The 111,679-nt window shown below is 60.2% G+C and carries 115 protein-coding genes and 1 tRNA gene (1 of these 116 cut by a window edge); 42 read left to right on the plus strand and 74 right to left on the minus strand.

Going from position 1 to position 111,679, the window contains the following annotated elements; genetic code table 11:
- Positions 1-107: 107 nt before the first annotated feature.
- The 3 genes from A0251_RS00005 to A0251_RS00015 form a co-directional block, all read right to left on the minus strand.
- Positions 108-1,328 carry an efflux RND transporter periplasmic adaptor subunit gene (locus A0251_RS00005; RefSeq protein ID WP_062814806.1) on the minus strand — a complete coding sequence of 407 codons (1,221 nt, stop codon included), beginning with the start codon at positions 1,326-1,328 and terminating at the stop codon, positions 108-110.
- Positions 1,329-1,420: 92 nt separating this feature from the next.
- Entirely contained in the window at positions 1,421-2,653 is a 1,233-nt protein-coding gene (locus tag A0251_RS00010; protein ID WP_062814807.1) for a TolC family protein, read from the minus strand.
- A 67-nt stretch (positions 2,654-2,720) separates the two neighbouring features.
- Positions 2,721-3,014 (minus strand): hypothetical protein, encoded by a 294-nt coding sequence (locus tag A0251_RS00015; protein WP_062814808.1) that lies wholly within the window; start codon positions 3,012-3,014, stop codon positions 2,721-2,723.
- Positions 3,015-3,151: 137 nt separating this feature from the next.
- Between A0251_RS00015 and A0251_RS00020 the strand changes: the two genes are divergently transcribed.
- The 4 genes from A0251_RS00020 to A0251_RS00035 all read left to right on the plus strand — a co-directional run bounded on the left by A0251_RS00020 (position 3,152) and on the right by A0251_RS00035 (position 6,472).
- Positions 3,152-3,574, plus strand: coding sequence for a PaaI family thioesterase (locus A0251_RS00020; protein ID WP_062814809.1), 423 nt, complete (start codon positions 3,152-3,154; stop codon positions 3,572-3,574).
- A gap of 266 nt (positions 3,575-3,840) precedes the next feature.
- Positions 3,841-4,308, plus strand: a complete 468-nt coding sequence (locus tag A0251_RS00025) for a response regulator (RefSeq protein ID WP_231874124.1) — start codon at positions 3,841-3,843, stop codon at positions 4,306-4,308.
- A 33-nt stretch (positions 4,309-4,341) separates the two neighbouring features.
- On the plus strand, positions 4,342-5,799 hold the full coding sequence (locus A0251_RS00030; RefSeq protein ID WP_062814811.1) for an ATP-binding protein: 1,458 nt from the start codon (positions 4,342-4,344) through the stop codon (positions 5,797-5,799).
- The gene (locus A0251_RS00035; protein WP_062814812.1) at positions 5,789-6,472 is read left to right on the plus strand and encodes a DUF6901 family protein; all 684 of its coding nucleotides are present in this window, start codon (positions 5,789-5,791) and stop codon (positions 6,470-6,472) included. The genes A0251_RS00030 and A0251_RS00035 overlap by 11 nt, the downstream gene beginning before the upstream one ends.
- 25 nt (positions 6,473-6,497) lie before the next feature.
- Here A0251_RS00035 and A0251_RS00040 read toward each other — a convergent pair whose 3' ends face one another.
- On the minus strand, positions 6,498-7,532 hold the full coding sequence (locus tag A0251_RS00040; protein ID WP_231874125.1) for a transporter substrate-binding domain-containing protein: 1,035 nt from the start codon (positions 7,530-7,532) through the stop codon (positions 6,498-6,500).
- Positions 7,533-7,588: 56 nt separating this feature from the next.
- Here A0251_RS00040 and A0251_RS00045 point away from each other — a divergent pair, with 56 nt between their 5' ends.
- The gene (locus tag A0251_RS00045; RefSeq protein ID WP_103917378.1) at positions 7,589-8,062 is read left to right on the plus strand and encodes a hypothetical protein; all 474 of its coding nucleotides are present in this window, start codon (positions 7,589-7,591) and stop codon (positions 8,060-8,062) included.
- A 259-nt stretch (positions 8,063-8,321) separates the two neighbouring features.
- On the opposite strand, the gene A0251_RS00050 is transcribed toward A0251_RS00045, so the two are convergent.
- On the minus strand, positions 8,322-11,399 hold the full coding sequence (locus A0251_RS00050) for an efflux RND transporter permease subunit (protein WP_062814814.1): 3,078 nt from the start codon (positions 11,397-11,399) through the stop codon (positions 8,322-8,324).
- An 11-nt stretch (positions 11,400-11,410) separates the two neighbouring features.
- Entirely contained in the window at positions 11,411-12,565 is a 1,155-nt protein-coding gene (locus A0251_RS00055; protein WP_062814815.1) for an efflux RND transporter periplasmic adaptor subunit, read from the minus strand.
- A 132-nt stretch (positions 12,566-12,697) separates the two neighbouring features.
- On the opposite strand from A0251_RS00055, the gene A0251_RS00060 reads away from it, so the two are divergent.
- Positions 12,698-13,339 (plus strand): TetR/AcrR family transcriptional regulator, encoded by a 642-nt coding sequence (locus tag A0251_RS00060; protein WP_062814816.1) that lies wholly within the window; start codon positions 12,698-12,700, stop codon positions 13,337-13,339.
- Between the two features lie 182 nt (positions 13,340-13,521).
- On the opposite strand, the gene A0251_RS00065 is transcribed toward A0251_RS00060, so the two are convergent.
- The 5 genes from A0251_RS00065 to creB form a co-directional block, all read right to left on the minus strand.
- Entirely contained in the window at positions 13,522-14,211 is a 690-nt protein-coding gene (locus A0251_RS00065; RefSeq protein ID WP_062814817.1) for an outer membrane beta-barrel protein, read from the minus strand.
- 138 nt (positions 14,212-14,349) lie between these two features.
- Positions 14,350-14,616, minus strand: a complete 267-nt coding sequence (locus tag A0251_RS17295) for a hypothetical protein (RefSeq protein ID WP_156478201.1) — start codon at positions 14,614-14,616, stop codon at positions 14,350-14,352.
- Entirely contained in the window at positions 14,606-15,973 is a 1,368-nt protein-coding gene (gene creD, locus A0251_RS00070) for a cell envelope integrity protein CreD (RefSeq protein WP_062814818.1), read from the minus strand. Before creD ends, A0251_RS17295 begins: the two co-directional genes overlap by 11 nt.
- Positions 15,974-16,350: 377 nt before the next feature.
- Positions 16,351-17,760 (minus strand): two-component system sensor histidine kinase CreC, encoded by a 1,410-nt coding sequence (gene creC / locus A0251_RS00075; protein WP_062814819.1) that lies wholly within the window; start codon positions 17,758-17,760, stop codon positions 16,351-16,353.
- A complete protein-coding gene (gene creB, locus A0251_RS00080; RefSeq protein ID WP_156478202.1) occupies positions 17,757-18,428 on the minus strand; it encodes a two-component system response regulator CreB in 672 nt (223 codons plus the stop codon). Before creB ends, creC begins: the two co-directional genes overlap by 4 nt.
- A 163-nt stretch (positions 18,429-18,591) precedes the next feature.
- Here creB and A0251_RS00085 point away from each other — a divergent pair, with 163 nt between their 5' ends.
- Together A0251_RS00085 and A0251_RS00090 are read left to right on the plus strand one after the other, a co-directional pair.
- Positions 18,592-19,209, plus strand: coding sequence for a TetR/AcrR family transcriptional regulator (locus A0251_RS00085; RefSeq protein WP_062814821.1), 618 nt, complete (start codon positions 18,592-18,594; stop codon positions 19,207-19,209).
- Between the two features lie 93 nt (positions 19,210-19,302).
- The gene (locus A0251_RS00090) at positions 19,303-20,268 is read left to right on the plus strand and encodes a nitronate monooxygenase family protein (protein WP_062814822.1); all 966 of its coding nucleotides are present in this window, start codon (positions 19,303-19,305) and stop codon (positions 20,266-20,268) included.
- Between the two features lie 121 nt (positions 20,269-20,389).
- On the opposite strand, the gene A0251_RS00095 is transcribed toward A0251_RS00090, so the two are convergent.
- The 3 genes from A0251_RS00095 to glnK all read right to left on the minus strand — a co-directional run bounded on the left by A0251_RS00095 (position 20,390) and on the right by glnK (position 23,522).
- Positions 20,390-21,589, minus strand: a complete 1,200-nt coding sequence (locus A0251_RS00095) for a class I SAM-dependent rRNA methyltransferase (RefSeq protein ID WP_062814823.1) — start codon at positions 21,587-21,589, stop codon at positions 20,390-20,392.
- A gap of 262 nt (positions 21,590-21,851) precedes the next feature.
- Complete coding sequence (locus tag A0251_RS00100; RefSeq protein WP_062814824.1) at positions 21,852-23,111, minus strand: ammonium transporter; 1,260 nt, start codon at positions 23,109-23,111, stop codon at positions 21,852-21,854.
- 72 nt (positions 23,112-23,183) lie between these two features.
- Positions 23,184-23,522 (minus strand): P-II family nitrogen regulator, encoded by a 339-nt coding sequence (gene glnK / locus A0251_RS00105; RefSeq protein ID WP_062814825.1) that lies wholly within the window; start codon positions 23,520-23,522, stop codon positions 23,184-23,186.
- 370 nt (positions 23,523-23,892) lie between these two features.
- Between glnK and A0251_RS00110 the strand changes: the two genes are divergently transcribed.
- Positions 23,893-24,141 carry an accessory factor UbiK family protein gene (locus A0251_RS00110; RefSeq protein ID WP_062814826.1) on the plus strand — a complete coding sequence of 83 codons (249 nt, stop codon included), beginning with the start codon at positions 23,893-23,895 and terminating at the stop codon, positions 24,139-24,141.
- 215 nt (positions 24,142-24,356) lie between these two features.
- Positions 24,357-25,847: a YifB family Mg chelatase-like AAA ATPase gene (locus A0251_RS00115; protein WP_062814827.1), complete on the plus strand. Its 1,491-nt coding sequence runs from the start codon at positions 24,357-24,359 to the stop codon at positions 25,845-25,847.
- 581 nt (positions 25,848-26,428) lie between these two features.
- Here A0251_RS00115 and A0251_RS00120 read toward each other — a convergent pair.
- The 4 genes from A0251_RS00120 to A0251_RS00135 form a co-directional block, all read right to left on the minus strand.
- Positions 26,429-27,625, minus strand: coding sequence for an acyl-CoA dehydrogenase family protein (locus A0251_RS00120; RefSeq protein WP_062814828.1), 1,197 nt, complete (start codon positions 27,623-27,625; stop codon positions 26,429-26,431).
- A gap of 18 nt (positions 27,626-27,643) precedes the next feature.
- Positions 27,644-28,399 (minus strand): SDR family NAD(P)-dependent oxidoreductase, encoded by a 756-nt coding sequence (locus A0251_RS00125; protein WP_062814829.1) that lies wholly within the window; start codon positions 28,397-28,399, stop codon positions 27,644-27,646.
- Between the two features lie 73 nt (positions 28,400-28,472).
- Complete coding sequence (locus A0251_RS00130; protein WP_062814830.1) at positions 28,473-28,961, minus strand: NUDIX hydrolase; 489 nt, start codon at positions 28,959-28,961, stop codon at positions 28,473-28,475.
- Between the two features lie 315 nt (positions 28,962-29,276).
- On the minus strand, positions 29,277-30,305 hold the full coding sequence (locus tag A0251_RS00135; RefSeq protein ID WP_062814831.1) for an AraC family transcriptional regulator: 1,029 nt from the start codon (positions 30,303-30,305) through the stop codon (positions 29,277-29,279).
- A gap of 137 nt (positions 30,306-30,442) precedes the next feature.
- Between A0251_RS00135 and A0251_RS00140 the strand changes: the two genes are divergently transcribed.
- Positions 30,443-31,501: an acyl-CoA desaturase gene (locus A0251_RS00140; protein ID WP_062814832.1), complete on the plus strand. Its 1,059-nt coding sequence runs from the start codon at positions 30,443-30,445 to the stop codon at positions 31,499-31,501.
- A 245-nt stretch (positions 31,502-31,746) separates the two neighbouring features.
- Here the strand turns inward: A0251_RS00140 and A0251_RS00145 are convergent, their stop codons facing one another.
- The 3 genes from A0251_RS00145 to A0251_RS00155 form a co-directional block, all read right to left on the minus strand.
- Entirely contained in the window at positions 31,747-32,037 is a 291-nt protein-coding gene (locus A0251_RS00145; RefSeq protein ID WP_062814833.1) for an antibiotic biosynthesis monooxygenase, read from the minus strand.
- Positions 32,038-32,155: 118 nt separating this feature from the next.
- Entirely contained in the window at positions 32,156-32,686 is a 531-nt protein-coding gene (locus A0251_RS00150) for a macro domain-containing protein (RefSeq protein WP_062814834.1), read from the minus strand.
- Positions 32,687-32,866: 180 nt separating this feature from the next.
- Positions 32,867-33,598 (minus strand): pseudouridine synthase, encoded by a 732-nt coding sequence (locus A0251_RS00155; RefSeq protein WP_231865991.1) that lies wholly within the window; start codon positions 33,596-33,598, stop codon positions 32,867-32,869.
- Between the two features lie 74 nt (positions 33,599-33,672).
- Here A0251_RS00155 and rep point away from each other — a divergent pair, with 74 nt between their 5' ends.
- Entirely contained in the window at positions 33,673-35,694 is a 2,022-nt protein-coding gene (rep, locus tag A0251_RS00160) for a DNA helicase Rep (protein ID WP_062814835.1), read from the plus strand.
- Positions 35,695-36,005: 311 nt separating this feature from the next.
- Here the strand turns inward: rep and A0251_RS00170 are convergent, their stop codons facing one another.
- The 6 genes from A0251_RS00170 to A0251_RS00195 form a co-directional block, all read right to left on the minus strand.
- Positions 36,006-36,356 carry a cytochrome c5 family protein gene (locus A0251_RS00170; protein ID WP_231874126.1) on the minus strand — a complete coding sequence of 117 codons (351 nt, stop codon included), beginning with the start codon at positions 36,354-36,356 and terminating at the stop codon, positions 36,006-36,008.
- Between the two features lie 2 nt (positions 36,357-36,358).
- A complete protein-coding gene (locus tag A0251_RS00175) occupies positions 36,359-36,817 on the minus strand; it encodes a cytochrome c5 family protein (RefSeq protein WP_062814838.1) in 459 nt (152 codons plus the stop codon).
- Between the two features lie 177 nt (positions 36,818-36,994).
- Positions 36,995-39,589: a CHASE2 domain-containing protein gene (locus A0251_RS00180; RefSeq protein ID WP_062814839.1), complete on the minus strand. Its 2,595-nt coding sequence runs from the start codon at positions 39,587-39,589 to the stop codon at positions 36,995-36,997.
- Between the two features lie 3 nt (positions 39,590-39,592).
- Positions 39,593-40,675, minus strand: coding sequence for a FecR domain-containing protein (locus A0251_RS00185; protein WP_062814840.1), 1,083 nt, complete (start codon positions 40,673-40,675; stop codon positions 39,593-39,595).
- 4 nt (positions 40,676-40,679) lie between these two features.
- Positions 40,680-41,369 carry a response regulator transcription factor gene (locus tag A0251_RS00190; protein ID WP_062814841.1) on the minus strand — a complete coding sequence of 230 codons (690 nt, stop codon included), beginning with the start codon at positions 41,367-41,369 and terminating at the stop codon, positions 40,680-40,682.
- A gap of 117 nt (positions 41,370-41,486) precedes the next feature.
- Complete coding sequence (locus A0251_RS00195; RefSeq protein WP_062814842.1) at positions 41,487-41,816, minus strand: multidrug efflux SMR transporter; 330 nt, start codon at positions 41,814-41,816, stop codon at positions 41,487-41,489.
- Between the two features lie 271 nt (positions 41,817-42,087).
- Here A0251_RS00195 and A0251_RS00200 point away from each other — a divergent pair.
- Positions 42,088-42,164: transfer RNA gene (locus tag A0251_RS00200), tRNA-Arg, on the plus strand.
- A 54-nt stretch (positions 42,165-42,218) separates the two neighbouring features.
- Here the strand turns inward: A0251_RS00200 and A0251_RS00205 are convergent.
- Positions 42,219-43,238: an AraC family transcriptional regulator gene (locus A0251_RS00205; protein WP_062814843.1), complete on the minus strand. Its 1,020-nt coding sequence runs from the start codon at positions 43,236-43,238 to the stop codon at positions 42,219-42,221.
- Positions 43,239-43,368: 130 nt separating this feature from the next.
- Between A0251_RS00205 and A0251_RS00210 the strand changes: the two genes are divergently transcribed.
- Positions 43,369-44,277 carry a fatty acid desaturase gene (locus tag A0251_RS00210; protein WP_062814844.1) on the plus strand — a complete coding sequence of 303 codons (909 nt, stop codon included), beginning with the start codon at positions 43,369-43,371 and terminating at the stop codon, positions 44,275-44,277.
- 90 nt (positions 44,278-44,367) lie between these two features.
- Here the strand turns inward: A0251_RS00210 and A0251_RS00215 are convergent, their stop codons facing one another.
- From A0251_RS00215 to A0251_RS00235, 5 genes are all read right to left on the minus strand, one after another.
- Entirely contained in the window at positions 44,368-45,981 is a 1,614-nt protein-coding gene (locus A0251_RS00215) for a PepSY domain-containing protein (protein WP_062814845.1), read from the minus strand.
- Positions 45,978-46,235 (minus strand): hypothetical protein, encoded by a 258-nt coding sequence (locus A0251_RS00220; RefSeq protein ID WP_062814846.1) that lies wholly within the window; start codon positions 46,233-46,235, stop codon positions 45,978-45,980. The genes A0251_RS00215 and A0251_RS00220 overlap by 4 nt, the downstream gene beginning before the upstream one ends.
- A complete protein-coding gene (locus A0251_RS00225) occupies positions 46,232-46,501 on the minus strand; it encodes a hypothetical protein (protein ID WP_062814847.1) in 270 nt (89 codons plus the stop codon). The genes A0251_RS00220 and A0251_RS00225 overlap by 4 nt, the downstream gene beginning before the upstream one ends.
- Positions 46,502-46,562: 61 nt before the next feature.
- Positions 46,563-47,165, minus strand: a complete 603-nt coding sequence (locus A0251_RS00230; protein ID WP_062814848.1) for a hypothetical protein — start codon at positions 47,163-47,165, stop codon at positions 46,563-46,565.
- Positions 47,165-47,776: a hypothetical protein gene (locus A0251_RS00235; protein ID WP_062814849.1), complete on the minus strand. Its 612-nt coding sequence runs from the start codon at positions 47,774-47,776 to the stop codon at positions 47,165-47,167. Before A0251_RS00235 ends, A0251_RS00230 begins: the two co-directional genes overlap by 1 nt.
- 264 nt (positions 47,777-48,040) lie before the next feature.
- On the opposite strand from A0251_RS00235, the gene A0251_RS00240 reads away from it, so the two are divergent.
- A complete protein-coding gene (locus A0251_RS00240; protein ID WP_062814850.1) occupies positions 48,041-48,739 on the plus strand; it encodes an HNH endonuclease in 699 nt (232 codons plus the stop codon).
- A gap of 45 nt (positions 48,740-48,784) precedes the next feature.
- Here A0251_RS00240 and A0251_RS00245 read toward each other — a convergent pair whose 3' ends face one another.
- Entirely contained in the window at positions 48,785-49,015 is a 231-nt protein-coding gene (locus tag A0251_RS00245) for a hypothetical protein (RefSeq protein ID WP_062814851.1), read from the minus strand.
- A 213-nt stretch (positions 49,016-49,228) separates the two neighbouring features.
- Here A0251_RS00245 and A0251_RS00250 point away from each other — a divergent pair, with 213 nt between their 5' ends.
- A complete protein-coding gene (locus A0251_RS00250) occupies positions 49,229-50,320 on the plus strand; it encodes an alpha/beta fold hydrolase (protein ID WP_062814852.1) in 1,092 nt (363 codons plus the stop codon).
- On the plus strand, positions 50,321-50,950 hold the full coding sequence (locus A0251_RS00255) for a class I SAM-dependent methyltransferase (protein WP_062814853.1): 630 nt from the start codon (positions 50,321-50,323) through the stop codon (positions 50,948-50,950). It abuts the gene before it with no gap.
- Between the two features lie 243 nt (positions 50,951-51,193).
- On the opposite strand, the gene A0251_RS17300 is transcribed toward A0251_RS00255, so the two are convergent.
- From A0251_RS17300 to A0251_RS00285, 7 genes are all read right to left on the minus strand, one after another.
- Complete coding sequence (locus tag A0251_RS17300; RefSeq protein WP_146063372.1) at positions 51,194-51,406, minus strand: hypothetical protein; 213 nt, start codon at positions 51,404-51,406, stop codon at positions 51,194-51,196.
- A gap of 9 nt (positions 51,407-51,415) precedes the next feature.
- Positions 51,416-52,006: a GNAT family N-acetyltransferase gene (locus A0251_RS00260; RefSeq protein ID WP_082810711.1), complete on the minus strand. Its 591-nt coding sequence runs from the start codon at positions 52,004-52,006 to the stop codon at positions 51,416-51,418.
- Positions 52,007-52,242: 236 nt separating this feature from the next.
- Positions 52,243-52,986: a sulfite exporter TauE/SafE family protein gene (locus A0251_RS00265; protein WP_062814854.1), complete on the minus strand. Its 744-nt coding sequence runs from the start codon at positions 52,984-52,986 to the stop codon at positions 52,243-52,245.
- Positions 52,986-53,783, minus strand: coding sequence for an SDR family oxidoreductase (locus A0251_RS00270; protein WP_062814855.1), 798 nt, complete (start codon positions 53,781-53,783; stop codon positions 52,986-52,988). Before A0251_RS00270 ends, A0251_RS00265 begins: the two co-directional genes overlap by 1 nt.
- The gene (locus tag A0251_RS00275; RefSeq protein WP_062814856.1) at positions 53,780-54,718 is read right to left on the minus strand and encodes an SDR family oxidoreductase; all 939 of its coding nucleotides are present in this window, start codon (positions 54,716-54,718) and stop codon (positions 53,780-53,782) included. Before A0251_RS00275 ends, A0251_RS00270 begins: the two co-directional genes overlap by 4 nt.
- On the minus strand, positions 54,700-55,620 hold the full coding sequence (locus A0251_RS00280; protein ID WP_062814857.1) for a bile acid:sodium symporter family protein: 921 nt from the start codon (positions 55,618-55,620) through the stop codon (positions 54,700-54,702). Before A0251_RS00280 ends, A0251_RS00275 begins: the two co-directional genes overlap by 19 nt.
- A gap of 1 nt (position 55,621) precedes the next feature.
- Positions 55,622-56,914 (minus strand): NAD(P)/FAD-dependent oxidoreductase, encoded by a 1,293-nt coding sequence (locus A0251_RS00285; RefSeq protein WP_062814858.1) that lies wholly within the window; start codon positions 56,912-56,914, stop codon positions 55,622-55,624.
- A 172-nt stretch (positions 56,915-57,086) separates the two neighbouring features.
- On the opposite strand from A0251_RS00285, the gene A0251_RS00290 reads away from it, so the two are divergent.
- Positions 57,087-58,064: an AraC family transcriptional regulator gene (locus A0251_RS00290; RefSeq protein WP_062814859.1), complete on the plus strand. Its 978-nt coding sequence runs from the start codon at positions 57,087-57,089 to the stop codon at positions 58,062-58,064.
- 125 nt (positions 58,065-58,189) lie between these two features.
- Here A0251_RS00290 and A0251_RS00295 read toward each other — a convergent pair whose 3' ends face one another.
- The 4 genes from A0251_RS00295 to A0251_RS00310 form a co-directional block, all read right to left on the minus strand.
- Positions 58,190-59,056: a crotonase/enoyl-CoA hydratase family protein gene (locus A0251_RS00295; protein WP_062814860.1), complete on the minus strand. Its 867-nt coding sequence runs from the start codon at positions 59,054-59,056 to the stop codon at positions 58,190-58,192.
- Positions 59,057-59,069: 13 nt separating this feature from the next.
- Positions 59,070-59,828, minus strand: a complete 759-nt coding sequence (locus tag A0251_RS00300; protein ID WP_062814861.1) for an AraC family transcriptional regulator — start codon at positions 59,826-59,828, stop codon at positions 59,070-59,072.
- Between the two features lie 44 nt (positions 59,829-59,872).
- Positions 59,873-60,361: a DUF962 domain-containing protein gene (locus A0251_RS00305; protein WP_062814862.1), complete on the minus strand. Its 489-nt coding sequence runs from the start codon at positions 60,359-60,361 to the stop codon at positions 59,873-59,875.
- A gap of 153 nt (positions 60,362-60,514) precedes the next feature.
- Positions 60,515-60,922, minus strand: a complete 408-nt coding sequence (locus tag A0251_RS00310; RefSeq protein ID WP_062814863.1) for a CBS domain-containing protein — start codon at positions 60,920-60,922, stop codon at positions 60,515-60,517.
- Between the two features lie 144 nt (positions 60,923-61,066).
- Between A0251_RS00310 and A0251_RS00315 the strand changes: the two genes are divergently transcribed.
- Complete coding sequence (locus A0251_RS00315; RefSeq protein ID WP_062814864.1) at positions 61,067-63,793, plus strand: ATP-binding protein; 2,727 nt, start codon at positions 61,067-61,069, stop codon at positions 63,791-63,793.
- A complete protein-coding gene (locus A0251_RS00320; RefSeq protein WP_062814865.1) occupies positions 63,786-64,607 on the plus strand; it encodes a mechanosensitive ion channel family protein in 822 nt (273 codons plus the stop codon). Before A0251_RS00315 ends, A0251_RS00320 begins: the two co-directional genes overlap by 8 nt.
- Before the next feature lie 13 nt (positions 64,608-64,620).
- On the opposite strand, the gene A0251_RS00325 is transcribed toward A0251_RS00320, so the two are convergent.
- From A0251_RS00325 to A0251_RS00355, 7 genes are all read right to left on the minus strand, one after another.
- Positions 64,621-64,857 (minus strand): hypothetical protein, encoded by a 237-nt coding sequence (locus A0251_RS00325; protein ID WP_062814866.1) that lies wholly within the window; start codon positions 64,855-64,857, stop codon positions 64,621-64,623.
- A gap of 126 nt (positions 64,858-64,983) precedes the next feature.
- A complete protein-coding gene (locus tag A0251_RS00330; RefSeq protein ID WP_062814867.1) occupies positions 64,984-65,859 on the minus strand; it encodes a metal-dependent hydrolase in 876 nt (291 codons plus the stop codon).
- Between the two features lie 182 nt (positions 65,860-66,041).
- Positions 66,042-67,016: a GGDEF domain-containing protein gene (locus A0251_RS00335; protein WP_082810712.1), complete on the minus strand. Its 975-nt coding sequence runs from the start codon at positions 67,014-67,016 to the stop codon at positions 66,042-66,044.
- Positions 67,016-67,540 carry a methanogen output domain 1-containing protein gene (locus A0251_RS00340; protein WP_062815460.1) on the minus strand — a complete coding sequence of 175 codons (525 nt, stop codon included), beginning with the start codon at positions 67,538-67,540 and terminating at the stop codon, positions 67,016-67,018. The genes A0251_RS00335 and A0251_RS00340 overlap by 1 nt, the downstream gene beginning before the upstream one ends.
- Before the next feature lie 196 nt (positions 67,541-67,736).
- A complete protein-coding gene (rsmD, locus tag A0251_RS00345; RefSeq protein ID WP_231874127.1) occupies positions 67,737-68,336 on the minus strand; it encodes a 16S rRNA (guanine(966)-N(2))-methyltransferase RsmD in 600 nt (199 codons plus the stop codon).
- Positions 68,326-69,744 carry a pitrilysin family protein gene (locus A0251_RS00350; protein WP_231874128.1) on the minus strand — a complete coding sequence of 473 codons (1,419 nt, stop codon included), beginning with the start codon at positions 69,742-69,744 and terminating at the stop codon, positions 68,326-68,328. Before A0251_RS00350 ends, rsmD begins: the two co-directional genes overlap by 11 nt.
- The gene (locus A0251_RS00355) at positions 69,741-71,069 is read right to left on the minus strand and encodes a pitrilysin family protein (RefSeq protein ID WP_062814870.1); all 1,329 of its coding nucleotides are present in this window, start codon (positions 71,067-71,069) and stop codon (positions 69,741-69,743) included. The genes A0251_RS00350 and A0251_RS00355 overlap by 4 nt, the downstream gene beginning before the upstream one ends.
- Positions 71,070-71,326: 257 nt before the next feature.
- Here A0251_RS00355 and ftsY point away from each other — a divergent pair, with 257 nt between their 5' ends.
- From ftsY to trmB, 8 genes are all read left to right on the plus strand, one after another.
- On the plus strand, positions 71,327-72,517 hold the full coding sequence (gene ftsY, locus A0251_RS00360; protein ID WP_062814871.1) for a signal recognition particle-docking protein FtsY: 1,191 nt from the start codon (positions 71,327-71,329) through the stop codon (positions 72,515-72,517).
- Between the two features lie 211 nt (positions 72,518-72,728).
- Complete coding sequence (ftsE, locus tag A0251_RS00365; RefSeq protein ID WP_062814872.1) at positions 72,729-73,412, plus strand: cell division ATP-binding protein FtsE; 684 nt, start codon at positions 72,729-72,731, stop codon at positions 73,410-73,412.
- The gene (ftsX, locus tag A0251_RS00370; RefSeq protein ID WP_231874129.1) at positions 73,402-74,430 is read left to right on the plus strand and encodes a permease-like cell division protein FtsX; all 1,029 of its coding nucleotides are present in this window, start codon (positions 73,402-73,404) and stop codon (positions 74,428-74,430) included. Before ftsE ends, ftsX begins: the two co-directional genes overlap by 11 nt.
- 358 nt (positions 74,431-74,788) lie before the next feature.
- On the plus strand, positions 74,789-75,652 hold the full coding sequence (rpoH, locus tag A0251_RS00375; protein ID WP_062814874.1) for an RNA polymerase sigma factor RpoH: 864 nt from the start codon (positions 74,789-74,791) through the stop codon (positions 75,650-75,652).
- A gap of 391 nt (positions 75,653-76,043) precedes the next feature.
- Positions 76,044-76,412, plus strand: coding sequence for a DUF423 domain-containing protein (locus A0251_RS00380; RefSeq protein ID WP_082810713.1), 369 nt, complete (start codon positions 76,044-76,046; stop codon positions 76,410-76,412).
- 8 nt (positions 76,413-76,420) lie between these two features.
- Positions 76,421-76,618, plus strand: coding sequence for a sulfur carrier protein ThiS (gene thiS, locus A0251_RS00385; protein WP_062814876.1), 198 nt, complete (start codon positions 76,421-76,423; stop codon positions 76,616-76,618).
- 48 nt (positions 76,619-76,666) lie between these two features.
- On the plus strand, positions 76,667-77,446 hold the full coding sequence (locus A0251_RS00390; protein WP_062814877.1) for a thiazole synthase: 780 nt from the start codon (positions 76,667-76,669) through the stop codon (positions 77,444-77,446).
- 165 nt (positions 77,447-77,611) lie between these two features.
- A complete protein-coding gene (gene trmB, locus A0251_RS00395; protein WP_062814878.1) occupies positions 77,612-78,328 on the plus strand; it encodes a tRNA (guanosine(46)-N7)-methyltransferase TrmB in 717 nt (238 codons plus the stop codon).
- A 166-nt stretch (positions 78,329-78,494) separates the two neighbouring features.
- Here trmB and A0251_RS00400 read toward each other — a convergent pair whose 3' ends face one another.
- Positions 78,495-79,796 carry an MFS transporter gene (locus A0251_RS00400; RefSeq protein WP_062814879.1) on the minus strand — a complete coding sequence of 434 codons (1,302 nt, stop codon included), beginning with the start codon at positions 79,794-79,796 and terminating at the stop codon, positions 78,495-78,497.
- 90 nt (positions 79,797-79,886) lie between these two features.
- Between A0251_RS00400 and A0251_RS00405 the strand changes: the two genes are divergently transcribed.
- The 5 genes from A0251_RS00405 to A0251_RS00425 all read left to right on the plus strand — a co-directional run bounded on the left by A0251_RS00405 (position 79,887) and on the right by A0251_RS00425 (position 83,808).
- Complete coding sequence (locus A0251_RS00405) at positions 79,887-80,402, plus strand: hypothetical protein (RefSeq protein WP_062814880.1); 516 nt, start codon at positions 79,887-79,889, stop codon at positions 80,400-80,402.
- Positions 80,403-80,498: 96 nt separating this feature from the next.
- Positions 80,499-81,701 carry a homoserine O-acetyltransferase gene (locus tag A0251_RS00410; protein ID WP_062814881.1) on the plus strand — a complete coding sequence of 401 codons (1,203 nt, stop codon included), beginning with the start codon at positions 80,499-80,501 and terminating at the stop codon, positions 81,699-81,701.
- Positions 81,694-82,284 carry a methionine biosynthesis protein MetW gene (gene metW, locus A0251_RS00415; RefSeq protein ID WP_062814882.1) on the plus strand — a complete coding sequence of 197 codons (591 nt, stop codon included), beginning with the start codon at positions 81,694-81,696 and terminating at the stop codon, positions 82,282-82,284. The genes A0251_RS00410 and metW overlap by 8 nt, the downstream gene beginning before the upstream one ends.
- A 174-nt stretch (positions 82,285-82,458) precedes the next feature.
- Positions 82,459-83,046, plus strand: coding sequence for an RdgB/HAM1 family non-canonical purine NTP pyrophosphatase (gene rdgB, locus A0251_RS00420; RefSeq protein WP_062814883.1), 588 nt, complete (start codon positions 82,459-82,461; stop codon positions 83,044-83,046).
- A 75-nt stretch (positions 83,047-83,121) separates the two neighbouring features.
- Complete coding sequence (locus A0251_RS00425) at positions 83,122-83,808, plus strand: hypothetical protein (protein WP_062814884.1); 687 nt, start codon at positions 83,122-83,124, stop codon at positions 83,806-83,808.
- Here A0251_RS00425 and A0251_RS00430 read toward each other — a convergent pair.
- On the minus strand, positions 83,799-84,248 hold the full coding sequence (locus A0251_RS00430; RefSeq protein WP_062814885.1) for a YaiI/YqxD family protein: 450 nt from the start codon (positions 84,246-84,248) through the stop codon (positions 83,799-83,801). The genes A0251_RS00425 and A0251_RS00430 overlap by 10 nt on opposite strands.
- Positions 84,249-84,387: 139 nt before the next feature.
- On the opposite strand from A0251_RS00430, the gene hemW reads away from it, so the two are divergent.
- Together hemW and A0251_RS00440 are read left to right on the plus strand one after the other, a co-directional pair.
- Entirely contained in the window at positions 84,388-85,539 is a 1,152-nt protein-coding gene (gene hemW / locus A0251_RS00435) for a radical SAM family heme chaperone HemW (protein WP_062814886.1), read from the plus strand.
- 64 nt (positions 85,540-85,603) lie between these two features.
- Positions 85,604-86,359: a TetR/AcrR family transcriptional regulator gene (locus tag A0251_RS00440; RefSeq protein ID WP_231874130.1), complete on the plus strand. Its 756-nt coding sequence runs from the start codon at positions 85,604-85,606 to the stop codon at positions 86,357-86,359.
- Positions 86,360-86,448: 89 nt separating this feature from the next.
- Here A0251_RS00440 and A0251_RS00445 read toward each other — a convergent pair whose 3' ends face one another.
- The 3 genes from A0251_RS00445 to mutM all read right to left on the minus strand — a co-directional run bounded on the left by A0251_RS00445 (position 86,449) and on the right by mutM (position 88,360).
- The gene (locus A0251_RS00445; protein ID WP_062814887.1) at positions 86,449-86,985 is read right to left on the minus strand and encodes a porin family protein; all 537 of its coding nucleotides are present in this window, start codon (positions 86,983-86,985) and stop codon (positions 86,449-86,451) included.
- A gap of 28 nt (positions 86,986-87,013) precedes the next feature.
- On the minus strand, positions 87,014-87,382 hold the full coding sequence (locus tag A0251_RS00450; RefSeq protein ID WP_062814888.1) for a hypothetical protein: 369 nt from the start codon (positions 87,380-87,382) through the stop codon (positions 87,014-87,016).
- 168 nt (positions 87,383-87,550) lie between these two features.
- Complete coding sequence (gene mutM, locus A0251_RS00455) at positions 87,551-88,360, minus strand: bifunctional DNA-formamidopyrimidine glycosylase/DNA-(apurinic or apyrimidinic site) lyase (RefSeq protein ID WP_062814889.1); 810 nt, start codon at positions 88,358-88,360, stop codon at positions 87,551-87,553.
- A 136-nt stretch (positions 88,361-88,496) separates the two neighbouring features.
- Between mutM and A0251_RS00460 the strand changes: the two genes are divergently transcribed.
- Together A0251_RS00460 and A0251_RS00465 are read left to right on the plus strand one after the other, a co-directional pair.
- Positions 88,497-90,476, plus strand: a complete 1,980-nt coding sequence (locus A0251_RS00460; protein WP_062814890.1) for a hydantoinase/oxoprolinase family protein — start codon at positions 88,497-88,499, stop codon at positions 90,474-90,476.
- Positions 90,477-90,648: 172 nt separating this feature from the next.
- Positions 90,649-91,842, plus strand: a complete 1,194-nt coding sequence (locus A0251_RS00465; RefSeq protein ID WP_062814891.1) for an acyl-CoA desaturase — start codon at positions 90,649-90,651, stop codon at positions 91,840-91,842.
- Between the two features lie 186 nt (positions 91,843-92,028).
- On the opposite strand, the gene A0251_RS00470 is transcribed toward A0251_RS00465, so the two are convergent.
- The 14 genes from A0251_RS00470 to radC form a co-directional block, all read right to left on the minus strand.
- Entirely contained in the window at positions 92,029-93,738 is a 1,710-nt protein-coding gene (locus tag A0251_RS00470) for a hypothetical protein (protein WP_156478203.1), read from the minus strand.
- Between the two features lie 70 nt (positions 93,739-93,808).
- On the minus strand, positions 93,809-94,081 hold the full coding sequence (locus A0251_RS00475; RefSeq protein WP_062814893.1) for a hypothetical protein: 273 nt from the start codon (positions 94,079-94,081) through the stop codon (positions 93,809-93,811).
- Positions 94,078-94,749 carry a tetratricopeptide repeat protein gene (locus tag A0251_RS00480; RefSeq protein WP_062814894.1) on the minus strand — a complete coding sequence of 224 codons (672 nt, stop codon included), beginning with the start codon at positions 94,747-94,749 and terminating at the stop codon, positions 94,078-94,080. The genes A0251_RS00475 and A0251_RS00480 overlap by 4 nt, the downstream gene beginning before the upstream one ends.
- Positions 94,750-94,765: 16 nt before the next feature.
- On the minus strand, positions 94,766-95,635 hold the full coding sequence (locus tag A0251_RS00485; RefSeq protein ID WP_062814895.1) for a type II secretion system F family protein: 870 nt from the start codon (positions 95,633-95,635) through the stop codon (positions 94,766-94,768).
- The gene (locus A0251_RS00490) at positions 95,628-96,548 is read right to left on the minus strand and encodes a type II secretion system F family protein (protein ID WP_062814896.1); all 921 of its coding nucleotides are present in this window, start codon (positions 96,546-96,548) and stop codon (positions 95,628-95,630) included. Before A0251_RS00490 ends, A0251_RS00485 begins: the two co-directional genes overlap by 8 nt.
- On the minus strand, positions 96,545-97,705 hold the full coding sequence (locus A0251_RS00495) for a CpaF family protein (RefSeq protein WP_062814897.1): 1,161 nt from the start codon (positions 97,703-97,705) through the stop codon (positions 96,545-96,547). The genes A0251_RS00490 and A0251_RS00495 overlap by 4 nt, the downstream gene beginning before the upstream one ends.
- 11 nt (positions 97,706-97,716) lie before the next feature.
- The gene (locus tag A0251_RS00500) at positions 97,717-98,907 is read right to left on the minus strand and encodes a hypothetical protein (RefSeq protein ID WP_062814898.1); all 1,191 of its coding nucleotides are present in this window, start codon (positions 98,905-98,907) and stop codon (positions 97,717-97,719) included.
- Positions 98,908-98,911: 4 nt separating this feature from the next.
- Positions 98,912-99,982, minus strand: a complete 1,071-nt coding sequence (locus tag A0251_RS00505) for a type II and III secretion system protein family protein (RefSeq protein WP_369826417.1) — start codon at positions 99,980-99,982, stop codon at positions 98,912-98,914.
- A 91-nt stretch (positions 99,983-100,073) separates the two neighbouring features.
- Positions 100,074-100,916, minus strand: coding sequence for a Flp pilus assembly protein CpaB (gene cpaB / locus A0251_RS00510; protein WP_082810715.1), 843 nt, complete (start codon positions 100,914-100,916; stop codon positions 100,074-100,076).
- Positions 100,917-100,975: 59 nt separating this feature from the next.
- Entirely contained in the window at positions 100,976-101,428 is a 453-nt protein-coding gene (locus A0251_RS00515) for a TadE/TadG family type IV pilus assembly protein (protein WP_062814900.1), read from the minus strand.
- A gap of 25 nt (positions 101,429-101,453) precedes the next feature.
- A complete protein-coding gene (locus A0251_RS00520; protein WP_062814901.1) occupies positions 101,454-101,693 on the minus strand; it encodes a Flp family type IVb pilin in 240 nt (79 codons plus the stop codon).
- A gap of 443 nt (positions 101,694-102,136) precedes the next feature.
- Complete coding sequence (rpmG, locus tag A0251_RS00525; RefSeq protein WP_007151127.1) at positions 102,137-102,304, minus strand: 50S ribosomal protein L33; 168 nt, start codon at positions 102,302-102,304, stop codon at positions 102,137-102,139.
- Positions 102,305-102,325: 21 nt separating this feature from the next.
- Positions 102,326-102,562, minus strand: a complete 237-nt coding sequence (gene rpmB, locus A0251_RS00530) for a 50S ribosomal protein L28 (protein WP_035248690.1) — start codon at positions 102,560-102,562, stop codon at positions 102,326-102,328.
- A gap of 161 nt (positions 102,563-102,723) precedes the next feature.
- Positions 102,724-103,398, minus strand: coding sequence for a DNA repair protein RadC (radC, locus tag A0251_RS00535; protein WP_062814902.1), 675 nt, complete (start codon positions 103,396-103,398; stop codon positions 102,724-102,726).
- A 187-nt stretch (positions 103,399-103,585) separates the two neighbouring features.
- Between radC and coaBC the strand changes: the two genes are divergently transcribed.
- The 5 genes from coaBC to slmA all read left to right on the plus strand — a co-directional run bounded on the left by coaBC (position 103,586) and on the right by slmA (position 109,913).
- Positions 103,586-104,785, plus strand: coding sequence for a bifunctional phosphopantothenoylcysteine decarboxylase/phosphopantothenate--cysteine ligase CoaBC (gene coaBC / locus A0251_RS00540; protein ID WP_062814903.1), 1,200 nt, complete (start codon positions 103,586-103,588; stop codon positions 104,783-104,785).
- Positions 104,786-104,868: 83 nt separating this feature from the next.
- A complete protein-coding gene (dut, locus tag A0251_RS00545; protein WP_062814904.1) occupies positions 104,869-105,321 on the plus strand; it encodes a dUTP diphosphatase in 453 nt (150 codons plus the stop codon).
- Between the two features lie 181 nt (positions 105,322-105,502).
- A complete protein-coding gene (locus A0251_RS17700; protein ID WP_062814905.1) occupies positions 105,503-107,899 on the plus strand; it encodes a phosphomannomutase/phosphoglucomutase in 2,397 nt (798 codons plus the stop codon).
- A 208-nt stretch (positions 107,900-108,107) separates the two neighbouring features.
- Positions 108,108-109,007 carry an acetylglutamate kinase gene (argB, locus tag A0251_RS00555; protein WP_062814906.1) on the plus strand — a complete coding sequence of 300 codons (900 nt, stop codon included), beginning with the start codon at positions 108,108-108,110 and terminating at the stop codon, positions 109,005-109,007.
- 312 nt (positions 109,008-109,319) lie between these two features.
- Positions 109,320-109,913: a nucleoid occlusion factor SlmA gene (gene slmA / locus A0251_RS00560; RefSeq protein WP_062814907.1), complete on the plus strand. Its 594-nt coding sequence runs from the start codon at positions 109,320-109,322 to the stop codon at positions 109,911-109,913.
- Between the two features lie 91 nt (positions 109,914-110,004).
- Here the strand turns inward: slmA and A0251_RS00565 are convergent, their stop codons facing one another.
- The 3 genes in view from A0251_RS00565 to rph are tightly spaced (at most 9 nt apart) and all read right to left on the minus strand, a layout consistent with a single transcriptional unit that may run on beyond the window.
- Positions 110,005-110,622 carry a hypothetical protein gene (locus tag A0251_RS00565; protein ID WP_062814908.1) on the minus strand — a complete coding sequence of 206 codons (618 nt, stop codon included), beginning with the start codon at positions 110,620-110,622 and terminating at the stop codon, positions 110,005-110,007.
- Positions 110,623-110,624: 2 nt separating this feature from the next.
- Positions 110,625-111,287: an orotate phosphoribosyltransferase gene (gene pyrE, locus A0251_RS00570; RefSeq protein WP_062814909.1), complete on the minus strand. Its 663-nt coding sequence runs from the start codon at positions 111,285-111,287 to the stop codon at positions 110,625-110,627.
- A gap of 9 nt (positions 111,288-111,296) precedes the next feature.
- Positions 111,297-111,679, minus strand: the 3' portion of a protein-coding gene (gene rph, locus A0251_RS00575) for a ribonuclease PH (RefSeq protein ID WP_062814910.1). 334 nt of this gene lie beyond the right edge of the window; 383 of the gene's 717 nt are visible here — the last part of the coding sequence; its start codon lies off the right edge, out of view; its stop codon occupies positions 111,297-111,299.

Genomic DNA, 111,679 nt, shown 5'->3' on the forward strand with positions numbered 1-111,679 from the left:
CATTGATCTGCGTTTGGAGCCTCTCACCCTCTCCCTGTCCCTCTCCCCTCAAGGGAGAGGGGACCTTCCAGAGAGGCCGCACATGGCATCATCACCGGTGTATTAAATTAATGGTTGTGGATGTCGAAACCGGACTTGGCCATTTCACTGGCTAGGAAAAAGGCGCCGCGGGTGACCACGCGGGTGCCCGGCTCAATGCCAGTGACGATGCGACGGTTTGCCAGTTGGCCGTTGAGCTGGATTTCCACGGGCTGGTAATGGCCCGGCTCCTCTTCCACGAACAACTGCCAATCACCATCGGAGCCACGGGTCAGCGCTTCTTCCGGGACGGTGAGCGCGTTCTCGGGTGCGGCTAACGACAACGCCACATCGGCGAACATGCCCGGGTGCAACAGATGGCCCGCATTGGGAATGGCCACGCGCACGGCCAGGGTGCGGGTGACCGGGTTGAGGCGGTGGCCGGACTGGATCACCTGGCCATCCACGGTGGTGTCACCCACGATGACCCGCGCCGGGGTGCCGGTGGCGATTTGCAATCCGGGGGTGGGAGGAAGCGCGGCTTCGGCCCACAGTTCGGATTCATCCACCAGGGTGACCAGGGCACTGCCCGCGGTGAGCCACTGGCCTTGCTGGAAGGCATCTTCCAGCACCAGGCCATCGTCCGGGGCGGTGAGGGTGTAAACGCCCTTTTCACTCTTGCCCGCTTCGATGGCGGCAATGGCGTCATCATCCAGGCCGTAGCCTTTGGCGCGGGCGCGCAGGGACTGGTACTGACCCTGGGCATCCAGATAGCGCTGATTACCCACGGTGCGACGCCCCAGATTATTCACCCGCCGCCAGGCATCGGCCGCCACCTGCAAATCACTTTGCAGTTGCGCCATGGCCGGGCTGAACAGGGTGGCAATGGGCTCGCCCTTTTTCAGGTGCTGGCCCAGGGTGGCGCTGCGTGATTGCACCTGGGAATCGATGCGCACCGGCACCACCCAGGTACGGTACTGGTTGCTGATGATTTCTGCCGGGACCGTGAGGGTTTGGGTGGCGTTGGTTTGCGGTTGCAGGGTGATGACTTGCAGGTTGAGCATGGCTTGCTGGTCGGCGGTTAGCTCCAGGACTGCTTCTTCCTCATGGGTGTCTTTGGCCGCGTCGCCGTGACCATGGCTATCATGATCGGCATTGCCGTCCGGTGCCGGCTGCCGGGCATGCTGCTGTGTTTCGTTGCTTTCGTTGTGGGTATGGGCGTGGTCTTCTTCTGCCCAGACGGGGCTGGCCAGGGTTGCCAGCAGGGCAAGGGCCAGTGGGGATTGTTTGAAACGTGTTTTGGTTTTCATAAAAAATTTCCAAATTTTCCCGTAGGAGCGTCGCTCGCGGCGCGATTCCATACGTTTGTGATCGCGCCGCGAGCGACGCTCCTACGGCATTGTTAGTTAGCGAGGCTATTCAGCCAGTCATTAAGCTGGGCGCTTTGCTGGAGCCATTCGATCCAGGCCTGTTGCATGGCTTCGCGCAGGGCGATACCGGACAGGCGGGTATCCAGGCGCTGGTTGAGAGCCTGCAGGTAGCTCTGGGTGGTGAGCTCGCCCTGTTGCCAGACCCGTTCCAGCAGCGCGTCGCTGCGGGCCAGGGTGTCGCCGGTCAGTTGCTGCCAGGTTTGCCAGCGCTCACGGCGCTGCTGGTAATCGCGCAGGGCGCCGTCGAGCTGGGCGGCGATATCGGCGCGGGTTTTCTCCAGCAAGGCGCGGCGGGACTCGCTGTCGGCCAGGGCAGCCTGATAGCGATCGTTACCGGTATTGAAGATTTTCAGCGGCAGGCTGATATCCACGCCCCACAGGTTGTCGTCGCCTTCCTGGCCGACACTGAACCCCAGCGTGGGATCGGCCCGGCGCTGACGGCTCGCCAGGGTGGCGCCCTGCTCGGCCAGAGCCAGCTGCTGCTGGGCCAGACGCAGATCAAAGCTAACCGGCAGCCGTTGCGAGGTATCGGTACTGACTGCCACCGCTTGCCAATGGCGAGCCGCGGGCAGGGGCCGGCCCGGCTGGGCACTGGCTAACACCTGCCGCAACCGGGTCGCCGCCGCCGTGGCATCGCTTTCCGCTTCCGCCAGGGTCTGCTGGGCCTGGGCCAGGGACAGCCAGGCCAGTTGCGCATCCACCTGCCCCAGATCTCCGGCCTGTTCACGGCGCCGGATCAACTCACTGAGTGCGGACAGCTGCTGCTCCTGGGCGCGAGTGGCAGCCAGCCGGGCACGGGCGGCATCGAAGGCCACCAGCGCATTGAGGCTGTCCGCCAGCAAGCTGGCGCGGGCCTTGTCGGCGCGAAGTTGTGCCAGGGTGTCGCGCACCGCCACCGCATCGCGGCGGGCGCGCGCCTTGCCGGACCAGTCCAGGGTCTGGCTGAGCCCCAGGGTTCGGGTGGTTTCCGCGCTGTCTTCATAGCCGATGTTCAGCGCAGGGTTGTAGAGCGGCTGCGCCGCATCACGGTTTTCCGCCAGCCAGCGTTCCTGTTCGGCATTGATGGCACGGCTGGCGGGCAGGCTGTTGATCTGTTGTTGCAGCCAGCCGGCCCACTGGCCGGCGGGGGTGTCTGCCTGCAGCCGAGTGGCGCATAGCAGCAATAGCAGTGCGCAACCGCGCACTACGGGGGATAGACTTTCCATGGGAAAGCTCCTGATCGATTATCCGGAATCTGTCGCGCTCAGGCGCAACTCGGGCTCGGAAAGGCGATCAGGCGATGGGAGGGCGAAACGGATTATCCGCCGGCGCGTCCGGCAAGGGGGGTCGCAACGCCAGGACGGTTGCCGGCGGTGCAGGCAAACGGGCGGGGGCGCATTCCATACTGGCCATGAAGCCATGGCACTGGCAGCAGTGGTCCCCGCCGGCATCCAGCACGTCCAGCGGGACAGGGGCATCATCGAGCTGTTCCACGGCCACGTCGGCATCGTGCTCATGATGCATGGCATCAAGCACCAGCACGTGTGTGCAGATGATCAGCAGCAATGTCCAGACCAGTGCTTTCATGGTGCCTGCCGTGGGTTAGGGGAGGGTCTACTCTGCAAAGAAAGAAGACCCCGGTCAAGGCATTTAGTTTCATCCGGTCATTCACAGACGCGGCGGCAGACGGCACAGTAACGGCCCCCTTTCTGACGAGAGATATCATGAGCCGCCTGGAAGAAGTCCGTGATTCCGTTCTTGCCCACCCCCTGCACCGCGCCTGCGAACTGGAACTGCTCAGCGCCGGCGAAGGTCGCAGTGAGGTGCGTTTTACGGTCAACGAGTTCACCACCAATCCCATGGGTGCCCTGCACGGCGGCATCGTCTATGCACTGATGGACGTGGCCTGCTTCTTTGCCGTGGTGCCGTCGTTATCCGCCGACCAGCAACCGGTGACGGTGGAAACCCACAGCAGTGTGCTGCGTGCGGCCATGAAAGGGGAAACCGTGGTGATTCGCGCCCGGCTGGATCGTCTGGGCCGCACCCTGGCGGCCATGCGGGCGGAAGCCCTGGCGGTCAATGCCAGCGGCGAAGAGCGCCTGATTGCCACCGGTTCTGTGACTAAGGCGATTACCACCGTCCGTTAGCGCGCCATTCGTGAACCTTCCCGCTTTTTGCATATGGGGAAGACTCCCTGCATAACGCCTTGCAATGCCTCGGTTACCGGGGCGTTTTCCCCCTGATTTGCCGCTGTTTTGTCCATGCCGGACAAACGGCAGAACAGGCAGCATGACCGGAACCTTCCTCAACCTGCCATCAATTGTCAGCGCAGAGACCCGCGGGTATCGTCAAAGGTGACGGTCCGGCGGGCGATTCCTGCTATTTCACCCGGTTTTGCCACGCCCGGAGCTGCATGAATGAGGATAAGAATATGTATCAGGTCATGCTCGTTGATGATGAGGATTACATCCTCAAGGCCCTCAAACGGACCATCAACATGTACACCGACTGGGACGTGGAAACCTACCAGGATCCCCGGGAAGCCCTGCGCCGGGCCCGCACCACGGTTTTCGATGCGGTGATTACCGATTACATGATGCCCGAGCTGAATGGCCTGGAGTTGCTGCAGGAACTCCGTGACCTGCAGCCCGATACCATCCGCATTCTGCTCACCGGGGTCATCGATATCGAAACGGTCATGTCTGCCATCAACAAGGCCGGCGCATTCCGCTTTATTCCCAAGCCCTGGGATGACGAACAACTGCTGGGCAATATTCGCGAAGGCCTCAAGTTCCGCGATATCCTGCTGGAAAACCGCATCCTGGCGGAGACCGTTCGCGAACAACGCCAGACCCTGCGCAGTCTTGGCTACGAGGGCTAACCGCCGCTAGCCGAATACAGGACGACACGTTTCATGGAAAGCATTCTTGGCAAAGCCGATATCGGCTTCGGCATGGAAGCACAGGGCCTTTTCCTGGTGTCTTCCACCGTTATTCTTCTGATCATCATCTTCTTTCTCTACAAGACCTACCGGACGTCCATCAATGTGGAAGCCAAGTTGTCGGAGTTTGCGTCCCTGACGGATAACCGTTTCGGACGCAAGCTGCATTTGATCGAAGTGAATGCGGATGAGTACAAACTCAACAAGACCCTGCTCGGCCCCCTGGCGCGGATCATCGATGAATACTGTGTGCTGACCACGGATAACCGGGGCACCATTACCTTTGCCAACGGCAAGTTTCTGTCTCTCAGCGGTCACGCCTTTTCCCAGTTGATCGGTCAACACGAAAGCATCCATCACCCGGACAGCCAGGACAGCGGCCTGCCCATGATGCAATGCAAGCATGCGGCGTCCGGAGTCTGGAATGGGGAAGTCTGCAACCAGCGGGAAGATGGCAGCCTTTACTGGATGAACATGTTCCTGTTTCCGCTTTCCTATATTTCCGACGAGGATGACGGTTTTATCTATTTTGGTACGGACATTACCGATATCAAAACCGAGAACAATCAACTGATTCAGGAAGTGAAAGAGAAAGACCAGAAACTCAGCCATGTGGAAACCATGCTGCTGCACTCGGAAAAAATGGCGTCGCTTGGCACGATCTCCGCGGGCATCGCCCACGAGATCAACAATCCGATTGCCATGCTGTCTTCCAATCTGAACCGTTCCCGGGAATACCTGGACACCATGTCGAAGGTGATCACCGGATTGCAAAAGCGCATCAGCGCAGAAAAATTTGAGCAATTTCTGCAATCCGAGGCGGGCCTGAAGATCGAGGCAAAAAAACTGCGCTTTATCCTGGAAGACCACCCGGCGCTGATTGACGAAACCAGCGAGGGCATTGAGCGCATCAAACAAATTATCCGCGATCTGAAAAACTTCTCTCACAATCAGCCGGAACACTTCTCTCCGACCAACATCGCCACCTGCATCGCCACGTCACTGAACCTGGCCAAGCATGAACTGAAAAACCGCATTCATGTCAGCCACGCCAATCTGGAATCCCTGCCACTGATTCCCGGCTCGGAGAGTCAGCTTTCCCAGGTGTTCATGAATTTGTTCGTCAACGCGGCACAGGCCATTGAGGGTAAAGGCACCATCACCATTGCCGCGGACTGTGATGACGCGTGGTGCACACTGACGGTTACCGATGACGGACCCGGGATTCCGGGCGAGCATCTGGAACAGATCTTCGAACCTTTCTACACCACCAAGCCCATCGGCAAGGGGACCGGGCTCGGCCTGTCGATCTGTCATGACATCATTCGCCACCATGGCGGCATCATGACTGTGGAAAGCACACCTGGCACGGGCACTACCTTCATCATCAAGCTGCCGTTGAAGCAGTCTGACAACGTCCATGCCGCCTGATTATGTGTACACCCTCACCACACCGGAAGGCGTTCAACAACGCATTCCCATCGAGCTTGTCGATGATGCCATCGCCATCCCCGACCGTTTCTCGCCGCCGGCCTGGGCAGCGCTGACTTATCATCAGTGCAGCCACTGCCCGTTGAACAAGGAGACACATCGCTACTGCCCCATCGCCCTCAATCTGGCTTTTCTGTTGCCGGAATCCGCGCTGGGTGACTCGTTTCAGACTGTTACCGTGGAAGTGGACACCCCGCAGCGTCAGTACCGGCAGACCACCACGCTGCAGCGGGCGTTAAGTTCACTGTTCGGTTTGATCTGCGCTCTCAGTGACTGCCCCCATACCCGCTTCCTGCGGCCCATGGCCCGGTTCCATCTGCCCCTCAGCAGCGCCAGTGAAACCCTGGTGCGTTCCGCCAGCCTCTTCCTGCTGCAACAGCATATGGCGGATCGCCTGGATAGCCAGGACCCATTGGCAGAACTGAATGCACGCTATGCGGCGCTCAATGAATTGAACCGCTGCTTTACGCGGCGTCTGCGCGGCAAGCGCACCTCCGATGCCCCCATCAATGCGCTGGTGCTGCTGAATGTCACCGCACGGGAAATGCACTGGAATCTGGAAGAAGAACTGGCCAGTCTGGCGCCGCTGTTTGGCAATGACAGCGACGCCTGAGGCCTGTGAGGGATGAGGTCAGAGGCTACTGGTCGGCACCCAGGTAGCGGTTCAGTACCTTGCGCCATTCCTCGGAAGGGAGAATTTCGAGCATGGCCTGGTCGATAGGCTCACGGAGCTGGCTGCCATTGGCCACGGCAAATGCATAGCTTTCTTCCCGGACCAGCTTGGGCAACACCAGCACCTGGGAAGCCTCACGCTCGCGCAGCATGTAGCGCATTACCGGGGCATCCGATACCAAGGCATCCACCTCACCGAGCACCACCGCACGCATGGCTTTCTCCAGATTCGGATAGGTCCGGTAGTTGAGCCCTTCGCCCACCAGCCATTGCTCACCACTGGTGGCCTCCACCACGGCGGTTTCCACTCTGGGCAGATCCCCGGCCCCGGCCACCCGGGTCTGTAACTGATTAACGGTAACACTGGAGGCAATGGCGGCGGTGAAACCGGAAATGGTAATGATGCTGACAAACATCCACACTAGGCCGACGACCCGGCCACCGGCGCTGACCGGTGCCTTGTCACCATAGCCCACGGTGGTCATGGTCACTGCGGACCACCAAAAGCCGCTGCCGATCCCCTGGCCGGCGGAGCCGCCAAACTGCTCCGGGTTCTTCTTGCGCTCGAACAGCCACACCAGCAACCCCACCAGCAGCAACACCAGGCCCAGGGCCAGCACGGCGGAGAAAAACTTCCAGGAAAACAGGCCGTGCAGGGTCGCCATCCAGCCGCTGGCTTCGGTGCGGGTGGCAATGCCCAAGCCGGCGCGATACATGGGCTGGGTAAAATCCAGACGCCGCTCCCGGTCGGCGGTGACACTGATGGCACCGATGGCCACGTCCGCCTGGCCCAGTTCCACCGCCGTCAGCATTTCCGCCACGGTTTTATAGGGGCGGAAGCGATACTCATAACCCGCGTTTTTAGCAACCTGCTCCCATAGCTCCACGCTCACACCATCCCAGCGATCCCCATTCTGAAAGCTGAACGGCGGTGAGGCCTTCACGGCCACGGTGAGGGGAGCGGCACTGGCCGACGCCATCCACGCGCACAGGCACGCCATCAACAAAACACGTATTCTTATTCTCACAGAGATCCCTCCACTTCATTCACGATGCCATGCCTGACCGACTGAAATACCCTGTTGTTTTACTGCTGGCCGGCACGCTGTCTCTATCGCAGGGTAGCGGGGCCCATGGCTTTCTGCCAGACGAGATCCCCATGGCGGCGGGCACAGCACTGCGAAACCCGGCAGATTTCCCCATCGTGTCCGTGAATTTTTACAATTCCTGGACCCCAAGCCGCCTGGATATCCCGCATCAACACAGTGTGCGGTTACGCCTGACAAACCGCAGTGATGACTGGCACCTGTTTGCCCTGGGCGATGACGCGGCCCTGCGCGACCAGGCGCTGATACATAAATTAATGCCGGATCTGCGCAAGGATTACCCCAACACCCGCCTGAGTGAACCGGGCAGCACGGTGACGTTGCCGTGGCGGTTTGATCGGGAAGGAACATTCAGCCTGCGCTGTGTCAGGGCCGCGCATCAGGGGCGGAGCGAGGCGCTGACTATCGAGGTGGCACCACGATAGCCCAGTTGCGGGAAACGAGGAGCGAGGAGCGAAAACCTGACTTCGCAACTTGCAGATTTTGACTTTCGAAACTCGTTTCTCGTAACTCGCCAGCGCCGGGTTATCGCGCCGCGAGCGACGCTCCTACAGGGGATCTTTCTGAAGGATTTGAACCCTGGCTCAGTGCACCCTACCTTTTCAAAAACCGTGGGCGTTTTCGCCAAAAAAAAGCCCCGGAAGAACCGGGGCCAAGGGGAAGCCGGTGATGACCGGCATTTCATCAGCGTTCGTTGTGCCCGGCGGGGGCGTGTTCTTCCTTGACCCGGAACCAGGCGGCATAGAGGGCCGGCAGGAACAGCAGAGTCAGTGCCGTCGCCACGATCAATCCGCCCATGATCGCCACTGCCATGGGGCCGAAGAAGACACTGCGTGACAGCGGGATCATGGCCAGTACCGCAGTGAGCGCAGTCAGGACAATGGGCCGGAAACGGCGCACGGTGGATTCGATGATGGCATCCCAGGTGCTGAGTCCCTGATCCATATCCTGGCCGATCTGGTCTACCAGGATCACCGCATTCCGCATGATCATGCCCGCCAGCGCGATGGTGCCAAGCATGGCCACAAACCCGAATGGCTTCTGGAAAATCAGCAGGAAGAAGGTCACCCCGATCAGCCCCAACGGCGCAGTGATAAACACCATCAGCGACAGCGGCATGCTGCGCAGCTGCAGCATCAGCAGGGTAATCACCACCAGGATGAACAGCGGCATGCCGGCATTGACAGATTTCTGCCCACGGGCGGATTCCTCCACGGTGCCACCCACTTCCAACAGGTAGCCCGGCGGCAAGTCGGCGCGCACATCTTCCAGCTGCGGCATGATCTGATTGACCAGGGTGGCCGGCAGGGCATCGCCCTTCACATCCGCCAGGATGGTCACTGTGGGCAGTCGATCCCGATGCCAGATAATCCCTTCCTCGAAGCCATACTCCAGGGTGGCAATCTGGTTCAGGGGCACACTGCGGCCACTTTGCGTTTGTACTGCCAGGTTGCCAAGCAAACCCAGAGCGTGGCGTTCGTGACTGTCGCCGCGCACTTCCACATTGATCAGCTCGTTATCTTCCCGGTACTGGCTCACCGCCACCCCGGAGAGGGATGCCTGCAGGGCCGTGGACAGATCGGCAGTGGTAATTCCCAGCGTCCGGGCCCGGTCCTGGTCCACGTTCAGGCGCACCACCTTGCTGGGCTCTTCCCAGTCCAGGTGCACGTTCTGGGTGTCGGGATTATCGCGGACCTGGGCCGCTACCCGCCGGGCCAGTTCCCGCACCTGGGGAATGTGCTCCCCGGAGACCCGGAACTGCAGTGGGTAACCCACCGGCGGACCATTTTCCAACCGCGACACACGGCTGCGTACGGTGGGGAAATCCCGCCGCAGGGTTTCCTCCAGCCAGCTCAGCACCTGTTCCCGATCCTCGATATTGCGGGTCAGGATAACGAACTGGGCCACCGACGCTGCCGGCAACTTCTGATCCAGCGACAAGTAAAAACGTGGCGAACCACTGCCCATGTAGCCCACGTAATTCTCGATCTGTTCATTCTCGCCAAGCATGGCTTCCAGACGCAGGGCCTGCTCCTGGGTGGCGGCCAGCGACGCGCCCTCTTCCAGTTTCATGTCCACCATCAACTCAAGCCGGTTGGACGCCGGGAAGAATTGCTGGGGCACCAGGCTGAACAGCAGCAGGGAAAACACGAAGATACCCACGGTCAGACCAATGACCGTTTTGCGATAACGCACGCACCATTCCACTACGCCACGGAAACGCTGATAAAAGGGTTTCTGATAGGGATCGTGCACATCCCCGCTGGCATCCCGCTTGGCCAGGTTGGGCAGCAGTTTTTCCCCCAGATACGGCACGAACACTACCGCGGCGATCCAGGAAGCCAGCAGGGCAATAGTCACCACCTGGAAGATCGAGCGGGTATATTCACCGGTGCTGGATTCCGCCGTGGCAATGGGCAGGAACCCGGCGGCGGTGATCAGGGTGCCGGTGAGCATGGGAAACGCCGTGCTTTTCCAGGCAAAGCCGGCCGCTTTCAGGCGACTGAACCCCTGCTCCATCTTGATGGCCATCATTTCCACCGCAATGATGGCATCGTCCACCATCAGACCCAGGGCCAGTACCAGTGCCCCCAGGGAAATCTTGTGCAGGCCGATATCGAAATACTTCATGGACGCGAAGGTCATGGCCAGCACCAGCGGGATGGACAACGCCACCACCATACCGGTGCGCCAGCCCAGTGAGAAAAAACTCACCAGCAACACGATGACCAGGGCTTCCATCAGCACCTGTACGAACTCGCCGACCCCGGCCTCCACCGCTGCCGGCTGATCAGAGACCTTGCGCAGTTCCATGCCCAGCGGCAGGCTCTTCTGCAGCTCGGCAAAAGCCTTGTCCAGGTTTTCACCCAGTTTGAGAATGTCTCCGCCGTCTTTCATGGACACGGCAATGCCGATGGCGTTCTCGCCCATAAAGCGCATGCGCGGCTGGGGCGGATCACTGAAGCCGCGATAAACGGTGGCAATGTCACCCAACTTGAGGGTGCGGTTATCCACCTGGATGGGAAACTGGCGAATATCGTCCACACTGGTGAATTCCCCGGATACCCGTAGCCGCACTCTACTGCTGGGGGTTTCAAAAAAGCCGGCGTCGGCCACCGCATTCTGCGACTGCAATGCCTGCTGCACGGTGACCAGGGGAATGCCCAGGGACGCCAGCTTGGTGTTGGAAATTTCCACCCAGATCTTTTCGTCCTGCAGCCCGACCAGCTCCACCTTGCCCACGTCCTCCACGCGCTGCAGGGCCAGCTGCAGGCGGTCGGCGTAGTCTTTCATGATGGCGTAGTCGAACCCCGGGCCGGTCAGCGCATAGATATTGCCGAAGGTGGTACCGAATTCATCGTTGAAGAACGGCCCCTGTGCATCCCGGGGCAAGGTATGACGGATATCGCCCACTTTCTTGCGCACCTGGTACCAGAGATCCTTGATTTCCTTGGAGCGCATTTCGTCCCGGGCCATGAACATGACCAGGGATTCACCGGGACGGGAGTAGGACGTGATCCGCTCGAAGTCGCCGGTTTCCATCAATTTCTTTTCGATTCGCTCGGTAATCTGCCGGGAGACTTCTTCCGCGCTGGCACCGGGCCACTGGGTATTGATGGTCATCAACTTGAAGGTGAACGGCGGATCTTCGCTCTGCCCCAGGTTGGCGTAGGAAATGGCCCCCATGGCACCGAGCAGGAGCATCGCGTAGAGCACCAGGGCGCGGTTTTTCAGCGCCCATTCCGAGAGATTGAATGACATGGTGGCGCTCCCTATTCGCTTTCCGTCCCGGCATCATCGGCCGGGGCCGGCGTGTCTGCTGCCGCCAGGTCAATCTGCCGGTTCTGGCGATCCACGGGAATCACCGTCTGCCCCTCTCGCAGCAAATGCGTCCCTGCCGCCACCACCCAGGCGTCCGCGCGCAGCCCGGACAGCACCGGAATGGTTTCCGCCCCATAGGCACCGGTTTCCACCGGGGTTTTGATCAGGCTGGCATCTTCCGGGTTTACCACCCACACATAGCGCTTCTCCCCCTCCGCAGTCACTGCCGCAAGAGGCAGCGTGAGCACACCATTGCCGGCGGCCCCGCTGGCCACCACGCGGGCGGACTGGCCCAGGTCGGCGCCCACGTCGTCGTTATCGAAGGCCACCCGGGCCTCGAAGGTGCGCGAGCGCGGATCCGCCGACGGGGACAATTCCCGCAGGGTGCCGGGGAATACCTTGCCCTTGCGGGACCACAGCTCGATGGCCACCGGCATACCGATCACAAACCGACCCACGTCCTGCTCCGGCAAATCGATACGCACTTCCCGGTCGCCATCCACTGCCAGCACAAACACCGGCTGACCGGCAGCCACCACCTGACCGGCCTCGGCCAGACGCTGGGCAATCACCCCGTCCCTGGGTGCCTTGAGCGTGGCATAGTCGGTCTGGTTGCGGGCCACATTCAGGTTGGCGCGGGCCTGACGCAGCTGGGCCTCGGCCGCGTCGAAGCGGCTTTCCACACTGTCATACTGGGAGCGGCTGATGACTTGACGTTCAAGCAGGGCCTGGTGGCGGTCCAGCTCACTGCGGGCCAGCTTGTGATCGGCCTGGGCAGAGGCAAAGCGGGCACGGGCTGCATCCAGCTGCAGGTTCACATCATCGGTATCCAGAGTGGCCAGCACATCGCCCTTGCTGACGCGATCGCCCACGTCCACCTTGCGCTGGCTGATCTTGCCGGCAATGCGAAAACCCAGCTCCGGTTCGTAGCGGGCTCGCACTTCCCCGGGGAATACGTCCTGGCTGGCTCCGGCGGTCAGCGGCTGGACCACCAGCGCCGGACGCGGTGCTTCGGTTTTGCCGGATTCCGCATCGGAACAGCCCTGTAGGCCGAGAGCCCCAACGACTCCGATGACCAGACCCGGTATCAACAGTGAACGAAACATGGCAGCTACCCTCTACCCTTTGCTAACCCGTGTTTACCTTGAAAGCCACCGAGGTTGCCTTCCCTTTATGCTATACTGTCGAGTATAGTAATTTTATTAAACTAAACCGTCCAGTATTGAAATGTGAGTGCGATGACTGATACCTCAACCCCAGCCGCCCGTGGCCGCCCAAAGGATCCGGCCAAACGTGCTGCCATCCTGGATGCGGCAGAGAAACTCTTTCTCTCCCAAGGGTTTGCAGGCACGAGCATGGATGCGGTGGCCAAGGAAGCCGGGGTTTCCAAACTGACGGTTTATAGCCATTTCAGCGACAAGGAAACGTTATTTTCCGCGGCCATCGAGGCGAAATGCCAGAACATGCTACCAGTGCCGATCTTCGAGCTGGATGGCAATCAGCCCCTGCGCACCACCCTCACCAAGATCGGCCTGGGCTTCCTTGAGCTGATCCACAGCCCGGATACGCTCAAACTGCAACGGCTGATGAACAGCCAGGCCACGCAGGATCCGGAAATGTCACGGCTGTTTTTCGAGGCGGGCCCGCAGCGCACGCTTACTGCCATGGAAAACCTGATCCGCAGCGCCAACGCTGCCGGCCAGCTTGAGGTTACGGACCCCAAACAGGCATCGGAAAATTTCTTTGCATTGCTGCAGGGCTGCCAGCATATGCGCGTCATGATTGGCTACCAGCCACCGATGACGGCCAGCGAAGCGCAGCCCCATGCGGAACAGGTCGTGGAGTTGTTTTTGCGGGCCTATGGGAAAGGCAGTGAATAATTAACCGTGGATAGTTGATCATTCGCGGAATAACACTTCGACACTGGAAACAAAGAGGCCGCACTCCTGGATGGAGCGCGGCCTCTTTTTTAAAAACAGGTTATCGATCAGGAAATGGCGAAAGAACGTTTTTTGCCAATAAAGAAAAACGGGATCCGCAAGCGGATCCCGTGTCAGGGCGATCAGAAGGATTTTCTTACGCCAATGGAGAAGTGATCGTAATCCACATCAACTTCAAAGTTGTCACCCTCTATTTCATGGGTCGCATCAACGTACCCCAGCACCAGCTCAGGCGCGTCCGGGGCAAAGGAAATGGCCACATCGAGGCCCAGCATTTCCGGGTCGATATCCAGCGACTCTGTACCGGCCAATCCATCTGTATCAACCTTGGTATCGGTATTACCCATGTTGTACCAGAGTGATGCGGTCACCATTTCGAAGTTGGCTCGGGCGCCGACCTCCAGGCCATAACCTTCACTTGCAAAGCCCGTGAAGGTTGGGCGGCTAAAACCAACCGCACCGTAAAGCGCGATCATATCTGCAACCGGCAAATGCGCACCGACACCAATGAACGTCATATCGTTAAAAACGACATTATCTGCTTCGACGAAAAAGTCCTCGTCGTCTTCATAGTCCAGCGACACATGGCGACCCATGACCATCACATAATCACCGATTTCGAAACCGCCCTGCAGCCCGAAGCCCTGCTCAAGATCAAACGACTCAGACACGCCTCCCTCGCTGATTTCCGAGTCACCGGATACAACATAGTCGAACTGCACGTAATTGAAAGAAGGCGCTTCAGCCATGGCAGTCTGGCTGATGGCACCGGCAAGCGCGGCAACCGCAAACACTGAAGTTTTCTTATTCATACCTTTCTCCCTGATTAATAAAAAAGGGCCAAGGCCTTCCTGAGCCTTCATAGCTCCCCTGGTCCTCATCAAGTAGTAACCTAATTGTAAAAAAACCACAATATTCACAAATTTACTGATGTTTTCTCATCGTTTTCCCTATTTCCCCGACCAACAAGAAGGTTCAGGAAAACAAACACCAACATCTCCTTCGCCCAATCTCACGATGTTCAGGATGGCTCTGCCCCGATGGGTTGCTCCCAGTTGCCACCAGATAATCCCCAGCCAGAGCAGGGCGTCACAATCCCCGGCGTTCGCGGCCAGGACCTGCTGGCACAGGCGCAGGGCCCGTTCCAGCAAACCAAGACGCTGGGAGGGATAGCGTCGACTGGCCTTCAGTAAACGCACGATGCGACTAGGGCTCATTCGGTTCCGCCTGTGCCGCTTTTGCTTTTGCCACGGCCTTGCCCAGGACGGCAAAGGCATACCAGTCCAGGTTGCGAGTAACCAGCATCACCATCGCCAGAGCGGCAAATAACAACAGAGCCCCCAACAGCAAGGCGTAATCTTCCGCCATCAGGATGCCGTAGATGAGCCCCTGCACCAGTAACAAGCTGACCGCAAAGCTCCACCCTGCCTGGAGTGATCGCAACACTGCCATCAGGTAGACGCCGATCAACGCACAACACGACAACGCTGCGGCCAGGTAGGCCAGGGCAAAATCGATATGCTCACTGAGCGCTACCAGCAGCAGGTAGAACATGGCCAGCGCCAGACCCACCAGCAGATATTGCATGGCGTGCAATGGGTAACGGCGCAATATTTCAAACAGAAAAAAGGCGGCAAAGGTGAGGCCGACAATCAGATAGCTGTATTTCAGAGCACGTTCGCTGGACAGCAATCCGGTCACCGGCTGCACCAGCCTTACCCGTAGCGCCTGGTTAGCGTCACCGCAGGCGCCATCACCGCGGGCACAGAGAATGGCGCTGGCCGCCGCCAGGCTATTGGTGCGCCACTGGCTGCTGAAGCCTTCCGCGTTAATTTCTCTTTCCACGGGCAATACCAGCCCCTCAAAACTCGGGTGCGGCCAGTCCGCACGCAGACCAATGCGGGTTTCCTTGGCCAGCGGCAGTGTTGCCAGGGATTCGGTGCCGTTCAGGTTTAACCGCACCTTGACGGTGAAGGCACCGGACAGGTCATCCGGCAATTGCACTGCCACCGCATTGGCACCCAGCCCGGAGGGCAACTGTTCGGTTTCCACCAGCGCCAGAGGCACATCGTTGACCAGGATCTGCGGCCGCTCCACCAGACCGCGCAGATCACTGATCTGCAGCACCAGCAAGGATGGCCGCGACGCCAGGACTTGCTCCGGCTGCTTGACCTGTTGCCAATTGGCAGGAAACACCGCTTCCAGATGCAACAGGCTGCGATAGACCGGTGTGCCATAGATCCCCCGGTAACGCATCTGCGTCTGCAACTGGCCATCCACATTCAGGGCATCGGGAATCTGGCTCTCCAGTACGGGGCGTTTTTCCACCACCGTGCAGCTTTCGCCGCGGCGACAATCCGTCTTTTCCACCAGTTGCTTGCGGATTCGCTGGGTAACAATGACCGGGCCGCTGATTTGCTGTTCGCCACTGACCTGACGAGCGATTTGCTGTTTGACCTGCCAGGCATCCTGGCTGCGATCGCGTACCTTGCCCTGGATCATCAACAGGGGAATCACCAGCACCATGAGCAGGCCGGCTATCGTGAGCATTTTCAGTAACAGGTTGGGTCGCATGGTTCCTCTCCCTCATATGGAGAGACCAGTGTGCGAAGCCAGGTTGAGGGTTTTGTGGGGATTGTGTGGGGAAGCGAGTTTCGAGGAGCGAGGAGCGAGGAGCGAGGAGCGAGGAGCGAGGAGCGAGGAGCGAGGAGCGAGGAGCGAGGAGCGAGGAGCGAGGAGTGAGATGCCACAAGGAAAAACAAACTCCAAACCTTGGTCGTTGGAGCCCCTCTTGAGGGGCGAAGCCGAATGCGATGGAAGATCCGATCCGGTAGCAATCTATTCTGGAAAGATCTACCGATATCTGAAAGGCCTGATCGCCCTGCGGGCGGTTTCCTCGCAAGCGCGGTTCGCACCTCAAGAGGAGCGCCTACAGCGGGTTTGTAGAAATGTTAGTGCTGGGGGATGGTCAGGGTGGCGCGGACACCGTTGTCGGTGTTTGCCAGTGTCAGGCTGCCGCCGTGGAGGGTGGCGATTTCGTTGACCATCGCCAGGCCCAGGCCGGAGCTTTTGTCATGGCCCGGGGCCGGCAGGGAATAGAAGCGCTCGGTGACGCGCGCCAACGCATAGTCTGGTATCGCCGGGCCAATGTTTGTCACGCTCAGTGCGTTGCCTTCCACCTGTACCCCGAGTGTGGTTCTCGCACTGGCAAAACGCAGCGCATTATCGAGCAGGTTGAACAGGGCCAGTTTGAGGGTATCGGCTTCTGCCTGAAGGTCGCTGCCAGCGACACTCACATCCAGCTGTTTTTCTGCCAATAACGAATAGCGGCTGCGCTGCCATTCTTCCACCAACGGGGAAATTGAGACGCGACGCTTGCGGTCCGGCAGACTTTCCAGCTTTTCCAGTCTGGCCATGGCCAGCAGCCGGTCAAGAAGATCGCTGAGCCGCTGACTTTCATGAATCACGTTATCGGTAAAGCGGATCAGTGATGGATCCCGGATCTCATCCTGGAGAATTTCTCCGGCGCCACGGATCGCCGCCAGCGGACTTTTCATTTCATGGGTCAGGAGGCTGACGTTATCTTCCAGCCGCGCACGCTCTTCCAGTCGACGACGCATGGCCGTAACGGCATCGGCCAGAGCGCGGATCTCATCGTTGCCACGAAATGCCGGCGGCGCCGGGCGCTCATCATTGGCCACCGCCTCCGCATAGCCTCGCAGGCGATTGACCCGACGGCTGAGCCACCAGGCCAGCAGTCCCCCCAGCAGCAGACAGCCGAACAGGGCCGCACCGCCATACAGCAACAGATGCCGTTCCGCCCGTTGCACAAAAGGCTCGATGGCACGCCCCGGTTTGCCCAGGCTGATGACCCCGATCAGGCTGCCGCTGTGGCGGATCGGGGCGGCCACATACATGACCGAGGTAGACGGGTCCTCAGGGTCCGTGCGGGTAGTACGTGCCCCGTAGCGACCCTGCAGAGTCAGATGCACATCATTCCAGCGGGAGAAGTCCTCACCTTCATCCTTGCCCCGGGAATCGAACAACACGGTACCGGTGGGACCAGTGATATAGATGTGGGTATGGATACGGTCTTTTTTCAGGCCCCAGATATCCGCATCCGGTGTACGCCCGGCATAACGATTCAGGGCCTGGCGCAGTGAAGGGGTAATCACGATCTCGCCGCTCTCCGCATCCTCGGCAACAATTTCCGCCAGCAGGTTGGCCGCATCTACCAGGGTTTCTTCGGCGGACTGGCGCACCAGTGGTTTGGCCTGACCGAACACAAGATCGAGCACAAACCAGCTCACCACCCCCAGAATCAGGAAATAGAACACCAGCAAGCGCTGCCCGAGTTTCATTGGCTATGGCTCTCGAGGTAGTAGCCGATGCCACGACGGGTGGCGATAAGCCTCTCGCCATCCAGCGGTCGCAACTTGGCTCGCAGGGTCTTGATATGGGTATCCACACTGCGCTCGAAACTGTCTTCATCACTGTCGCAAATATCCAGCAATTGCGACCGGGTAAAAACCTGCCCGGGATGTTTAAGCAGTGCGGAAAGGATGCGGAATTCGGAGCGTGTCAACGTCAGCGCGGTACCACGAAAAAAAATCTGCGCACCGGCTTCGTCCAGCTTCCACAGGTCGGTGGCGCGCGCTTCCCCGTGGGGAGCAAGCCGTTTGAGAATGGCACGAATGCGGGCCACCACTTCGCGGGGGCTGAACGGCTTGGTCACATAATCGTCGCCACCCAGCTCCAGCCCGAGGATGCGATCCACTTCATCCTGACGGGCGGTGAGAAACAGCACCGGCACCTGGCTGGACTGGCGTAGTTGTTTGAGTACGTCGAAACCGTTCAGGTCCGGCAACCCCACGTCCAGCACCACCAGATCAAACACCCGGCTGGCGAGATGCTCCAGAGCCTGTTGCCCAAGCGGCACGTGGTCCACCGCGAAATGCTCGCGCTCCAGCGCAAACATCAACGGCTCCGCGATGCGCGGCTCATCATCCACAATCAAGATTCGGCTCACAGCCATTCCCCTGCCAAGACACTGGCATCATAACCACAGAGTCCGAACGGCCCAAGGGAGGATGTCACTGTTCACCCAACCGGCATATGGCAAGTGGGTTTCGGTGACGGCCCGCTCTTCGTTTACACTGTAAGCCCAACCCCCTGGCAGCGGAGCATCCCCCTTGGCGAAGAAGCCCAAAACCGACGAAGAAATTGCCGCTTTCCGCGACAGGGTCTGTGATGTGGCCACCCGGCTGTTCATTGAACGGGGGCCCCAGAATGTGACCATGCGTCAGATCGCCAGCACGCTTGGGGTCAGCCCGATGACGCCCTACCGTTATTTCCAGGACAAGGACGAAATCCTGGCTACCGTGCGCGCGGAAGCCTTCCACCGCTTTTCCGCCAGCCTGGAGCAGGCAGTGCAGCAGGCCCCGGATGCCCGTGCCAAGGCCAGGGCCGTGGGGGATGCCTACGTGGCCTTTGCCAAGACCTACCCGGCGGCCTACCAACTGATCTTTTCTTTCACGCAACCCGACGAAGAACGTTACCCGGAGTTGCGTCAAGCCAATCTCCGCGCCCAGGAGACCATGGTGGGCTATGTGCGTGAGATGATTGAGGCCGGCCTGCTGGAGGGGGACGCCCAGCTGATCGGCTACATGTTCTGGGCCACCCTGCACGGCATTGTGGTACTGGAACTGGCCAGCGGCCTGCGCGGCATGGATGGCGACACCCTGCGCGAGAAGATCATGCGTACCCTGTATGCGGGTATGCGCGTTAACCCCCCCTCTCTGGAGCACTGACCGATTCGCTCAGACACATGGGCAGAGAGGACTTGATGTTTAACTTATACGGTGTAAATTTTACAGGGTAAATCAATTAGCGGAGAACCCATCATGTCCCTGCCCTCTTCCATCGCTGATCGCCTGCGCCTGCCCGTGATGGGCTCGCCCCTGTTCATCATTTCCAACCCGGATCTGGTGCTGGCTCAATGCAAAGCCGGCATCATCGGCTCTTTTCCTTCCCTCAATGCCCGCCCCCTGTCGCAACTGGACGAGTGGCTGCACCGCATTACCGAGGAATTGGCTGCCTGGGACCGGGATCATCCAGACCAGCCCGCCGCGCCCTTTGCCGTCAATCAGATCGTGCACCGCTCCAACGACCGGCTGGAGAAGGATCTGGAGCTGTGCGAGAAATACAAAGTGCCGATGGTGATTACCTCGCTGGGCGCCCGCGTGGAAGTGAACCAGGCGGTTCACGGCTGGGGCGGAATGGTAATGCACGATGTGATCAATGACCGGTTCGGTCGCAAGGCCATCGAAAAAGGCGCCGACGGCCTGATCGCCGTGGCCGCCGGTGCCGGAGGCCACGCCGGCACCCTGTCTCCCTTTGCCCTGATTCAGGAACTGCGCACCTGGTTCGACGGCCCGCTGGCCCTGTCCGGCTCCATCGCCAATGGCCGCAGCGTGCTCGCCGCCCAGGCCATGGGCGCCGACCTGGCCTACATCGGCTCCATGTTCATCGCCACCGAAGAAGCCAACGCCGCCCAGGGCTACAAGCAGATGATTGTGGACAGCCGCGCGGAAGACATCGTCTACAGCAACCTGTTCACCGGTGTGCACGGCAATTACCTGGCGCCCTCCATCATCAACGCCGGCATGGACCCGAACAATCTTCCGGAAAGTGATCCCTCCGCCATGAACTTCGGCTCTGGTGGCAACACCGACAAGAAAGCCTGGAAGGATATCTGGGGTTGCGGTCAGGGGATTGGTGCCATCGACGCGGTGGAAAGGACTGGCGATATGGTGGCCCGTCTCGCCGAAGAATATGCTGCGGCGAAACAGGCGCTTTTCGCCGGTTAGACTCTTGCCCGGAAACAAAAAGACTCGCCCGGTTTCCGGGCGAGTCTTTTTCGTTTAATCAATCAGCCTGAGCGTCACGTGGCTGGCATTCATTCCTGACAGGCACTGCAGAAACCACCCGTTACAGACTGAAATTGATCCGGCAGAACCAGCTTTTCAGGTAGGAGGTTTCCACTATGGCCGGGTGCACCGGATGGTCCGGCCCCTGCCCCTGATAACCGATCACCTGCACACTGCGGTCAATGTGACGAGCACTGCTGTGGATCACTTCCAGCAAACGGTCCGCCGGCATGTGCATGGAGCAGGAGGCGGAGATCAGGTAGCCGCCCGGCTTGATCAGGCGCAGGGCCAGCTCGTTGATGGCGTGATAGCCGGCCAGGCCATTCTTGAAATCCTTTTTGCGTTTCACGAAGGCCGGCGGATCCAGCACCACAAGATCATACTTTTCGCCATCGGCGATCAGCTGCTTCATGGCGGCAAAGGCATCGCCCTGGATGCTGCCCACCTTGTCCGCCACCCCGTTCAGCTCGGCGTTGCGGTGCACATAATCGGTGGCAGTTTCCGAGGCATCCACACAGGTCACTGATTCGGCTCCTGCCAGTGCTGCCTGCACGCCCCAGCCGCCGCAGTAGGAAAACACGTCCAGCACCCGTGCTCCCCTGGCCAATGGCGCCATGGCCTGGCGGGCACTGCGGTGATCATAGAACCAGCCTGTTTTCTGCCCTTCCGCCAGCGGTGCCACAAAGTGGGCGCCGTTTTCGGTGAGCGAGACTTCGTCGACCAGATCCCCTTTCAATGCCTTGGTGTAGCGCTCCATGCCCTCGATTTCCCGGGCCGCCGCTTCGTTTTTGGCAATGATATGCGTGGGGCTGAGTACCGCATCCAGGGCACTGACGATGGTCTCCAGATGCGCTTCCATGGCACCGGAGCCGGTCTGCACCACCAGTACATCACCGAAACGATCCACCACCAGGCCCGGCAGGCCATCGGCTTCACCGAAGATCAACCGGTAGCTGGGTTCTTCGAAGAGCGTTTCGCGCAGAGCCAGAGCCTGTTCGATGCGCTTCTTGAAGAAGCTGCGCGACAGCTCCTGCTTCACATCCCGACTGTAAAGACGGGCAGCAATCAGTGAATGAGGACTGAGCAGGGCCCGGCCCAGCGGTTTGCCGCGGCTGTCTTCCACCACACAGGCAACGCCGGCGGGCAGATCCCGCAGCGGGGTATGGCGGGTGTCGATCTCGTTGGCATAGACCCACAGATGGCCGGCTTTGAGGCGGCGCTCTTCATTCTTGCGTAGGCGGATAACAGTGGTTTCGGTCATGGTGTCGGCAGGCAGCTGGCGGAAAAGGGGGCATCATAGCACAGAGGACAAACGCCTCTGATACGAGATACGAGTCTCGAGGAGCGAGGAGCGAAAACCTGGCTTTCGCGGACGCAGGGCTTTGCTTTCGTGACTCGCTCCTCGTACCTCGTAACGCCTAATCGACCTTTCTCGCCCTGCAAAGGCTCCGCGCCCCTTTTTTGAAAACAAAAAAAGGGCGCCCGAAGGCGCCCTGTCATTTCAAGGAAATCGTGGGAAAGGATTAGCCTTTCACGAATTCCGGGTAGGCTTCCATGCCGCAGTCGGCGATGTCCATGCCTTCGTACTCGTCTTCCTCGGAAACCCGGATGCCCATGACGGCTTTCAGGATGCCCCAGACGATCAGGCTGGCCACGAATACCCAGATGAAGATGGTAGCGGCACCGATGATCTGGCCGGAGAAGGACACATCAGCGTTGGTAACCGGTACCAGCAGCAGACCCAGCAGACCCACCACACCGTGGACGGAGATGGCACCCACCGGATCGTCGATCTTCAGCTTGTCCAGAGTCAGGATGCTGAACACTACCAGCACACCACCAGCAGCACCGAACAGGGTAGCCAGCAGCGGAGTCGGGGTAGACGGCTCGGCAGTGATGGCAACCAGACCGGCAAGCGCACCGTTGAGCAGCATGGTCAGGTCAGCCTTGCCGAACAGGATGCGGCCAACGATGAGGGCAGCAACAGCACCACCAGCGGCGGCAGCGTTGGTGTTCAGGAACACCATGGCAACAGAGTGTGCGTTAGCAGCATCACCCAGCTTCAGTACGGAACCGCCGTTGAAGCCGAACCAGCCCATCCACAGGATGAAGGTACCCAGGGTCGCCAGCGGCAGGTTGGCACCGGGGATAGCGTGCACTTCACCGTTAGGACCGTACTTGCCTTTACGGGCACCCAGCAGCAGTACACCCGCCAGGGCAGCAGCAGCACCGGCCATGTGAACGATGCCGGAACCGGCGAAGTCAGAGAAGCCCAGGTCGCCCAGGTTGTACAGACCGAATACGTCGGCACCACCCCAAGTCCAGGAACCTTCCAGCGGATAGATCACACCGGTCATGACCACTGCGAAAGCCAGGAAGGCCCACAGCTTCATGCGCTCGGCAACCGCACCGGAAACAATGGACATGGCAGTCGCCACGAACACCACCTGGAAGAAGAAGTCAGAGGCACCGGAGTAGACAGAATCGCCGTCGAAACCGTTCTCCGCAGAGGCACTCAGTACACCGGCCAGATCGAAGGCTTCGATACCGTCCAGGAAGATGCCGCCGCCGTACATGATGGCGTAACCGCACACCAGATACATGATGCAGCTAATGGCAAACAGCGCCACGTTTTTGGTGAGAATTTCGGTGGTGTTTTTCGCACGCACCAGACCGGCTTCCAGCATGGCAAAACCGGCAGCCATCCACATTACCAATGCGCCACACACCAGAAAATAAAAGGTGTCCATGGCGTACTGAAGTTCAAAAATTTGATTTTCCACAATGCAACCCTCCGAAAATGGAAGCGTGTTCTCTAAACCCTGGCATGGGTCGATTTACAACACGGTAAAACTTTAAATCGCGTCCTCACCGGTCTCACCGGTACGGATACGAATGGCTTGCTCCAGGGTGGTAACGAAGATCTTGCCGTCACCAATCTTGCCGGTATTGGCAGCTTTCGCGATGGCTTCAATCACCTGATCCAGAGAGGATTCGGCGATGGCCACCTCGATTTTTACCTTGGGCAGAAAATCCACCACATACTCGGCACCCCGGTACAGCTCGGTGTGACCTTTCTGGCGTCCAAAGCCTTTCACCTCGGTAACGGTGATGCCCTGTACGCCGATCTCGGAGAGTGCTTCACGCACGTCATCCAATTTGAACGGCTTAATTACGGCAGTAACCAGTTTCATTTCATTCTCCTCAGCTTTCACCGCGTCCGGTGTCGTCCGTTTCACTTCGAGCCCCGTTATGGTTCCCGATCCACAGTTTGCTCGAACGCTCTGACCCTACAAGTGCACGACCCATGCCAGATTTAGAAAGTCATACATTTTCAGGGAGTTACACACCGATTCCGATTCAAGGAATCGGTTCGGCGCGCCATTATAGCGCACCACCTTGGGGCGAGTTCCAACTTGGTGCATCGCCTCTGCCCTGCACCGCCGGTGCCGCGCCCCCGGACACCGTGCTACCATCCGCCCACCAATACAAGGACCATCGCCACAGACCGCATTGCCAGCGGCCCTGGCCAACCATGGGTCCTGCCCCCGATGGAGATTCGAGATGCGCGACCAACCCTTTATCGACCGCCTCATGGCCGACATCAGCGGGCGCCTGCCCACCGATCTGGGCGGCCTGCGCAGCGAAGTGGAGCGAAATGTGCGCAGCGTACTGGCGGAGGCCGTCAGCCGACTGGACCTGATCACCCGGGAAGAGTTCGATATTCAGCAGCAGGTATTGATGCGCACCCGGGAAAAGCTGGAAGCACTGGAGAAGCAGGTGGCGGAGTTGGAGAAAACGACGGACGCCTGACGCCACCGAAAGCGAGTGACGAGGTACGAGTTTCGAAGAGCCCGACCAGCCCAGCCTTTCGCAACTCGCTCCTCGTCACTCGTATCTCCGGGCAAGTGATTCGCTACGCTCCTACGAAAGTCTGATTTCCTACATCTGCCACCGACAACCTCGCACACGTAGCGCCACCTCCTCCCCGTACACTGCCTCGCAACCCCTGAATTCTGCGAGGAAACGTGACGCACGCATTGCTCTACAGCCGCGCCCCGCTCGGAATCCAGGCCCGGGAAGTGCGGGTGGAGACCCATCTGGCGCCGGGCCTGCCTGCCTTCACCATCGTTGGCATGGGCGACACCGCCGTGCGGGAAAGCCGGGACCGGGTACGCTCGGCGCTGGTCAATAGTGGTTTTGAGTTTCCCCAACGGCGCATTACCGTCAGTCTGGCCCCGGCGGATCTGCCCAAGGACGGTGGCCGTTTTGATCTGCCCATTGCCCTGGGCATCCTGCTGGCCAGCGGTCAGCTCGGAAAGCTGGACGGTAACCAGTACGAATTCATCGGGGAACTGGCGCTGAATGGCGCCCTGAGCCAGGTCCCCGGCATGCTGCCCTGTGCCCTGGCCTGCCAGCATACCGGCCGCACCCTGATTGTTCCCCGCGACAATGCCGACGAGGCGGCACTGGCCGGCGCTGTTACCGTCGCCGGTGACCGGTTGGCCCAGGTGGCCGCCCACCTGACCGGCCAGAGCCTGCTGTCACAGCACGCGCATCCCGCACCGCAAGCCAACACGTTCCAGGGCGCCTGCCTGTCGGAAATCCGCGGCCAGGCCGCCGCCAAACGGATACTGGAAATTGCCGCCGCTGGCGGCCATTCCCTGCTGCTCAGCGGGCCTCCGGGGGCCGGCAAGAGCATGCTGGCCTCCCGCCTGCCTGGCCTGGTGCCTCCCTTGCACCCGAAGCAGGCCCTGGAAGTGGCGGCCATCCATTCGCTGAAACAGCCGCGTCCGGCCGACCAGTTTCATCAACGCCCCTACCGGGCCCCTCACCACACCGCATCCGCCACGGCCCTGGTGGGCGGGGGCAGCCACCCGCGGCCCGGGGAGATTTCCCTGGCACACCACGGCATCCTGTTTCTTGATGAATTGCCGGAATTTGATCGGCGGGTGCTGGAGGTATTACGGGAACCGCTGGAAACCGGCGAGGTGAGTATCGCCCGTGCCGCCCAACAACTGACTTTCCCCGCCCGCTTTCAATTGATCGCCGCCATGAACCCCTGCCCCTGCGGGTACCTGGGTGACCCGGAAAAGGGCTGTGGCTATCGGTGCGACAAGGCAAAGCGTTACCAGAACAAACTGTCCGGGCCGTTACTGGACCGCATTGACCTGCATCTGGACGTGCCCGCCGTGGAAGCAAAGGAACTGCTGGGTGACCGGCAGGGAGAAACCAGCGACATGGTACGCGCCCGGGTCCGCGACGCCTGGCAACGGCAATGGCGACGTCAGCAACGCCTGAACCGGGAACTGGGCAGCGATGACCTGGACCCGTTGCTGCGCCCCCACCGGGACTGGCTGGCCAATGTCATGACCCGCATGGGCTTGTCTGCCCGGGCCCTGCATCGCAGTGCCCGGGTGGCACGCACCATCGCCGATCTGGCCGGCACCGACGCCGTCGACCGGGATCACCTGCGCGAAGCCCTCAGCTACCGGCAATCCGTCGCAGACACCCAATGAGCCGACCCCGGCTCCTGACGCCGGATCAGCCGGCGATCAGGATCGCCACCAGCACGGCCAGCAATGACAGGGGCACAATGATAAGCACCCCCCTAAAAAGCCTCTCCAGATAAAGCTGTCTGGTGTATTGATCCAGCATGATGCATTTCCCCACAACCCGTTAAATGGCAACCACGCAACTTCCCCCACAGAAGTGCGTCTTTTTTATTGTTAATGACGGCCGCCCCGTCCATGGGACCGGTTACGGCTTTGCCCGTTTCTGGCCGTCGAGACTGACCAAAATCCGTGACACGCATCACGTCATTTTTTTGCAGGCTATCACAAATATGAAAAAACAAGCACCTCAAAATTGACATTAGTGATCGGCCCGGCGGGCCGGGCACAGGGGTAAAGTCCGGACAGGGCGAGCGCCGCCAGACACAACAAACCACGGGGAGAGATTAGCGATAACGGGTTACCGCCGCCGGGGTGCCTGGATGATCTACCCGGGCAAGGAAAACCAGCGCTGCCGCCTTGCACGCCAGGGGAGGGGCGTGCAGCGGCAGGGAGGGAAAGAAGGGGGACTTAGGGACAGAGAGGCATTAACCCCATTTGAAGAACTCCCGCTTCTCTTTCAGGTAGAAACGGGACAGCACCATTTTGTGCACTTCGCTCGCGCCATCGACAAGCCGGGCCTGACGTGCGTAGCGGTAGAACCACTCCAGTAACGTGTCTTTGGAATAGCCACGGGCACCACACAGCTGGATGGCGGTATCAGCGGCCTTGTGCAGGGTATCGGCCACATGGATCTTGGCCATGGAGATTTCCTTCTTGGCAAAATCGCCCTGGTCCAGCTTCCAGGCCGCCTGCATGGTGAGCAGGCGGCCCACTTCGATATCCTTGGCCACATCGCCCAGCATCCACTGCACACCCTCATGCTCGGCCAGGGTGGTCCCGAAACTCATGCGGTTTTCCACATAACCGGCAGCCTCTTCCATGCACCGCTTGGCCAGACCCAGCCAGCGCATGCAGTGGGTCAGGCGGGCGGTACCAAGACGGATCTGGGTGACTTTCAGGCCATCGCCCACTTCCAGCAGACGATTCTCGTCGGGAATCACCAGGCCATCGAATTTCAGCTCACAGTGGCCGCCATGCTCCTCCGGCCCCATAATGGGAATACGCCGCACCACTTCCCAGCCGGGCTGGTCCGCATCAAACAGAAAAGCGGTGAGGCCCTTGCGCGGGTCGTCGCTGGTCTTGGCAATCAGAATAAAGGTCTGGGCCCCTTCTGCGCCCGTGATAAACCACTTGCGGCCCTTGATGATCCAGTTGTCCCCCTCCCGGGTGGCGGAGGTATAGGTCAGGGACGGGTCCGAGCCACAACCGCCATCGGGCTCGGTCATGGCAAAGGCGGAACGCACCTTGCCATCGATCATCGGCTGCAACCAGCGTGCTTTCTGCTCGTCATCGAGAATCTTGTTAAGCAGGATCATGGTCCCGTCATCCGGCGGCGCACAGTTGAACACCACCGGGCCGAACGGGCTGCGGGCGGCCTCTTCGTAGAGCACCGCCATACCCGCCACGCCCACATCCAGACCGCCCCTCTCTTTCGGCAACTGAAACCCCCACAGGCCGGCGGCTTTCGCCTTGTCACGCAGGGCATCGACCACGCTTTCCTTGAAATTCTCATGGTCGTCGTAATTGGCCTTGTCGTTTTCCAGCGGCATGATTTCCGCTTCCACAAAGGCGGCCACTTGCTGGCGCAGGCTTTCCAGCTCCGGGCTCAGGGAGAAATCCATGATCTGTCCTCGGTCAGGTTAAAGGGTATTACAGAGATGGCCGCCGTCCACGGCGATCACCGCACCGGTCATGTAGGACGACGCATCCGACGCCAGCAACAACAGGGGACCGACCAGCTCGTCGATCTGCCCCAGGCGGCGATAGGGAATCCGCTTGAGCATTTTTTCCGCCAGCGGACTATTGAAGAAATCCCGGTTGATATCGGTTTCCACATAGCCGGGGCAGATGGCATTGCAACGGATGTTGTAGCGGGCAAAGTCCAGGGCCAGGGATTTGGTGAGCTGCACCACCGCCGCCTTGGAGGCGGTATAGGGGGCCACCCGGCCACCCACACGCAGACCGAGGATGGAGGCGATATTGATCAGGCTGCCCGGACGGCCATCGCGCCGCCACTGTTGAATGGCAAACTTGGATACGGCCCAGACGCCCTTCAGGTTGGTATCCACCACCCTGTCCCAGTCTTCCTCGCTGAGCTCGTCGGTGGGCCCCTCATGGGACACGCCGGCGTTGTTGACCACCACATCCACCGCCGGCATTTGGGCAAAAGCGGCCTCCACACTGGCGTGATCACTCACATCCATGGGTACCACGGTGGCCTCACGGCCCAGAGCCCTTACCGCTTCGGCGGTGGCTTCCAGTTTTTCCACCCGCCGCGCCGCCAGCACCACGTCGGCACCCTCTTCGGCCAGAGCAATGGCAAAGTGGGCACCGAAGCCACTGGAGGCACCGGTAATCAATACTCGCTTGCCGGCCACACTGAATCGCTGGGACATACCTTCCTCACCCTCTTCTGCATCAGAAAGAGACGCTACCCAGCCAGCCTGTCGGCCACAAGGACGAAAACGCTCAGCAGGACGATGACAACAGTAAGGAAAGCGCGTGGCGGGTGTCGGGGGTGGCGTCGGTCAAGGCTAAGGCGGTGCGGGCTGGCAGCCAGTCGATGGCCACCACTTCCTCACTCAGGGACACCGCATCCGGGCACACCACCACGGACGCCAGGGCACCCCAGACCTGGTGCTGCGGGTTGGCAAAGAAAAACCACTGCCAACGGGAAAAGTGCCGCTGTACCCCCACTTCCTCGAACAACTCCCGGGACAAATTCTGTGGCACGGTTTCATTGGGCCGCATCACCCCGCCGGCAGCCAGGTCCCAGCGGCCGGGGTAGAAATGCTTGTCCCCGGCACGCTGCTGCACACATACACGCCCGGCCAGATCACGCACCACCACGTAGGACGCACGATGAATCAGCCGTTGGCGCTGCATGCGGCCACGCTGGCAGCTGCCGCGGGGTTGGTTGTGCCGGCTGACCAGAAGGACCGGTTCGCTGTTGCTCATGGGATGCTGTTTTCGGCTGACGCGGACAGGAACACTATCGTCATGAGAAAGGGATTGCTACAGGGAAAAGGCCAGGGAATACCTTTATGCAGCCGCTCCCTTCCAGGGGACGAACCGCGCGCGTCAGCGCGAAAGAAAAAGAAATTGGGGAAACCCAATCCGGTTTCGCCGGGTTTGTTGAAGAAGACAGGTTGCCGCCCCGCGTCACGCGATTCATCCCCTGGAAGGGAACTCCTACAGGAACCCATTCCCCACACAGCTGGCCGCCCTGAGGTTTTACCTCAGTGATCTCAGTGACCTCTGTGGTAAAAAAATTTACGGCTGGAAGTGGCTGGGCGGGTGGCCGGTCCATTTGCGAAAGGCGCGGGCAAAATTGCTGGGGTCCGCGTAGCCCAGTTTCGAGGCCACCTGCTGCACGGTGATATTGGCCTGCAGATAGCCCATGGCCTTGGTCATACGCACTTCTTCCAGCAGGGACCGATAGCTGACTCCCAGGGCATTGAGATAACGGCGCAGGGTGCGGGAGGTAACGTGAAAATTGCTGGCCAGCTGTTCCAGACTGGGCAGCATGCCTTCCGCCTGCATCAGCCGGGCACGGACACGGCTGGCCCAGTCCTGGTCCGCTTCCAGGCGTTGCAGCTCTTCCTCGCATTTCTGCGCGGCCATCTGCCGGGACGCCGGATCGGACAGGGTAAAACGCTCGCTGAGCAGCGCCTTGGGCAACCGCAACGCCGCCACGTCGGCACCGAACTCCACTGGCATGGCCAGCAATTCCCGATAGCGCTGCGCGTGGGCCGGCGCCGCATAGGGTAATTCCAGGACAGCCCCCTGGAAGCGCTCCCCGAGCAGATAACGGATACCGCCAACCACCGCAGCCACCACCACTTCCAGGTAGGTTTCACGGATATCCCCCAGCGGCACACTCTCCACCAGGCAGAAGCGCACGCCTTCCTGGGACGGCTCGATGCGGGGAACACAAAGGCGGGTACGGGTACGGAAATAACGCTCCAGCAACCGCAGGGCATCACCCAGATCTGCACTGCTGATGGCGGCATAGCCGAGCAGGCCATGGGCGGTGAGGGTCAATTGCTGCCCCAGAGCCAGGCCAAGAGCCGGATCACCGGTCATTTCACGGGCGCCCACCATGACCCTGCGGAATTGCTCGAAACGCAGGGCAGGTTCCGGGTTATAGACCTCATCCTCGCTCAGGCCCACCTGAGAGAGTAACCGCCGGGTATCCACGCCCACCTCGGCGATCAGTTCCACCAGGTTGCGCACATAGTTGACGGGGACCGGAGAACGGCCTGTACCAGGGTCCAGTTGTATAAAGCGCTCGTGATTCATGCGCTTACTATACGCTACTTTTGCCCCTGTCCGAAAATGACTGATTTCTGTCCAGCCCTGCACTTCGTTCCGGCACCACGGTTCACCAGAATGCCTGCATCCGAATTTCCCGGCCTGAACCGCCAAGGACATGACCCATGCAAGAACCTGCTTACAGCCGTCATTTCGGCGCCGATGACGCCCGCGCCATCCGCGACGCAGTGAAAAAGGATCTGGGCCCTTCCACCTTCAAGGCCCGTCCGCTGCGCGCCCTGTGGTTTATTCCCATGAGCGCCATCATCATCGGCAGCATCGCCGCCATCCTGATGCTGAGCCTGCCCTGGTGGGGCAACCTGCTGCTGGCCATCCTGGCCGGCCATACCCTGGCCTGCCAGGCCCTGCTGGCCCACGAAGTGCTGCATGGTGCGCTGGGCATGAGCAAGCGCATGCAGAACTTCCTCGGCTGGATCGGCTTTGGCCCGGCGCTAGTCCCCCCGGAATTCTGGCGCCGCTGGCATAACGTGGCCCACCACGCCCATACCAACCTGGGCGACAAGGATCCGGATTCCTTCGGCACCCTGTACCGTTACGAAAAACACCCGGCGACCGCCAACTTCACCAAACTGGCCCCGGGTGGCCGCACCTGGTACAGCTTCCTGTTCCTGTTCTATTCCTTCATGTTCCACGGCCAGCTGGTGCTGCGCATGCAGACCCGCAAGCGCGAAGAATTCAAAGGCTTCAATCGTGGCAAAGCGATCTTCCAGTCCTACCTGTGCATGGCGGCGTGGATTGCCCTGGCGATCGTGTCCGGCCCTCTGGCGATCTTCACCGTGTTGATCCCGATGATGATCATCAACTTCATTGGCCAGAGCTACATTCTCACCAACCACATGCTGCGCCCGCAGATGGACAACAACCACCCGGTGGACAATTCCATGAGCGTGCGCGCCTGGCGCTGGATCGATCCCCTGCATTTCCACTTCAGCCATCATGTGGAGCACCACCTGTTTCCCAAGATGGGCTCCGATCAGGCCCCGAAAGTGCGCGCCTGGCTGCAGCGGGAAATGCCGGAACGTTATGTCTGCCCCAGCCATGTCAAAGCGGTGGCCATGCTCTACAAGACCCCGCGCGTCTATCAGGATGCCAGCACCCTGGTCGATCCCCTTAACCGGGAGCGGACTGTGGATGTGATGGAATTGCAGGGGCAGTTGAACTAAGCGGGCCCCCGCGGCATCTACAAAGCCGCTGTAGGAGTTCCTCTTGAGGGACGAACCACGCGTCAGCGTGGAAATCGCCCGCAGGGCGATCAAGAGTGCCAGGCGTCGCCAGAGTGATCTGGTGGCACCCGCAAGCCCGCTCCCTCGCTCAGGCTCGAGTTCGTCCCTCAAGAGGAACTCCTACAGCGGCTTCGCTTTAAACGTCGCTGGTGATCGCGCCGCCAGCGACGCTCCTTGGCGGAGATTCACGGACCGTCATAGGCCCGCAGGATTTTCACCACTTCCACCTTGTAGTGTGTGTACCAGCCCTCCTGGCCCAGCTGTTGGGCGACCCGGTGTTCGGCCTGCTGTTTCCAGGCCTTGATGGAGACCTCATCCGGCCAATAGGAGAGGGCAATTTCCTGCTCCCCTTCCGTGACGCTGATGAAATCCGTGCAACCGAAATCGGCCATGGCCAGATCCCGTAACTGCCCGGCCATTTTCCGGTAGCGGCTGTCCTGATCGCCCACGGTGGCGGTAAAAATCACGGCGTACATTGACTCTCCCTGTTTTGTAGGAGCTATGCTCGCATGGCGAACACCTCCCTCTTTCGCTATGACAGCACGGTATTTCCCTCGGGCCGCGCGGAATGCGATACGTGACTGCGCTACGCTCCTACAGCTCCTTTAATGCCCTGTCGAAAACGGCAAGGTCGGCATCGCTGAACAGCACGAAGCGCACCCGCTGCACCGTTTCCAGGGTTGGTGCGGTATCACGGACCGTCTGCAACGCCACCTGCGCTGCCTCCGCCAACGGATAACCGAATATCCCGGTAGAAATCGCCGGAAAACCGAGCCCGGCGATGCCGTTCCGGTCCGCAAGCATCAGCGCTTGTCGATAGCAGGACGCCAATAACTGGTCCGACGGTTCATCCCGTCCGTAAACCGGACCGAGACAATGAATCACATGGGCGTTGGGCAGGTTGTGACCAGCGGAGATCACCGCGTCGCCCGGGCGAATGGGGCCCAGCGGGATGCACTCCTGCTCAAGACCCGGGCCGGCAGCCCGGTGAATGGCACCGGCCACCCCACCGCCGATGCGTAACTCGGCGTTGGCAGCGTTAACGATGGCATCCAGATCCGGCTGGTTGGCGATATCGCCCTGCACGGTTTCCACGGTGACGGCATCGAATTGGCGCTGTGTCATGGCAACCTCCTTTACGTTTTTTCCGCAGGAGCGTAGCGGGCGGTCCAATCGGCTTCGAGTTGCGGGAAGCGCGTTTCGAAAGGCCAAACCGGATGCCAGGCAGGACAGGTTTGCGCTTCTCGAAACTCGTTACTCGCTACCGGGTTTATCGCGCCGCCAGCGACGCTCCTGCGGAAAACCTTACAGACTGTGAATCTCTTCCTCGCTCAGGGCCCGGAACTCCCCCGGCGCCAGCGCCACATCCAGCGCGATCTCGCCGATCTGCTCACGATGCAGGGCCACCACCTTGTTGCCCCTCGCCGCCAGCATCCGTTTGACCTGATGGTAACGCCCTTCGTGAATGGTCAGCAGCAACTGATGCGCATCCACACGGTCCGCTCCGGCGGGCAACGTGGGGCGGTCTTCACCGCGCAGCTGGATGCCGTCGCGCAGGGCCTGCAGGTCTTCGTCGCTGACCGGATCCGCGCAGGTTACCCGGTAGCGTTTGTCGCACTGGTGATTTGGCGAGGTGAGCCGGTGGGACCACTGGCCATCCGTGGTCAACAGCACCAGACCGGTAGTGTCCCGATCCAGGCGGCCCGCTGGATGCAGATCCTGGCGCAGCTCCGCAGGCAGCAGGTCCAGTACGGTGCGATGCTCCGGGTCATCCGTGGAGCACACCACCCCCGCCGGCTTGTGCAGCATCAGATAACGGTGGCCCGGCAATTGCACCGGTTCACCATGCAGCCAGACACCCTGCCCGTCCCGCAGTTGCAGGTTGGCTTTCGGGCGCGCCTCACCTTCCACGGTGACCGCACCGCGACTGATCAGCTGTTTGGCCTCCTTGCGGGTGAGGCCGGCACTGTGGGCGAGAAAATAGTCCAGACGCATGGGCAAAACCGTTACCGGGGAAACCGTCATGATAACCGACATAAGGTGTCTGGAGTGCAGGGCCATCGCTGGTATCATAGCGGCCCGATGTCACCCCCCAGCTTTTCCGGAGCCCTATGAGTAAGCTCAACCCCCGCCAGCAGGAAGCCGTGCATTACGCCGATGGCCCTCTGCTGGTATTGGCCGGGGCGGGTTCCGGGAAGACCAGCGTGATCACCCGCAAGATCGCCTGGCTGATCCAGGAACGGGGCATGTCGGCCCGCCATATCGCCGCGGTGACCTTTACCAACAAGGCCGCCCGGGAAATGAAAGAGCGGGTACAGTCGCTGGTGAGCCGGGACCTGACCCGCGGGCTGATTGTCTCCACCTTCCACAACCTGGGCCTGCGTATTCTCAAATCAGAGCTGAAGGCCTGCGGCCTGCGCAGCGGCTTCTCTATCCTCGACGGCGCCGACAGCAAGGAAATCCTCAAAGAGATTCTGCGCCAGGGAGAATCGGAACGGGATCTGGACGCGGTGGATGTGATCCACAAGCGGATTTCCGACTGGAAGAACGCCCTGGTGCTGCCGGAAGAAGCGGTCAGTACCGCCGAGACCGATGAGGATCTGCGCGCTGCCATGGCCTACGGCGGTTACGACCGCATGCTGCGGGTTTGTAATGCCGTGGATTTCGACGATCTGATCCTGATGCCGGCGCGCATGTTCCGCGAACAACCGCGCATCCTGGAAAAGTGGCGCAACCGCATCCAGTACCTGCTGGTGGATGAATACCAGGACACCAACGGCGCCCAGTACGAAATGGTAAAGATGCTCACCCTGCCGGCGGGCAAGTTCACCGTGGTGGGCGATGACGACCAGTCCATCTACGCCTGGCGCGGTGCCCGCCCGGAAAACCTGGCGCAATTGCAGCAGGACTGGCCGACCCTGAAAGTGGTCAAGCTGGAACAGAATTACCGCTCCACCGGTCGCATCCTGAAAGCCGCCAACACGGTCATCGCCAACAATCCCCACGAATTCGAAAAAAGCCTTTGGTCCGATTATGGCTACGGTGAGCCGATCCGCTTTTCCGCCCTGCGCGATGAAGAAGCGGAAACCGAATGGATTGCCAGCGACATCTTCCACCGCCGTCTTCAACAGGGTCTGAAGTGGAAGGACTTTGCGGTGCTGTATCGCGGCAATTTCCAGTCACGGATTCTGGAAATGAAACTGCAGAGTCTGTCGATTCCCTACAAGGTATCCGGGGGAAAAAGTTTTTTCTCGCGCAGCGAGATCAAGGATTTGATGTGCTACCTGCGCTTGCTGGTGAATCCGGACGACGACAACGCCTTCCTGCGCATCATCAACACTCCGCGCCGGGAGATCGGCCCGGCCACCCTGGAAAAACTCGCTACGTGGGCACTGAAGCGAGGACAGGGGCTTTACCATGTCTGTGACGACATTGCCCTCAGTGACGTCATGAGCCCCAAGGCTGCCGAGAAGCTGCAGGCGTTCAAGGCCTGGCTGGATGCCAAACGGCAGTTCTGTTTCGGCCACAACAGCCTGCAGGCAGTGCAGGAACTGATCACCGACATGGACTATGAAGGCTGGCTGATGCAGAACGCCTCCAGTCCGCGCATCGGCGAAAAAAATATTGAAAATATCTGGCAACTGGTGCGCAGCATTGAACGCATGCTGGAAAAGCAGGAAGACGAAGAAGACGGTGCCAGCGACCTGGAATCCGTCATCAAGAAACTGGTTCTGCTGGACATGCTTGAGCAGCAACAGGAAGAAGACGACTCCGACCGGGTCCAACTGATGACCCTGCACGCGTCCAAGGGGCTGGAATTCCCCCACGTCTACATGATGGGCGTGGAAGAGGAATTCCTTCCCCACCGCACCAGCATCGAAGAAGACAACATCGTCGAGGAACGCCGACTGATGTACGTGGGTATCACCCGCGCCCGGGAAACCCTGGCCATGACCCAGGCCCTGACCCGCAAACAGTACGGCGAAAAAATCGACACCACCGCCAGCCGCTTCGTGGACGAAATGCCCCAGGAGGATATCGACTATCTGGGCATCGGCATTCAGAAGGATGAAGCCAAGGAAGATGCGGTGGCAGAAGCCAGCATCGCCAATCTTCGGGCGTTACTGGATTGAACCTTACCACCCCCTTTCCGTAGGAGCGTCGCTCGCGGCGCGATACCCGTATCTTGCAAACACCTCCACGCTTTCTACGCCGCCGCTGTAGGAGCTCCTCTTGAGGGGCGAACCACGCATCAGCCTGGAAATCGCCGGCAGGGTGATCAGGAATAGCATAGCTTGCGATCCCGCCAAGCTATGCTGCCTCGCTACGCTCGGTTCGCCCCTCAAGAGGAGCTCCTACAGCGGCTTCGAAACAGCTTGGGGCAGAATGCCCCTGGCTATCGCGCCGCGAGCGACGCTCCTACGGCACGGGGAGAATCAGGAGTCTACTTGGCGCCGCTGAGCTGCAGCATGTAGATGACAGCGTTGCGGACTTCCTCGTCGCTGCAGTCGAAGCAGCCTCCACGGGGGGGCATGGAGTTGATGCCGGCGATGGCCTCGCTGACGATGGTGTCGAAACCTTCTTCTTCGATTTCGTGGGACCAGTAGAGGCGATGTTCCTTGCCAACTTTGGGAGCGCCAAGTGCGCCGGAGCCGTGGCAGGTGACACAGTATTGGCGGTACAACTGCGCCCCGTCGCGCGCCTGCGAAACATCCGCAGCGGCGGCCGGGGCGCTATCGTCGGAACAGGCTGCCAGCCACAGGGCCGACAGCAGGATTCCCAGGGAACGCAGCAAGATTATTGACTCTGCTCGACCATGTACTCGACGGCGGCCTTGATCTCGTCGTCAGAGCAATCCATGCACATACCCTTGGGCGGCATGGCGTTGAAGCCTTCGATGGCATGCTTGACCAGGGTGGCGTTGCCCTTGGCAATACGGGCACTCCACTCCGCAGCCACACCGGTCTTGGGGGCACCGGCTGCACCGGTGGCATGACAGGCGGCACAGGCAGACTGATGCACCTGCTCACCACTGCGCGGACCACTGGCCACTTCTTCTGTGGCAGCGGCAGCGCTGCCGCACTCATCACCCTCGACGCACACAGACCCTACCGGCTCAAGACGCTCGGCGGTGGCTCGCTCGCTGAATACAGAGCGCTCACCCAGCGGGTAAGGGGAGATTTCCTTGGTGCTCTTTGCAGCCACGCTACCGGCGGCAAACAGGGTAGCGACCAGTACCAGGCTGGCAGTCAGCATCTTTTTCACGATTCCACCTCTATTCTCTGTGTTTCGCCCGAGGGCGCTGCGCCGGCGATTATACCCGCTCAGGGCGTAGGGACAAAATGCTTGATGTATCGACTGTGGCCGGGAGTCCTGCGACAGGGGAAAACCGGTGCGCCATGCCATGACTGCCCGGCCCGGCAGCGAACAGGTCTAGTGTATTTCGATACGGGGTAATGACAGGGTGAAGCGGCTGCCTTCGTTGACCACACTGTCCACCTGGATGTCGCCGCCATGGCGTTCGGTCACCACCTTGACGAAGCGCAACCCCATGCCCGCCCCGCGGGTACGCGCGCCGCCGCTGGTGCTGGCCCGGCTAAAGCGCTGGAACAGTCGCTCCTGGAATTCCGGCGGAATGCCCACGCCCCGGTCACGGACCTCACAGACCACGGCCTCCTCCCGGGCATACAGGCGCACGTCCACGGAACTCCCCGCATGGCTGTATTTGATGGCATTGGTGAGCAGGTTCACCATCAGACGCTCGAGCAATTCGTTATTGCCCAGCACCCAGACCTCCTGATGGGGGTCGTAATCAAAGCGCAGGGTGATCTCCGCCTGCTGGGCCTGGATCTGCACCATATCAATGGCACTCTCCACCACATCAAGCATGTCCTGCTCGTTCATTTCCACCGATTCCACCGCTTCCACCCGCGCCAGCTGGAGGAATTGCTCGGCGATGTTCAGGTTGCGCTGGGCATAATGTTGCACGTTGTCGAGGAACTCTCCGAGGGACTGACCCTCACCCTGCTGACGCATTTTCTCGGTAAGCGCCAACACCGATACCATGGGGGAACGCAGGTCGTGTGAGAGGAAATCCAGCATTTCAGAACGGGCCCGCATGGCCTGTTTCACATCGCTGATGTCCTTGAAGGAGATAATCATCATCCGCCCCGGATTGTCACCGGCATGCACCAGCAGCATATCCAGGTAGAGATCGGCTCCCTGACGATTGCGGCATTCCAGCTGGGTACGGCCTTCCGCCAACGCCTGGCATAACAGCTCATCCCAACTGTGTTCTCGCAGTTCCAGCTCTCTGCCCAGGTCTGTGACAGTGGGCTGCCCCGCATCCAAGGCCCCTATTTCCAGCCCCAGCAGAAAGGACGCCTGGGGATTGGCGTAGACGATCACCCCACAGGCATCCGCAATAACCACCCCTTCACGGATTTGCGCCAGGGTCACCTGGAAGAACCGCGTCAGGGCTTCCTGGCGATCCTCTTCCCGACGCAGACGGTCGATATGTTTTTCCAGCACTTCATAGCGGGGCCCGACGGTGGGCGCATGGGTACGCACTCGCACCAGCATGGCCCGCACCCAGTAATCATAGGTGTCCGCATGCAGGGCTTTATGCCAGACCAGGTCCAGTTCGTAGCGGCGACCGGCATGCTTGAACCGATACTGGCGCGCCAGAGCGCCTTTCCAGGTGGCCGCCGGCAGACTGTCACCACCCCGGCAGGGTTTCTCGCCGCCCAGCAGCCGCCAGGCACGTACCGGTAACACCTGGTCAAACATGCGCCCCATTTGCTCCAGGCTGGATGGCCGTGTCAGCCGCTGGTTCAGGTCACTGTATTCGGACAACCGCTCAAGGGCATGACGCATGTAGGACAGGGAATATTCCAGACGTCGCCAGGTCCACAACGGGTACGCCATCAACGCCGCCGCCATGGCCCCGGAGGGCGGGAACCACAGGCGCAGCACGATCAGCACCACCATGCTTGTCAGCAGGCAGAGCAAAATCACCCCGCCCACCAGGGGAATACTCCAGCGCGGCAGCACATAGGGCAGCAGCAGCGGCGCCAGCAGGGCCAGCATGGTGCCCAACACCAGCACACTGCTCATGGGCAGTTCCCGGATCAAGCGATCCGCGCGCAGGGCATCCAGCAAATTGGCATTGACCTCCACGCCGGCCATCAACTCCCCCTGACTGGCCATGGGGGTGGGCAGCATGTCGCCGAGACCGGCTGCGGTGGCACCAATCAACACGATCTTGTCACGGATCAGCTGTTCCGGGATCAGGTTATCCAGTAGCTCCACCGCCGATACCTGCGGATAGCTGTTGGGCCCGCTGACAAAGGGTAAATAGCGATGGTAACGGCGCACATTGGCCAGCCCGGAGAACTCTTCGCCCTTGTTGGCCGGGAAAGTGTTCTCCGGCAGCATCCCCTCCTGAATCAGCAGGGTCTGGGTGATATGGGGCCACCAGGCCTGGCCGATACCGGAGCGCATATACACGGAACGGGCCACTCCGTCGCTGTCCAGTTCCAGGTCCACATGGCCTAAACCTGCGGCAGCCCGGGCAAAAGGCGCATAGGGCAGGACTTCGATGAGCTGACCGCCAGCGCGCAGTTGCTCCACGTGCACCGGCAGGTAGACATGGCCATTGGCCGCCATGGCCTGCACCAGGGCGAGATCGGAATCCGGGTTGTTGCGGTCCGGCTCGGACAGGATCAGGTCCACCAGTATCGCCCGGGCGCCCATCTCGGTGAGGCGGTTGATCAGCCGGGCATGAACTTTACGATCCCAGGGCCAGCGGCCAATTTCCCGCAGGCTGTATTCGTCAATGCCGACGATAACCAGGTCCGGGGAGGGATCGTCAGGGAGGGTTTTGAGAAGGTTGTCGTAGATGTAGCGATCAATAAAAGACAAGGCCCCACTGATACTCAGCAGGGCACAGAGACCCACTACCAGAAACAGCACCGAAATGTGTTCCGCCAGATAGCGACGCTGATAGGCATTGAGGCGCGAGCGCATCTATTACAGCGCCAGCAACAATGCGGCCCCGCCGAGGAAGACCCAGAGGTCCCATTTGGAATCCTTTTCCGCCACAGGCTCCGGGGCGGCCTCAATGGAGAAATCGGTCCAGCTTTCGTGGCCACGCAGACCATTCTCATCCACCGCACGTACCAGCAGGCGATAATCGCCCTCCGGCAGCGCCTGCTGCCATTGGCCCGCCTGAAGGGACGCCTGCCCCAACAGTGCCTTGTCGTCCTGGCGATACCATTCCAGCCAGTAGCTTGCCGCATCCGATTGGGTGGGCCATACCGCTGTGACGCCCTGATGGGAAGCGGTCAGCTCCACCGACGGCGCAGGCAACAGGGGAACCGGCTCGATAGGCGGCTCATCCAGTCTTGCCAGGGTGGCGAAGCCGGCCTGCACATCACGACGGGTTCCACGAGCACTGACATCCACCCGGCCATCCACCACCTCGTTGCGGGTAGTTTCACCGGCATCCACACTCACGTAGTACTCGGTACCACGCACCGCCGCCACCGCACCGGGGGTGAAGACCTTGAAAGTGCGATCGTCGTTGCTTGCCGGGGTTACCCGGTTACGGATATTGCCTCGCTCAAGGCGTAGCTCGGTCTGCTCGCCCTGTTGATCCAGAAAACGGCGATAGCGATTCACCACCAGCAGGCTGGCCGGCTTGATCACCACTTCGGACTGGTCAGCGAACTCCAGGCGGGCACTGCCGCCGGCGGCGGTTTCCAGCGCATCACCGAAGGCCACCTGCTCCCCGCTCTGCACTTGTCGGGCCTCGCCGCCGGCGGCGGGATACAGCATCACCTCACCGGTCACCGCAACCACGCGGGCCGGGATCGGCTTTTCCTTGAGCCAGGCGATCGGCACGAGCAGATTCTGGCCCGGTTCCACGCTGTGAGGGTCTGCCAGGGAATTATGGCTGGCCAGATCTCGCCAACAGGACGCCGGTTGCTGGGCAAATTGCTGGCAGACCTTCCAGAGGGTATCCCCGGGGCGCAGCGTGTAATGCCAGTCGTCCGATGCTGCTGCGGCAGTCGTCAGTCCCAGCAGCAAGGCTGCACACAACCAGACCCTCATAGCGTTATTCCTCAATCGGCTCCAGACGGTAACCATGCTGGTAGACCGTCTTGATGCGGTAGCCCTGCTCCGGGCGAATCTGCAGGCTGCGTCTGATGCGGCTGATATGCACATCCACGGTTCGTGATTCGATCGGGGTCATGATGCCCCAGACCTTTTCCAGCAGATGGGCACGGCTCATCAGCTTGCCCACATTCTGGAACAGATAGCTGGCGAGCTCATAATCCTTGTCGGTGAGCTTCACCGGCTCGTCCGCCAGCAAAATCTGCCGTCGCGATCGGTCCACTGTCCAGGGCCCCACTGTCAGGGCCGTTTCATCATCCATATCCGATACCCCCGCCCGGCGCCCAAGGGCGGCTATCCGGGCCAGCAATTCCGCTTGCTTGGTAGGTTTGACCATATAGTCGTCCGCGCCCTGGGAGAGAGCCCCCACAATGGAAGACTCGTCGTCACGCTGGGTGGCAAACAGCACCGGCGTGCGGTTACCGCTGGCCCGGACTTCCTCCAGCACGGCATAGCCGTTCATATCCGGCACTTCCCAATCCAGCACCAGGATGTCGAAGGTGTCGCGCCGTAACAGGGACATGAACTCGCGCCCGCTGGCCAGGTGAATACAGTTATGGCCCGCTTCCTTAAGCCAGTGAGTGACAAGCTCAGCCTGAGCCATGTCATCTTCCAGATAAGCAATGCGCACAGTTTTCTCCATCAGTTGGCGGCCAACATCTGCCCGAAGAGGGTACCGATTTATCGGGGGTATCACGGGAAAAGATTGTAAAATGGACAGCACCGACGTGCGAGGCCGAAAGCACCATCAGGCTGGCGATGCGGTCAGTTTGAGGCCGACGATACCGATCACTACCAGCCCCATGAAGGCCAGACGGGACAGGGTAGCCGGATCCTTGAAGAACAGGATGCCCAGCAGGGTAATTCCCACCGCCCCGAGACCGGTCCAGACCGCGTAGGCAGTGCCTACCGGTATGCCCTTCATGGCATAGGAAAGCATCAGCATATTGAGCGCGGTGAGCACCAGCGACGTGCCGATGGACGCGACTCCGGGCTGCATCTGGATCCACTTGAGGCTCATGGCCCAGGCGATTTCCACAATCACTGCCAGTAATAACACAATCCAGTACAGGTTCATCCTGTTTCCTCCGATACGCTTGTCGTTTCACGGACACGGGCTCGTAAGGAAAGGCAGCGCTACCGGAAACCCGAAAGAGGCAGACTGCGGAGTGGTGACGGCCCAGATGGCACATCGCGCGCAGATTATAAGCATCTGCGCCCACATTGCATCCCATCCATGGACGCCAACGCCACAACCGGCTATCATTCGCGCCCGTTGAACCCCCAAGTTCTTCATCTGCAGACGGTCGGAACGGAGCAACCTCGTTCAACCCTCTGCAACCGGTTTTGCGCCCGTAGCTCAGCTGGATAGAGCGTTGCCCTCCGGAGGCAAAGGTCAGAGGTTCGAATCCTCTCGGGCGTGCCATATTAAAAAAGGGGCTTCCTGTTCAGGACGCCCCTTTTTTATTGTCCTGACCGGCTATTCCCCTGCCCCCTCCGACCGGTACTCGCTGGGTGAACAGCCCTGCCAGCGCCGAAAGGCGCGCACAAATCCCCCGGCGTCGGTGTAGCCCAGATGGGCAGCCACTTCCTCAATTTTCATGGCGGTGCTCCTGAGCAACTGCAGTGCCAGTTGGCGCCGCTCTTCTTCGACCAGGTCCCGGTAGCTGGTGCCCTCCTGTTCCAGTTTGCGGCGCAGGCTGCGCGCAGACAGTGCCAGCTCGCCGGCCATGTCATTGAGCGTCGCCCCCAGCCCCAGGTTGCCGAGCAGTTTCTGGCGCACCTTACCGGCAATGCCACTGCTTTCCACGGTCTCCATACGCTGTCGGCATTGCTGTTCAAGCATGCGGGTAAGCACCGGATCATAGCCGGGGAACGGCTGGCTGGCCCCGGCACGGTTGACCAGGAGCCGGTTGGCACGGGCATGAAAGGTGGGCGTCAGACCACATAGCGACGACACCACGGAGTCCGCCACATCCGGTTCGCCGGTGAACTCAATCCCCTGGAACGCCACCCCCTGAAGGGTGATTTCCCTGACCAGATTGATCGCCGTGGCCATGTCCCGCTCGAGCAGAAACTGGCGCAGGTGGGGCGGTATCGGGTCCGGGTCGAAGATCACGCCAAAGATATCGCCTTCCTCACAGACCGAAATCCGGCAGTAGGCGGTGCTCAGCGGCAGATAGCGTATGCCCAGGGTGACAGCATCGCGCAGGGTCTTGCAGGTGCGTAGGGCAAATCCCCACACCCCGAAGGTGGCCAGGTTGTATTGCAGGCCCAGCTCAAAACCCCCTACCCCTACAGATGGCAGGGCCAGCATGAGGTTTTCGATAAGACGCATTTCCTGGGTGCGGGTCACCAGCCCTTCGCCGCTGGACAATTCGGCCTCGGCAATGCCAGTGCCCAGCAAGCAGGTTTGCCGGTCAATGCCATGACGCTGGGCGAAGTTGAGCATGACCTGACTGATGGCCACGGGATGGAACTTGTCATCTGAATGCTGCATTAGCGATCCCGCAGATACCGCCCGGTCACACTCTGGCCACGAATGCAGGGCGATTGGCCACGGTGGCTATTCCGGCTGTTGTCGCGGCACCGTAGTGTTGAGGCTGATGATACCCACAAGAGGCAACACCATGGATTCAGCCGCATTGAACAAGCAGGCCATTGCCTGCGCCAAGCACTATATGGGGAAAACCGCCTGGCCGACAATGTTACTGACCGCCGCCGTGGTAGCCGCCTTCGTTGCCACGCTTGCCCTGTTCGCCAGTGGTTCCCTGCCCGCCTGGGGCGCCTGTCTGCTGGTCGCGGCACTGACGTATATGTCCTACACCCCATTGCATGAGGCGGCCCACGGCAACATCCATGGAAATAACGACAGACATAAATGGGTCAATGACCTGTGCGGGTATCTGGTGGCGCCGATCATCGCCATCCCCTATGCCTCACACCGCATCGAACATTTCACCCATCATCGCTTTACCAACCAGCCGGACAAGGACCCGGATTTCATTATCAGCGGAATGCAGAGCGGGCCCCTTAGCTTTCTGGCAGCCGGACTGCGATTTCAGTGGGTGCAGAATACCTTTTTTGTGCAGCACAGCTGGGGCAGTGCATCACTGAAAGAAAAGCTGATTTACAGCGCCGAGCTGGTGGTCTCGCTGGGCTGGCGCATTGCCTTTCTGGCCATGGTCGACCAGCCCGGCACCGTGGCGGTGATTCTGCTTGGCTACTATCTCGGCGGCCTTTTCACGGCCTACTGGTTTGCCTATCGCCCGCACCATCCTTACAAGGTCAGCGAGCGCTACCGCAATACCAACAGCCTGATCATGCCACGCTGGATGAAACCGCTGGAGTGGTTCTGGCTGGGACAAAACCTGCATTCCATCCATCACCTGTTCCCGCGAGTGCCCTTTTACCGTTATCACGCTCTGCATCGGGACATCGCGCCGATTCTTCAGGCCCAGGGCACGCCAATCATCGGCATATTTTCCCGCTTGCCGGTCGCGCCCTCAAACACCGCTGAGCAGATGCCTGCCGATTGAGCCTGCACAGTCCCGGCACGTCTCAAACAAACGGACTGCCAATAAAAAAGGGCCGGATTTTCCGGCCCTTTTTTTCTGCGGTCATCGACGTCAAGACGCTGAATCCGACGCCACCGTACCGGCTTCCCGCTCGGTTTCAGTGAGGTGCTTGGGGTTATCACCGGAAACCTTGCCCACCCACAGGGGGTGCGGCTCAGCCTGACGGATCCGCTTGCGGAACTGGCGCCGCACCACCCACAGGCAGGCTGCCACCGCCAGCAACAAGAGATTCACCAGACGGTTATCCGCTTCCAGCCAGGCATGGCTGCCTTCCAGCACAGTCTGCAACAGGGGAATGGCCAGGTAACAGAATGGTGCCATACGCAGCATCTGACTACTGAACCGCAACGGCGACGCGCGCAGACTCCAGGCCACCAGCAATACCAGGATAACGGCAAACACCCCCCGTTCCGCCACGGCCACCAGGCCCGCCAGCGGGGTATGGGGTAACAGCTTGCTGGCCAGGAAACTGAAGGCAATGCCGATCACCACGCCGGCACAAACGCCCAGGGTCAGACGTAACAGAAAGGCCGATGAGCGCCCGGGACCGGTGCGGTCCGAGCGACGCTCACACCAGAGAATGTTGCCGGAGACAAACAGCAAGGAGCCCAGCAACCCCAGGGCGAAGTACAACAGTTTCACCAGCAAGCCCCCGTAGTCACCGAAGTGCAGGGAGTAAACCGGGGACAAGCTGGCAAAGTTGAAACTGCGCTGCTCTGGCGCAATCACCCGTAACGGTCCCAGGGTCGGGTCCAGGACCACGTGGGCATGGTGCCCCAGATACCCGGGCACGGAGCCGGCCACATCGATCCAGCCAGCGGCATCGCCGTAGCCGCGGATTTCCAGCCAGTCCACGGTCAGATCCGGAAGTTCATTGCGGGCCGCGGACAACACGTCTTCCATCAACGGCATGGTCACGGTGTCGCCCTGGCTGTCCACCGCCGGCCATACTTCTGTCTCTTCCGTGATGACCCCGCGCAACTGGGGGCCGAACACCAGCGCCCCCAACAGCACCGCCACCACGGTGAACATGCCCATGGCGGCCCCGGTCACCGACATGATCAGGTGAAACGGAAAGCTGATGATGCCGATCACGTTATGCAGGTTTTTCCAGTAACGACGCATGTTGCCCTCGTGCTTGAGGGCAAAGAATTCCTTGCGGATTTTCGGCCAGTGGATCAGCAACCCGCTGAACAGGGCGACCCCGTACATCACCGAGATCAGGCCCATGAAGGTCATGCCGATATTGATCGGCCAGCCCGGATTGGGAATGCCAAGGGCAAAATGCAACTCGTTGATGAAATCCGCCAGGGCCGAGCGGGGCACGTCTTCGCGGACTCCCTCGGCATTGAAGTCCGTGGCATGGGCGGTGACCCAGTCGCCCTCCGAGGACTCGAACCACATGACCCCCGGATCTTCCGCATCCGGCAGCAGGTACAACCGCTTGCGGGCATCCGGATACTGACCGGTGACCTGTTCCAGCAACCCGTCCATGCCCATGGGCACAGAAGCCGGTTCCCCGTAGTGGGCCTCCTGCCAATGATGCAGTTCATGATGAAACACATTGATGGCACCGGCGAAAAACGCCACAAACAGTGCCAGACCACTGACCATGCCTACCCAGGCATGGAGATCGACCATCCGGCGCAAACGCTCACCCTTCATGCCCCGACTCCATATAGCGGGGTGGCCTGAAGGGCCAGCCAGGCGGCCAGATTCGCCACCCCCAGCGCCACAAGAATCGGTTTGGCCTTCGCCGGCAGCGCCACCAGCAGCACCAGCAACATCCACAGCAGCACGGCGGCAACCAACTGCAGCACCAGCCACTCCTGCCACGGCATCGGCAGAGCCGCCGCCAGCAGGCCGATCAGCATCAGGGACAGGGGGAGACTGAGCACGGTGCCCAGGGCATATCTCATCCGCGCACCCTCCGCTGGAAGCTGTCGCGGTAATGACCGGCCATCAACGGCAACAGCATCGCCGGCAGGACAAACACCCAGAGCGCCACAAAGAGCCCTACGCCTACCCCCAGACTGAGTATCCACAGCGCCGTGGCAGCAGCCAGCAGCAATACAGCCAGCAGGCGCACCATGGCTGGTAGCGGTTGCTTCAGCCAGCGCTGCTGGCGATCACTGAGATAAAAAAGGACAACGCTGGCCAGGGTGGCCAGAACGGCAAACCACATGGGAGAAGAACCCTGAAATACTGATAATGGTTCTCATTTAATACCAGTCTGCCGGGGCGCGTCAAACGGTACGGCTCGCGCCCTCGTCGCGCAGCGGCAACAGCTGCTGGGTGGCTTCGCTGAGTCTGGCCGTGGACAACTGATTCCAGTCCACCGCATCCCGGTCGGGCATCCACACATCCCGGAACGCCGCGGCATCCGCCAGGGCCATTTCCGGGGTCAGCATGGCCACGCCGTGATGATCACCGGCAATACCGCCAGCCTGTCTCACCGCCACCCACCAGGCCGGCGGCCGCCAGCGCAGGGCAACACCCGGCAAGTTGCAGCTCAGCTCTTTTTCCGACACACAACACTCCAGCAAGGTATCACGCTGGGCACTGAGCCCCTGGCGCCAGAGGACCGAGCCGGCCACCATCACCAGGGAGGGAAAGGCCCGCAGCAAGGCTCGACAACGATCCACCTCGTCCAGTTCTTCACCCAGGATGACCTTGAAGAAAACCGGGCGGGGCGGTGCCACCTGCTTGATGACCCCCGCTTCCAGCCAGCGCAGCGCCACATCCAGAGCCTGATCTTCTTCCCCGGGCAATAATTGCTTCAGGTCTGACAGGGCAAATACCCGAGGCAAGCTTTCCAGTGCCGGAGCCAGTCGATTCGCAGCCAACATCAACGATCCACCTGGTTGGCCAGTGGCAACTGCAGGCCCAGCCATTGGCGCACCGTCATTACCCGATAGAGGATATGGCAGATGGCCGTGAGCCGGCGCGGCTCAGGCAGCCCGCATCGCCGCAGGGCCGCCACTTCCTCCAGCTGATGCTGCAGCAGGCTGATTTCCCGGCTACGACTATCGGTGGGGCGTTGGTACTGGGCCAGTCGCACGGTGAGCAACTGCCCTTGCATATCCTCCTCCAATGCCGCGTAGGCTCGCTCAATCAGGCTGTGACTGGTGAGATGACGCAACATCCCGGAAGAATGGCGCCGCCGTCCACCCCGCCGAACCGGACTGACAAACATCGCCAGCAAGTCCACCAGGCGGTGCAACAGAGGCAACCAGGACGCCCCCCTGCGGGTGGCATGCAGGTACCACCACCAGGCACGCAAGCGGCCGATGTCCTGACGCAGCATCCGCACCCTGGCGTAATGTCGCCCCTCACCACTGGAGGCATAGCTGGCGCGATACACCGCCAGATACTCACCCAGCGCCTGAAGGCGATGCTCCACGGCGGTAAGTGCCAACTCCTGCTGACGCCAACGATCCGTTTCCGACTGGCTTGCCATACCCGAAACTCCTGCAACTGCTACTGCTTAATATGCACTGCAACTCATAAACCCGGTTCCGGCACGCGCATTCGACGGCCAAAACCCGGCAGGATCACTCTAGCGGCGGGCCGGTGCTATCCACAGTGGAATTTCGTTTTGCCTCGTTGCCGTTTGTATCTTGCTGCTACCGGATGGTTGCCTGAATTTGCACTGTAAGATATCGCCTACCGGTATGTACGCTGATATCCTAGTCAGATCATCGCTTTTCTTGCAGGACCTCCATTGCCCACCCGCCCTTTCGCTGCCCTGCTTTTCGTGATCGCCAGTCTTGCCCACAGCCATCCCGGCGGCCTGGACAGCCAGGGCGGACACATCGACCGGGCCACCGGCAGCTATCATTGCCACCGTGAACCCTGCCTGACCCTGCATCGTCAGCAACAGCAAGCGGAACAGGAAGCCCGCGAGCAGAACCGGGCCTTTTCCGGTCTCTACGAACGCAAGGACTGGCCCCACTGGCTGGACCAGGATGGGGACTGCCAGGACACCCGCGCAGAGATACTGATTGCCACCAGCCAGGTGCCGGTTACCTTTACCCGGGATGACCGTTGCACCGTGGCCACCGGTCGCTGGCATGACCCTTACAGCGACACCGTTTTTACTTCCGCCAGCGAGCTGGATATCGATCATCGGGTCCCCCTGCGCCATGCACACGGCCATGGGGGTGATCGCTGGGATGAGAGCTTGCGACGCCAGTTTGCCAATGACCCCGCCAACCTGTTGCCGGTGTCAGCCAGCGCCAACCGCAGTAAAGGGGCCAGCAGCCCGGACCAGTGGCTACCGGAAAACCGCAGCTACTGGTGCCAGTACGGGCAACACTGGCAAGGCATCAAACAGCGCTATCAGTTGCTGATAACGCCACCGGAACAACAGGCCATTGAGTCATTGCTGGCGACCTGCCAGGTGGCCCAAAAGCGCCCATAAAAAAAGCCGCCCGAAGGCGGCTTTTTCAACATGAAAACGCGGCTTTTATTGCTCGGCAGCGTCCTTCATGCTCTCTGCGGATTCTTCCGCACTTTCATAGGCGTTATCGAGATCTTCGCCCATTTCTTCCATGGGACCTTGCGGGTTCATGGAGTCTACTGCTTCATCCACTTTTTCACCGGCTTTCTCCACCGGCCCATCGTTACTGTCGCACCCGACAAGCAGGGCGGAAAAGGCAAACAGGGCAGCCAGAATTACTTTACCGAAAGTACGCATAGACTCACTCCTTGAAGTATCAGTGATTCGAACATCCCTGACTGTAAAGCCATCCCACGTCAAAACCCAAGAATTAACGCGCAAAGCAGGGCCATTTTACGAATCATTACGTTGCCTGTCTTGTGCGGATGCAGCCATTTACGCACGCCCACTCCAGGGGTTCCGACAGGCCGGCCACTCCCTGCTATGATGCGGTCAGGACAAGGAGAACCCATGAAACAATTAGGCCGTAATGTGGGCGGACTGGCGCAACTGGTCACCCGTGTAGGCAATGAAATCACCCAGGTGGTACAGGATATTCATGGTGCTGTGGCCAACCCGTTTGGCTTGCGCGGCAACGATTACACCCCCGCACCGATGGTCTACAACCTGATTCGCTACGGTTTCCGCCAGGCGGGCAACGTGGCAGGCATGGCCGACCTGCTGGCGGACCCGAACCGGGAACTGCGCGACAGCCTGGATCTGCAAAGCATCGTCAACGGGGTTTTCGGGCAACTGCTGGCGGAACAGAACAGTCCCTATGCCCTGCGGATGACATTACTGCCCACCGGCCCGGTTCAGGGCGACACACTTGTGGTCTTTTTACATGGCCTGTGCATGAACGATGCCTGCTGGAGCAACCCGGCGGCAGATGCCTTCAACCACTGGGCCCGCACCGAACTGAAAGCCGATGTCCGCTACCTGCGCTATAACACCGGCCTGCATATTTCCGATAATGGCCGCAAGCTGGCAGGGCTGCTGGCGCATACCGTCCTGCCGCAGCGGGTGATTCTGATCGGCCACTCCATGGGCGGACTGGTGGCCCGCAGCGCCCTGCATCAGGGCCGCCAGCGCGGCGACGCCTGGACCGACAAGGTCACCCATCTGGCCTGCCTGGGGTCGCCGCACCAGGGCGCTCTGCTGGAGCGTGCCGGCAACCAGGCCAACCGTCTGCTCGGCGCCACACCGTATTCACGCCCCCTGATGCGGCTCGCCAACCTGCGCTCCGATGGCATCCGCGACCTGCGCTTCGGTTATGTCCTGGAAGACCAGTGGCGTGACCGGCCTCTGGACGAGTCCCGTCCCAGCAGCAAGGTGCCGCTGGATACCCAGGTGGAGCAGTTATTCATCGCCGGCAGTGTCAGCGAGCCGGGCCACCCCCAACCCCGCGGGGACTGGCTGGTGACCGTGGACAGCGGCCTGGCCACGCGCCTCTACCCTGAAGCGGAACGGCTGACCCGGGAGCTGTTCTACCAGATGGGGCACATGACCATGATTGAGGAAAGCCGTACCTATGCGCGCATCCAGCGGTGGCTGGAGGCGTAAATGCGATGCACGCTCTGTGAGAGCCCGGCACGGCCGTTTGCCCGGGTAGAAAGCCGCGACTATTTCCGCTGCGAGACTTGTCGGCTGACCTTTGAAGACCCGGCCAGACTGCCCGATGCGGACACGGAAAAGGCCCAGTACGACTTGCATGACAATAACCCGGCGGACCCCGGATACCGGGGCTTTCTGGCCCAGCTGGCCGACCCGCTTTGCGAGCGGCTGAAGCCCGGCGATGGCGGCCTGGACTTTGGCTGCGGGCCGGGCCCGGCACTGGCACAGATGCTGGAAGAACGGGGTTTTTCCTGCCAGACCTATGATCCGATCTATGCCCCGAACCGGGGACAACTGGACTCGCAATACGATTTTGTGACTTGCACGGAGGTGGTGGAGCACCTGCATCACCCTGCCCGAGAGTGGCAGCAATTTGCCCGCCTGGTGAAACCGGGCGGCTGGCTGGGCATCATGACCCGCTGGCTGATCGACGATGATGCCTTCCCCAACTGGCATTATCGCCGCGACCCCACCCACGTGTGCTTCTGGCAGCCGGAGACCTTCGCCTGGCTGGCCCGGCAGCAGGGCTGGGAAGTGACGCTGACAGGGAATCCTGTGGTGTTGATGCAGAAGATCTAGGGAACCTCTGAATAACTCCTTGCACGCTTCAGGCCACGCTGAGCATGCAAGGAGTTATTCAGAGGTTCCCTAGACTACCCCGCTACGATCACTGCCACGCCCACCGCCAGCAGCGCCAACGGTACGATGATGATCGCCTGCCGCGCGAGACGCGCTCCCCAGTGGCGATGAGTGCTTGAATACCGCTCCATGAAGCCCCCTTCACAAGAAATTCACGCCCGAAGTCTCGAGTATAGGAGGCATTCAATGACGGTTAATCGCCCAAATGGGTGAAAGATTGATGGCAATGCCAGACAAACGAACCAGCGCAACCCGGAAATATACGTTCGGGCACACCATTGCCTGAGCAGCGGCAGGAGAAAAAGCCGCCCGAAAAGAGATCACGTTCCACGGATTCACCGCCATATCCCTTGCGCGCATGCCCGGCCCCGCTTGCCGGTTGTCATTGAACGTCACGAAAGGTCGCTAAAGACTGTGCAACCAGAATTGCAGGGATTTGCGACTTGGCGCCGCCTCCCCCACATCGGTCCAGTCGAAATGGGCTACCAGCTGGTTCTGGGGGAAATAGCCCCGGCCCCGCCAGAAATCATCCAGCGACCGGTAATCGTCCGGGCGAAGGGGGTGATCCTCCGGCCGTTGTACCGCGCAGAACGCGGTATGCAGGAATCCGAAATCCGCCGCATATTGTTCTCGCAGATCAAAGAACCGGTGACCGATTCCTTCACCCCGGTAGGGCTTTAAGAGCACCGACTCGCCGAAATAAAACACCGAGCCCAGCTCCGCGCCCAGTTGCCGAAACGGGGCCTGGAACTCCTCATCCGCTTCCAGCAATGGCAACGCCGTGGCCGCGCCTACCAGCCGGTTGAATTCCAGCGCCAGCACAAAAACACTGCGATCAGACTGGGCGTAGCGATCCAGATAGCGACGCTCATACTCCCGATTCCCCTCATACAGGTAAGGAAAATCCCGGAAGACCTCAATGCGCAACTCGGCCAGTTCATCCAGCCAGGGTTCCACCGCAAAACCGGTGACAGGGCGAATTTCCACATGGGACATGGCAGCTCCTGAATGCCTGCAAACAAGACATGTCATGAATACCACGTCAGGGAGACGGTGGCGATGCGCGGACGAGTTGAAAGTTTAAAGTTCAAAGTTGAAAAGCGCGGGGGAGGTGTGTCGTATCCGAACAGGCCGTGGCCGCGTTCCCGCTACGGGTGCCGCGCGTAGCAAAAAACTATCCGGCAAGCACTTTGCTTTCTTCGCGTTTCAACTTTGAACTTTAAACTTTTAACTCACCCCGGCCAGGCCAGGATCGCCCCGGTCACCGCCAGCACCACAAACACGGCCTGGCGAAACCGCTGCTCGTTGACCCGGTGGTGCAGCACTTCCCCCAGCACCATGGCCACCACCACCACCGGTACCAGCATGGCAATGCGCGGCGCCGCCGGCAGCAGGCTGCCATCCAGCAGGAACACCAGGGTCAGCAGGCTGTTCAGGACCAGCCATACCAGAATCAGGGTGGCGCGGAAGCGTTGTTTGTCCAGGGACAGACCGCTGAGGGCATAGACCAGCAAAGGGCCGCCTGACGCGAACAGGCCATGGGTGATGCCCGCCATGAACATCCACCCTCGGGCCCACAGGCCTCCATGGACCGTCGCCATCGCACCGCGCCACATACGCCACAGTTCCCGACCGCTGAACCACAGCACCAGCACACCGAAGGCATGCTTGAGCACCTGGTCGCCCAGCCAGGGACGCAGCCCATAACCGGCCAGGGTCCCGATCACCATCAACGGCAGAATCAGTTGCCACAGGGTGGGCCAGTGAATGGCATGGCGATGCCGCCAGCTGAGGGTGCTGCTCATGACGATATTGAGCGGCACCAGCACCGGCAGGATCTCCGTGATCGGCAGCACCAGGGCGCCAAGGGACAGGGCGATGACGATACTGCCGAAGCCGGTGGCCGCTTCGGTGGTGAAGGCCAGGAAGATGAACAGCCCCAGCAACAGCCAGGGCAGGGTGATCATGTCGACCATTAATGGGGTTCCAGTTCGGAGGCGAACTTGCGCACCATCATGCGCTGATAGACATCCGGGGCCAGCCGCCACAGCAGGCTGGCAAACCAGGTGAAGCGGTCCGGGAAGAGACGTTTTTTCTTGCGGTAGTACGCCTCGAACACTCGCTCGGCCATCCACTCCGGGGTCTGCATGGCACCGACCATGGAGCGGGGGTGCGCAGCGGGCTGGCCATCATGGCCCAGGGCATTGGCCTCAATGGGCGTATCCAGGAAGCTGGGATAGACCATCAGGATATGCACCCCGTACTGGGCCACTTCCCCTCGCAATACTTCGAAAAACTGGCTCAGGGCACTTTTTGCGCTGCAATACCCGGCCCGACCCAGCACCGGCATCCAGCCGGCCATGGAACCGATATTGATGATACCGCCACCACTGCGTTTGAGCAGCGGCAAGCAGGCCACGGCCATTTCCACCGGCGCCTGCCAGTCCACCGCCATGACCTTGCGGAACACGGCCAGGTCGGTCTTGTCCGCCAGAGAGCGGTGGGTGATACCCGCGTTGTTGATCAGCACATCCAGGCCACCTTCCTTTTCCTTGAGCAAGGCCACCAGTCGAGTGATTGCCTCACTGTCGGTCACGTCCAGCCGGTGAAAACTCACCCGGGACGGATCCTCCTTGGCCAGGGCATCAGCCCGCGCCCCCAGTTGCAGGGCATTCATATCCGTCATGATGACGCGATGGCCCAGCGCAAAGGCCTGCTGGGAGAGTGCCCAGCCAAGACCGGAGGCGGCGCCGGTAATCAGTATGGTTTTCATGGCTGCTTCCTCGGTTGTTGGCCGGCCATATAGAAGCGAAACACCTGCTCCGAGGTCTTGCGCGGGACATAACCGAATTCTTCCTTGAGACGTCGGTTGGCCAGTACCGGTCGGTAGCGCAGGAAATTCACCTGCGCCGGGGTGTATTGGGTCAATCCAAGCCGATTGCCGAGCCACAGGGCGGCACGAATCAGCCCGGCGGGCACGGAAATCACCGGCTTGCCGAGCAGCCGGCCCAGCTCGTGAAGACTCAGGGCCCCATCTCCGGCCAGGTTATAACAGCCAGCTTTGCTCTCCAGGACTCCCTTCTGAATGATCTCCACCACATCCTGGTCCCAGATGAACACGAACGGCGACGCAGAACCGGCCACCGCCACCAGGCGCGGCTTTTCAAACAACCGGGTAATCAGATTGCGGGTGTGGGCGCCCAGCACGGTACCCGGACGCAGTACCAGCTGCTTCAGTGCCGGATGGCTCTGACGATACTCCGCCAGCAGGGCTTCCACCTGGCGCTTGTGATCCGAGTAGGCAAACTCCGGATTGCCGCGCAGGGCGTCTTCCTCATCCAGCCAGGCGGGGTTGTCTGGGTGGTAGCCATAGGCGGCGCCGGAGCTGGTCACCACCAGCTGTTCCACGCCCGCCGCCACACAGGCGTCCAGCACGTTGCGGGTGCCATTCACATCGATATCAAAATCCCGGGCCCGGTCACCGGAATCCTCCAGCACCGCGGCCAGATGCACCACTTGGTGTATCCCATGCTCACGGATCAGGTGCTTCAGGTCCGGGTCACGGATATCCATGACAAAAAACGGGAAATCGGCACTGTCATCCGCCCGGATATCCACCCCGACCACATGGTGGTCCTGGCTCAGCCGACGGGCGACCTGGCTACCAATGTAGCCGGCGGCACCGGTGATCAGGATGCGTCGTTGCATGATGCCTCCTCGCGGTTTTGGCGATCGTCATGGCCCCGCGACCACCACCAGGCCAGCAGCAGACCGGAAATCAGGTGCCAGACCCCCCAGAAGGCGGCAATCAGGATCATGCCGCTGGCCTGGGGGAAAAAGGTAAACAGGATGGCCAGCCCCAGACCGGAGTTCTGGATGCCCACTTCCATGGTGATGGCTCGGCGGTCCTGCCGGGGCAGGCCGGTGAGTCCCCCGGCGAAGGCGCCCATGCCCAGGGCCAGCAGGTTCTGCAACACCACCAGGATGACAATGCGATCCGCCGTGGCCAGAAACACCTCCATGTTGTTGCCGAAGGCCACACCGACAAACAACAAGAGCACCAGCAAGGTGATGACCCGCATGGGCTTTTCCGCCCTGGCAGCAAAACGGGGAAACAGTTTGCCGGTCATCATTCCCACAAGCAGCGGCAGGCCCAGCACCAGCGCCACCAGGATCAGGATGTTCATGCTGTCCAGCTGGATGTCTGTCAGCATCGACCGGGTATGCGGGTTGAGCCAGCCGTAGAGCGCAAAGTTGAACGGCGTCATCACCATGGCCGCCAGGCTGGAGACTGCCGTCATGCTCACCGACACGGCCACGTTGGCCCGGGCCAGCCAGGTCATGATGTTGGAGAACGAGCCTCCGGGGCAGGACGCCACCAGAATCATCCCCAGGGCCATTTCCGGATCCACTTCGAAGAACCAGGTGGTCAGGCAGGTGGCCGCGGGCAGCAGTACGAACTGGGCAAGCAGACCGACAATGGGCGCATCCGGGCGCTTGAGCACCCGGCGAAAATCCTCACCGGTGAGTGACAGCGACACCCCGAACATCATAAATGCCAGGATCACATTGAGAATCAGCAGATTCTCGCTACTGAACTGCACCTCCACCTCACACCCCCTGTTTCAGGTCGGCGATGTGGGCGTTAACCGCCTTGCGATAGCTGTCCTTGTGCACGTAGTAGGCCATACGCTCAAGCTTGAGATAGTCGAAGCCCCCATCCAGCGTCTGGCCGGCTTCAGCGGTGGCTTTCTGTTCCAGCGCCTCTGCCACCGGATGGTTGTTCTCTCTGGCCTTGATATAGAGCGCCACCATTTCCGCCTGCTCATTACGCCCTTCCCAACCCAGACCAGCCGCTTCCACCATGCCCATCATGAACAGGTTACGGTGCTGGGGATGGAACACGTTCAGATACAGCTGCGGCGCATCCGCGTTATGCCAATTCAGTTCCCCGGCATCGATAAAGGGGTAATCCAGCTTGTAACCGGTGGCCATCAACACCAGGTCATAAACCCGGGACTGGCCATCCGCAAAGGTTACCGTGTCGCCCACCACCCCGACGATGTCGCCGTGGGGGGTAATGTCACCATGACCCAGGTGGTGCAGCACCAGGGAATTGATCACCGGGTGGGATTCATACATCCGGTAGGAAGGCTCCGGCAGTCCGTAATCACTGGGCTTGCCGACGATGAGACGGATTAGCCTGGCATCCAGGCGTTGTTTGAGACTCCGGGGCAACTTGATCTTGCCCCCGATGCTGTCGGTGGGTTTCCCGCCGATAAACTTGGGCAGGAAGTAATACCCCCGGCGCACGGACAGGTCCACACTGGCCGCCCGGTGCACCGCATCCACGGCAATATCGCAGGCAGAGTTACCGCACCCCACAATCAGCACCCGTTTGCCGTCAAACACCGAGGCATCACGATACTCGCAGGAGTGCATCAACTGCCCCTCGAACTTGCCCGGCAAACTGGCCTGATTGGGCTTGTGCAAGGTGCCATTGGCAATCAACACGCCCTGGAAGTGACGGCTTTGCGTTTCTCCGTCGCGCTCGGTGGTTACCTGCCAGCCATCGCCCTCTCGTTCCACCCGCACCACCCGCGTGGAAAATTCGTAGTGCCGATAAAGATCGAAATGACGGGCATAGGCCTGAAAATAACGCTTCATCTCACTGTGATGCGGGTAGGTGGCCACCTCATCCGGCATGGGGAATTCGCTGAACTCGGTCATGCCCTTGGAGGAGATCAGATGGGCAGACTGATACATGGTGCTGTGGGGATTATCGATATCCCACAGGCCGCCCACATCGCTGTTCAGGTCGAACCCGATGAAAGGAATATCGTATTTGCTCAGGTTTCTGGCGGTGGCAAGGCCCATGGGGCCGGCGCCGATCACTGCGTACATAGCTGTCCCGATAACTATTATTATTTCCCGGATCCGGGGTTTGCCGAGTTGGACTCAGCATTTGGTATGATGTCTACTTTACGGTCGACCGGCTGCAGGCTCACGGCCAATTCGGGACCTTGCCACGGTTAATTCGGGACCGGATATCACTCCTTACCACTATGGCGCCCCCATGACGCACACCCCCACCGTGACAGTGCGCTTTACCCAGGCGATCAGCCAGGCGGCTCAACAGCTGGGCTTTGCCTTGCCCGCCAAACTGCAAAAGGCGGTCGGCGAACAGGACCGAGTCAGCCTGGCATTGCAGGGAGAGATCTGGGAAAGCTTCTGCGAGCAGGCCCAGGATCCACTGGTGGGAATCCAGTTCGGGCTGGCCCTGCAGGTCGGCCACCTGGATACCGTAGGGATGGTGCTGATGAGCTGCGACACCGTGGAAGACGCCCTGGATTCGCTGATGGATTACTACCCCATCGTCGGCGAAGGGGGGATCTTCTCCTACCGGGTGAACCAGGGCGAATGCGAGATTCGTTACCAACCCCAGTACAGCGTACGTCAGCCGGAACGGGTGGAGGCGGCCATGACCGCGCTGCTGCAACTGTCCCGCTGGACCACCGGCAACCAGTTACAGGCCAGCCGCATGACCTTCGCTCACCCGGCGCTGGACGACAATCGCCGCTACCAGTCCCTGCTCGGATTGCCGGTGCGATTTGCGGCGGAGCACAACACCCTGGTGCTACCCGCCAGCGACCTGACCATGCCGCTGATCCATGCCAACCCGTCCCTGTGTCATCACCTGCGCACCCTGGCTGACCAGCTGCTGGACAACCTGGGCAGCCAGTCTCTCAGTGCCACCGTCCGCGACCTGCTCCGCCAGCATCCCCATTGGGGCAAGGAAAAGGTCGCCGAGCAGCTGGCCATGAGCGGGCGTCATCTGGTGCGCAAACTGGGTGAGGAAGGCAGCAGCTTCAAACTGCTGCGTGATGCGTTACTGCAAGGGATGGCGGAGACGGAATTACAGGCCGGCACCCGGCTGGCCGATATCGCCGACAAGCTGGGCTTTTCCGATGAAAGTGCCTTTTCCAAGGCCTTCAAACGCTGGACCGGCATGACGCCGGCGCAGTACAGGGAAAAGGCAGTTAATAGTGAATAGTTAACAGCGGCGCGGGGCAGCGCCGCAGTGTTTCAAACGCAAGAGGCCGCGACCAAAGTTTGGTCGCGGCCTCCTCGCTTTCAGCAATCACAAATCATGATCGCGCAGCTATTAACTGTTAACTGTTAACTGATCTCCGGCTCATGCCAGAAATCGAACTGCTGCGGAATATCCGCCATCGCCGTTTCGAAACGCGGCTCGCGTTTTTCCAGGAAGGAGGTGAAGCCGTCGCGACCGTCCCAGAATTCATTGGACCAGTAGATCATTTTTGACTCCACCGCATGGGCCTGCATGGGGTGGGCAAAGTTGGGATTGCGCCACAGCATCTGCTTGGCCAGGGCCGCCGCCACCGGGGAGCTCTTGGCGATCAGCTTGCGGGCAATGCAGCGCGCCACGTCCACCACTTCACCCTTGTCATGGGCACTGTGGAACAGCCCCGCTGCCACGCCTTCCTCGGCCATGAAGATGTCACCGCTGATCACCCATTCCATGGCTTTCTGGATGCCCACCACCCGCGGCAGGAACCAGGAGGAACAGGCTTCCGGGGTCAACCCCCGCTGGGTGAAGACAAAGCCGATCTTGCTGTTGGCCGCCACCAGACGAATATCCATGGGCAGGGTCATGGTGATCCCCACACCAACGGCGGCGCCATTGATCGCGCCAATCACCGGCTTGCGACAGTTGTAGATGGCCAGGGACACTTCGCCACCGGAATCACGAATCTGCTCCAGGGGCGGGTCCATGCCCTCGGCTTCATCGTAGCCGAACACATTGCCGCCCTCTTCCGGCTGCATTTCCATGCCGGCACAGAACACCTTGCCGGCACCGGTCACGATCACCGCACGCACTGCGTCATTGCGGTCCGCTTCAGCAAAGGCATGGACCAGCTCATCCTTCATGCGCAGGGTAAAAGCGTTCAGCCGATCGGGACGGTTGAGGGTAATGGTAAGAATCTGTTCATCCAGATCGGTGGAAATATGCTGGTAATCCATGGAGCCTCCATCGTTATTCTTTCAGGTGCACCACCTGCACCGGTAGACCCCGAGCATACCGCGATGGCAGGGCGTCGAACATGGCGCGCAGGGTGCGATTGAGGTGGGGTTGATCATAGAAGCCGGCGGCCACCGCCAGTTCGGTGAAATTCATGCCGCTACGCCACAAGGCCAGCGCTCGCTGGCACTTGAGGTGCAGCTGATAACGCTTGAGGGATACGCCGAGCTGTTCACGAAACAGGTGCCGGAACCGGGAGGCAGACAGATTGGCGCGCTCTGCCAGGGCATCCATGGCAGGCACCGCCTCTGCGGCACGCATCCGGCGACAGGCGTCAGCGATTCGAGGGTCCAGAGGCAGGGGGTCGGCAAGCGCCCGCAGGCCCTGGAGAAAGAGCCGGGCGTTTTCTTCACTGCCGTTGCGCACCAGAGCCGCAATCTGGGCACAGCACCAGCGTTGCTGCCTGTCATCCAGGCCACCAAGACGGGACAGGGCCCGCCAGGCCGGCTCATCCGGATCCAGGTGAACCACCGCCACCGGCCCCTGACTGTTGAGACTCTGAGGCACATCCGGGGGCACCAGCACCACCTGTTGCTGGCACGGGCGGCCATCCACCGTGACCCGAAGCGGCTGGCTCAACCCCACCAACAGGGAGGCGGCCACATGCTGGTGGGGCTGGTTATCGATGGCAGGCATCACCATCAGCCAGCCACCCTGCCAGAGAAACAGAGGAGTCAGCGGCACATCCGGTGACGATGAGGCGTTGTCATTCATAACCGCCGATCATGCCCGCCCGGCCACGGGCGGGCAATGGGCGATCAGGCCGATAGACGACGGCCAACGCCCAGCTTGTGTGCCAGCTCGATGCTGACAAACATGGGGCCGACCAGAAGAAACACCAGATCATCCACAAAGGAGGGTTTCTTGCCCTCCACCTTGTGGCCCCATACCTGCACCGCCCAGGCCAGCAGCCATAGCCCTGCCGCACTCCAGGCCAAGGACAGGCCGCTGCGATCCACCGCCACGATGATCGCCAGGGACACCGCCAGCCAGCCGGCCATCAGCACGGTCATGCCCAGGGACATGCGAAAATAAAACGGCATGCAGATCGCCGCCAGCAGGGTGCCGCCGTTGACCCAATAGGCCCCGGCCCCCTCCAGGCCCAGCCATTGCCCCAGCGGCAACAGCCAGAACAGCCCGAGGGTAGAAACAAAAATAGCTGGCACACAGAGGATATGAACCCACTGGTTGACCGGGTTCTGATGACTCTCGCCATAATCGGCCAGAAAGGTTTGCAGATTACGCATGACAGCTCTCCCGAGTTGTTGTTTTGAGCTGCCATGAAAGATAGCGCCCGGCCTGGACGCGGGATTGTACGCAGGGGTCATCACTGATCGGGAACAGCGCCTGCGTCTGGCATTCCTGCTGACTGGCGGACCCATCGCTGATTCAGGACCGGGTCAGTCGCAACCTCGCCGGCTGTCCTTGAGGGCTCGCAACACCTGCTCACGGGTGAGCAACCCCACCAGAATGCCCTTGTCGTCCACCACCGGATAGATCTTGGGCTTCTGGGTGACCATCAGCTCGGCCACGTTCACCGCCGAGTCCTGCTCATGCACGGTGAGAGGCTCGCCGTGCATGAATTCTTCCACCACCAGGCTGCCCTCGCAGTGATAGCTGGATATCAGCAACTTGCGCAGACAATCCTGCTCCGACACAAAGCCCACCACCTTGTTGTGATCATCCACCACTGGCAGACCGGTGAATTTGTGCTGCAGCAGAATGTCCACCACCTCAGTCAGCTCCGTGCCGGTTTTCACCGCCGCCGGATGTTTGGCCATCAGGGACCGCACCGTTAGTTCGCTCATGGCTGTCTCCTTGGATTGAGCCTTTATTGACTATACCACTGTGCTACCGTCAATAGCCTGTCGATAGCCCATGGGGAATATCAATGGATGACGGGGTGGCTACCGGTTCCTACAATGGGCCTTGCTGAGGAAAAGGAATTGCGAATGGTATCGCCCTGTTTACGGCTCTGTGCTGCTGTCATTTTTCTGGCCCTGTCCGCCGCGGCGCAAGCCAATGGCGTTGCTGCCTGTGAAGCCGCCGGCCAGACCCTGGAGCAGCTCCAGCAGGAAAAACAGCAGCAGGCAGAAGACCTGCAACAATTGCAGCGCTATCTGAATGGTCAGGTACCCGCTCCTGAAACACTGACCCATCTGCTTGGCCAGCCCCTTGGCGAAACCGCCGCCCTGCCCGCGCCGAAACCGGCCAAACGCAACCTGCCGGACAACAAGTGTCAGGCCCTGCAAAACGATATTGATACCCTGGTCGGACAGCTGGGCCGCCAGGACCAGACACTGTATGCCCTGCGCCAGCGCTTCATCGAACTTCCCGATACCCAGCGCCAGTCTTTCGCAACCCTGGTCCGGCTCTACCAGCATCTGGAGGCACTGAGCGACGGCCAGGATGTCTCCGAACCCGCCCGACTGGCCGCCAACGTGCTCCGCGAGCATGTGCAGCAGACCTGGGCAATACTTCCCATGCTTGGGCCGTCACCCAAGCAGGCGCTGCAACAGCTGGACCAGCTCTGGTACCAGAGCCCGGCCCTGACCCCTCCGCCCCAGCCCACCGCGCAATGGCGCGACCTGCTGCGCACTCGCCTGGAAATCCAGGGTCAGCTGCGCCAGTTGCGCGCCGACCTGTGGCAGCGCCGCTCACTGTGGAGCCAGATTGATGCCATGGGCGGCCCCTCGCAGGCTCCGGCATTACTCCGGCACGAAGGCGAACGCATCGGCCAGCGATTGCTGGATACGGCCCAGGTGATCAACCTGGATTTGCAGGAAACGGCCAAGGACAAACACTTCCTGCCGCTGGTGCAGAACAGTGTCGCGCTGATTCTGGGTATCGCCGGCTTCATGCTGTTGATTCGGCTGGCCCGGCGCACCCGCCAATGGACCCTCAGCCTGCACGAGTCCGTGGTCAGTGCCAGTGGCGAGCGCCGCTGGTTGCGCAACGCCAGCCGTCTGATCAGTGGCCTGGCGCCGATGCTTCCCTGGGTGCTTTTGTGGGTGATTCTGGACCTGCTCACCGCACCACTGGACACCCCTTCCACCCGCATTCTGGTCTGGCTGTTACCGCTGGCCCGACTCTATGTCATTTACGGCTTGTTCTGTCTGATCGGTGAATGGCTGGTCATCCGGGTGGCACAAAGCGCCAACGCCTACCTGAGCAGCGACCAGTCCCGACAGGTTCACGACCACGCCCGTTTCATTTCCCGCTGGCTGGTGTTGCCCTGGCTTCCCCTGCTGGTGGTCTGGGAGAGCCTGGGCCCGTCTCTGCTCTATTACGTCTGCCTGGGCATCTTGCTGGTGGCCATTTACTGGGGCCTGGGTCGACTGCTGGCACTGCGCCCCCAGGACTATCAGCGTTGCCTGCAGGCCATTCTGCCGTCCCGGCTGGACCCGCTGGCAGAAAAACTGCTCACTCCGGCGCTGTTCTGGCTGTTTGCCCCCCTGTTGCTTCCCGTTGCCCTGGCCAGTTTCCTGGTGGGTTTTGCCGATCGGGTGCTGGTGGATTTTGACTGGTACATGCGCTTCAAGGCCCGCCTTTTCCGGCTGCGCACTCGCATCAACAATGACGAAGAAGACCCCGGCAATGAGCAGCCGGTGGATGAACATTACGAACGCTGGTTCGCCACCGGTCTGCCGGAAGGCAGCAAGACGCCCTTCGTGGACACCGGACTGGTCGCCGCCATGGAAAAAAATATCCAGCGCTGGCACGAGGGCAAGACCGACGAAAATGCCCAGGTGGTGGTCGGCGAAAAGGGATGTGGCAAAACGGTCAGCATCGACCGGCTGGAGCGGGCGCTGGCCGAAAGCTGCAAGGGCCTCAATCTGATCACGCTCACGGTGCCCGCCAAAACCATTGAGCCGGACGCCATCCTCGCCCTGATCGGTGACGCCCTGGATGTGGATCTGGCCAACGAGGGCCCGGCAGCGCTGGTGAAAAGTGACGAGGAACGCCAGCCCACCCTGGTGGTACTGGACGAGGCCCAGAATTTCTTTCTCAAGGAAATCGGTGGCCTGGAAGGCTGGCGCACCGTACTCAGCCTGGTCAATGCGCGGCTGGATAATGTGTTCTGGCTGCTGATGATCAATAACCAGAGCTGGGCCTATTTGTGCAATGTGTTCGGCCGTGATTACCAGTTCCGTAATGTGGTGAAAGTGAAGCGTTGGGGACAGACTGATATCCGCTCACTGATTCTGGCGCGCAACCATCTCAGTGGTCATCGGGTTCGCTACGACGAGGTACTGCTGTCTTCCCGGGGGCCGGAAGCCGGCAATGTCCGCAACGCGGAGCAACGCTATTTCAGCCTGCTCTGGGATGCCTGTCGCGGCAATCCCATGGTGGCCCTGCGGCTCTGGCTGACCTCGGTGAAACCCCAGGGCCGGCAGGTGCTGGTGGGGCTGCCCACGCCACCCTCAGCCAGCATTCTCGACAGCATGGGCGAGAACGCCCTGTTCGTGTATGCCGCCATCGCCACCCATGAAAATCTGACCAGCCAGGAAATCAGCCATGTGACCAACCTGCCTGGTAATGTGGTGCGCTACGCGCTCAAGGGCGGCTTTGATGCCGGTTTCCTGAATAAATCCGAAGATGGCCGCTACCGGCTGAAACCCCTGTGGTATCAGCAGGTGATCAGTTACCTGACAAGGAAGAATTTGCTCAATGAATGAAGGCAATATCGTCAATGATCTGGCGGTGGTGGTTGAGCTGTTCAACATCTACGCCCTGTTGCTGCTGTTTATCGGCGGCTTTGTGCTGTGGGCACTGAACTGGGGGATCAGCAAGGCCAGTCTGAAGATCACCGAAAAGCTGCCCACCCGGCGCTTTCTGATTCTGCAGATCACCACCCTGATCGGTTTTGTGCTCTACACCGTGGGCACCGCCGCGCTGATCATCGGCGTGCTGCAGCCCCCCAAGGAATTCATGCTGGCCGCCGGTGGTTCCATCGCCGTGGCCCTGGGCTTCGCCCTCAAGGACATTGCGGCTTCCCTGGTGGCCGGCTTGCTGCTGCTGTTCGACCGCCCCTTCCGGGTGGGTGACCGGGTCAGTTTTGATGATGTGTACGGGGAGATCGTCTCCATCGGTCTGCGCACCGTGCGCTTGCAGACCCTGGACGATAACCTGGTGACCATTCCCAACTCCCGTTTCATCACCGATGTGGTGGCCTCCGGCAACTCCGGGGAACTGGATATGATGATCGTCACCGACTTTCACGTGGGCCTGGATGCAGACCTGGACGTGGCGAAAGGGATTATTGAGGAAGTGATTGTCACCAGCCGCTATGCCTACCTGAAAAAACCGGTGTCCTTTGCCATCGAGGAAGTGGAGATCGGCGATATGCTCGCCATTCGCCTGCGCTCCAAGGCCTACGTGCTGGACGTGCATTACGAGAAGGCTTTCCAGAGCGATATTGTGGTGCGGGTTTCCCGGCGCTTTCAGGAACAGCAGATTCCTCGCCCGCGGCGCGGCGGCAGCCAGCAATAGCTGGAAGGGACGATTATTTTTTCTCGTCCCGGTTTTTCGCCAACACGTCCTCCAGCTCCTCCCGGGGCATGTAGTCCAGGTCCCAGTGGCTGGTAAAGGTCTCCTTGATACGATGCCGGCCACGGTGGAGATCCTCCGGGGTGTCTCCTTCATGGGCCGGGTGGTAGTCCCGCCGCTCCGGGTCGGGCGTCTCATCGTGAGGATCACGATTGGGGAAAAGCATGTCTTTCAGGGTCTTAAACCAGCGCATAAACACCTCCGTGGTGTCTTGCCACCGTAACACGCCTGTGCGACAGGAAAACATGAAGACCCGGGCAGGGTCAGCGGGCCCAAGGTCATCCCCCGGCCCACTCTGTCGAACCCGTTACGCTCGCCTTCAGCCGGCCAGATCCGATCGATCCAGCATCCGGGACAGCTTCTTCAAACCCTGCTTGCGCAGGAAGGTGCTGTCGCGCTTGGCCGGGTGAAAATCCCGTTTGTAATAGGCCAGGTAGGATTTACCCAGTTTTCGCAACCAACCCGGTTTGCCGAGCAACCAGTTTACGCCGCCGCGCACGGAGCGCCAGTCGGTGGGGTCGTCCATGCCCTTGCGCAGCTGATGGTAGTGGAAAATGGTGAAGCTGATGAATTCCAGGGTGGTAAACGCCATTTCCGAGGTGCGCACCCAGTAGTTACCCACCTGCTCCTGGTACACATCAAAGGCGACCGCCTTGTGCTCACTTTCTTCCACCGCATGCCATAACCAGAGCGGCAACATGCGCTCATCCATGCCCTTCAAAAAGTCCGGATGTTCCAGCATCAACTCCGCCAGCATGGCAGTGAAGTGCTCCAGCGCACAGGTCTTGGCCAGTTGCCGTTGCGGTGACAGGTGCTTGGCCATGAAGCGCATGCCGCGATTGACGAACTCATCCACCTTGCGGGTGGGGACACCCTTGGATTCCATGAAATGGTTGAAGGCATCGTGCTCGTTGCCGTGGTGGGCTTCCTGACCGATAAACCCTTTTACCTGCTCGCGCAGCAGCGGGTCGCGGAGCTGCTTCTGGTAATGACGCACGGAGCGCACAAAAAAGCGCTCCCCTTCCGGGAAGGTACAGGACAGGGCCGTCAGCAAAATGGTCTTGAACTGGTCATTATCGAACCAGTACCGGGGCATGGCCGGATCGAAGGAAAAATCCATCTTGCGGGGCTGGATATCACTGTTATTCAGTTTTTTAGGCGCGCTCGGCGACGTCACAACCGCTTTATTGTTCATGGCAAATCCTCCTGCATAGGCTCACAGTATTCGCCAGCGCAAAATGGGACACTAGTGCAGGTTGCGCCATTTCCTGTTTCCGGCGGCCCGCAATGGCCGGCAACCGCCCTGCCTTTGTGTGTTGTCACACATCCGTTGTTCCTGCCCGCCACGCTCTCCGGTCTGGCTGTCGCCGTGTCAGGCTAGCGGGTATCCGCCAGGGGAGGATCGGTCTGCGCGGACGGGACCGCGTGCACCGCCTGGTCACGACCCCGCTCCTTGGCCAGATAGAGCCCCCGGTCAGCCTGACGCATCAGGTCACGGCCGCTGATGCTCTGATCGGGACAGCGGGTTGCCACCCCCACGGACAAGGTGACCGGGTGCCAACTGTCGCCAGCCGGGCAACCGGCATTGTATTGACGCAACGTCATCACCAGCCGCCAGGCCACTTTCAAAGAGGCATGCACATCTGCACCGGGCAGCAACACGCCAAATTCCTCACCACCGATGCGGGCCACCTGATCACCACGGCGGGTGATGGCACCAGTGAGCAACCGTGCCACCCGCTTGAGCACCTGGTCGCCCAGGTCGTGGCCGTGGGTGTCATTGATGGCCTTGAAATAGTCCAGGTCCACAATCATTACCGACAGCCAGTCCTGCTGCTGGTCTGCCTTGACCAGAGCGGCTGCCAGACACTCATCGAAGGCCCGGCGATTGGCAATACCGGTGAGGGAATCCCGGGACGCCTGGGTCAGCGCCAGTTGCGCGGTTTTCTCCGCTACCGCCCGCTCTCTTTTCAGCGCCGTGGTCCGCTGGATCATCTGGGAGAGTTGATGCATGCCGCCTACCACCAGCTGCCGGGGCAACAGCTCCAGCAACCAGCAATCGAGAAACTCACCCTCACGGGCAATACGGGTGCTGGCAATGTAGCTGTCCTGCAGCGGCGCCCGCAGGTGCAGTGCCAGGTGGGAGAATGACTGGTTGCGACGCATTACGCGCAGGAAGGCATCACTTTGCGAAGGGGAGGCCAACAGACTCTTGATGCTCTGCGGAGCACTGCCGGCCAGCAACTGTCTCGCTCTTCGGTTCAGCCATTCCAGGCTACCGTCACCATGCACCACAAACACCGGCATGGATAGCGCATCGATCAATGCCCGGCAATCCGCAGAAAGTGGCATCACTCACCGGAGCGAAAATACTCCCGCCCCGCCTCCATGTCGTTACCATCCAGGGAAACCACCACATGGCAGTGACCATCGCCATTGGCAATGGCCTTCTGGATATCCACCCGGGCATAGCCGGCATTTTCGGCGGCGATCACACCGAATACATTGGACGTCATCATGCACAGGGCGGGACGGCCGATGACCTTGTCACCGAACGGGCAGCGACGGTTGCCCAGCACCAGCTGTCGCTCGTCCGCATGGATCAGATAAAAATCGCCATCGATACGACGTTTGAGATCCACCAGCACGGCGGCAATCTGGTGACGATCCAGCTGGGTCAGTTTCAGGGATTGAAGATAATGCGCGTTCAGTTCGTCGCCGATTTTCTGGCCCACCAGAGAGATAAATCCCTCTGCCTGGTCCATACCGGTCACTTCCTGCAGCGACTCGGCCAGGTAGCCCAGCAACTGGCGCAAGAATCGATCCTTGTCCAACCCGATTGATGCAACCTGAATCCGTTCCAAGTTCTTTTCCATATTTGCCCCCGTCTTCCCATGAGCCGGTGACGGGTTGGTGATACCGTCGTTGGCAGCCATCTCCCCCAATGGCTTCTTATCTATGATTCATCGCCACTACTGTGACATCAATCACACAGTCACACTCGTGTATACCATTTACCCCCATTTGTGCGCCGCCGGTCCGCTTGCCCCGTCAGAAACCGACGAATGGGAATCAAACTGTCTGACGAAGAAACAAACGGGCAAAAATATCGCCCCCACTTTTCTCCCGATACGGCTGCCAGTTTGCCGGCACCACAGGCACCTCTCCGTGACGCCGGCTTTCCACATAGACCCAGGCCTTGTCCGCCAGCAACCCGTGAGATTCCAGCGCGGCACAGGCCGGTTCCGCCAGGCCCAGATCGTAGGGTGGGTCCACGAACACGAGATCAAACTGCAAGGCACTGCTGGCCAACCACTGCATGGCATCGGCGTTGTGGATGTGGATACGATCGTCGAACAGGGGCAACAACTGACGTTTGAGATCGGCGGCCCGTTCGCGTTTTTTTTCCACCAGCACGGCCCGCTGGGCGCCACGGCTCAGGGCCTCTGCGCCCAACACCCCGGAGCCGGCAAACAGATCCAGTACCCGCAGGCCGGGCAACTCGAACTGCAGCCAGTTGAACAGGGTTTCGCGCATGCGGTCCGAAGAGGGGCGCAGATCGCCCCCCTGATCCACGAACTGCAGCCGATGACCGCGACGCTCTCCGCCAATGATGCGCACCTGCCCCTTGCTGGTAGCGCCGCCTTTGCGAGTCGAACCTCTATTCGCCACTGTCCGCGTCCTTCTCCCCGCCGTTCTCATTGTCCTGATCCTCAAGGACCTGTGGTGCCTCGGGGCCGATACTGACGATGGCCAAATCGTCCACATCCAGGGTTCGGCGGAAGGCATCGCGGATATCTTCCACGGTGACCTGGCGGACCTGGCGGTTGAACCACTGCAGGTAATCCAGCGGCAGACCGTAAAAGCCGATGGCGCCGAGCTGGCCGATAATGTCACTGTTGTCGGCGGTGCTCAGGGCAAAGCTGCCCAGGATATTGGCCCGCGCCTGTTCCAGTTGCGCCTGGCTGGGACCGTCTTCAACGAACGTGTCGATCAGGTCCAGGGTCAGGGTCAGCGCCTCATCGGCATTCTCGTTGGCGGTCTTGAACTGCACCTGGAAGGGACCGCCCGCCGCCATGGCCGAGAAGCCGCTGCCGATGCCGTACACATAACCCCGTTTCTGGCGCACTTCATCGGTGAGAATGGACGCGAAACCGCCACCGCCGAGAATCTGGTTGCCCACATGCAGCGCCACGTGATCCGGGTTGCCCCGCCAGGTGGCCTGGTTGCCCAGCAGGATATGGGTCTGGGCGGAGGGGAAATTGATGTGCTCGCGTTTCCGCTCGCTGAGTGCCTCGGCCCGGGGCAACTCCGGTGCCGCCGGCCCCGCCGGCAGTGCCGCACTGATTTGTGCGGCGATTTCCTCGGCTTCACTGCGGGACAGGTCACCCACCATGGCGATCACGGTATTACCAGCGGCGTAATAGGTGTTATAGAAATCCACCAGCTGCTGGCGCTGGATCTTCGGCAGGCTCTCCATCGTCCCTTCGCTGGGCTGGCCATAGGGGTGGTCGGCAAACACCGTGCTCATGAATGCCTTGCTGACCTGGGGGCCGGGCACCTGTTGCTCCATGCGCAGCCCCTGCATGGCGCGCGTCCGCAGACGATCCAGGGCCTCCTCGGGAAAGCTGGGCGAACCGATCACCTGATTGAACAGCGCCACCACCGGCTGGCGATATTCCGCCGCCGACAGGGTTCGCAGGCTGATGATGCCCATGTCCCGGTAACTGCTGGAGGAAAAGCTGGCGCCACGATCTTCAAAGCCCCGGGCGATGTCATCCACACTCAAGGCCTCCGCACCCTGGCCGATCAGGGCACTGGTCAGGGACGCCACCCCGGGCAAGCCGTCATCCTGGGAACTGCCCGCCGCCATCACCAGACGAATGTCCAGCATGGGCAAGGCATCGCTTTGCACAAACATGACCTTGGCGCCCTGGTCCGTCTGCCAGGACTGGATATCCAGCTGCGGCGCCTGGGGCTCGCTGGCCGCCACCTGCTTTTCCGTGGTCGGGAAGCTGGCGCAGGCGCTGAGCATCAACACCGCCACCGCAGCCCCCATGATTGCTGGTAACCGCATCATTGCTCCTCCTCCTGCGCAGGCACGACATGGGCCACGGCCAGCCGTTCCGGTATCAGCCACTGGCGGGCCACCCGCTGCACATCTTCCGCAGTGACCTTGCCCAACTGTTCCTCAAATTGCTCGGCCAGTTCGATATCCAGACCCAGGGTACTGAGCATGCCCAACTCCATGGCCTGCCCCATCACCGAGTCCTTTTCGAACACCTGGCTGGCCAGCACGCCGGCCCGCACCCGCGCCATTTCATCTTCACTGGGCAAGGTGGTCTGCAGGGTCTTGATCTGCTCGCGCAGAGCCTGTTCTACCTGCTCGAGGGTGACACCCGGATTGGGAGTCGCTGTCAGCGTAAAGGTGCCATCGCCGCGCTGGATGCCGCTGTAGCCGGCACCGGCACCGGCCACCAGCTTCTCACCGCGCACCAGATCGGTTTCGATGCGGGCACTCATGCCACCGTCCAAAACACCGGCGAGCATGGTCAGGGCGTAGAAGTCCTGCTTCTGTTCTGCGGTGACCAGGGAAGGCACGTTATAGAGCATGTAGAGGGCGGGCACTTGCACCGCCATGGCCAGATCCAGACGCCGCTCGCCAGCGGCAGGATTGACCGTCTGTATTGGCCGCGGCGGGGTGGTACCGGCGGGCAGATCGCTGAAGAAGCGGCGCACCAGCGGCTCTACCTGATCGCGGGTCACATCACCGGCGACCACCAGGGTGGCATTCCCCGGCACATAAAAGCGGTCATACCAGCTGCGCGCCTGCTCCGGCTGCAACTGGGCCAGCAGCGAACGCCAGCCGATGATCGGGTGGGCATAACCGGTACCCGGCCGGGCCACCGCCTGGAATTTTTCCCAGGCCAGGGCATTGGGGTTGTCGTCGGTACGGGTGCGGCGCTCTTCCAGCACCACCTGCAACTCCCGGTAAAACTCGTCGTCGTCGATCTTCAGGTTGCCCAGTCGCTCCGCTTCCAGTTCCAGCGCCAGCGGCAGCCGCGACGCCTCGTACTGCTGGAAATAGGCGGTGTAGTCATAACTGGTGAAAGCATTGTCACTGCCCCCATAGCGGGCCACCAGTTTGGAGAAGTCCCCCGGCCCCAGTCGCTCGGTGCCCTTGAACATCATGTGCTCGAGCACATGGGCCAGTCCCGTTTCATAGGGCGCTTCGTCGATGCTGCCGGCCTTGAACCAGACCATCACGGTCACCACGGGTGCCCGATGATCCTCACGGATCAGCACTTTCAGGCCGTTATCCAGGGTAAAGGCATGGGTGGGCAGCTCGGCCCGGGCGGTCAGACTCCAGAGAATGGCCGCCAGTGCCACCATGAGTTGTCTCATGCATTGTCCTCATTGTGTCGCCCCCGGAAGCTGCTCCCCCGTGAGCGAAGTGTTAGGATAGCCGCGCGTTCGCTGTCAGGCTGCTGCAAGCCCGCCAGACAAACGCAAAGCCTGCAGGAGGGCGCATTTTATTTATCGCCGGCCGGCAGTCTGTCGAACTCAGGCTGCCAGCATACCGGTTTACTGCCCTGTCCTTGCAGCCTCATTGCAAAGGAAGAGGCCCGATTTACCCTCTTCGCGATTGGATAAGACTGAACATGAGCGACGAAGTTTCCCGCGACGACGACAACGCCCCGAAGCCGGAAGAAAAAAAGACCGGTTTCTGGAAGCGCATGTTTACCGGTGTGGATGCCGACGAACTGAATGAGACAGGAGCCGAGCCGGAGTCGCAAGCGACCCGCCCCGGAGAGCCCCGAACCGAGCCGACGCCTCCGGCCACGCCCCAGCCGGAAGCGGCCCCTGTCACCCCGGCTCCGCAGGCTGAAAATCAGGCCCAAACGGCGGATGACAGTGACGAGGGCGGCAACTTCTGGACCCGCATGAAGCAGGGCCTGGGCAAGACCCGCAAGGGTCTGGGCAAGGGCCTGGCAGACCTGCTGGTAGGCGCCAAGGAAATCGACGACGAGATTTTCGAGGAAATCGAAACCCAGCTGCTGGTCGCCGATGTGGGCGTGGAAGCCACCGATGTAATCATCGAGGCGCTGACCGGCCAGGTCAGCCGCGAGGAACTGGTGGATGCGGATGCTCTCTATGAATCCTTGCAGAACGAGCTGCGCAAACTGTTGGTTCCGGTTGACCAGCCACTGAAGATCGACGCTGATAAAAAGCCCTATGTGATTCTCATGGTGGGCGTGAACGGGGTCGGCAAGACCACCACCATCGGCAAGCTGGCCTGCCGCTTCAAGGCGGAAGGCAAGAACGTGATGCTGGCCGCCGGCGACACCTTCCGCGCCGCCGCGGTGGAGCAGTTGCAGGTGTGGGGCGAGCGGAACGACATCCCGGTGGTGGCCCAGCACACCGGCGCGGATTCCGCCTCGGTAGTCTATGACGCCGTCCAGGCCGCCCAGTCCCGCGGCGCCGACGTGCTGATCGCCGACACCGCCGGCCGTCTGCACACCCGCGGCAACCTGATGGAAGAGCTGACCAAGGTCACCCGGGTGATGAAGAAACTGATTCCGGACGCGCCCCACGAAGTGCTGCTGGTACTGGACGCCGGCACCGGCCAGAATGCCATCCAGCAAGCCGAGCAGTTCCGCGATGCCGCCGGCGTGACCGGGTTGGCACTGACCAAGCTCGACGGCACCGCCAAAGGCGGTATCCTGTTTGCCTTGGCCAAACGCACTGGTCTACCGATTCGTTTTATCGGTGTCGGGGAACGACTGGAAGACCTGCGCCCCTTCCATGCGGAAGAGTTTGTGCAGGCGTTGTTTGAAGATGTGGCGGGGTAGCAACACCCTTCGCCAATAGCACCGTAGGAGCGGCGCTTGAGGCGCGAAGCCCGACAGTTGCGAGTTTCGAGAAGCGAGTTTCGAAAAGACAGAACCTTTTGCTTTTCGCTACTTTCAACTCGCTCCTCGCAACCCGGGCTTGTTCGCGCCTCATACCCACAGGGCACAGTGAACGCGCTTCTACAACAGCATAACTGTCCGAAGGACTCTCATGATTCAGTTTGACCGGGTCAGCAAACGCTACCCGAATGGCAAAGACGCACTCAGCAAGGTGAGCTTCACGCTCCCTGCCGGGCAGCTGACGTTTTTGACCGGTCACTCCGGGGCGGGCAAATCCACCCTGTTGAAGCTGATCATGATGCTGGAGCGCCCCACCCAGGGTCAGGTGTTCATCGAAGGCCAGAACCTGAACGGGTTCGGCAACCGCCATATTCCCCTGCTGCGCCGCAAGATCGGCATGGTTCACCAGAACCACCAGTTGCTGTTCGACCGCACCGTGTTCGACAACGTGGCCCTGCCACTGATCATCGCCGGCTACGCCCGCAGCGATATCGGCAAGCGGGTACGCGCCGCCCTGGACAAGGTGGGGCTGCTGGACAAGGAAAAGCTCAACCCCATCATGCTCTCCGGCGGCGAACAACAGCGGGTGGGCATTGCCCGGGCAGTGGTCAACAAGCCGCCGCTGCTGCTGGCGGACGAACCCACCGGTAACCTGGACCCGGCCCTCTCTGAGGAGATCATGGATCTGTTCAAGGACTTCGCCCGGGTGGGCGTGGCCGTGCTGATTGCCACCCACGACCTGAGCCTGATCGCCCGCTACAACCATCGCCTGCTGACCCTGCGTGAAGGCCGACTGATCCACGATGGCGATGAAGGGGGGCACCATGGCAGCTAACAAGGGGCCCAGGAACGCCACTCCAATCAAGGCCAACCGCCAGAAGCCGGAGCGGGTGCGCCGGGTGGCCGGCGCCCACAGTGCCCGCACCTCCCTGCAGGACCGCTTCCGCAGCTGGCGCCAGCACCATCAGGACTCTTTCCGGGATGCGCTGCAGCGGCTCAACGCGGCCCGGGCCAGCAGTGCCATGACCATCCTGGTGATCGCCATTGCCCTGGCCTTGCCCGCCGGTCTGGCGGTGCTGCTGGACAATGCCCGTGCCATTACCCGCGGCTGGGACGGCAATGCCCACCTGTCCGTGTTTCTGGACATGAACATCAGCGAGCAGCGCCAGCGGCAGCTGGCCCGGGACTGGCAGGGCCTCGACAACATTACCCGCACTGAGGTCATCACCCGGGAACAGGCGCTGGCAGAATTCAAGGCCCTGTCCGGCTTCGGCGAGGTGCTGGAAGCCCTGCCGGACAATCCGCTGCCGCCGCTGATCGTGGTATACCCGGATGAGACCGACCCGGTTACTCTCCGCGCCCTGGAAAACCGCCTGGCGGAGGCCGACGGGGTAGATCTGGTTCAGCTGGATGTGGAGTGGGTGCGCCGTCTGCACGCCCTGATCGAGCTGGGCGAACGGCTGATTTCGGCCCTCACCCTGGCCCTGGCCGCCGCCGTGGTGCTGGTGGTGGTGAACACCATCCGCCTGGCCATCGAAAGCCGCCGGGAGGAAATCGTGGTGGTGAAGATCGTCGGCGGCACCGACGGCTTCGTGCGCCGGCCCTTCCTGTACTCCGGTTTCTGCTTCGGTTTCGCCGGCGGCGCCACCGCTGTGATCCTGGTACAGGTGGCATTGTGGTGGCTGGGCGGACCCATCGACGAATTGCTGGCCCTGTACAATAGTGATGAGTCACTCACCGCCATGGCCGCATCCAGCCTGATCGTCCTGCCCGTTTTCAGTGGCATCCTCGGGCTGCTGGGCGCCTGGTTGGCGGTGGGCCGGCACCTGGGGGATATCGAGCCGAATTTCTGAGTTGCAAGCTACAAGCCTCAAGCTACAAGGCGCGGTCAAGGCCCCATATAGCCCTGCAGGCCGTGCCCGCGCCCTCACAAGAGCTGCAGCGCGAAGGCCGTGCATATCCGCTGGCACCACCATACCCTCGTGTTGCAGCTTGAAGCTTGTAGCTTGCGCCCCCCCGGAACCTTCCCCCTTCATCTGCGTCCAATTCTCTGTTCATCCCCGGTTCACATGGCCGGTCTAGACTCGATACTTGCCCATCGACTGGCTTAATCCCCGGGAACCTTTTTACCTATTAGCACTCCAATCAACCGAGTGCTAATATCATGGCACACATGGATAGACATCGGTCTTCAACGAGGAGACAACGCGCATGACAACCCCTTCCACTCAGGCACAGGCGCTTATGCTGGCAGTACCGGGTAACAACCTGGACGCCTATATGCGAGCCGTTAATGCCGTGCCGGTGCTCAGCGCAGACGACGAACAACGTTTGGCAGAACAGTATTACTACGAGCAGGACCTGGATGCCGCCCGCAACCTGGTTCTGGCCCATCTGCGGTTTGTGGTCCATATCGCCCGCAGCTACACCGGCTATGGCCTGCCTCTGGGCGACCTGGTCCAGGAAGGTAACGTGGGCCTGATGAAAGCGGTGAAGCGTTTCGACCCTACCAAGGGTGTGCGCCTGGTGAGCTTTGCCGTGCACTGGATCAAAGCGGAAATTCACGAGTACGTCATCAAGAACTGGCGCATCGTGAAAGTGGCGACCACCAAGGCCCAGCGGAAACTGTTCTTCAACCTGCGTGGCCAGAAGAAACAGCTGGGACGCCTGAGCATGGAAGAGGCGCAACGGGTGGCTGACGATCTGGGCGTTACCGCCGCCCAGGTCAAGGAAATGGAAGGCCGACTGGGCGCCTATGATGCCAGCTTTGACGGCCCCACCAGTGATGATGATGACAATACTGTGGTTTCCCCGGCCGCTTACCTGCACAGCGATAACAGCGATCCGGCGGATCTGCTGGCCGAGCAGGATCAACAGGAACGGGAAAGCCGCCAGCTGGGCTCTGCTCTGATGGCACTGGACGAACGCAGCCGCGATATCCTCGAGCGTCGCTGGCTGGCTGACCAGAAGTCCACCCTCCAGGATCTGGCCAACGAATACGGCGTGTCCGCCGAGCGAATTCGCCAGCTGGAAAACAACGCCATCAAGAAACTGCGCAATGCCATCGCGGCGTAACTCCGCAGCAAGTCACATGCAAGGCCCCTTTCTAGGGGCCTTTTTTACAGACCCCAACGCGTTCCACTAGCCCCCTGTAGGAGCGCCTCTTGAGGCGCGAACCGCCCGCCAGCGTGGAAATCAACCGCAGGGCGATCAGGAATCACAGGGCTCGACAGATTTATACAAGAACGGTTGCAATAAATTTAAGCCGTTGTTGCCTCATTGCATCCGGTTCGCACTCAAGGGGTGTTATTCGCTGCGCTCACCCTTCGGGCCGCACTGCACTACGTGCGTTACTCCGTTACGCTCCGTTCCTACAGCGGCCTTGAATATCCCGACGGCGAGATAATTCCGGTACACTATGCAACCCGAGGCGTCACCCGACATGACCGCCACAGCGGAGCAATGCATGAAAATTCTGCTCGTACTCGGCGCCCTGAACGGCGCGCTGGCCGTTATCTTCGGCGCCTTTGGTGCCCATGGCCTGAAATCCCGCGTGGACGACTCCATGCTTGCCGTGTGGTCCACCGCCAGCGAGTACCATTTCTACCATGCTCTGGCCATGCTGCTTTGCGGGCTACTGGCCAAGGCATTTGGCGCCAGCGGCATGGTCACCGCTGGCTGGCTACTGTTTGCCGGCACCCTGGTGTTCAGTGGTAGCCTGTATGTGATGGTGCTCAGCGGTCAGAAGTGGCTCGGCGCCATTACCCCGCTGGGCGGCACCGCGCTGATCATCGGCTGGCTGATGCTGGCCTGGTCCCTGTTCAAGGCAGTTTGATCTCTATCATGAAGCTTACCGTCAACGGCGATACCCTGACCCTGGATGGCACCACCATTGCGGATCTGGTGACACAACTGAACCTGACCGGCCGCCGGCTGGCCGTGGAAGTGAACCGGGATATTGTTCCGAAAAGCCAGCATGGCGATTTCACCCTGAAAGACGGTGACGTGGTGGAGATTGTCCATGCCATTGGCGGTGGCTGACACTGCCCGACCCTATTCCATTCGCAGTAACCTGACTCCGAGGCCCCCATGTCCGACCTGCTGACCATTGCCGGTAACACCTATTCCTCCCGACTGCTGATCGGCACCGGCAAATACAAGGATTTCGACGAAACCCGCGAGGCCATCGAAACCAGCGGCGCGGAGATCGTCACCGTGGCCATTCGCCGTACCAATATTGGCCAGAATGCAGATGAGCCCAACCTGCTGGATTTCATCAGCCCGGACAAATACACCATTCTGCCCAACACCGCCGGCTGCTTCTCCGCCGAGGATGCGGTGCGTTGCTGCAAGCTGGCCCGGGAGCTGCTGGATGGCCACGACCTGGTCAAGCTGGAAGTGCTGGGCGATCAAAAAACCCTGTACCCCAACATTCCCCACACCCTGAAAGCCGCCCGGGAACTGATCGACGATGGCTTCAACGTCATGGTCTACACCAATGACGACCCGATTGTGGCCAAGGAACTGGAAAGCATGGGCTGTGTGGCGGTCATGCCACTGGGCTCACTGATCGGTTCCGGGCTGGGCATTCTCAACCCCCACAACATCCGCCTGATCATGGAAGATGCCAAGGTGCCAATCATCGTGGACGCGGGCGTCGGCACCGCCTCGGATGCGGCCATTGCCATGGAAATGGGCTGCGATGGGGTATTGCTCAACTCTGCGGTGGCCCATGCGCAGAAGCCGGTATTGATGGCGTCGGCCATGCGAAAAGCCATCGAAGCCGGGCGTGAAGCTTTCCTGGCAGGACGCATGCCCCGCAAGGCCTACGCGTCTGCTTCCTCCCCGCTGGACGGTATTAGTCGATAAAAAAATGGCGCCGATCTTGGGGGAGAGTCGGCGCCAGGGGGAATGGGTTTTCAATACCATGACTTGCAGGATCATAATCCCCCTTCGTTCATCAAGATGACGTGAACTCCTCCGGGCCACGGTTTTTGCTACAATCGCCCCCCGCTCAACTCACCTGGCAATCCCATGCTCGACTTCATCAAACAGGATAAAGACCCGGAAACCGGCAAGGTCATGCGCAAGGTACGCAGCTTTGTGTTGCGCGAAGGCCGCCTTACCGCCGGACAGCGCAACGCCCTGGACAATCTCTGGCCACAGTTTGGCCTGGAACGGGCGGACGGCATGCTGGACCCGCAGACCGTATTTGGCCGCGATGTGCCCCGGGTGCTGGAAATCGGGTATGGCATGGGACACTCCCTGGCGGATATGGCCCAGGCCGATCCGGACAAGGACTTTATCGGTATTGAAGTGCATCGCCCGGGCGTGGGCGCCCTGTTGATGGAAATCCAGCAGCGCGGACTGAGCAACCTGCGCAGCTACTGCGATGACGCGGTGGAGATTCTCGAGCTGTGCATCCCGGATAACAGCCTGGCCCGGGTGCAACTCTATTTCCCCGATCCCTGGCACAAGAAAAAGCACCACAAGCGCCGCATCGTCCAGCCCGCCTGGGTAGCCCTGGTGCATCGCAAGCTGCAACCCGGCGGCGTGCTGCACATGGCCACAGACTGGGAAAACTATTCCGAGCATATGATGGAAGTGATGAACGACGCCGACGGTTTCACTAACCTGGCCGGCGCCGGGCAGTTCTCACCACGGCCGAGCTGGCGCCCGGAAACCAAATTTGAGCGGCGCGGGGAAAAACTGGGGCACGGGGTCTGGGATCTGTTGTTTGAGAAGGGCTGAGCTGCAAGCGACAAGCCTCAAGCTACAAGGCGCGGGCCAGGCCATTCCGAACGGAAACGCTCTTCTGCCCGCAATCCCAACGGATTTTCCGCGCGGAGCAGTATGTTGCCGGGTTGGCAGCGGACCGAATCTCGCGTTGCAGCTTGTAACTTGAAGCTTGCCTTCCTCAAACCTCTTTCAGCAATCTCGCACTGACGACCCCTGTCGCTCCCATCATCCCCAGCACCAGCAAGGCCCAGTCATTACCCAACATCGCCACCCCGGCACTGATGCCACCCACTGCCAGCAGCAGAAAGCCGATAACGGTATTACTGACGGCGGTGTAGTCCGTTCGCTTGTTACCACCGGCCATATCGACCATGTAGGTCTTGCGGCCGATGCGCACGCCGGCATGGGCGATGGCGAGCACAAAGAAGGCCAGGGGATAGAGCCAGTGAAGCCAGTCAGTCTGCGGCCCCCAGGCGGCAAGCCCACCGGCCAGCAGACAGACCAGCGCCGCCAGCCCGCCACCGCGCACCATCACATTACGGCTGGAGGTATCGGCCATATACCCCCAGACGGTGGCGCTGACGGCACTGGCCAGGCTGGATGCCAGCACAAAGCTGCCCAGCAGGAGTGGCAGCGAGGCCTGGGCCTGGGCCACCAGCACCAGAAACGGCGAGGCCAGCGACGACGCCATCAGCAGGGCCCGGGTGATCACGAAACGCCGGAAAGGGGCATCGTTTTTCAGCAGGCCGAGACTGGCAACGGCTTCCTTGAAGGCGTTATTTCCCCCTTCGCTGGCCCCGGGAAATTCGTCCACGGTGAAGAACACCCCGGCAGCGATCAGCCAGGCCACCCCTGCGGCTGTCAGCAGTGCACTGTAAAAGGCCATGGTGGGATCGGAATCCCCCCGGAAAATCACCAGCGACAGGGCAAAGGTAATGGCCCCTGACAGGGTCGCAGACAACCCGGCAAGGCGACCGCGGCGGGATTTGGGAATACATTTGCCCTGCACATCTTTCATCGCCACCGAGCAGAAGCCCCGGCTGATGCTGAACAGGATCAGCAAGCCCACAATGGTCAGGCCCGCCTGCATGCCCTCCAGCATCCACACCGCGGCAGCCATCCCCAACACTGCCAGCCCCTGCAGTGCCGCTCCCAGAGCCCAGAATCCCTTGCGTACCGGATAGCGGCGCACCATGGCGCCAATCATCAACTGGGGAATCAGCGAGCCCGACTCCCGGATGGGAACCAGTAATGCCGCCAGGGACGAGGGAGCCCCCACCGCCGTGATCAACCAGGCCAGCACGGTTTTCGGGTTGATCAGCAGATCACCGATCTTGGTCAGGGTATTGGCGCTGATGATGCGAAAGAAATTCCCCGGCACCTCCCGGCAGGCGGCATCACTGATGTCCTTGCAGGTTCGCGCATCCTCCTCGTTGGCCACCTGGGCATAAAGGCGCTCGAGAAGATCCTGTTTTGCCATGCTTCACCCCATCTTGATCACTTTTTGACCCGGCCCTCACTGTGGCAGGCTTAGCGTGAACCCAACATATAACGACGGAGGGTAAGACGTATGTATCGGGTTTACTATCTCGTCCCCAACCTGCAACAGGTTCGCAACGCGATCTCCCGCCTGGACACCGCCGGCATCGGTGGTGAACGCATCCACGTGATGGCCCGGGATGCGGGCGAGCTGGATCGTCACGGCATCAATGCCACCACCCCCTGGGAAGATACCGACATCATGAGCAACGGCTACAGTGGTGCCACTCGCGGCCTGCTGATCGGTCTCATCGCCGGCTATGCCATTGCCTTTATCGACCCCTGGGGCGTGGACGCCCATCTGGGCGTATGGCTACTCACCGCCCTGTTCTTCACCTGCTTCGGCGCCTGGGCCGGAGGACTACGTGGCATCTCCCATGCCAACCACCATCTGTCCCCCTACCTGCAATCCGTGAAGAACGGCAACTATCTGATTCTCATCGATGTGGACCGCAAGCATGAACGCAATCGCGTCCACCAGGCTCTGGACCATCACATCGAAATCCGCAATCAGAGCGAAGAGGAGCATTTCTCCCCCCTGGCCTGAATCACAGGCAAATTACACGCCCTGCCGCCCGGTAGTCGATTGCACGGCTACCGGGCGGGCTTTAGACTTTGCGGCATCCTTAGCAAGCGAGTCATCATGCCGCAACCGATCCCCCAAGATGCTCCATGGTCTGCCGAAGACTCCGTCGGTCTGGTCGAGCCCAGAACGCTGTCGTTTGATACGGCTCTCGAACTGGAGTGCGGTCGCACTCTTTCGTCCTATGAGCTGGTCTACGAGACCTACGGTACCCTCAACGACGACGCCTCCAATGCGGTGCTGATCTGTCATGCCCTGTCCGGCCATCACCATGCCGCCGGATACCACAGCGAGGATGACAAGCGCCCCGGCTGGTGGGATACCTGCATCGGCCCGGGCAAGGTCATCGATACCAACCGCTTTTTCGTGGTGAGCCTGAACAATCTGGGTGGCTGTCACGGCTCCACCGGGCCGGCTTCCATCAACCCGGACACCGGCCAGCCCTGGGGCCCGGATTTTCCCATGATGACGGTAAAGGACTGGGTCAACAGCCAGGCCAGGCTGGCGGATGTGCTGGGCATCTCCCGCTGGGCCGCGGTGATCGGCGGCAGCATGGGCGGCATGCAGGCGCTGCAGTGGTCCATCGACTATCCGGATCGGCTCAGCCATGCGGTAGTCATTGCGGCGGCCCCGAAACTGTCCGCCCAGAACATTGCCTTCAACGAAGTGGCGCGCCAGTCGATTCTCACTGACCCCAACTTCCATGGCGGTCGCTATTACCTGCACGATACCTATCCCCGGCAGGGGCTGATCCTGGCGCGTATGGTGGGTCATATCACCTACCTGAGCGACGACGCCATGCGCATGAAATTCGGCCGCGACCTGCGTGCCGGTCGCTTTCATTTCGGCTTCGACGTGGAGTTCCAGGTGGAATCCTATCTGCGCCACCAGGGGGAAGTGTTCTCGCGCAACTTCGACGCCAACACCTACCTGCTGATGACCAAGGCGCTGGATTATTTCGACCCGGCCCGGGAATTCGATAATTCCCTGGAAACCGCCCTGGCAAAACCGGAGTGCAAGTTTCTGGTCATGTCGTTCACGTCCGATTGGCGTTTTGCGCCGGAGCGCAGCCGGGAAATCGTCAACGGCCTGGTCCATGCCGGCCGCGATGTGAGCTATGCGGAAATCGACACCCCCAAGGGGCATGACGCTTTCCTGCTGGACATCCCTGAATACACCAAGCTGTTCGGCGCCTACATGCACAGGGTCGCCAACGAGGTGGAAAATGGCGTAAACCCTGTGGAGGCAGGCAACCATGCGTGATGACCTGCAACTGATCAGCGACTGGATCCCCGCGGACGCCAGCCTGCTGGACCTGGGCTGCGGCGACGGCACCCTGCTGGCCCATCTGAAACAGCACAAACAGATCCGTGGTTATGGTCTGGAGATCAACCAGGACAACTTGGCGGCCTGCTTCGAAAAAGGCGTCAACGTGCTGGAGCAGGATCTGGACGAAGGGCTGGGCAATTTCCAGAATCACCGCTTCGATTACGTGGTAATGACCCAGGCTCTGCAGGCAGTACTGCGCCCGGATCAGATCCTCAACGAAATGCTGCGCGTGGGTCGCGAGGCGATCATTACCTTCCCCAACTTCGGTCACTGGCGGGTCCGCGCCTACCTGGGCCTGAAGGGGCGCATGCCAGTGTCTTCCGCACTGCCCTACGAGTGGTACAACACCCCCAATATCCACCTGTGCACCGTGCAGGATTTCGAAACCCATTGCCGAAAAAGCAACATCCGCATCCTGGAACGCCAGGTGATCAACCGCCACCATCGCAGCGGTTTACTGGCACGGCTCTGGCCCAATCTGTTCGGGGAAATTGCGATTTATCGGGTTACGGTATAGATCGATGCTTCCAACCCACCCGGAGGAGCGTCGCTGGCGGCGCGAACCCAGTTACGAGTAACGAGAAGCGAAAACCTTCAATCTTTAGCGGCTTCCGGGTTTTGACTTTCGAAACTCGCTTCTCGCAACTCGTTACTCCACGCTCCTACGCATTAACAGATACTGGAATTGACCATGGAAAAAATCGTTCTCGCCTCCGGCAACGCCAAAAAACTCGCCGAAATGCAGCGCCTGCTTGAGCCACTGGATATCCAGGTGGTGGCCCAGAGTGAATTTTCCGTGCCGGAAGCGGAGGAAACCGGCACCACCTTTGTGGAAAACGCCATCATCAAGGCCCGCAATGCCAGCAAATACACCGGCCTGCCCGCTATCGCCGATGACTCGGGGATTGAAGTGGAAGCGCTCAATGGTGCCCCCGGGGTGTATTCAGCCCGGTTTTCCGGGGTTGGCGCCACCGACGCCAAGAACAATGCCCTGCTGGTGGAAATGCTGGCGGATGCGCCGGACGTCTCCCGTGACGCCCGTTATGTGGCGGTGATCGTGCTGATGCGCCACGAGGACGATGCCACGCCATTGATCTGTCAGGGCATCTGGAATGGGGAAATTGTCCTGGAACCGGCGGGCGACCAGGGGTTTGGTTACGACCCTCACTTTTTTGTAAGGGAAAAGAACTGCACCGCCGCCCAGTTACCGCCGGAAGAGAAAAACGCACTCAGCCATCGGGGCAAGGCCATGGCCCAATTGATCCAGGCCCTGCAGTAAGCGTCGATAGCCCCCTTCACCCGTATATCGCGCTTGACTGCTAGCATGGTTTTCACTTGTTGCAGGGATGCCACTATGACAAAACAGCAGCCTGTCGCTGCCAGCATTCTGGCTCTGGCTACCTCGCTGGCCCAGGGCAGCGGCCTGGAAGGCACCTTCCATTCACAATGGCAAAGCCGCTATGTCACCGAAGGCCGGGACAACCTGGACAGCAATCCTCTGGTGACCGCCGGGGTTGATCTGACCCACCGGGACGTTACCGCCGGGGTCTGGCAAGGCTGGGCCAACGGCAGTGATTACCGGGAAAACAATCTCTTTGTTGAATACGCGCCATACGTGGAGCGCTGGAGCCCCTATCCCAACGTCACCTACCTGCAGTTCCATCCACAGGGGCCGGACGACGTGGAAACCGGTGCCGGGTTTTCTGCACCGATCCAGCCCTGGTTATCCCTGTCAGTGGATGGCACCTGGAGCAAACAGGCGTCCGGAGCTTTCTACGCCCTGACCGTGCACAGTCAACGCGAACTGGCCCCGGGATGGACAGGCAAGCTGTATCTCACCCAGACCTATGATGATGGCTATGCCAGTGAAGACTATAACGGCCCCAACCACCGGGAAGCGGGGGTACAACTGCGCTGGAAGGTACTGCCGGCTCTGGACCTGCACGCGGGCTGGCAACATAGCTGGGCCGGAGAAGACGTGCGCCGGGACGGTGGCGACGACCTGAGCTGGGGCCAGGCCGGCCTGACAAGCTACTTCTGAATACGGGCCAGCCAGCGATCCAGGGCATTGGCAAAACGCCCCTTGTCCTGGTTGGAGTAGCTGCTGGGCCCACCGGTCTGCATACCGGCTGAACGCATCTCCTCCATGAAATCGCGCATGTTGAGACGCTCGCGCACGGTATCCTTGTCCAGCCAGTGCCCGTGGGGCGTCACTGCCTCCGCCCCCTTGGCCACGACTTCCGCCGCCAGCGGAATATCCTGGGTGACCACCAGATCCCCCGGCTGACAACGGCGAACAATCTCGTTATCCGCCACATCAAATCCCTGCCCCACCTGAATGGCGCGGATCAACGGAGAGCGAGGCACCGCCACCGGCTGATTGGCCACCAGGGTGCAGGGAATCTGCACCCGCTGCGCCGCCCGAAACAACACCTCTTTCACCGGCCGCGGACAGGCGTCCGCATCTACCCAGATATGCATAAATCAGTGAACAGTTAATAGTGAATAGTTAACAGCGAAGGTCAAAAGACACACACCTCCACCCCGGCAGTTTGCTACCATACCCGAACCCAGTGAATTTTAGCTGTTCACTGTTCACTTTTAACTGTTCACTGTCCTCATGCCCCTCAAGAACCCGCCGCTCTCCCTCTACATCCACACGCCCTGGTGTGTACGCAAGTGCCCTTACTGCGACTTCAATTCCCATGAGCGGGGCGAATTGCCGGAGGCGGCTTATCTGCGGGCATTGTTGGCGGACCTGGACCAGGACCTGCCGCTGATCGGGGATCGGACAGTGGAAACCGTCTTTATTGGCGGTGGCACGCCAAGCCTGCTGTCCGGCGATTTTTATCGGCAGCTGTTTCAGGGTATACGGCAACGGCTGGTGTTGAGTGAACAGGCTGAAATCACCCTGGAGGCCAACCCCGGCACCGTGGAAGCCGGCCGATTCGCCGGCTTTCGCGAAGCCGGCATCAACCGGCTGTCGATCGGGGTGCAAAGTTTCAATAACACCCATCTACAGGCCCTGGGGCGGATCCATGACGCCAGTGCCGCAATCCAGGCCGCCCACCAGGCCAGGGAGGCCGGCTTCACCACCTTCAACCTGGATATCATGCATGCACTACCCGGCCAGACCCGGGCACAGGCGCTGGACGATCTTCAACAGGCCATGGCGCTGCAACCGACTCACCTGAGCTGGTATGAGCTGACCATCGAGCCCAACACGGTCTTCTTCCGTTCTCCACCGGATCAGCCAAGTCCGGACCATATGGCCGATACCGAACAGGAAGGCTTTGCGCTGCTCGCCAGCCAGGGCTACCAACGCTATGAAGTCTCCGCCTTTGCCAGGGACGGTCACGCCTGCCGCCATAATCTGAATTACTGGCAGTTCGGCGACTATCTGGGCATCGGGGCCGGCGCCCACGGCAAGATCACCGACACCCACCACGGCACCATTCACCGCTATCAGAAAACCCGCAAGCCGGAAGATTACCTGGCTGATCCGCAGCAGGCCCGTCGCCAGTATCACCCCGTGGCCAGGGAAGACCGGCTATTCGAAGCCCTGATGAACGGGCTGCGACTAGTGGAAGGAGTCCGGTTACAGACTGTAGAGGACAACACGGGGCTTCCTGCGGCACAATGGACTCATTATCTGGGGGAACTCCGGCAACAGGGCTTGCTGGAGATCACCGATCAGCGAGTGCATTGCACCGAAAAGGGCATGCACCACCTGAACGGGGTATTGGCAAGGCTGGCCGAGGCGCTGTCGTAAAGCGCTTGAACCACCCTGCAATGCTATTCAACATTGTTTCCATGCATCACGATAGATACCGACTATGATGAAGACACGGAGCGGGCGCGAACAGGCGCTGGCAGAACGCGAACAACTGTTTATCGAAGCCACTCGCCAGCAACTGTGCAATGAAGGCCTGCTCGGCATTCAAATGGCGGCCATTGCCCGCAGCTGCAATTTTGCCACCGGCACCCTTTATCATCATTTCGCCTCAAAAGAAGATCTGCTGATCGCCGTCTGCACGGAACTGACCACCACCCGCCGGGATTACTTCCAGCGCGTCGCCGACTCCGACCTGAGCACCCGTGACAAGATGCTGGCCTTTGCCGTGGCCTATGCCCTGTTTGCCCAGCATTACCCGGAACACTTCCGGCTGGAACAATATGTCATGACCGAAGTGGTCTGGCAGGCAGCGTCCGCCAGTCGCCGGGAACAGCTACTGGAAGCAACCCAACCCATCGGCCGCATGGTGGAACAGGTGGTCAAGGACGCGATCAAGGACGGTGAACTGGAAGCCCATGGCCTGGCGCCACTGGCTTTCAGCATCGGCCAGTGGTCCATGAGCATGGGCATGCACACGCTGATCCATGCGGAAGGCATTCTGGATATGTATGACCTGAAAGATCCCTACCGGATGCTGCTGCGCAATATCCAGCTGCAGCTCAATGCCATGCAGTGGCAACCGCTGGCAGATGACCCCTTTGATGATGGTGCGCTCGACCAAAAAGTCGACGACCTCTGTGGCACGCTTTTCAGCGATCTTTGCAGCGACAAAAATCACTGCCTATCTTTGGGCTAACCGACTGCTCTCTGCCACTTAATGAATGCATAAAAAAACCCGCGAAAGCGGGTTTTTTATGCAGGATGCTCACAAGGAGATGCCGCAGGCTAGAATTTCCACACTGCCGAAACGGAAGGCCCGTCAATACTGATATCGTATTCGTCATCACGATATTGCGTATATTCCGCGTTGATGCCGATGCGGTCTGTCAGATCCATATCCACACCGGCGGCATAGGAAACATCATTCCAGTTATCGCGCCCGGAGATAACGTTGCTGTCCAGACGCTCCCGGCCACCCGCCACGCCCAAGGCGGCATAAGGCGTCAGTGAAGTCGTGTTATCCCATTTCACGCGCAGGTATGCGCCGTAAAAATAGTCCTGCTTGTACTCCACGTCCGCGCCACGAAAAGTCTCTTCATGCTTGACGACGGTCGTACCCAGTCTCAACTCGGCACCAAAATAGAGAGAAATGTCCGCACCCAGACGGGCGACAAGATTACCCGTATCGAATTCACCATCGGTAAAGGAACGATCACTGTGATCCAGTTGCGCATAACCCAGAGCAATATACCCTTCGGCATTGGCGTTCGCAGATACCACGCCGATACCGCACAACACCAGTGAGGCACAAAGTTTTCTCATATTAACTCCTTTTAATCAGCCTACCGGCTTACTTGTTCTCTTGAGCTTCTTTGGTTTTTTTCTCAGCCATAAGCTGATCGTGCTGGGCCGGTGTGCAACCGAGGCAACGCAGAAAAGTACTTCGGGCTGGCGCTTTCACCAGCTTCTCTGCGGCTTCATCCTCATTCCCCCCCAACAGGCTGACTGGCAACGTCACAGTGTAGAGCACAAAGCCCACCGCCGTAGATGCCGCCATTATCGGGCGCGCAATCAGGGCATCCCCGATCATGGCCACCTCGCCTGGGCGATTATCCACGTCCCCCATGGATCGGGCATGGGTAGCAAGCGGCGTCATTGCACCCAGCACCAGGGTGGAGGCGAGAACAGATGCCACTACCGGGCGCTTTGCTCGCTTCATGGTGAATCCCTCTTGTATTTTTATAGTTAAAGTATCGCTGACATTGTTTCAGCTAAGTCGTTAATATTCCGACAATTGCATCACAATCTACACCTTTGTTCGTAGCCCAGCAATAGGCTGGATGGTCAATTCATGACCAACGGCCGGACCCGGGCCATGCGCTTTTCCCTAGCGCTGACATTGCGGACAGTAGCTGGTGCTCCGCTGACCGTGACGATCGGCCTTGAGCAGGGTCCCGCACTGCAAGCAAGGCTGACCCGCCCGACCATAGACATGGAGGGACTGGGCAAAATAGCCGGGCTGACCATCGGCGCGGGTAAAGTCTTTCAGGGTGGTGCCACCGGCCTCAATGGCCCGAGCCAGGACAGCCTTGATGGCATCCGCCAGACGCTGATAACGCTCACGTGAAATACGCCCTGCTGGCCGAGACGGGTGAATGCCGGCGAGAAACAGGCTTTCCTGCGCGTAAATATTGCCCACCCCGACCACCGTGGCGTTGTCCATAATGAAGCTTTTCACCGCCACTTTTCGCCCCCGGGAGCGACGGAACAGCCAGTCACCATGGAAATCCTCACCCAGCGGCTCCGGCCCCAGGGCCGCCAACAATGCATGGGGCTCAGCGCCCGGCTGATACAACACACTGCCAAAACGACGGGGGTCGTTGAAACGCAGCACCTTGCCGCTGTCCAGCAGCAGATCCACATGGTCATGCTTGCGCAATGGCAATTCCGCGTCCACCACTCGCAAGGTGCCGGACATGCCCAGATGGATCATCAACTGTCCGGCCTCCAGCTCAATCAGCAGGTACTTGGCGCGACGACGCAAGGCGATCACCGGACAATCCTTCAGCTCATAGAGCGCCTCACTGACAGGCCAGCGCAACCGGGATTCACGAACCGTAACGGCGCTCAGGATGCGGCCTTCCAGGTGGGGGCGAATGCCTCTGAGGGTGGTTTCCACTTCGGGTAGTTCGGGCATGAAGAAAGCAGTGAATAGTTAATAGTTAACAGTGAATAGTTAAAATTCACCCGCTTCGGGTATGGTAGCACCACCGGGGCCAACAGATGCGCCCTGTTTGTCGCTGTTAACTTTTCACTGTTCACTATTAACTGCTATGTCCGTTTCCTACTGGCTCGGTGTCGACACCGGCGGCACCTTTACCGACTTTGTGCTGCTCGGCGACGGCGAGCCGCGTATCCACAAGGTGCTGTCCACCCCCTCGGCTCCCGAGCAGGCCATCCTGCAAGGTATCGCCGAGCTTGGACTCAAGGACGCCATGGCCGCGGGCCAGCTGGCCATCGTTCACGGCACCACCGTGGCCACCAATGCGGCACTGGAAGGCAAAGGCGCACGCACAGTACTGATCACCAATCAGGGACTGGAAGACATTCTGCGCATCGGCCGTCAGAACCGAGCCGAGCTCTATAACCTGACACCGACGCCACCGCCCTCGATGCTGGACACAGTGAATGTTGAAGGCTGCCCTGCCCGGCTCGACGCCCGGGGCAAGGAAGTCATACCGCTCAGTGACGCGGACCTGACGCAACTGGTAGAGAAGGTGCTCGCTCATCAGCCCCAATCCGTGGCTCTGTGCCTGCTGTTCTCCTATCTCAACCCCGCCCACGAGCAACGCATCCGCCAGGCCCTGGAGGCAGCCGGACTGCCGGTCAGTGCTTCCCACGCCATTCTGCCGACTCGGGGAGAATACGAGCGCGGCATGGCTACCTGGCTGAACGCCTGGCTGGCCCCCAAGGTGGCAGATTATCTGCAGCGACTTCAGCAGGCCACAGACCCCGCGCCTCTGGCCATCATGCAATCCCATGGCGGCACCATTGCCTCCGACCAGGCCGCCGGGCTGGCGGTCAATCTGCTGCTGTCCGGCCCTGCCGGCGGTCTCGCCGCCGCCAGGCGCCTGGGGGAGCAACTCCGGCAGCCCCGATTGATGACGTTCGACATGGGCGGCACGTCCACCGACGTGGCCCTCCTGGACGGCGACCTGCGTCTTACCCAGCAGGGCCATATTGGCCCCTATCCAGTGGCGGTCCCCATGGTGGACATGCATACCATTGGCGCCGGTGGCGGTTCACTGGCCTATGTGGATGATGCCGGCCTGCTGCATGTGGGACCCCACTCCGCCGGTGCCGATCCGGGCCCCGCCTGCTATGGCCGAGGCGGCAATCAAGTCACGGTCACTGACGCCAATGTGGTGCTCGGCAGGCTGCAGCCGGACTTCGCTCTGGGTGGCTCTCTGACACTGGATACCGCTGCCGCCCGCCATGCCATGAAAACACTGGCGTCACAGCTAGGCCTGGGTGTGGAAGAGACCGCCGAAGGGGTGCTGGCACTGGCCAATGAGCACATGACCCAGGCACTCCGGGTGATTTCCATCCAGAAAGGTTTTGACCCGGCAAATTTTGCCCTGCTCAGTTTTGGCGGCGCTGGCGGCCTGCATGTCTGCGCCCTGGCAGACAATCTGGGCATGCGCAGCGCACTTGTTCCCCGCCGCGCCGGCGTCCTTTCCGCTGAAGGACTGGTGTACGCCCCTCGCAAGCGCGAACAGCTCCAGGCGTTGCCAGACGGCGCCGACGATACCGCCTTGAGGGAACGCATTGCCACCCTGCAACGCCAGGGCAGTGCGGAATTGATCCGCGAGGGCGTTGGTGCCGAGCAGATCCAGCATCACGTTTTTGTGGATATGTGCTATCAGGGCCAATCGTCGGTGTTACAGGTTCCCTGGCAGCCCACTGTCGCAGCACGGGAAGCGCTGTTTCACGACGCCCACGAGGTGCGCTTCGGTCACCGTCTGGCATTGCCGGTGCAGCAGGTGAATATTCGGGTACAAAGCCAGGCCACACACACACCGCCCGCCCAGCCACCACTGCCTGCCCGCACTGGCGAGGCAATCCGGCATACCCGGCTACCCGGCGTGGATCAGCAAGTGGCGATTTATCACCGCGACACTTTGGGCCCCGGCCAGACCATACAGGGGCCGGCGCTGATCGCTGAAGCCGTAGGAACAACCTGGCTGGCTCCGCAATGGCAGGCATCCGTGGATGCACAAGGGCACCTCTTGCTGACCCGCCCGGGGACCTGAAGAGGCCAGGCGGATTCGGCACCCGACCCGGCTTCAGCCCTGTCGTTGTTACCGTTCATCCGCCCCTGGCCAACCCTTGGCCCGAAAGTCCGAATTTGACCTATTCGGCGTCTTCTGCCTGTCACCCGGACTGGGCACAATAGGATCTCCGTTTTTACCTTGTGCGATTTTCATGCTGAATTATCTGAGCAACGGCCTGCTGGCCCCCAGCCTGGGTGCCCTGATCCTGATCACCCTGGTCATGACCCACATCACCATTGTTGGCGTCACCGTTTACCTGCACCGCTATTCCGCCCACCGTGCGCTGGACCTGCATCCAGTGCTGAAGCACTTTTTCCGTTTCTGGCTGTGGCTGACCACCGGCCAGAACACCCTTGAGTGGACCGCCATCCACCGCAAACATCACGCCAAATGCGAAACCGAAGACGACCCGCACAGCCCGCAGGTCAAAGGCATCCAGAAAGTGCTGCGCGAAGGTGCCGAACTGTATCGTGAGGAAGCCGAAAATCAGGAAACCCTGAACAAATACGGGGCGGGTTGTCCGAACGACTGGATTGAGCGCAACGTGTATTCCCGCTTTCCCATGGGCGGCGTCACACTGATGGCCGTCATCGATCTGCTACTGTTCGGTGCCGCCGGCATCACCGTATGGGCCATCCAGATGATGTGGATCCCCGTTTTCGCCGCCGGGGTTATCAACGGCATCGGCCATTACTGGGGTTACCGCAACTTCGAATGCCCGGATGCATCTCGCAATATTTCTCCCTGGGGCATTCTCATCGGTGGCGAAGAACTGCATAACAACCATCACACCTACCCCAACTCTGCCAAACTGTCAGTGCGCCGTTTCGAGTTTGATATGGGCTGGGCCTGGATACGCCTGTTTGAAATGGTGGGCCTGGCCAAGGTGAAAAAAGTCGCCCCCAAACCCGCTTTCGAGAAAAGCGCCAGCAAAGTGGACCTGGATGCCCTGCGCGGCATCATGCAGCACCGTTTCCAGGTGATGGCCAACTACCGCAGGACGGTTATCGTGCCGGTCTTCAAGCAGGAGCAAGCCCGCGCCTGCGACGCCACCCGCGACCTGTATGCCCGCGCCCACGCCCTGTTCCACCGCGACATCAGCCTGATCAAGCCGGGCCAGAAAAAACGTTTGCAGACCCTGACGGAAAGCAATGAAACCCTGGATGCCATCTACCAGTTCCGCCTGCGCCTGCAGGACATCTGGTCCCAGACCAGCCGCAACTCTTCAGAAATGGTGGAAGCCCTGGAGCAGTGGTATCACGATGCCCGCGAATCCGGCATTGCTGCCCTGCAGGAGTTTGCCGATCAGCTGACCCGCTATCGGCCGGCCGCGGTATCGCACTGATACTTCCTTCCATTCCCGGGAACCACAAAAAAGGCCGCACAATGCGGCCTTTTTTGTGGTTCCCGGTAAAGCATGCAAGACTCAATATCCTGCGGGCAAAGTCACAACCGAAACGATGTATCGCGAATACACACGAGCCTGAACATCATGGGGTCTCGTCATTTGTGGCTTTGCCGGGAAAGCAGATCACTGCTCCGGCTCTTCCACCGCAATATTCTCGATCAGCTGGATTCCATCCTGGTTTGCCGCGCTCACATTGACGCTGATGCCACCCAGGCCCACACCCAGCGTTCGCAGCAATGGATTTATCAACCCTTCAGCCAGACTGGATATGACATCACTCAACAACTCAAGCACAGGATCCAGAATAGGGTCTAGTAGCGGCGTCAAATTGATCAAGCCGAAGCTACTTCGAAGCAGCGACGCTTCATGAACCGTTATTTCCAGATCCAGGCCGGACAAACCATCGCCCAAATCGTTGTACTGGGACTGATCGCATCCCTCAATCGGGTCACAATACAAATCATAACGCGGATCCAGAAATACTGTTTCTTCAATGCCCGGAACCTCTCCGTCCACTTCCGCGTTAAGGTAAAGAATGCCTTCTATGGGAGGCAGCAGCCCGGACAGCAGCGACAACCTACCAACATTCGCTTCCAACCGCTCTGGCTGCAATTCTCCCGCCGCCGTCAGCCGCCCGGTTACAATACGCGCGATTTCACGCTCAAGGTTGACGCCAAACTCTACCGAGTTGGAGGTTCCCCGAGCACAATCAGCGGAAATCAGCTGACCCTCACCGCCCCCCGCATTCACCGCCAACGGAACGGTTAAATCCGCCAGAGAAAGGGAGAGGAGAGGGCCCAAGTTGATCGGCAACAACTCCACCTGTGCGGATAGCTGCAACGTCACGTCCGGCGCATAAAAACGGGTCACCCATTCGCCATCCTCATCCTGACGAGCCGGACCAACAGCCACCGTGGGTGGCTCGCCCACATTCAAGCCCAGGTCTACCGTATTGATATTGGCAATAAGCGGGACGGACAGGTTGTTAATATTGAGTGGCAACGACAACAACCCACCGGCTCCAGCCTGCTGCTGCTCAGCCAGATTAAGCACCAGGCTGATGACCAGATCATAGACCGGGAACTCACTGGACGACGGGACGGAAGCATTTTCTACCACACTGATAATGTCGCCCACTTTGATGGTCTCTATTCCCTGTGCAGTCACAATACTATCCAGCAGATCCGCAACTGGCGCGGTAGCTGTGCCCACATCACGAATCGCCGCCGCCAGTTCAGACGCATCAAGACCCAGAAGGTCGACCAGATCATTGACGCCAGTGGCGGTCAGCAAATCGCCCAACTGCACAGTGGCATTTTCTAGACTGTTGAGGTCGGTCGGGTCCAAACTAAAACCCGGCTGATTTAGCACAACACCCAGCAGACTGCCCAGCAAGGTGGCATCACCGCCCAAACCGACAGTGCCGCCGGCCGCGCTGACCGTGGCCACCACCTCCTTGCGAACCGCCGCATTCACGGAGAGAGAAATGCCACCAAATACAGACTTTGGCAACAACATGGAAATCGGCTCGGTGCGGGTGTAACTCACCAGTACCGCATTACTGCGCTCAATGAGATTCACCGGCTCGAAAGCCACCACACCGCTACTGCTGGCATCCGCAATCACGCCAAGCTGAACGTTCAGGTCCTGATCAGACCCCTCAAACCCCTGGGCAACCGCCGCAGCCAATGCGCGTTGCTGGACAAGCGCGGTACTGGGCGCTTGTCCACCGCATGCCTGAGCCGCACCGGCTGCAGCCTGGGCGGCCACATTTACCTGCGCCTGCATGTCGCTGCGCAAGCTGTACAGGCGTGCGCCATCCAGCGCCATCACCGTGAGGGCAATGACGATCAACAGCAACAGCGGGGTGATGACTGACAGGGCCCCGCGCTGCCGGAGACGGTTAATTATCGTCTCGGGTCTGTTCACCAAAACTGTCCGGAATCGCGGTACGGAAGGAATTTGCCAGACGGCGCTGGGTGTCCACATAAAGCGGAGCAGACAGCTCACTCTGGCCTGCCGGTCGGGAATCGCGCTGCTGGTTCAGCAACCAGTCAGTGACCGTTTCAGACTCATTGGTGACAACCTGTCCGGAAACACCAAAGCTGTAGGCTTGCTGAGGCTCCGCCGCCACCAAGGTTCCCGGCAACAACAGAATCAAGGCCAGTTTCTTCATTTTCGGGTCCTCCCGAACTGTTCACTGAGTTTCTCGGCATAGGCAATTTCCTCATCCGAGAACCCGTAGTTGGACTGTAACGCTTTCAGCCCCTCACGATCATCCGTCATCAGATAGGCTACCGCCAGATTCTGACGAACCGGGCCCTTGCCGTTCGCCAGTTCCAATGCGGTTCTCAGCTCGAAAGCCGCATCTTCGTAGCGCCCTACCAGCATCAGCGCATAACCGTAATCATTTCGCACCTGGGAGGTTGCCGGTGCCAGGCTGCGCGCCCGCTCCAGATGGGACAGCGCCGCCATGATTTCATGACGCTTGAGCAACACCATGCCCAGGCCATGACGGCTGCGGCCATCATCACAGCGATTGGCCAATGCTCTGTAGACCTGCTCCGCAGAATCCAGCTTGCCGGAGGCGGCCAGCAACTGGCCATAACGCAACCAGTGATCAATGGCGCCCATGGGTTTGCTTTCCAGCTGCGCCAACGCCGCATAATTTCGTCCTTTGGCCATCAAGGTATCGACCATCTCCAGATCCACACGCTGCTCTGGCTGCAGTGCTTCCTTGCAGGCAATTGACGACACATCCACTGTTCCCGGGGCCGACTCCGGCGCTGACTGGTGTGCGCATCCCGCCAGCAGTACCAGTGCTCCCCAAACCATGCCACGCATGTTGTTACTCCCTTTGTTATCGTGCCAATGCATCCGCGATGGAAATCACCGCCGGGCCGCCAATCAAGATAAACAGGGCCGGCAGCATGAATGCCATCATCACCACCGTCATCTTGGCACCAATCCGGTTGGTTTCCTCTCGAATGCGGTTACGTTCCACGTTCTGGGCTTCTTCAATAATCTGGTCCAGGCTGGCGGATACGCCCGCCCCCAGTTGACTGCTTTGCTTCATCAACACCACATAGCTGCGCAGTACCGGGATACGCTTGTTCTCACCCAGTTCATCCAGTGCCTGGGTTCGCTCCGCGCCGGATTTCATGAGCCGGTTAAAACGGTCTATCCGCATGATAAGAATGGGCAAAAGGGGACGCCCCTGGCGACCGATAATGCGCATTACACGCTCAAGGGACAGCCCGGCCTCCATCAGCATTCGCGTCATGTGGCAAAGCTCTACCGCTTCCAGGTTCTGTCTCAGCTCTGCCTGGGCCCCCATACCGCGGATCACCCGCCGCGGCACAATAAAGCCCGCCGCCGATGCCAACAGCCCGCCGAGCAGACCGAACACCAGAAAACCTACCAATGCCACCAGTACCGGCAATAGCCAGCAGGACAACAGATAAATAACCTGGGACTGCTCACGACTTTTTCCCATGCCCGCAAGAGCCTGCCGGATTTCCTGATAATCCCCCGACGCAATCGATGACTCCGTCAGGGCACTGGAGAGTGTCCATAACCAGAACCCCCGATCCTCATCCTCACGGTGATTGCCACTATCCTGCAAACGCTGGTTAACCCGGGCCCGCAATGCCCAGTCCCGGGTCTTGTAGACCAGCCACAAGGAGAGGCCCGACAGCAGGATGGCGAGGATCAGCAGCACATTATTCACGGCCCACCCCCTGGATCATCCGCCAGATGACCAACACACCGAACCCTTGCAAGATGCCAGCGATCATCAGCATGGTATGCCCGGTGTCCGTGTTCAGCAGGACCTCGGCATATTTTTCGTTGATCAGCATCATGTAGGCAGCCATGCCCAACGGCAGCAAGGTAAAGGCGCCGGCGGTAAACCGGGTCTCCGCCGTAGACGCCAGGAACTCCCGGCGCAGCTCCTGCTGGGAGCGTAACGAGGTGGCCACCTGCTCCAGAACCGGACGGATCGACGAACCAAACCGGGCGGACGTGCGCAGTGCAATGGACACCAGCACCAGGGAAGACACCTGGTAAAGCCGGGAAAAGTCATCAAACAAACCGGTGTAATCGCGCCCGGCCTCAATCGCACTGCGCAGCCTGAACGTCAGCGGCGCAAATACCGGCGGCGCATCCTGGAAGGACTCCATTAACGAGGCCTCCAGGGAACGGCCGGCGCTCATATAGCGCAATGTGGATTCCATGATTCCCGGCAGGGATTCAAAAATCATCCGGCGCTGCTGCTGGAAACGGAACCGCCAGTACATCCAAAGACTCGCGGCTATCAGCGCCAGCACCACACCAGCCGCAATGAAACCCGAAGAAGCCAGCACCATCACCACGATCAGGAAAATAACGATACCAAGCAGTGATAGCTGCACTCTGGACAGGCGGATATCCGCCCGCAATAACAGCCGTTCCAGCGGACCCGCCACCACTCGCACCTGACCGGGTTCACCACCGATTTCCATACGCTGCTGCAAACGTTGCCGCACGCGCTCAGTCAGCAAGCTGCGCTGCCGATAGCGGAACCAGACGAGCTGCATGAGCACAGTAACCACGGCAATAATGCCGAGCAGCTGCGCCATTCCCAGCAGCTCTACCGCACTCATGCCTGACTCCTGTACAGGTAGTCCATGTGGTAGAGGTCATCTTCCGTTGGCGTCAGCGCCACTACCTCGCTGACCCGGCGGCGGCCATCCGGCAGTCTTTCCAGCTGAATGATGATATCCAGGGCAGAACCAATCAGGCGGCCAATGGCGGTCTCGCTGGCCTCATAGCCGCTCACCGCCAGCAAGGTCTCGATGCGCACCAGCGCATCACGAGTACTGTTGGCATGGATCGTACTCATGGAGCCGTCGTGGCCGGTATTCATTGCCTGCAGTAATTCGATGATCTCGTTGGAACGCACCTCACCAAGAATGATCCGGTCGGGACGCATCCGCAGGGCATTGATAACCAGCTCCCGGGCACTGATTCGCCCCTTGCCTTCCGTATTGGCCGGGCGGGTCTCCAGGCGAACCACGTGAGGATGGTTAAGCACCAGTTCGGCGGAATCCTCAATGGTGAGGATGCGCTCCTGACGAGGAATGTACTGACTGATCATGTTCAGCATGGTGGTTTTACCGGTACCGGTACCACCACTGATGATGATATTGCGCCGCGACTCCACCGCCTTGACCATGATATCCAGGCACGCATCGGTGAGAGAGCCGCTGTCTATCAGCTGCTGGGCGCTTAGATGGTTACCGGTAAATTTACGGATACTGATACTGGGGCCGTCCAGCGCCAGCGGCGGAATGATGGCATTGACCCGGGAACCATCCGGCAAGCGGGCATCCACCATGGGGCTGGACTCATCCAGTCGACGCCCAAGGGGCGCCAGCATACGACGAATGACACGTACCACATGGTCATCATTGATAAAACGCACCGATGCTTTTTGCAGCACCCCTGCGACTTCGATAAAGACGCTGTCCGGGCCATTCACCAGGATGTCGTTGATGCGCGGATCAGCCAGCAAAGGCTCGAGCGGGCCATAACCGGTCACTTCGTCCAGGGTATCGCGGACCAGCTGATTGAGATCCTGGGTTGAGAGAGGCACCCGGTTCAGGGCGATATGCTGCCCCACCGCCGTACGGATAAAATCCGCAAGCTGATCACGGCTGGCATTGCCAACCTCGATGCCTTCCTCATCCAGCCGCTCAACCACCCAGCGATGGGTGCGATCCTTGAGCTGCTGGTATTCTGCGTCGATCCGTCCCGCCACAAGCGCTCCTGCTATCCGTTGCTACGCAGTCGTTGCCACCAGCTCCCACCAGCGCTCACATCCTGCTGTGATTCCAGCTTGTTAACCATGGTCTGCAGGCCGCGGCTATAGCGGCAACGGGGAGATTGCTCCTGAATCGGCAAGCCACTGTTCATGGCCATCAGGCGGTGACGCCAGTCCATGGGCAGCCCACCTAGCAGGTTTACCCCTGCGGTCTCTGCCAGTTCATCCAGTCCCGGGGGGACCTTGCCTTCCATCCCATCCACAACCAGGTGAACCTGGCTGTCGCGGCCCAGGTGGGAACGCCACTCATTGCCCAGGGTCCGCACCGCATGGGCCTGGTCCACCAGTGGCTGCATGGTGATCAGCAAATGACTAGCGTGAATGCCAAGGGCACGCACCCAATGGCGGCTCTCCAGGGTGCCCACATTGATCACGATACGATCAAACATCTGCATCAGATGATTGAGGGCAATAAACAGATCCGCGCTTCGATCCCCTTCAAGCTCACGGCTATCAATCCCGCCGGCCAGCAGTCGCAACCCCGGCCGATACTCTTCCAGTGCCGTACCGATCAGGGTTTCGTCCAGGGTCTCCGGGCTGGCCAGCAAATTTTCCAACGTGTATTCGTTGTGCACATCCAGATAGAAAATACCGCGCTCGGCGGGCTGGGTATCAATGGCCAGACACCGTTCGTTGGGAAACAGGCGGTTCAGCCCCAGGGCAACATTCTGTGCCAGAAAGCGGGTGTCTACCGTCAGGCTGGCTGACGCGACCAGGGTCAGGTTGTTGGTTGCGGAGCGAACCTGGTCATCATAGTGACCCACCCTCAACAACTGATGCCGGCGCAGGCGGTCACGGACATCTCCCGCCTCGCTCCCGGCCACAAAGCAATCCCGCGCTCCCGCACGCATGGATTGCAGCAGCAATTCCTGGTTGGCACGGGCGCAGACGGTGATAACGGTGACCCAGGGGCGAGCACTGGTCAGGGCCGTGATGATGGCCAGTGATTGATCCATATCCGCTTCGGAAATCTCCACCATCACCACATGGGCAGTGGTGGCCTCCAGCAAGCGCAGCACCCTGGTCAGATCGCTTCGGCTGACCTGCTCAAGGCGGAACGGCTCATCCACCACCCGCTCCAGCCAGGCCTCGATTCCATCATCGTCAACAACAGAAAGAACAATGTCATGTTCACTCATAGCATCACCAGCTCAGGCCGTGGCGAATTGGCTGGGAACCCCGGCGGCTTTCCGTGGCCATATCCAGCCAGCCAGTACTACTGCTGTGATAGCCCGCGCCAGGCAACGTCACTGGCGGCTCCGTACTCTGCTGGGGCGTCACCAGGTGAGGGGTCACCACCATCACCAGTTCCTTGTCACTTTTCTCGATGCGCGAAGAGCGGAAGAACGCCCCCAGCAGGGGAATATTGCCAATCCCCGGCAGACGATCACTGTTGTTGATGGTATTCCGACTGACCAGGCCACTGATGATAAAGGTCTCACCGGGCGCCAGAGACACCGTGGTTTCCGCACGCCGCACCCGCAGGCCCGGTACCGCCACGCCGCCGGTTTCCACCCCCGCAGAAAAATCCAGTTCGGACACTTCTGGCGCAACCTTGAGAATAATCTGCCCCGCATCGATCACCGTTGGAGTCAGGCTCAAGCCAATACCGAATTCCTTGAACTCGATCTGTATGCCGGTGTTGTCACTCCGAATGGGGACCGGGAATTCACCGCCGGACAGAAAGCTGGCGCTTTGCCCGGACAGGCTGGTCAGGGAAGGTTCGGCCAGGGTATAGGCAAAGCCCCCGGCTTCCAGCGCATTGATGGCAAGAACCGAATTGGGACCAAAGCCAAACAGATTGAAGCCATCGGAACTCAAAGGGGCCGGCACCACCCCTGGCACCTGAAACCCGGTCCCTGGCGGCGCAATTCCCACGGCTGACTGGCCATCATTGAAAACATTGCTGTAACTCATGCCCAGTTGATTGAGCTCCGAGCGACTGACTTCCAGCACACGGATATCTGTCTGTACCTGGGTACCAAAAGGCAGAGAGGATCCCAGCGTGGTCGCCACCACCACTGTGCTGCGCAGTGGCTTGGCCTTGCCTCTCAGCCACACCGAGATCACCGCCGAGCCCTCCGCCTTGGCGGTCAGCAACAATTCCTCCGACCCAGTCACGGTCAGTGCCGCCACCGTTGGATCCGAGGTTGCCACCTTGGCCACCGCTTCCGGGAAATTCAGGACTTTCTGGTCCCCGGGAGCCACTCGCATGGTGTCTTTCAGAGTGTCCGCCTGCGCCACTATGGCAAGCGACAGGGAGAACCACAGAACCAGTCGCGCCCCGGCTCTCTTCCACAACCCCTTAACGCACATAGGTGCTCCTTGACTCTGATCCCTCATAGACTTCCACTTTCTGGCCCGGTGTCGCCCGTGGTGCTGGTGCGCGGGCCGCCGGGAACAGATCCTTGTAGTAAACCGGTTTGGCTTTCTTTTCTTCGTCGCTGTCGTCAGCAGCCTTGTCCTCACTGGCCAGTACCGCCAATCGCAATGTGCCTTCCTCAGAAGCCAGCAGCAGTGTTGGCACCTTGTCCTTGGGCACAGCCAGCACCACGGTGTTATTGCGACGCTGGGCCTCGCGGTCCTGATCACTGCTGGCTGCCGCCATGGCCCCTTTCACCGCCAGCACCTGCAGGCTGCGCAACAGCACCATGGCCGCCGGGTCATCCCGGTCCGCTTCTTGAAACGACACCACCACATCGACCAGATCACCGGGCTGCAGCAGACCACCTGCCATCACCACATCATCGACCCCCACTGCCACGGCACGAAACCCTGCGGGCAGGGTGCTTGGCAGGGTGCCACCAGGTTCAAGGTGATTTCGGGAAAGGAGCTCGCCCGGACGGGCGTATTGACGTAATTCCTTGCCTGCCACCTTTTCATCGGCGGTCAGCACATTGGGAATCGGGGCCGGCGAGGAAACCACCGCCAGTGCCTCTTCATCGAGGGTGTCACCGATATTCAGGCTCTCGGTGACCACCCAGTACCGATAACTGGGAGCTTCCTGGTCACGGACCTGCCCCTCGGGCGACGCCTCACGAACTACCAGCGACGGTGCCGGGTCGCGACTTAATCCCACCAGCGCCAGTATCAGCGCAACCAATGCCACAGCCAACGCCGGCAGCATGTAGAGCAGTCTTGATCCCATGTTCTCTCCGGAACATCCCTGTCAAATGTTGCTTCTTGAGCTGAACCGCATCCAGTCAATCAGAACGCGGCGCGAGCCTCCACCCTCAAACTTGCCGGTAGCGGAGGAAAATCCCCCAGCACACCAAAACTGAGCACCGGCACTATCGGATTGGTTTCATAGTTGGGGTATACCAAGCTGCAGTTAAGCACTTGCACCCCCCCTGCAATGCTTTCCAACCCGCAGGCTGAATTCGTATTCAGTTTATCTCTCAAATTTTCCGGCAACTGCGCCACCAGACCAGCCAGCGCAGTATTACCGCGCTGCGTTACTGCAACCTCAAGGCTACTGGCCTGTATATCGGATCGATCCACATACAACGCCGTGGATACCGCGGTATCCACGGCTGCCTGCATGCGGTACTGGGTAAAAAAAGTCAATCCATATACCGCTGCGCCATAAAGCATTGCGATGACAAAAGGGAAGAGCATCAGAAACTCTAGAGCTACTGCTCCGAACTCTTTCCGATTCATCAGGTCAACTCCGGCCTAGCCGATACTAAGAGGACGCTGGGGCGCCACCACCACCTTGGCCTGCACTATCAAATAAATTTTGGAAGGCGTCTTGTATCGCACCGCTACCTACAGCGTTAATGCCCACACCAATAATGATGATCAAGGCAGCAGCCAATACAATATACTCCAGCGCACTGGCGCCACGCTGGTTGCGAGCACGCCCGGGCAGCTGGGTGTACAGGCGGATCATCAACAAACGAAACATTTCATTCAAGGTACTCATAGCGCTCTCCGTTGCACGTCCCTTAGTATGAACATTGCGTGAATGCATATGCGAAAAAGTGAACTTCTACTTTAATGCTATGCATATGTGAACTGCATCACAACTTTTGCTGCGTAACATTTTGTTGCGATGCTCCTCGTTTGTGCAAACGTAGCACCAGAGTGTCGCAAAAGGCATGTATAAAGCCCCATTCGGGCCTGCAAAACAGACGAACGGCGTTTAAAAAGCATAGAATTGCACTTGCTTGACAGACATTCAGGCGACTTTGTGATAGTAAGTATATATCTTGCTGAAAATGTCTTCTCCCGAACAACGATTCCGCCCTTCACGCGCCACTCATGCCACGCCTTTCCCTCTCCTTGTGAAAAATTCCGGACATAAAAAAACCCGGGACAAAGTCCCGGGTTTTTATGTCCGTTGCCAGGCAGGCAGCAAAAAGATCGTTACTTGATCTTCGCTTCCTTGTAGGCCACGTGCTTGCGCACTACCGGATCATACTTCTTGGTTTCCATCTTTTCAGGATGGAGACGCTTGTTCTTGGTAGTGGTGTAGAAGTGCCCCGTGCCCGCAGAGGACACCAGGCGGATTTTTTCACGAATAGGACCGGCCATGGGTTAGCTCCTTAATTAGCCTTAAACACGCTCGCCGCGAGAACGGATATCTGCCAATACAGCGTCGATACCCTTCTTGTCGATAATACGCATGCCCTTGGAGGTCACACGCAGGCGCACAAAGCGCTTCTCGGACTCAACCCAGAAACGATGGTGGTGCAGATTCGGCTCGAAACGACGCTTGGTCTTGATGTTCGAGTGAGAAACTCTGTTGCCCGTTACAGGGCGCTTACCGGTCACCTGGCAAACCTTGGACATTGTCTTGCTCCGTAAATCTTCTTGCGGGGGGACGGTAGAGCCCCGGAAAAGGCGCGTTTTATACCAATCTGCCGGTCAAGTTTCAAGCGAAATCTCGGATATTCCACCGGGTACACCAGAATTCAGGGGCTTACCGCAAGCATGCCCCCTGCCCAGATCCTTTACAGGGCTCCACGGGCGGCCAGAGACACCCATCCCCCCTCACCAATCACCAGATGATCCAGCACCCGGATATCCATCAACCCCAGGGCGTCCACCAGCCGGCGCGTGATGGCATGGTCGGACTGGCTGGGCTCGGCTACCCCGGAAGGATGGTTGTGAGCCAGAATCACCGCCGACGCATTATGCTCCATGGCCCGACGCACCACTTCCCGAGGGTAAACCGCCGCCGCATCGATGGTGCCCTGAAACAGCTGCTCAAAGGCAATGAGGCGATGCTTGTTGTCCAGGAACAGGCAGGCAAACACCTCATAGGGGAGCCCACGCAGACGAGCGGTAAGTAGCTGCCCGGCTTTTTCCGGGTTATCCAGTGGCAACCCCCGCTCCAGCGGCTCCGCCAGATAGCGGCGCCCCAGCTCCAGCGCCGCCAGCAACAGGGCCCGCCGGGCGGCACCCATGCCGGGCAACCTGGCCATTCGCTCCGGGCCTGCATCGAGCAAGGCCCGCAGCCCACCCCCCGCTGTCAACTGGCTTCGCGCCAGATCCACTGCGGTCATGCCCTGCTGCCCGGTGCGCAGAAAAATGGCCAGCAGCTCCGCATCACTCAGCGATTCCGCCCCTCGCACCAGCAACTTTTCGCGCGGCCTTTCATCCGTGGGCCAGTCAGTGATTGCCATGGAGTTTCCTTTCTCCCGTAACGCCTTGATATTCCATATCATTGTGAAGTGGGCAGCACTCATACCTTAGTGCTACCCTATGCAGCCTATGTAATAGCAGGGTTCCGGCTTCCACGGCACCGGTGATTTGCCCTTGCTGCTGTAAGCCACTGCCGTAACCGTCGCTATCGCTGCGCAGGATTTCGTCATGCATCGTCTGGTGAACAAACGCATTCTTCTGGGAGTTACCGGCGGCATCGCCGCCTACAAAGCCGCCGATCTGGTTCGCCGCCTGCAGGATGTGGGCGCCCAGGTTCGCGTGGTAATGACCCAGGGAGCCTGCGAATTCATTACCCCTCTCACCATGCAGGCCTTGTCCGGCCACCCGGTGCACACCACCTTGCTGGACCCCACCGCAGAAGCGGCCATGGGCCACATTGAGCTGGCCCGCTGGGCAGACCTGGTGCTGATTGCGCCGGCCTCAGCCAATTTCATGGCACGCCTGGCCCATGGCCACGGCAACGACCTGCTCGCCACCCTGTGTCTGGCCACCGGCGCCCCCATCGCTATCGCTCCGGCCATGAACCAGCAGATGTGGGCCGACACCAGCACCCAGAAGAACCTGCTGATCCTTCAGGAGAAGGGCATCAAGATATTTGGTCCCGGCAGTGGCAGCCAGGCCTGCGGCGAAGTCGGTGCCGGGCGCATGCTCGAACCCCTGGAAATCCTTCAGCAGGCCGCCGAGGTGTTTGATTACCAGCTACTCACCGGCAAGCATGTGGTGATCACTGCCGGCCCCACCCGTGAAGCCATTGACCCGGTGCGCTACATCACCAACAAGAGCTCCGGGAAGATGGGCTTCGCCCTGGCAGAAGCCGCCGCCGAAGCCGGCGCCCGGGTGACCCTGATCGCCGGCCCGGTTAATCTGCCTACCCCCTCCCGGGTAGACCGTGTGGACGTGACCCGGGCAACAGAGATGTATGACGCCTGCATGAAAGCCGTGGAGGAAGGATGTGATGTCTTTGTCGCCACTGCGGCCGTATCCGACTACCGCCCCACTGTCACCGCCGACCACAAGATCAAGAAATCCACCGAAGAAATTCATCTGACACTGGTGAAAAACCCGGACATTGTGGCGTCGGTGGCAGAACACGCCAAGCGCCCCTTTACCGTGGGTTTCGCTGCCGAAACCCGCGATGTGGTCGCCTACGCTCAAGGCAAGCTGGTCAACAAGAAACTGGACATGATCGCCACCAACGACGTCTCCGGCAGCAACGTGGGCTTCAACAGCGACAACAATGCCCTTACCGTCATCTGGCCCGGGGGTCACAAGGTGTTGCCACTGGCCTCGAAGGCGCAGATCGCCAAGCAACTGATCGAATTGATTGCCATACGGTATAAAGACTAGCGCTGAGGCGCGCCATACTCCCGACATCACTCGGCTGTGATGTCCGGCGCGCGAAGCGTGATCCCCGACCAACAGGAACCATCATGAAACTGCAATACCGCGTGCTCGACTCCCGACTGGGCGACAGTATTCCACTCCCCCATTACGCCACTGACGGCTCCGCCGGCCTGGACCTTCGGGCCATGGTCAAGGCGCCACTGCTGCTGGAACCGGGGCAAACCGAACTGCTGCCCACCGGCATGGCCATCCATATCAGTGATCCGGGCTATGCCGGCATGATCCTGCCGCGCTCCGGACTGGGCCATAAACATGGCATTGTGCTGGGCAACCTGGTGGGCCTGATCGACTCTGATTATCAGGGCGAGCTGATGGTGTCCTGCTGGAACCGGGGCAGCCAGCCCTTCACCGTGGAACCCGGCGAGCGGATCGCCCAGCTGGTCATCGTGCCGGTGATGCAGGTGCAACTGGAACAGGTGGAGACTTTCACCAACAGTGAGCGGGGCAGCGGCGGTTTCGGCCACAGCGGCCGCCACTGAGCCAACTGAACCCATGCCTTCAGCGTGGAGCAATGGCATGAAAGTCCGTCGTCAAAAGGCATTCCCGGGAGCAACACCGCATCAGGGAATACCATCGACTGAGAACCGTAGTACCGCGTGGCAGGGGCTTGCCTCCGGCGCCGCGCTGAAATCACGGGTTCGGGTCTAATTCGGAGGGGATATGGGCAACAACAAGAACAACAACAAACGCGCCGACGTCAGCGTCTTCAAACCACTGATGCCATTACTGATTGCAGCCCTGGTAGCGATCCTGGTGGCAGGGGGAGCCACCTGGTTCTATCAGACCAAGGTGGCCGAAGCGGCACAACAGCAAGACAACGCCAGCCAGCTTGCACAGTCCATTGCCAAGCTGACACACAACCATATCCAGCACTATCAGACGCAGCTGTCGTTACTGGCCGGCCGTAACGATGTGGACCAGGCGCTGTCCGACGACACCGTTACCGAGTTCAACGCCCGCCATCACCAGTGGGTTCCGGATGCCAACCTTCAGCTGGTGCCCCGCCGGGACGCAAATACCGACGATTTCAGCTATACCGCCCAGGAACTGCTCAAGGAAGTGCGGCTTGGTCAGTCCCCCGGCCCGGTGATCATTGCCGGCCAGCCTCCGACCCTGATTCTGGTGAAAGCCACGCGCATGCAAAATGGCGCCCTGCTGCTGCAACTACCCCTCAGCAACCTGGCCAGCCTTCTGCAAGACCTGGCCCCCGTCGGCAGCCAGTTGCAAGTCCAGTTCGGCGGCAGCAACCTGTTCAATCAGCCCGGCAGCAACACCGGTGCCAGTGTGGACACCCGAGTCGGCCCCGTCTCGGTGACGCTCACATTGCCGCCCACCGAAAGCAATCTGCTGGTGGTCAGCACCCTGGTTGTGGCCCTGGGCGTGGTACTGCTGCTACTTGGCACGCTGGTGGTCAACCGCCTGATGGCCCGCTTCCTCAAGCAGGATTGCGCGGAACTGGTCCGTTACTGCGACGAACTGGCCCGCCAACCCGGTGTCAGCGCCCGCAACCATTTTCACTTCCCCCTGTTCGCCACGGTCAATGACGCCCAGGCGCGCATGGCCGGCAAACTCCGCAAACGTGGCGGCCCGCATCGGCCGGCAGCCCAACGGCAATCCGAGGATCTGGTCGTCGTGGAAGAAAGCGACGACGGCATTCTGCTAATGGATGAGGAACAGGGCGAAGCCCTGCCAGACAGTATCTTCCGCGCCTATGACATCCGCGGTGTGGCCGGCGATACCCTTACCGCCCAGGGCGTCTATCTGCTCGGCCGCGCCATCGGCAGTGAAGCTGGCGAGGCTGGCCAACAGACCGTGCTGGTAGCCCGGGACGGACGCCTGTCCAGCCCGGAGCTGAGCCGATCCCTGATCAAGGGCCTGCTGGAATCCGGCCGCGATGTGATCAATCTGGGCCTGGTGCCCACCCCGGTGCTTTACTACGCCACCGAAGTACTGGAAACCCGAAGCGGCATCATGCTGACCGGCAGCCATAACCCCGCCAGCCATAATGGTCTGAAAATCGTTATCAACGGCGATACCCTCTATGGTGATCGCATCACCGCCCTTCAGGAGCGCATCCGCAACAAGGCCTTCAGCGAGGGCAAAGGGCGCGAGGAAGAACGCGATATCACTGACCGCTACCTGACCGATGTGACCAGCGATATCGTTCTGGCACGCCCACTGAAGATCGCCATCGACTGCGGCAACGGTGCCGGCGGGGAACTGGCGCCACAGCTGTTCAAACAACTGGGCTGTGAGGTAACGCCGCTGTACACAGAGATCGACGGCAACTTCCCCAATCATGCCCCCGACCCGGGCAACCCGGATAACCTCGCCGACCTGATCCGCATCGTGCAACAGGAAAACCTGGACCTTGGCCTTGCCTTCGACGGTGACGCCGACCGGGTCGCCGTGGTCACCAACAGCGGCGAAATCATCTGGCCAGACCGCCTGTTGATGTTGTTCGCCAAAGATCTTCTGGGACGCAGCCCCGGCGCCGACATCCTGTTCGACGTCAAATGCAGCCGGGCCCTGCCGGCCATCATCCGCAAGAACGGTGGCCGCCCCATGATGTACAAAACCGGCCACTCCCTGATCAAGGCAAAAATGAAGGAAAGCGGCGCGCCCCTGGCTGGCGAGATCAGCGGCCATATCTTCTTCGCCGACCGCTGGTTCGGCTGTGATGATGGCCTGTACGCTGGCGCCCGTCTGCTGGAAATCCTGTCCCTTCAGGATGACAGTGCCGGCCAGGTGTTCGATGGCCTGAAGACCGGCCTCACCACTCCGGCCCTGTACATTGATGTGAGCGAGGAGAACAAATTTGCCCTGGTGGACGCACTGACCGCCCGCGCCGAACACTTTACCGGCGGCCGCCCCACCACCATTGACGGCTTGCGGGTGGACTTCCCGGATGGCTGGGGCCTGGTGCGCGCCTCCAACACGACGCCTTCATTGGTAGCCCGCTTTGAAGGTCGCGACGAAGACGCCCTGGAAAGGGTCAAGGAGCAGTTCCGCAAACATCTGCAGGCTGTGGATGACACCCTGAAATTACCGTTTTGAGTTAGAATCAAGCCGTCGAGGAGTTGAAAGTTCAAAGTTGAAAAGCGCGGGCACGGCGTTTCGTATTCGGACAGGGACTGCCCGCGTTGCCACTACGCATAAAATGCGGAGAAAAGTATTTACCTGTTAGCGTGGTGCTGACTTCGCGTTTCAACTTTGCGCTTTAAACTTTCAACTCCCGGCTAACGCTACTGCCCAAGGAGACGTAATGGACACCAACAGTGCCCACGATACCGCCCGGATTCTGATCGAGGCGCTGCCCTACATTCAGCGCTTTTCCGGCGCCACGGTGGTGATCAAGTATGGCGGCAACGCCATGGAGAACGACGAACTGAAAAACAGTTTCGCCCGTGATGTAGTGATGCTCAAACAGGTGGGGCTCAACCCGGTCATCGTCCATGGCGGGGGTCCACAGATCGGTAGTCTGCTGGAACGGCTGGGCAAGGAATCCAAATTTGTTCAGGGCATGCGCGTCACCGATCAGGAAACCATGGATGTGGTACAGATGGTCCTCGGCGGCCTGGTCAACAAGGACATCGTCAACCTGATTCAGCACAACGGTGGCCAGGCCATCGGCCTCACTGGCAAGGACGGAAGACTGATCAAGGCACGCAAGATGCGCCTCAAGGCCCAGGACGAAAACAACCCGGCCCTGCAGACATCAGAAATTGTCGATATCGGCCACGTGGGCGAAGTTCAGGGCATTGATACCACCATTATCGATCTGATTGCCGGCAGCGATTTTATTCCGGTTATCGCCCCCATCGGCGTGGATGACAACGGTGTCAGCTACAACATCAATGCGGACCTGGTGGCCGGCAAGGTGGCGGAAGTGCTTCGCGCCGAAAAACTGATTCTGCTCACCAACGTGGCAGGCCTGAAAGATAAACAGGGCAAAGTCCTCACCGGCCTCAGCGCCGAACGGGTTGATGAACTGATCAAGGACGGCACCATCCACGGTGGTATGCTGCCCAAGATTGGCTGCGCCCTGGAAGCGGTGAAAAACGGGGTACACACCGCCCACATCATCGACGGCCGGGTTTCCCACGCCGTGCTACTGGAAATTCTTACCGATCAGGGGATCGGGACGTTGATCAGCAAGGACTAGAGACAAGCTACAAGCCTCAAGCTGCAACGCGGCTGAAGTTCAGTACAGACTCAAACCCTCTCGCCGCGCACATCGCCTACGAGAGGGGGCGCTCGAATGACAGCCTGACAGGCCAGCAGGCGGTGATACGCTGGCGCGACAGGAAAGACAACAAAACAAAACGACAACCAAACTTGAGCCAGGCAACAAGCAAGCGACGCCACCGCCATGGCATTTGGGGCGCGGGCACGGCATATGATATATATCTCAGCCACCCTCGCGTTGCAGCTTGAAGCTTGTTGCTTGCAGCTCACAAATCGGGAACGACGCTACATGACCGAAAAAAAACCGTCGCGAAAAGAGCAGATTCTGCAGTCGCTCGCCCATATGCTGGAAGCCGGCCCGGGAGGACGTATTACTACCGCCGGCCTGGCCAGGGAAGTGGGTGTCTCCGAAGCGGCGCTGTACCGGCATTTCCCCAGCAAGGCGAAGATGTTCGAGGGGCTGATCGAGTTTATTGAAGAGGCGATTTTTTCACGCATCAATCGCATCACCGAAGACGGCAATGCCACCAGCCAGGTGGAGCAGATCCTGAACCTGATGCTGGCTTTCACCGAGCGCAACCCGGGGATCACCCGGCTGCTTACCGGGGATGCCCTGACCGGCGAAAACGAGCGCCTGCATCAACGCATCCAGCAATTCTATGATCGGGTGGAAAGTCAGCTCAAGCAGGTGCTGCGCGAGGCGGAAATCAAGGAGGGACGGCGCACGCGAGCCACACCCACCATTACGGCCAACCTGTTACTGGCGGTGGTGGAAGGCCGCATTGCCCAGTTCGTTCGCTCCGGTTTCAAGGCCCGTCCCAGCCAGGACTGGCAGACGCAGTGGGAACTGCTGGTTCCCACCCTGTTCCGGGACCAGGACTAGCGGCGGGGGAGGATTGTCGCCAAGCAACGCCGGCAGGAAGAACAAGAGCGGCGAATCACCGGCCTGCGGAGCAGATTTCTGCAGAACGGGTTCAAGACTCTGCGTTCTCGATTTCCTTCAATCGCTGGATGATCGGGGCAAATTCTTTTTTCGCCGCATCAATGTCGATTTCAAATTCCTGCAGCTTTTCTTCCGTCATCTCAATCTGGCGTTTCAGTCGCTCAATGGCTTGCTGGACGACTTCCGGTACTTCCCGGCCCGCACGCTCATTCCGGGCTGCCACGGCAATCTCCTCATCCAGTTTCATCTGCAGCTGGGCCAGGCTGTTCTCTTCATAGCTGATGCTGAGGTTCAGCGCATCAATCTTGCGATCGCGGGCACGCACCGCATCCTCCGGGCCCGCATACATACGCAACAACTCCTTGTCTTCACGGGCCTGGCGCGCGCGCTCAAGGCGCATCTTGCGGGCCTCTTCATCATTCAGGTTAACGCCTTCAACGTCTTCCAGAATGCGGCCATGCTCATCCAGCAGCTGATAACCGCTGCGAATGGCATCGGGGGTCAAGGTTCGATTCAGATGCATGACCCCGTCAGCACTGAAATGCCGAAAATAGGCGCCTTCCGGCATGCGCTCACTGGCACGCTGGCCGGTACCCGCCAAGGCAGGCGCAGACACCATCAGCACCAGAATCAGAGCAACTCTTCTCATTATTATTCCACTCCATAACGCTCCCGGTACTGCCGCATACGGTACACCATGGGCTCACTGTCCGGTTGCTGCTCCAGCCAGTGAATAATATCGTTCATCGCCACGATACTGCCCACCGGCACCCCCAGGGATTGTTCCACTTCCTGAATCGCCGACAGACCCTTGCCGGCCTCGGAAGGCTCTTTGCCACACTCCTGGCGATCCAGCGCCACCATGACCCCCGCCATGGTCGCCTCGGTTTTCTCGAACAGGGCCGCCACTTCACGAATGGCGGTGCCTGCGGTAATCACATCATCAATGACCAGCACTCGACCCCGCAAGGGTGCCCCCACCAGCCATCCGCCTTCGCCATGATCCTTGGCTTCCTTGCGATTGAAGGCCCAGGGCAGATCCCGGCCATGGTGCTCTGCCAATGCCACCGCCACCGCGGCCACCAGCGGAATGCCTTTATAGGCCGGACCGAACAGCATATCGAATTCCTGCCCGGATGCGACGATGGCGTCCGCATAATAGCGACCCAGCCTGGCCAGGGCCTCTCCGGTATTGAACGTGCCCGCATTGAAGAAATAGGGGCTTTTGCGACCGGATTTCAGCGTGAATTCACCGAATTTGAGCGCCTCACGCTCCTGGGCAAAACGCAGAAAGTGCTTCTTGTAGTTCTTCATGGTCCGTCCTTACCAACCTAACACCTGTTGCTGGGCCTGAATGATTTCACCAATGCCTTTTTCCGCCAGGCCCAGCAGGGTATCGGACTGTTCGCGGGTGAAGGGGGCCCCCTCGGCGGACCCCTGAATCTCGATAAAGCCGCCCTGCTGGGTCATCACCACATTCATGTCGGTACCGGCATTGGAGTCTTCGGCATAATCCAGATCCAGCACCGGCTCGTCGTTGTAGACCCCCACGGATACCGCACCGACCAACCCGGTGAGCGGGTCATCCTTGATCTTCTTGGTTTCCAGCAAGTGGGTAAAGGCATCCACCAGAGCGACGCAGGCGCCGGAAATGGAAGCCGTGCGGGTACCGCCATCGGCCTGCAGCACGTCGCAGTCCAGGAAGA

This window comes from Alcanivorax sp. NBRC 102024, from assembly GCF_001602235.1.
GTDB lineage: Bacteria > Pseudomonadota > Gammaproteobacteria > Pseudomonadales > Alcanivoracaceae > Alcanivorax.

What these genes read in the sequence shown, in the direction of transcription:
- A0251_RS00005 (WP_062814806.1), bottom strand. Translation starts at nt 1,328, where the DNA reads ATGAAAACCAAAACACGTTTCAAACAATCCCCACTGGCCCTTGCCCTG.
- A0251_RS00010 (WP_062814807.1), bottom strand. Translation starts at nt 2,653, where the DNA reads ATGGAAAGTCTATCCCCCGTAGTGCGCGGTTGCGCACTGCTATTGCTG.
- A0251_RS00015 (WP_062814808.1), bottom strand. Translation starts at nt 3,014, where the DNA reads ATGAAAGCACTGGTCTGGACATTGCTGCTGATCATCTGCACACACGTG.
- A0251_RS00020 (WP_062814809.1), top strand. Translation starts at nt 3,152, where the DNA reads ATGAGCCGCCTGGAAGAAGTCCGTGATTCCGTTCTTGCCCACCCCCTG.
- A0251_RS00025 (WP_231874124.1), top strand. Translation starts at nt 3,841, where the DNA reads ATGAATGAGGATAAGAATATGTATCAGGTCATGCTCGTTGATGATGAG.
- A0251_RS00030 (WP_062814811.1), top strand. Translation starts at nt 4,342, where the DNA reads ATGGAAAGCATTCTTGGCAAAGCCGATATCGGCTTCGGCATGGAAGCA.
- A0251_RS00035 (WP_062814812.1), top strand. Translation starts at nt 5,789, where the DNA reads ATGCCGCCTGATTATGTGTACACCCTCACCACACCGGAAGGCGTTCAA.
- A0251_RS00040 (WP_231874125.1), bottom strand. Translation starts at nt 7,532, where the DNA reads ATGGCGTGCCTGTGCGCGTGGATGGCGTCGGCCAGTGCCGCTCCCCTC.
- A0251_RS00045 (WP_103917378.1), top strand. Translation starts at nt 7,589, where the DNA reads ATGCCTGACCGACTGAAATACCCTGTTGTTTTACTGCTGGCCGGCACG.
- A0251_RS00050 (WP_062814814.1), bottom strand. Translation starts at nt 11,399, where the DNA reads ATGTCATTCAATCTCTCGGAATGGGCGCTGAAAAACCGCGCCCTGGTG.
- A0251_RS00055 (WP_062814815.1), bottom strand. Translation starts at nt 12,565, where the DNA reads ATGTTTCGTTCACTGTTGATACCGGGTCTGGTCATCGGAGTCGTTGGG.
- A0251_RS00060 (WP_062814816.1), top strand. Translation starts at nt 12,698, where the DNA reads ATGACTGATACCTCAACCCCAGCCGCCCGTGGCCGCCCAAAGGATCCG.
- A0251_RS00065 (WP_062814817.1), bottom strand. Translation starts at nt 14,211, where the DNA reads ATGAATAAGAAAACTTCAGTGTTTGCGGTTGCCGCGCTTGCCGGTGCC.
- A0251_RS17295 (WP_156478201.1), bottom strand. Translation starts at nt 14,616, where the DNA reads ATGAGCCCTAGTCGCATCGTGCGTTTACTGAAGGCCAGTCGACGCTAT.
- creD (WP_062814818.1), bottom strand. Translation starts at nt 15,973, where the DNA reads ATGCGACCCAACCTGTTACTGAAAATGCTCACGATAGCCGGCCTGCTC.
- creC (WP_062814819.1), bottom strand. Translation starts at nt 17,760, where the DNA reads ATGAAACTCGGGCAGCGCTTGCTGGTGTTCTATTTCCTGATTCTGGGG.
- A0251_RS00090 (WP_062814822.1), top strand. Translation starts at nt 19,303, where the DNA reads ATGTCCCTGCCCTCTTCCATCGCTGATCGCCTGCGCCTGCCCGTGATG.
- A0251_RS00095 (WP_062814823.1), bottom strand. Translation starts at nt 21,589, where the DNA reads ATGACCGAAACCACTGTTATCCGCCTACGCAAGAATGAAGAGCGCCGC.
- glnK (WP_062814825.1), bottom strand. Translation starts at nt 23,522, where the DNA reads ATGAAACTGGTTACTGCCGTAATTAAGCCGTTCAAATTGGATGACGTG.
- A0251_RS00110 (WP_062814826.1), top strand. Translation starts at nt 23,893, where the DNA reads ATGCGCGACCAACCCTTTATCGACCGCCTCATGGCCGACATCAGCGGG.
- A0251_RS00120 (WP_062814828.1), bottom strand. Translation starts at nt 27,625, where the DNA reads ATGGATTTCTCCCTGAGCCCGGAGCTGGAAAGCCTGCGCCAGCAAGTG.
- A0251_RS00125 (WP_062814829.1), bottom strand. Translation starts at nt 28,399, where the DNA reads ATGTCCCAGCGATTCAGTGTGGCCGGCAAGCGAGTATTGATTACCGGT.
- A0251_RS00130 (WP_062814830.1), bottom strand. Translation starts at nt 28,961, where the DNA reads ATGAGCAACAGCGAACCGGTCCTTCTGGTCAGCCGGCACAACCAACCC.
- A0251_RS00135 (WP_062814831.1), bottom strand. Translation starts at nt 30,305, where the DNA reads ATGAATCACGAGCGCTTTATACAACTGGACCCTGGTACAGGCCGTTCT.
- A0251_RS00140 (WP_062814832.1), top strand. Translation starts at nt 30,443, where the DNA reads ATGCAAGAACCTGCTTACAGCCGTCATTTCGGCGCCGATGACGCCCGC.
- A0251_RS00145 (WP_062814833.1), bottom strand. Translation starts at nt 32,037, where the DNA reads ATGTACGCCGTGATTTTTACCGCCACCGTGGGCGATCAGGACAGCCGC.
- A0251_RS00150 (WP_062814834.1), bottom strand. Translation starts at nt 32,686, where the DNA reads ATGACACAGCGCCAATTCGATGCCGTCACCGTGGAAACCGTGCAGGGC.
- A0251_RS00155 (WP_231865991.1), bottom strand. Translation starts at nt 33,598, where the DNA reads ATGTCGGTTATCATGACGGTTTCCCCGGTAACGGTTTTGCCCATGCGT.
- rep (WP_062814835.1), top strand. Translation starts at nt 33,673, where the DNA reads ATGAGTAAGCTCAACCCCCGCCAGCAGGAAGCCGTGCATTACGCCGAT.
- A0251_RS00175 (WP_062814838.1), bottom strand. Translation starts at nt 36,817, where the DNA reads ATGCTGACTGCCAGCCTGGTACTGGTCGCTACCCTGTTTGCCGCCGGT.
- A0251_RS00180 (WP_062814839.1), bottom strand. Translation starts at nt 39,589, where the DNA reads ATGCGCTCGCGCCTCAATGCCTATCAGCGTCGCTATCTGGCGGAACAC.
- A0251_RS00185 (WP_062814840.1), bottom strand. Translation starts at nt 40,675, where the DNA reads ATGAGGGTCTGGTTGTGTGCAGCCTTGCTGCTGGGACTGACGACTGCC.
- A0251_RS00195 (WP_062814842.1), bottom strand. Translation starts at nt 41,816, where the DNA reads ATGAACCTGTACTGGATTGTGTTATTACTGGCAGTGATTGTGGAAATC.
- A0251_RS00205 (WP_062814843.1), bottom strand. Translation starts at nt 43,238, where the DNA reads ATGCAGCATTCAGATGACAAGTTCCATCCCGTGGCCATCAGTCAGGTC.
- A0251_RS00210 (WP_062814844.1), top strand. Translation starts at nt 43,369, where the DNA reads ATGGATTCAGCCGCATTGAACAAGCAGGCCATTGCCTGCGCCAAGCAC.
- A0251_RS00215 (WP_062814845.1), bottom strand. Translation starts at nt 45,981, where the DNA reads ATGAAGGGTGAGCGTTTGCGCCGGATGGTCGATCTCCATGCCTGGGTA.
- A0251_RS00220 (WP_062814846.1), bottom strand. Translation starts at nt 46,235, where the DNA reads ATGAGATATGCCCTGGGCACCGTGCTCAGTCTCCCCCTGTCCCTGATG.
- A0251_RS00225 (WP_062814847.1), bottom strand. Translation starts at nt 46,501, where the DNA reads ATGTGGTTTGCCGTTCTGGCCACCCTGGCCAGCGTTGTCCTTTTTTAT.
- A0251_RS00230 (WP_062814848.1), bottom strand. Translation starts at nt 47,165, where the DNA reads ATGTTGGCTGCGAATCGACTGGCTCCGGCACTGGAAAGCTTGCCTCGG.
- A0251_RS00235 (WP_062814849.1), bottom strand. Translation starts at nt 47,776, where the DNA reads ATGGCAAGCCAGTCGGAAACGGATCGTTGGCGTCAGCAGGAGTTGGCA.
- A0251_RS00245 (WP_062814851.1), bottom strand. Translation starts at nt 49,015, where the DNA reads ATGCGTACTTTCGGTAAAGTAATTCTGGCTGCCCTGTTTGCCTTTTCC.
- A0251_RS00250 (WP_062814852.1), top strand. Translation starts at nt 49,229, where the DNA reads ATGAAACAATTAGGCCGTAATGTGGGCGGACTGGCGCAACTGGTCACC.
- A0251_RS00255 (WP_062814853.1), top strand. Translation starts at nt 50,321, where the DNA reads ATGCGATGCACGCTCTGTGAGAGCCCGGCACGGCCGTTTGCCCGGGTA.
- A0251_RS00260 (WP_082810711.1), bottom strand. Translation starts at nt 52,006, where the DNA reads ATGTCCCATGTGGAAATTCGCCCTGTCACCGGTTTTGCGGTGGAACCC.
- A0251_RS00265 (WP_062814854.1), bottom strand. Translation starts at nt 52,986, where the DNA reads ATGGTCGACATGATCACCCTGCCCTGGCTGTTGCTGGGGCTGTTCATC.
- A0251_RS00270 (WP_062814855.1), bottom strand. Translation starts at nt 53,783, where the DNA reads ATGAAAACCATACTGATTACCGGCGCCGCCTCCGGTCTTGGCTGGGCA.
- A0251_RS00275 (WP_062814856.1), bottom strand. Translation starts at nt 54,718, where the DNA reads ATGCAACGACGCATCCTGATCACCGGTGCCGCCGGCTACATTGGTAGC.
- A0251_RS00285 (WP_062814858.1), bottom strand. Translation starts at nt 56,914, where the DNA reads ATGTACGCAGTGATCGGCGCCGGCCCCATGGGCCTTGCCACCGCCAGA.
- A0251_RS00290 (WP_062814859.1), top strand. Translation starts at nt 57,087, where the DNA reads ATGACGCACACCCCCACCGTGACAGTGCGCTTTACCCAGGCGATCAGC.
- A0251_RS00295 (WP_062814860.1), bottom strand. Translation starts at nt 59,056, where the DNA reads ATGGATTACCAGCATATTTCCACCGATCTGGATGAACAGATTCTTACC.
- A0251_RS00300 (WP_062814861.1), bottom strand. Translation starts at nt 59,828, where the DNA reads ATGAATGACAACGCCTCATCGTCACCGGATGTGCCGCTGACTCCTCTG.
- A0251_RS00305 (WP_062814862.1), bottom strand. Translation starts at nt 60,361, where the DNA reads ATGCGTAATCTGCAAACCTTTCTGGCCGATTATGGCGAGAGTCATCAG.
- A0251_RS00310 (WP_062814863.1), bottom strand. Translation starts at nt 60,922, where the DNA reads ATGAGCGAACTAACGGTGCGGTCCCTGATGGCCAAACATCCGGCGGCG.
- A0251_RS00315 (WP_062814864.1), top strand. Translation starts at nt 61,067, where the DNA reads ATGGTATCGCCCTGTTTACGGCTCTGTGCTGCTGTCATTTTTCTGGCC.
- A0251_RS00320 (WP_062814865.1), top strand. Translation starts at nt 63,786, where the DNA reads ATGAATGAAGGCAATATCGTCAATGATCTGGCGGTGGTGGTTGAGCTG.
- A0251_RS00325 (WP_062814866.1), bottom strand. Translation starts at nt 64,857, where the DNA reads ATGCGCTGGTTTAAGACCCTGAAAGACATGCTTTTCCCCAATCGTGAT.
- A0251_RS00330 (WP_062814867.1), bottom strand. Translation starts at nt 65,859, where the DNA reads ATGAACAATAAAGCGGTTGTGACGTCGCCGAGCGCGCCTAAAAAACTG.
- A0251_RS00335 (WP_082810712.1), bottom strand. Translation starts at nt 67,016, where the DNA reads ATGCCACTTTCTGCGGATTGCCGGGCATTGATCGATGCGCTATCCATG.
- A0251_RS00340 (WP_062815460.1), bottom strand. Translation starts at nt 67,540, where the DNA reads ATGGAAAAGAACTTGGAACGGATTCAGGTTGCATCAATCGGGTTGGAC.
- A0251_RS00350 (WP_231874128.1), bottom strand. Translation starts at nt 69,744, where the DNA reads ATGATGCGGTTACCAGCAATCATGGGGGCTGCGGTGGCGGTGTTGATG.
- A0251_RS00355 (WP_062814870.1), bottom strand. Translation starts at nt 71,069, where the DNA reads ATGAGACAACTCATGGTGGCACTGGCGGCCATTCTCTGGAGTCTGACC.
- ftsY (WP_062814871.1), top strand. Translation starts at nt 71,327, where the DNA reads ATGAGCGACGAAGTTTCCCGCGACGACGACAACGCCCCGAAGCCGGAA.
- ftsE (WP_062814872.1), top strand. Translation starts at nt 72,729, where the DNA reads ATGATTCAGTTTGACCGGGTCAGCAAACGCTACCCGAATGGCAAAGAC.
- ftsX (WP_231874129.1), top strand. Translation starts at nt 73,402, where the DNA reads ATGGCAGCTAACAAGGGGCCCAGGAACGCCACTCCAATCAAGGCCAAC.
- rpoH (WP_062814874.1), top strand. Translation starts at nt 74,789, where the DNA reads ATGACAACCCCTTCCACTCAGGCACAGGCGCTTATGCTGGCAGTACCG.
- A0251_RS00380 (WP_082810713.1), top strand. Translation starts at nt 76,044, where the DNA reads ATGAAAATTCTGCTCGTACTCGGCGCCCTGAACGGCGCGCTGGCCGTT.
- thiS (WP_062814876.1), top strand. Translation starts at nt 76,421, where the DNA reads ATGAAGCTTACCGTCAACGGCGATACCCTGACCCTGGATGGCACCACC.
- A0251_RS00390 (WP_062814877.1), top strand. Translation starts at nt 76,667, where the DNA reads ATGTCCGACCTGCTGACCATTGCCGGTAACACCTATTCCTCCCGACTG.
- trmB (WP_062814878.1), top strand. Translation starts at nt 77,612, where the DNA reads ATGCTCGACTTCATCAAACAGGATAAAGACCCGGAAACCGGCAAGGTC.
- A0251_RS00400 (WP_062814879.1), bottom strand. Translation starts at nt 79,796, where the DNA reads ATGGCAAAACAGGATCTTCTCGAGCGCCTTTATGCCCAGGTGGCCAAC.
- A0251_RS00405 (WP_062814880.1), top strand. Translation starts at nt 79,887, where the DNA reads ATGTATCGGGTTTACTATCTCGTCCCCAACCTGCAACAGGTTCGCAAC.
- A0251_RS00410 (WP_062814881.1), top strand. Translation starts at nt 80,499, where the DNA reads ATGCCGCAACCGATCCCCCAAGATGCTCCATGGTCTGCCGAAGACTCC.
- metW (WP_062814882.1), top strand. Translation starts at nt 81,694, where the DNA reads ATGCGTGATGACCTGCAACTGATCAGCGACTGGATCCCCGCGGACGCC.
- rdgB (WP_062814883.1), top strand. Translation starts at nt 82,459, where the DNA reads ATGGAAAAAATCGTTCTCGCCTCCGGCAACGCCAAAAAACTCGCCGAA.
- A0251_RS00425 (WP_062814884.1), top strand. Translation starts at nt 83,122, where the DNA reads ATGACAAAACAGCAGCCTGTCGCTGCCAGCATTCTGGCTCTGGCTACC.
- A0251_RS00430 (WP_062814885.1), bottom strand. Translation starts at nt 84,248, where the DNA reads ATGCATATCTGGGTAGATGCGGACGCCTGTCCGCGGCCGGTGAAAGAG.
- hemW (WP_062814886.1), top strand. Translation starts at nt 84,388, where the DNA reads ATGCCCCTCAAGAACCCGCCGCTCTCCCTCTACATCCACACGCCCTGG.
- A0251_RS00440 (WP_231874130.1), top strand. Translation starts at nt 85,604, where the DNA reads ATGATGAAGACACGGAGCGGGCGCGAACAGGCGCTGGCAGAACGCGAA.
- A0251_RS00445 (WP_062814887.1), bottom strand. Translation starts at nt 86,985, where the DNA reads ATGAGAAAACTTTGTGCCTCACTGGTGTTGTGCGGTATCGGCGTGGTA.
- A0251_RS00450 (WP_062814888.1), bottom strand. Translation starts at nt 87,382, where the DNA reads ATGAAGCGAGCAAAGCGCCCGGTAGTGGCATCTGTTCTCGCCTCCACC.
- mutM (WP_062814889.1), bottom strand. Translation starts at nt 88,360, where the DNA reads ATGCCCGAACTACCCGAAGTGGAAACCACCCTCAGAGGCATTCGCCCC.
- A0251_RS00460 (WP_062814890.1), top strand. Translation starts at nt 88,497, where the DNA reads ATGTCCGTTTCCTACTGGCTCGGTGTCGACACCGGCGGCACCTTTACC.
- A0251_RS00465 (WP_062814891.1), top strand. Translation starts at nt 90,649, where the DNA reads ATGCTGAATTATCTGAGCAACGGCCTGCTGGCCCCCAGCCTGGGTGCC.
- A0251_RS00475 (WP_062814893.1), bottom strand. Translation starts at nt 94,081, where the DNA reads ATGAAGAAACTGGCCTTGATTCTGTTGTTGCCGGGAACCTTGGTGGCG.
- A0251_RS00480 (WP_062814894.1), bottom strand. Translation starts at nt 94,749, where the DNA reads ATGCGTGGCATGGTTTGGGGAGCACTGGTACTGCTGGCGGGATGCGCA.
- A0251_RS00490 (WP_062814896.1), bottom strand. Translation starts at nt 96,548, where the DNA reads ATGAGTGCGGTAGAGCTGCTGGGAATGGCGCAGCTGCTCGGCATTATT.
- A0251_RS00500 (WP_062814898.1), bottom strand. Translation starts at nt 98,907, where the DNA reads ATGAGTGAACATGACATTGTTCTTTCTGTTGTTGACGATGATGGAATC.
- A0251_RS00505 (WP_369826417.1), bottom strand. Translation starts at nt 99,982, where the DNA reads ATGCGAGTGGCTCCCGGGGACCAGAAAGTCCTGAATTTCCCGGAAGCG.
- cpaB (WP_082810715.1), bottom strand. Translation starts at nt 100,916, where the DNA reads ATGGGATCAAGACTGCTCTACATGCTGCCGGCGTTGGCTGTGGCATTG.
- A0251_RS00515 (WP_062814900.1), bottom strand. Translation starts at nt 101,428, where the DNA reads ATGAATCGGAAAGAGTTCGGAGCAGTAGCTCTAGAGTTTCTGATGCTC.
- A0251_RS00520 (WP_062814901.1), bottom strand. Translation starts at nt 101,693, where the DNA reads ATGAGTACCTTGAATGAAATGTTTCGTTTGTTGATGATCCGCCTGTAC.
- rpmG (WP_007151127.1), bottom strand. Translation starts at nt 102,304, where the DNA reads ATGGCCGGTCCTATTCGTGAAAAAATCCGCCTGGTGTCCTCTGCGGGC.
- rpmB (WP_035248690.1), bottom strand. Translation starts at nt 102,562, where the DNA reads ATGTCCAAGGTTTGCCAGGTGACCGGTAAGCGCCCTGTAACGGGCAAC.
- radC (WP_062814902.1), bottom strand. Translation starts at nt 103,398, where the DNA reads ATGGCAATCACTGACTGGCCCACGGATGAAAGGCCGCGCGAAAAGTTG.
- coaBC (WP_062814903.1), top strand. Translation starts at nt 103,586, where the DNA reads ATGCATCGTCTGGTGAACAAACGCATTCTTCTGGGAGTTACCGGCGGC.
- dut (WP_062814904.1), top strand. Translation starts at nt 104,869, where the DNA reads ATGAAACTGCAATACCGCGTGCTCGACTCCCGACTGGGCGACAGTATT.
- A0251_RS17700 (WP_062814905.1), top strand. Translation starts at nt 105,503, where the DNA reads ATGGGCAACAACAAGAACAACAACAAACGCGCCGACGTCAGCGTCTTC.
- argB (WP_062814906.1), top strand. Translation starts at nt 108,108, where the DNA reads ATGGACACCAACAGTGCCCACGATACCGCCCGGATTCTGATCGAGGCG.
- slmA (WP_062814907.1), top strand. Translation starts at nt 109,320, where the DNA reads ATGACCGAAAAAAAACCGTCGCGAAAAGAGCAGATTCTGCAGTCGCTC.
- A0251_RS00565 (WP_062814908.1), bottom strand. Translation starts at nt 110,622, where the DNA reads ATGAGAAGAGTTGCTCTGATTCTGGTGCTGATGGTGTCTGCGCCTGCC.
- pyrE (WP_062814909.1), bottom strand. Translation starts at nt 111,287, where the DNA reads ATGAAGAACTACAAGAAGCACTTTCTGCGTTTTGCCCAGGAGCGTGAG.